At 63.1% G+C, this 114433-nt stretch carries 101 protein-coding genes and 5 tRNA genes (1 of these 106 cut by a window edge); 34 read left to right on the top strand and 72 right to left on the bottom strand.

All coding sequences use genetic code 11. The features are described from left to right. Positions 1-1150, bottom strand: partial view of an O-acetylhomoserine aminocarboxypropyltransferase/cysteine synthase family protein gene (locus tag NE591_RS00525; RefSeq protein WP_256156183.1) — the 5' portion only. It extends 134 nt beyond the left edge of the window; only the first 1150 of its 1284 coding nucleotides appear in the window; the start codon lies at positions 1148-1150; its stop codon lies beyond the left edge, outside the window. A 257-nt stretch (positions 1151-1407) separates the two neighbouring features. On the opposite strand from NE591_RS00525, the gene NE591_RS16135 reads away from it, so the two are divergent. Beyond that, positions 1408-1593 carry a type II toxin-antitoxin system HicA family toxin gene (locus tag NE591_RS16135; RefSeq protein ID WP_041714692.1) on the top strand — a complete coding sequence of 62 codons (186 nt, stop codon included), beginning with the start codon at positions 1408-1410 and terminating at the stop codon, positions 1591-1593. A 29-nt stretch (positions 1594-1622) separates the two neighbouring features. Beyond that, positions 1623-2072, top strand: coding sequence for a type II toxin-antitoxin system HicB family antitoxin (locus NE591_RS00520; protein ID WP_114549175.1), 450 nt, complete (start codon positions 1623-1625; stop codon positions 2070-2072). Between the two features lie 15 nt (positions 2073-2087). Here the strand turns inward: NE591_RS00520 and NE591_RS16130 are convergent, their stop codons facing one another. Both NE591_RS16130 and NE591_RS00510 read right to left on the bottom strand, forming a co-directional pair. After that, positions 2088-3434, bottom strand: coding sequence for a LuxR C-terminal-related transcriptional regulator (locus NE591_RS16130; RefSeq protein WP_256156182.1), 1347 nt, complete (start codon positions 3432-3434; stop codon positions 2088-2090). A gap of 36 nt (positions 3435-3470) precedes the next feature. Further along, a complete protein-coding gene (locus NE591_RS00510; RefSeq protein WP_256156181.1) occupies positions 3471-3761 on the bottom strand; it encodes a hypothetical protein in 291 nt (96 codons plus the stop codon). A gap of 220 nt (positions 3762-3981) precedes the next feature. Between NE591_RS00510 and NE591_RS00505 the strand changes: the two genes are divergently transcribed. Next, the gene (locus NE591_RS00505; protein ID WP_161127725.1) at positions 3982-5724 is read left to right on the top strand and encodes an FAD-binding protein; all 1743 of its coding nucleotides are present in this window, start codon (positions 3982-3984) and stop codon (positions 5722-5724) included. 101 nt (positions 5725-5825) lie between these two features. Here the strand turns inward: NE591_RS00505 and NE591_RS00500 are convergent, their stop codons facing one another. The 3 genes from NE591_RS00500 to NE591_RS00490 all read right to left on the bottom strand — a co-directional run bounded on the left by NE591_RS00500 (position 5826) and on the right by NE591_RS00490 (position 8097). Continuing rightward, positions 5826-7388 carry a putative ABC transporter permease gene (locus NE591_RS00500; RefSeq protein ID WP_161127724.1) on the bottom strand — a complete coding sequence of 521 codons (1563 nt, stop codon included), beginning with the start codon at positions 7386-7388 and terminating at the stop codon, positions 5826-5828. 143 nt (positions 7389-7531) lie between these two features. Then, entirely contained in the window at positions 7532-7690 is a 159-nt protein-coding gene (locus NE591_RS00495) for a hypothetical protein (protein ID WP_161127723.1), read from the bottom strand. Between the two features lie 110 nt (positions 7691-7800). Then, positions 7801-8097 carry a hypothetical protein gene (locus tag NE591_RS00490; RefSeq protein ID WP_114549177.1) on the bottom strand — a complete coding sequence of 99 codons (297 nt, stop codon included), beginning with the start codon at positions 8095-8097 and terminating at the stop codon, positions 7801-7803. Between the two features lie 106 nt (positions 8098-8203). Between NE591_RS00490 and NE591_RS00485 the strand changes: the two genes are divergently transcribed. Beyond that, positions 8204-8485: a response regulator transcription factor gene (locus tag NE591_RS00485; RefSeq protein ID WP_237974201.1), complete on the top strand. Its 282-nt coding sequence runs from the start codon at positions 8204-8206 to the stop codon at positions 8483-8485. A gap of 207 nt (positions 8486-8692) precedes the next feature. Here NE591_RS00485 and NE591_RS00480 read toward each other — a convergent pair whose 3' ends face one another. Next, complete coding sequence (locus tag NE591_RS00480; protein WP_161127722.1) at positions 8693-9499, bottom strand: spermidine synthase; 807 nt, start codon at positions 9497-9499, stop codon at positions 8693-8695. Between the two features lie 164 nt (positions 9500-9663). Here NE591_RS00480 and NE591_RS00475 point away from each other — a divergent pair, with 164 nt between their 5' ends. Continuing rightward, positions 9664-9975 carry a hypothetical protein gene (locus NE591_RS00475; RefSeq protein ID WP_161127721.1) on the top strand — a complete coding sequence of 104 codons (312 nt, stop codon included), beginning with the start codon at positions 9664-9666 and terminating at the stop codon, positions 9973-9975. A gap of 234 nt (positions 9976-10209) precedes the next feature. Here NE591_RS00475 and NE591_RS00470 read toward each other — a convergent pair whose 3' ends face one another. Further along, entirely contained in the window at positions 10210-10956 is a 747-nt protein-coding gene (locus NE591_RS00470) for a helix-turn-helix domain-containing protein (RefSeq protein WP_256156180.1), read from the bottom strand. Positions 10957-11170: 214 nt separating this feature from the next. Here NE591_RS00470 and NE591_RS00465 point away from each other — a divergent pair, with 214 nt between their 5' ends. Then, complete coding sequence (locus NE591_RS00465; RefSeq protein ID WP_256156179.1) at positions 11171-12208, top strand: Rpn family recombination-promoting nuclease/putative transposase; 1038 nt, start codon at positions 11171-11173, stop codon at positions 12206-12208. A gap of 341 nt (positions 12209-12549) precedes the next feature. Here NE591_RS00465 and NE591_RS00460 read toward each other — a convergent pair whose 3' ends face one another. From NE591_RS00460 to NE591_RS00450, 3 genes are all read right to left on the bottom strand, one after another. Continuing rightward, entirely contained in the window at positions 12550-13212 is a 663-nt protein-coding gene (locus tag NE591_RS00460) for an HAD family phosphatase (RefSeq protein WP_256156178.1), read from the bottom strand. Then, positions 13213-14496: a homoserine dehydrogenase gene (locus NE591_RS00455; RefSeq protein WP_022741052.1), complete on the bottom strand. Its 1284-nt coding sequence runs from the start codon at positions 14494-14496 to the stop codon at positions 13213-13215. It lies immediately after the preceding gene. Positions 14497-14779: 283 nt separating this feature from the next. Then, a complete protein-coding gene (locus NE591_RS00450; RefSeq protein WP_237974203.1) occupies positions 14780-15175 on the bottom strand; it encodes a molybdenum cofactor biosynthesis protein MoaE in 396 nt (131 codons plus the stop codon). Positions 15176-15416: 241 nt separating this feature from the next. Here NE591_RS00450 and lysA point away from each other — a divergent pair, with 241 nt between their 5' ends. Together lysA and NE591_RS00440 are read left to right on the top strand one after the other, a co-directional pair. Continuing rightward, positions 15417-16772 (top strand): diaminopimelate decarboxylase, encoded by a 1356-nt coding sequence (gene lysA / locus NE591_RS00445; protein WP_256156177.1) that lies wholly within the window; start codon positions 15417-15419, stop codon positions 16770-16772. A 215-nt stretch (positions 16773-16987) separates the two neighbouring features. After that, positions 16988-17488: a nitroreductase family protein gene (locus NE591_RS00440; protein ID WP_256156176.1), complete on the top strand. Its 501-nt coding sequence runs from the start codon at positions 16988-16990 to the stop codon at positions 17486-17488. 96 nt (positions 17489-17584) lie between these two features. Here NE591_RS00440 and NE591_RS00435 read toward each other — a convergent pair whose 3' ends face one another. Next, entirely contained in the window at positions 17585-19036 is a 1452-nt protein-coding gene (locus NE591_RS00435) for an Mbeg1-like protein (RefSeq protein WP_256156175.1), read from the bottom strand. A gap of 100 nt (positions 19037-19136) precedes the next feature. Between NE591_RS00435 and NE591_RS00430 the strand changes: the two genes are divergently transcribed. Together NE591_RS00430 and NE591_RS00425 are read left to right on the top strand one after the other, a co-directional pair. Then, positions 19137-20600, top strand: a complete 1464-nt coding sequence (locus tag NE591_RS00430) for a sodium-dependent transporter (RefSeq protein ID WP_256156174.1) — start codon at positions 19137-19139, stop codon at positions 20598-20600. Between the two features lie 105 nt (positions 20601-20705). Further along, positions 20706-20789, top strand: a tRNA-Leu gene (locus NE591_RS00425). A 681-nt stretch (positions 20790-21470) separates the two neighbouring features. Here the strand turns inward: NE591_RS00425 and NE591_RS00420 are convergent. The 12 genes from NE591_RS00420 to NE591_RS00365 all read right to left on the bottom strand — a co-directional run bounded on the left by NE591_RS00420 (position 21471) and on the right by NE591_RS00365 (position 33587). Continuing rightward, complete coding sequence (locus NE591_RS00420) at positions 21471-22526, bottom strand: hypothetical protein (protein ID WP_147270662.1); 1056 nt, start codon at positions 22524-22526, stop codon at positions 21471-21473. Between the two features lie 703 nt (positions 22527-23229). Then, a complete protein-coding gene (locus NE591_RS00415; protein ID WP_114549186.1) occupies positions 23230-23739 on the bottom strand; it encodes a GNAT family N-acetyltransferase in 510 nt (169 codons plus the stop codon). Positions 23740-23812: 73 nt separating this feature from the next. After that, positions 23813-24760 carry an aldolase gene (locus tag NE591_RS00410; RefSeq protein WP_114549187.1) on the bottom strand — a complete coding sequence of 316 codons (948 nt, stop codon included), beginning with the start codon at positions 24758-24760 and terminating at the stop codon, positions 23813-23815. Between the two features lie 149 nt (positions 24761-24909). Next, positions 24910-25689, bottom strand: coding sequence for a TVP38/TMEM64 family protein (locus tag NE591_RS00405; RefSeq protein ID WP_114540410.1), 780 nt, complete (start codon positions 25687-25689; stop codon positions 24910-24912). A 154-nt stretch (positions 25690-25843) separates the two neighbouring features. Next, positions 25844-26662: a PRC-barrel domain-containing protein gene (locus tag NE591_RS00400; RefSeq protein WP_114549188.1), complete on the bottom strand. Its 819-nt coding sequence runs from the start codon at positions 26660-26662 to the stop codon at positions 25844-25846. A gap of 3 nt (positions 26663-26665) precedes the next feature. Next, positions 26666-27238, bottom strand: coding sequence for a YtxH domain-containing protein (locus tag NE591_RS00395; protein WP_114549189.1), 573 nt, complete (start codon positions 27236-27238; stop codon positions 26666-26668). A gap of 157 nt (positions 27239-27395) precedes the next feature. Further along, entirely contained in the window at positions 27396-28397 is a 1002-nt protein-coding gene (locus NE591_RS00390) for a D-alanine--D-alanine ligase (protein ID WP_114549190.1), read from the bottom strand. 40 nt (positions 28398-28437) lie between these two features. Then, a complete protein-coding gene (locus NE591_RS00385; RefSeq protein ID WP_022741101.1) occupies positions 28438-29874 on the bottom strand; it encodes a PLP-dependent aminotransferase family protein in 1437 nt (478 codons plus the stop codon). Between the two features lies 1 nt (position 29875). Then, positions 29876-30277, bottom strand: coding sequence for a hypothetical protein (locus NE591_RS00380; RefSeq protein WP_114540407.1), 402 nt, complete (start codon positions 30275-30277; stop codon positions 29876-29878). Further along, the gene (locus tag NE591_RS00375; RefSeq protein ID WP_237974208.1) at positions 30270-31106 is read right to left on the bottom strand and encodes a hypothetical protein; all 837 of its coding nucleotides are present in this window, start codon (positions 31104-31106) and stop codon (positions 30270-30272) included. The genes NE591_RS00380 and NE591_RS00375 overlap by 8 nt, the downstream gene beginning before the upstream one ends. A 6-nt stretch (positions 31107-31112) precedes the next feature. Next, positions 31113-32408, bottom strand: a complete 1296-nt coding sequence (serS, locus tag NE591_RS00370; protein WP_256156173.1) for a serine--tRNA ligase — start codon at positions 32406-32408, stop codon at positions 31113-31115. Positions 32409-32633: 225 nt separating this feature from the next. Continuing rightward, positions 32634-33587 carry a LysR family transcriptional regulator gene (locus NE591_RS00365; RefSeq protein ID WP_256156172.1) on the bottom strand — a complete coding sequence of 318 codons (954 nt, stop codon included), beginning with the start codon at positions 33585-33587 and terminating at the stop codon, positions 32634-32636. A 186-nt stretch (positions 33588-33773) separates the two neighbouring features. On the opposite strand from NE591_RS00365, the gene NE591_RS00360 reads away from it, so the two are divergent. Together NE591_RS00360 and NE591_RS00355 are read left to right on the top strand one after the other, a co-directional pair. After that, positions 33774-35186, top strand: coding sequence for a 4Fe-4S binding protein (locus tag NE591_RS00360; RefSeq protein WP_161127709.1), 1413 nt, complete (start codon positions 33774-33776; stop codon positions 35184-35186). Positions 35187-35268: 82 nt separating this feature from the next. Further along, positions 35269-35649 carry a hydrogenase maturation nickel metallochaperone HypA gene (locus tag NE591_RS00355; RefSeq protein ID WP_256156171.1) on the top strand — a complete coding sequence of 127 codons (381 nt, stop codon included), beginning with the start codon at positions 35269-35271 and terminating at the stop codon, positions 35647-35649. Here NE591_RS00355 and NE591_RS00350 read toward each other — a convergent pair. Next, positions 35646-35840, bottom strand: coding sequence for a DUF6724 family protein (locus NE591_RS00350; protein ID WP_256156170.1), 195 nt, complete (start codon positions 35838-35840; stop codon positions 35646-35648). The two genes, NE591_RS00355 and NE591_RS00350, sit on opposite strands and share 4 nt — an antisense overlap. Before the next feature lie 98 nt (positions 35841-35938). After that, the gene (locus NE591_RS00345; RefSeq protein ID WP_256156169.1) at positions 35939-38338 is read right to left on the bottom strand and encodes a bifunctional serine/threonine protein kinase/MFS transporter; all 2400 of its coding nucleotides are present in this window, start codon (positions 38336-38338) and stop codon (positions 35939-35941) included. 382 nt (positions 38339-38720) lie between these two features. Here NE591_RS00345 and NE591_RS00340 point away from each other — a divergent pair, with 382 nt between their 5' ends. Next, positions 38721-39557, top strand: coding sequence for a deoxyribonuclease IV (locus NE591_RS00340; RefSeq protein ID WP_256156168.1), 837 nt, complete (start codon positions 38721-38723; stop codon positions 39555-39557). A gap of 98 nt (positions 39558-39655) precedes the next feature. Here the strand turns inward: NE591_RS00340 and NE591_RS00335 are convergent, their stop codons facing one another. The 8 genes from NE591_RS00335 to NE591_RS00300 all read right to left on the bottom strand — a co-directional run bounded on the left by NE591_RS00335 (position 39656) and on the right by NE591_RS00300 (position 48135). Further along, positions 39656-40471 carry a hypothetical protein gene (locus NE591_RS00335; protein ID WP_237974211.1) on the bottom strand — a complete coding sequence of 272 codons (816 nt, stop codon included), beginning with the start codon at positions 40469-40471 and terminating at the stop codon, positions 39656-39658. A gap of 107 nt (positions 40472-40578) precedes the next feature. Next, positions 40579-42036 carry a histidine kinase gene (locus NE591_RS00330; RefSeq protein ID WP_173114650.1) on the bottom strand — a complete coding sequence of 486 codons (1458 nt, stop codon included), beginning with the start codon at positions 42034-42036 and terminating at the stop codon, positions 40579-40581. 69 nt (positions 42037-42105) lie between these two features. Then, the gene (locus NE591_RS00325) at positions 42106-43017 is read right to left on the bottom strand and encodes a sulfite exporter TauE/SafE family protein (protein WP_117284594.1); all 912 of its coding nucleotides are present in this window, start codon (positions 43015-43017) and stop codon (positions 42106-42108) included. A gap of 13 nt (positions 43018-43030) precedes the next feature. After that, positions 43031-44446, bottom strand: a complete 1416-nt coding sequence (locus NE591_RS00320) for a glycosyltransferase (RefSeq protein ID WP_173114653.1) — start codon at positions 44444-44446, stop codon at positions 43031-43033. Positions 44447-44601: 155 nt separating this feature from the next. Beyond that, positions 44602-45618: a ribosome small subunit-dependent GTPase A gene (gene rsgA, locus NE591_RS00315; RefSeq protein ID WP_256156167.1), complete on the bottom strand. Its 1017-nt coding sequence runs from the start codon at positions 45616-45618 to the stop codon at positions 44602-44604. Next, complete coding sequence (locus tag NE591_RS00310) at positions 45618-46475, bottom strand: hypothetical protein (RefSeq protein WP_256156166.1); 858 nt, start codon at positions 46473-46475, stop codon at positions 45618-45620. Before NE591_RS00310 ends, rsgA begins: the two co-directional genes overlap by 1 nt. After that, positions 46472-47992: a TrkH family potassium uptake protein gene (locus NE591_RS00305; protein WP_256156165.1), complete on the bottom strand. Its 1521-nt coding sequence runs from the start codon at positions 47990-47992 to the stop codon at positions 46472-46474. The genes NE591_RS00310 and NE591_RS00305 overlap by 4 nt, the downstream gene beginning before the upstream one ends. 11 nt (positions 47993-48003) lie before the next feature. Further along, positions 48004-48135: a hypothetical protein gene (locus NE591_RS00300; RefSeq protein WP_256156164.1), complete on the bottom strand. Its 132-nt coding sequence runs from the start codon at positions 48133-48135 to the stop codon at positions 48004-48006. Positions 48136-48569: 434 nt separating this feature from the next. Between NE591_RS00300 and murB the strand changes: the two genes are divergently transcribed. Further along, positions 48570-49490: a UDP-N-acetylmuramate dehydrogenase gene (gene murB / locus NE591_RS00295; RefSeq protein WP_256156163.1), complete on the top strand. Its 921-nt coding sequence runs from the start codon at positions 48570-48572 to the stop codon at positions 49488-49490. 967 nt (positions 49491-50457) lie between these two features. Here murB and NE591_RS00290 read toward each other — a convergent pair. The 5 genes from NE591_RS00290 to NE591_RS00270 form a co-directional block, all read right to left on the bottom strand. Continuing rightward, positions 50458-54300 (bottom strand): phosphoribosylformylglycinamidine synthase, encoded by a 3843-nt coding sequence (locus NE591_RS00290; protein ID WP_256156257.1) that lies wholly within the window; start codon positions 54298-54300, stop codon positions 50458-50460. Positions 54301-54460: 160 nt separating this feature from the next. Then, positions 54461-55192 (bottom strand): hypothetical protein, encoded by a 732-nt coding sequence (locus tag NE591_RS00285; protein WP_114548582.1) that lies wholly within the window; start codon positions 55190-55192, stop codon positions 54461-54463. 123 nt (positions 55193-55315) lie between these two features. Next, entirely contained in the window at positions 55316-56197 is an 882-nt protein-coding gene (locus NE591_RS00280; RefSeq protein ID WP_114548581.1) for a phosphoribosylaminoimidazolesuccinocarboxamide synthase, read from the bottom strand. Positions 56198-56802: 605 nt separating this feature from the next. Next, the gene (locus NE591_RS00275) at positions 56803-58365 is read right to left on the bottom strand and encodes a cell wall metabolism sensor histidine kinase WalK (RefSeq protein WP_256156162.1); all 1563 of its coding nucleotides are present in this window, start codon (positions 58363-58365) and stop codon (positions 56803-56805) included. A gap of 75 nt (positions 58366-58440) precedes the next feature. Continuing rightward, on the bottom strand, positions 58441-59151 hold the full coding sequence (locus NE591_RS00270) for a response regulator transcription factor (RefSeq protein ID WP_022741169.1): 711 nt from the start codon (positions 59149-59151) through the stop codon (positions 58441-58443). Between the two features lie 179 nt (positions 59152-59330). Between NE591_RS00270 and NE591_RS00265 the strand changes: the two genes are divergently transcribed. After that, entirely contained in the window at positions 59331-60740 is a 1410-nt protein-coding gene (locus NE591_RS00265) for a twin-arginine translocation signal domain-containing protein (protein ID WP_114540113.1), read from the top strand. Between the two features lie 222 nt (positions 60741-60962). On the opposite strand, the gene NE591_RS00260 is transcribed toward NE591_RS00265, so the two are convergent. Then, a complete protein-coding gene (locus NE591_RS00260; protein WP_181815520.1) occupies positions 60963-62213 on the bottom strand; it encodes a glycoside hydrolase family 3 N-terminal domain-containing protein in 1251 nt (416 codons plus the stop codon). A 248-nt stretch (positions 62214-62461) separates the two neighbouring features. Here NE591_RS00260 and NE591_RS00255 point away from each other — a divergent pair, with 248 nt between their 5' ends. Both NE591_RS00255 and NE591_RS00250 read left to right on the top strand, forming a co-directional pair. After that, positions 62462-63124, top strand: coding sequence for a cytochrome c biogenesis CcdA family protein (locus NE591_RS00255; RefSeq protein ID WP_114540111.1), 663 nt, complete (start codon positions 62462-62464; stop codon positions 63122-63124). A 36-nt stretch (positions 63125-63160) separates the two neighbouring features. Next, positions 63161-64069 (top strand): TlpA disulfide reductase family protein, encoded by a 909-nt coding sequence (locus NE591_RS00250; RefSeq protein WP_256156161.1) that lies wholly within the window; start codon positions 63161-63163, stop codon positions 64067-64069. An 87-nt stretch (positions 64070-64156) separates the two neighbouring features. On the opposite strand, the gene purB is transcribed toward NE591_RS00250, so the two are convergent. Next, positions 64157-65506 carry an adenylosuccinate lyase gene (purB, locus tag NE591_RS00245; protein ID WP_256156160.1) on the bottom strand — a complete coding sequence of 450 codons (1350 nt, stop codon included), beginning with the start codon at positions 65504-65506 and terminating at the stop codon, positions 64157-64159. Positions 65507-65746: 240 nt separating this feature from the next. Here purB and NE591_RS00240 point away from each other — a divergent pair, with 240 nt between their 5' ends. Further along, a complete protein-coding gene (locus NE591_RS00240; RefSeq protein ID WP_114548579.1) occupies positions 65747-67324 on the top strand; it encodes an FAD-dependent oxidoreductase in 1578 nt (525 codons plus the stop codon). Between the two features lie 85 nt (positions 67325-67409). Here NE591_RS00240 and NE591_RS00235 read toward each other — a convergent pair whose 3' ends face one another. Beyond that, complete coding sequence (locus NE591_RS00235; protein ID WP_173114679.1) at positions 67410-68837, bottom strand: response regulator transcription factor; 1428 nt, start codon at positions 68835-68837, stop codon at positions 67410-67412. Positions 68838-69160: 323 nt separating this feature from the next. Here NE591_RS00235 and NE591_RS00230 point away from each other — a divergent pair. Beyond that, a tRNA-Ser gene (locus NE591_RS00230) sits at positions 69161-69251 on the top strand. Between the two features lie 35 nt (positions 69252-69286). On the opposite strand, the gene NE591_RS00225 is transcribed toward NE591_RS00230, so the two are convergent. From NE591_RS00225 to NE591_RS00210, 4 genes are all read right to left on the bottom strand, one after another. Next, positions 69287-69649, bottom strand: a complete 363-nt coding sequence (locus NE591_RS00225; protein ID WP_114540106.1) for a guanylate cyclase — start codon at positions 69647-69649, stop codon at positions 69287-69289. A 2-nt stretch (positions 69650-69651) separates the two neighbouring features. Further along, positions 69652-70716, bottom strand: coding sequence for a 4-(cytidine 5'-diphospho)-2-C-methyl-D-erythritol kinase (locus tag NE591_RS00220; protein WP_114540105.1), 1065 nt, complete (start codon positions 70714-70716; stop codon positions 69652-69654). A gap of 172 nt (positions 70717-70888) precedes the next feature. Beyond that, a complete protein-coding gene (locus NE591_RS00215; protein WP_114540104.1) occupies positions 70889-72169 on the bottom strand; it encodes an ATP-binding protein in 1281 nt (426 codons plus the stop codon). Positions 72170-72332: 163 nt separating this feature from the next. Beyond that, positions 72333-72872 carry a nucleoside deaminase gene (locus NE591_RS00210; RefSeq protein ID WP_114540103.1) on the bottom strand — a complete coding sequence of 180 codons (540 nt, stop codon included), beginning with the start codon at positions 72870-72872 and terminating at the stop codon, positions 72333-72335. A gap of 134 nt (positions 72873-73006) precedes the next feature. Between NE591_RS00210 and NE591_RS00205 the strand changes: the two genes are divergently transcribed. After that, positions 73007-73094: transfer RNA gene (locus NE591_RS00205), tRNA-Ser, on the top strand. Between the two features lie 370 nt (positions 73095-73464). On the opposite strand, the gene NE591_RS00200 is transcribed toward NE591_RS00205, so the two are convergent. Beyond that, the gene (locus NE591_RS00200; protein WP_241520719.1) at positions 73465-74892 is read right to left on the bottom strand and encodes a citrate synthase; all 1428 of its coding nucleotides are present in this window, start codon (positions 74890-74892) and stop codon (positions 73465-73467) included. 188 nt (positions 74893-75080) lie between these two features. On the opposite strand from NE591_RS00200, the gene NE591_RS00195 reads away from it, so the two are divergent. From NE591_RS00195 to NE591_RS00180, 4 genes are all read left to right on the top strand, one after another. Continuing rightward, positions 75081-75157 (top strand) — tRNA-Arg (locus NE591_RS00195). 268 nt (positions 75158-75425) lie between these two features. Continuing rightward, entirely contained in the window at positions 75426-76793 is a 1368-nt protein-coding gene (locus NE591_RS00190; RefSeq protein ID WP_114540102.1) for a magnesium transporter, read from the top strand. 9 nt (positions 76794-76802) lie between these two features. Then, positions 76803-78164 carry an NRAMP family divalent metal transporter gene (locus NE591_RS00185; protein WP_241520717.1) on the top strand — a complete coding sequence of 454 codons (1362 nt, stop codon included), beginning with the start codon at positions 76803-76805 and terminating at the stop codon, positions 78162-78164. Positions 78165-78474: 310 nt separating this feature from the next. Further along, positions 78475-78960 carry an Rrf2 family transcriptional regulator gene (locus NE591_RS00180; RefSeq protein WP_114540101.1) on the top strand — a complete coding sequence of 162 codons (486 nt, stop codon included), beginning with the start codon at positions 78475-78477 and terminating at the stop codon, positions 78958-78960. A gap of 420 nt (positions 78961-79380) precedes the next feature. Here NE591_RS00180 and NE591_RS00175 read toward each other — a convergent pair whose 3' ends face one another. The 6 genes from NE591_RS00175 to NE591_RS00150 form a co-directional block, all read right to left on the bottom strand. Next, complete coding sequence (locus tag NE591_RS00175) at positions 79381-81027, bottom strand: Na+/H+ antiporter NhaC family protein (protein WP_114548578.1); 1647 nt, start codon at positions 81025-81027, stop codon at positions 79381-79383. 267 nt (positions 81028-81294) lie between these two features. Further along, positions 81295-82875: a sodium:solute symporter gene (locus tag NE591_RS00170; protein WP_114548577.1), complete on the bottom strand. Its 1581-nt coding sequence runs from the start codon at positions 82873-82875 to the stop codon at positions 81295-81297. 99 nt (positions 82876-82974) lie between these two features. After that, on the bottom strand, positions 82975-83253 hold the full coding sequence (locus NE591_RS00165; RefSeq protein ID WP_114548576.1) for a hypothetical protein: 279 nt from the start codon (positions 83251-83253) through the stop codon (positions 82975-82977). A gap of 320 nt (positions 83254-83573) precedes the next feature. Next, a complete protein-coding gene (locus NE591_RS00160) occupies positions 83574-84566 on the bottom strand; it encodes an alpha/beta fold hydrolase (protein WP_181815519.1) in 993 nt (330 codons plus the stop codon). Positions 84567-84628: 62 nt separating this feature from the next. Further along, positions 84629-86851, bottom strand: a complete 2223-nt coding sequence (gene menD, locus NE591_RS00155) for a 2-succinyl-5-enolpyruvyl-6-hydroxy-3-cyclohexene-1-carboxylate synthase (protein WP_114548575.1) — start codon at positions 86849-86851, stop codon at positions 84629-84631. 75 nt (positions 86852-86926) lie between these two features. Next, positions 86927-88234 carry an isochorismate synthase MenF gene (locus NE591_RS00150; protein ID WP_114548574.1) on the bottom strand — a complete coding sequence of 436 codons (1308 nt, stop codon included), beginning with the start codon at positions 88232-88234 and terminating at the stop codon, positions 86927-86929. Between the two features lie 346 nt (positions 88235-88580). Between NE591_RS00150 and NE591_RS00145 the strand changes: the two genes are divergently transcribed. Continuing rightward, positions 88581-88880 (top strand): hypothetical protein, encoded by a 300-nt coding sequence (locus NE591_RS00145; protein WP_147270640.1) that lies wholly within the window; start codon positions 88581-88583, stop codon positions 88878-88880. A gap of 281 nt (positions 88881-89161) precedes the next feature. Here NE591_RS00145 and NE591_RS00140 read toward each other — a convergent pair whose 3' ends face one another. The 4 genes from NE591_RS00140 to folE form a co-directional block, all read right to left on the bottom strand. Then, positions 89162-90178, bottom strand: coding sequence for a RelA/SpoT domain-containing protein (locus NE591_RS00140; RefSeq protein WP_114540094.1), 1017 nt, complete (start codon positions 90176-90178; stop codon positions 89162-89164). Then, complete coding sequence (locus tag NE591_RS00135; protein WP_114548573.1) at positions 90175-90633, bottom strand: Panacea domain-containing protein; 459 nt, start codon at positions 90631-90633, stop codon at positions 90175-90177. Before NE591_RS00135 ends, NE591_RS00140 begins: the two co-directional genes overlap by 4 nt. A 114-nt stretch (positions 90634-90747) precedes the next feature. Beyond that, positions 90748-91023: an ACT domain-containing protein gene (locus NE591_RS00130; protein ID WP_022741206.1), complete on the bottom strand. Its 276-nt coding sequence runs from the start codon at positions 91021-91023 to the stop codon at positions 90748-90750. Positions 91024-91130: 107 nt separating this feature from the next. After that, the gene (folE, locus tag NE591_RS00125; RefSeq protein ID WP_114548572.1) at positions 91131-91694 is read right to left on the bottom strand and encodes a GTP cyclohydrolase I FolE; all 564 of its coding nucleotides are present in this window, start codon (positions 91692-91694) and stop codon (positions 91131-91133) included. Positions 91695-91809: 115 nt separating this feature from the next. Between folE and mscL the strand changes: the two genes are divergently transcribed. Further along, positions 91810-92289: a large conductance mechanosensitive channel protein MscL gene (gene mscL, locus NE591_RS00120; RefSeq protein ID WP_114548571.1), complete on the top strand. Its 480-nt coding sequence runs from the start codon at positions 91810-91812 to the stop codon at positions 92287-92289. Between the two features lie 69 nt (positions 92290-92358). On the opposite strand, the gene rlmH is transcribed toward mscL, so the two are convergent. The 4 genes from rlmH to NE591_RS00100 form a co-directional block, all read right to left on the bottom strand. Further along, on the bottom strand, positions 92359-92829 hold the full coding sequence (rlmH, locus tag NE591_RS00115) for a 23S rRNA (pseudouridine(1915)-N(3))-methyltransferase RlmH (RefSeq protein WP_114548590.1): 471 nt from the start codon (positions 92827-92829) through the stop codon (positions 92359-92361). Positions 92830-92832: 3 nt separating this feature from the next. Further along, positions 92833-93618: an exodeoxyribonuclease III gene (locus NE591_RS00110; RefSeq protein WP_114548570.1), complete on the bottom strand. Its 786-nt coding sequence runs from the start codon at positions 93616-93618 to the stop codon at positions 92833-92835. Positions 93619-93684: 66 nt separating this feature from the next. Continuing rightward, on the bottom strand, positions 93685-95385 hold the full coding sequence (locus NE591_RS00105) for an LCP family protein (protein WP_241521333.1): 1701 nt from the start codon (positions 95383-95385) through the stop codon (positions 93685-93687). 230 nt (positions 95386-95615) lie between these two features. Continuing rightward, complete coding sequence (locus tag NE591_RS00100; protein WP_157012477.1) at positions 95616-97886, bottom strand: MurT ligase domain-containing protein; 2271 nt, start codon at positions 97884-97886, stop codon at positions 95616-95618. Positions 97887-98242: 356 nt separating this feature from the next. On the opposite strand from NE591_RS00100, the gene NE591_RS00095 reads away from it, so the two are divergent. Then, positions 98243-98318: transfer RNA gene (locus NE591_RS00095), tRNA-Thr, on the top strand. Positions 98319-98417: 99 nt separating this feature from the next. On the opposite strand, the gene NE591_RS00090 is transcribed toward NE591_RS00095, so the two are convergent. Both NE591_RS00090 and NE591_RS00085 read right to left on the bottom strand, forming a co-directional pair. After that, on the bottom strand, positions 98418-99695 hold the full coding sequence (locus NE591_RS00090; RefSeq protein ID WP_114548568.1) for a site-specific integrase: 1278 nt from the start codon (positions 99693-99695) through the stop codon (positions 98418-98420). Positions 99696-99745: 50 nt separating this feature from the next. Further along, complete coding sequence (locus NE591_RS00085; RefSeq protein WP_114548567.1) at positions 99746-100315, bottom strand: hypothetical protein; 570 nt, start codon at positions 100313-100315, stop codon at positions 99746-99748. A 126-nt stretch (positions 100316-100441) separates the two neighbouring features. On the opposite strand from NE591_RS00085, the gene NE591_RS00080 reads away from it, so the two are divergent. The 6 genes from NE591_RS00080 (at position 100442) to NE591_RS00055 (ending at position 103500) form a co-directional block, all read left to right on the top strand. Then, positions 100442-100627 carry a helix-turn-helix domain-containing protein gene (locus NE591_RS00080; RefSeq protein ID WP_236758893.1) on the top strand — a complete coding sequence of 62 codons (186 nt, stop codon included), beginning with the start codon at positions 100442-100444 and terminating at the stop codon, positions 100625-100627. Continuing rightward, the gene (locus tag NE591_RS00075) at positions 100624-100887 is read left to right on the top strand and encodes a helix-turn-helix domain-containing protein (RefSeq protein WP_016309888.1); all 264 of its coding nucleotides are present in this window, start codon (positions 100624-100626) and stop codon (positions 100885-100887) included. The genes NE591_RS00080 and NE591_RS00075 overlap by 4 nt, the downstream gene beginning before the upstream one ends. A 217-nt stretch (positions 100888-101104) precedes the next feature. Further along, positions 101105-101431 (top strand): hypothetical protein, encoded by a 327-nt coding sequence (locus NE591_RS00070; RefSeq protein ID WP_147270639.1) that lies wholly within the window; start codon positions 101105-101107, stop codon positions 101429-101431. Positions 101432-101491: 60 nt separating this feature from the next. Beyond that, a complete protein-coding gene (locus NE591_RS00065) occupies positions 101492-101842 on the top strand; it encodes a hypothetical protein (protein WP_256156159.1) in 351 nt (116 codons plus the stop codon). Between the two features lie 256 nt (positions 101843-102098). Then, positions 102099-102719 carry a hypothetical protein gene (locus NE591_RS00060; RefSeq protein WP_016309891.1) on the top strand — a complete coding sequence of 207 codons (621 nt, stop codon included), beginning with the start codon at positions 102099-102101 and terminating at the stop codon, positions 102717-102719. 223 nt (positions 102720-102942) lie between these two features. After that, positions 102943-103500, top strand: coding sequence for a hypothetical protein (locus NE591_RS00055; protein WP_114548563.1), 558 nt, complete (start codon positions 102943-102945; stop codon positions 103498-103500). 134 nt (positions 103501-103634) lie between these two features. Here NE591_RS00055 and NE591_RS00050 read toward each other — a convergent pair whose 3' ends face one another. Next, complete coding sequence (locus tag NE591_RS00050; RefSeq protein WP_114548562.1) at positions 103635-103862, bottom strand: hypothetical protein; 228 nt, start codon at positions 103860-103862, stop codon at positions 103635-103637. A 2-nt stretch (positions 103863-103864) separates the two neighbouring features. Then, the gene (locus NE591_RS00045) at positions 103865-104086 is read right to left on the bottom strand and encodes a hypothetical protein (protein ID WP_114548561.1); all 222 of its coding nucleotides are present in this window, start codon (positions 104084-104086) and stop codon (positions 103865-103867) included. 276 nt (positions 104087-104362) lie between these two features. Between NE591_RS00045 and NE591_RS00040 the strand changes: the two genes are divergently transcribed. Beyond that, positions 104363-107125, top strand: coding sequence for an excinuclease ABC subunit UvrA (locus NE591_RS00040; RefSeq protein ID WP_256156158.1), 2763 nt, complete (start codon positions 104363-104365; stop codon positions 107123-107125). Positions 107126-107172: 47 nt separating this feature from the next. On the opposite strand, the gene NE591_RS00035 is transcribed toward NE591_RS00040, so the two are convergent. The 7 genes from NE591_RS00035 to NE591_RS00005 form a co-directional block, all read right to left on the bottom strand. Then, positions 107173-107592, bottom strand: a complete 420-nt coding sequence (locus NE591_RS00035; RefSeq protein WP_157012475.1) for a DUF4405 domain-containing protein — start codon at positions 107590-107592, stop codon at positions 107173-107175. After that, positions 107579-107914, bottom strand: a complete 336-nt coding sequence (locus NE591_RS00030) for a hypothetical protein (RefSeq protein WP_157012474.1) — start codon at positions 107912-107914, stop codon at positions 107579-107581. Before NE591_RS00030 ends, NE591_RS00035 begins: the two co-directional genes overlap by 14 nt. A 191-nt stretch (positions 107915-108105) precedes the next feature. Further along, complete coding sequence (gene nrfD / locus NE591_RS00025; protein WP_256156157.1) at positions 108106-109308, bottom strand: NrfD/PsrC family molybdoenzyme membrane anchor subunit; 1203 nt, start codon at positions 109306-109308, stop codon at positions 108106-108108. Positions 109309-109323: 15 nt separating this feature from the next. After that, entirely contained in the window at positions 109324-109944 is a 621-nt protein-coding gene (locus tag NE591_RS00020; protein WP_022741263.1) for a 4Fe-4S dicluster domain-containing protein, read from the bottom strand. Positions 109945-109959: 15 nt separating this feature from the next. Continuing rightward, a complete protein-coding gene (locus tag NE591_RS00015; protein ID WP_256156156.1) occupies positions 109960-112446 on the bottom strand; it encodes a molybdopterin-dependent oxidoreductase in 2487 nt (828 codons plus the stop codon). Positions 112447-112608: 162 nt separating this feature from the next. Then, positions 112609-113514, bottom strand: a complete 906-nt coding sequence (locus NE591_RS00010) for a LysR family transcriptional regulator (RefSeq protein ID WP_256156155.1) — start codon at positions 113512-113514, stop codon at positions 112609-112611. A gap of 158 nt (positions 113515-113672) precedes the next feature. Beyond that, on the bottom strand, positions 113673-114233 hold the full coding sequence (locus NE591_RS00005; protein WP_256156154.1) for a nuclear transport factor 2 family protein: 561 nt from the start codon (positions 114231-114233) through the stop codon (positions 113673-113675). Positions 114234-114433: the final 200 nt, after the last annotated feature.

Raw genomic sequence — 114433 nt, 5'->3', positions numbered from 1 at the left:
TGGCGTTGGCCGGGTGCAGCACGCAGGTGCGGGCGTCCGCCACATGGGTGGCAATTTGGGCCAGGCGCAGGTTCTTCATGAACGTCTCGGCCGCCGCGCGTCCCCCGGCCACACCGAAGCTCACCACGCCGCAAGATCCGTCCGGCAGGTACTTCGCCGCCAGCGCCGCCTCGGAGTCGCCCGCAAGCGAGGGATGGCGCACCCAGGCCACCTTCGGGTGGGCCGCCAAGTGCTCGGCCACCACGCGCCCGTTCTCAGCGTGCCGGGCCATGCGCAGATGCAGACTCTCCAGCCCCAGGTTGATGAGGAAGGCGTTCTGCGGTGACTGGATGGAGCCCAGATCGCGCATGAGCTGGGCCGTCGCCTTGGTGATGTAGGCGCCCTCCAAGCCGAAGCGCTCGGTATACACCACGCCGTGGTAGCTCTCATCGGGCGTCGTGAGCCCCGGGAACTTGTCGGCGTGGGCGTTCCAATTAAAGCGGCCCGCATCCACGATGACGCCTCCGACGGAAGCGCCGTGGCCGTCCATGTACTTGGTAGTGGAGTGGGTCACAATGTCGGCGCCCCACTCGATGGGCCGGCACAGCACCGGCGTGGGGAAGGTGTTGTCCACGATGAGCGGCACCCCGTGGCCGTGGGCCGCCGCCGCGAAGCGCTCGATGTCGAGCACGGCCAGCGCCGGGTTTGCGATGGTCTCGCCGAAGACGCACTTCGTGTTGGGCCGGAAAGCGGCTTTAAGCTCCTCGTCGGTGCAGTGCGGATCGACGAACGTGCATTCAAGCCCCATGCGGCCCATGGTGTGGGCGAGCAGGTTGTAGGTGCCCCCGTAGATGGCCGAGGAGGCCACCACGTGATCGCCCGCCCCGGCGATGTTGAACACCGCGAAGAAGTTCGCCGCCTGGCCCGATGAGGTGAGCATGGCCGCACATCCGCCTTCCAACTCCGCGATCTTCGCCGCCACCGCATCGTTGGTGGGGTTCGCCAGGCGCGTGTAGAAGTAGCCGGACTCCTCCAGATCGAACAGGCGCCCCATATGCTCGCTCGTGTCGTACTTCCAGGTGGTGTTCTGGTAGATGGGCACTTGGCGCGGCTCGCCGTCGCCGGGCCGCCACCCGCCTTGCACGCAGGTCGTTCCAATCCGCTCGCTCATTCAGGGCTCCTTTTGGTCTCGCATTTTTTCGCTCGCCTATTATAGAAGCACCCGGAGCACCCCCGTTATAGGAAGTCCCCAGCAAACGCCATCGGAAAATCCGAGAGCCTTCTGCCGAGACCCCCTCGATTATCCTGAAATGAACTATTGTTCTAAGAACATTTGTTTGCTATAATTCGCTTTGAGAAGACGGCAGTGCTTGCATTTATTGTTACTAATTGTTACAATAAATTGTGCCATGCAGGAGGTCGAGAGACATGCCCATGACAGCTAGAGAAGCGATACGACTTACCAAGAAAATGGGCGGACGCTTCGTCAGGCACGGAGCGAGACACGACATTTTCGCGAACGCGGCTGGCGAAGAGTTCCCTATCCCCCGGCATCCCGGAGATCTTTCGCCAGGGGTCGAGCGAGCCATCAAAGAAAAGCTAGGGCTTCTCTAATACTTCACCCAATAGAGAGGAAGCGACCTATGAAGTTTCTCTACGAAGCCATCCTCACCCCGTGGAGCGGCGGGTGGGAAGCTGAGTTTCCCGACCTGGGTATCTGCACCCAGGGGGACACTCTGTTCGATGCGGCTTTCATGGCGCAAGATCTGCTGACCCTCTGGATCTCCCAAGCGCTTCGCGAAGGACGGCCCTTGCCGGAGCCGCGGATGGACCATCCCGCCCCCGCAAACGGCAAGGCCATCGCCGTTGCCGTGGAATGCGATGCCGACACGCCTTCCCTCACCACCATGACCGTCCAAGAAGCGGCGGATATCCTCGATGTCAGCACCTCGCGCATACACGCCATGATTCGCGACGGCATTCTGAGAACCGAGAAAGTTGGCAGCGCCCGCCTTGTGTCAGCCGACGATGTCATAGACTATTTCAATAGCCCCCGAACCGCTGGCCGCCCAAAGAAGGTCGCGACCGCCTGATTTCGGGAGATGTGTCTAGCGGGCCTCCACCTTGTCGAGGAGCTCCTGTCGGTTGTTGACCAGGGACTTCTCGTAGATGTGGCGCACGTGGGTCTTCACGGTGCCCGTGGTCACGAACAGCTCGTTGGCGATGTAAGGAAGGGTGCGACCGCGCACCAGCAGTGAGAGGATCTCCGTCTCGCGGGCCGTTAGTCCTACTGCCCGCGCAAAAACAGCGGCGGAATCTTCTCCCTGCGCTCCGACGCCAGCGGCACAATCACCATTCGGCAGCGTTGCAGCCTCGGTGGTGCCGCCGTCCTCAAAGAGCCGTTCTCCTGCCGCAACACCAGAAGAGCCGCGTCCGGCAGCAGCAGCCTTAACCCGATCGGCGCCTCTCGTTTCGGCTTCCATTTCTTCCGTACCGCCGTCTTTCTCCTCGTTCCCCTCTTCCCCCACCTGCGCGGCTCGGGCCACCACCATGAAGAACAGCGCGAGCACACCGGCGCCGCATACGGCAGACAGTAGCAAGGGCGTCTCTCCCGCCATCTGAAACAGCAGCTTGCCGACGAGGTTCCCCGCGAGCACCACGGCGCTGATCAGCGCTTGGCCCACACCGAAAGCCACCAAGGGGGACAAGCCCTGAAGACGGGTGCTGCGCGTCACCACCACATAGACGAGCGGCTGGAAGAACAGCGTGCAGCCCTGAACGAGCGCCCCTCCGACCGGCACCGCCGCCGCACCGAGCACCAGAATGGCCACAAGACCCACGACGCTGAAGGTGACGGTGATGCGATACAGCTGCGCTACGGAGAAGGCCGTCCGCTCAGCCGTCAGGGGCACGAGCGCCATGGTGGCGATGCAGGCGCAAAGAGCGATGCCACCCGGGTAAAGGCTGTCGGCCCCCTCGTAGGAAGTGCCCATGATGACCGAGGCCATCACGTTGCCCACAAGGGCCGCCACGGCAATCACCCCCAGCGAGCGCCACGGAAGCGCATGTAGCTCGCGCGAGCCGGCCGTCACCTCACCGGGAGCCTTCCCCGAGGAACCCGGCGAACCCGCTATGTCGGTAGAGAGAGCAGAGGAGGGGAACACCTCGGGAGCAAGCCCCGAACGTGCCGAGGCATCCCAGAACCAGAGGCCCCAGGAAGCTAGGGGCAGAAAGACAACAACGACCTGGGCCGCCACGACAAAGGGCGTTGCGACGTAAAGCAAGAGAATTGCGAAATAGATCCCATAGGCCACGAGGAACGAGACCATGACGACTGCCGACACATCCCTTGACTCCAAGGAGTAGCGGGCGCCCCAGGCGCAGCCGAGCAGCGTTCCCGCAACCCCGCATATCGCCCCGCAGCCGACGAGGGGCCATGGCGCGTCGATCGCCACCGTCAGCGGAAGCAGCGCGCTCGCCAGCGCGAGCAGCTAGGCGCACACCAGCAGCACGCCGCGCCCCACCGCAACGGAGCGCTTCCGCAAAGCGAGGACGATGGCCACAGCGGCAACCACCACCGCGCCTTGGGAGACGAAGAAACCGACTTCGATGCCGACGCCGCCGACCGGTCGCTCGGCGGGAATGAGCACGGGGCTCAGATACGCCAGAAACCCCCAAGCCCACAGGCAGGCCGAGCCGAACACCGCCCGGCCCCAGCCCACGCGGCGGGCGCCCCGCACCGCCTCGGCACCTTCTCGTTCATTTAGCACAGCCCCAGCCACCACACGCTCCTCTCTTGAACTGGAGTAAGTATCGCACAGATCAGTGCGGCCATCACGAACAACCACAGGAGATGACATGGCTTTTACCTGCGTTTTCTCAAATATCTACCGTTTCGGTGGATGGGGTTAGCGCACCTGGCGAGCAAAGATAGGGCCACTGCGTTGAGGCTCCGGCAAAGGGCCGGCACCCGACGCCGAGAGACACGATGGAGGGAACATCATGACCGAATGCACCCAACCCAGCACCCCGTCCGCCCCTTGCCCCACGGGCAGCTCGAACCCCGCCGCGGCGCCTTCCGTGAGCCGGCGCGGCTTCCTCTCCGGCGCGGCCGTCGCCGCCGGGACCGCCGCCCTCGCAGGCCTTGCGGGTTGCGCGCCCAAGACCCAGGCCGAAGTCGCGGGCGAGACCATCGCCGCCGACGATGCGGCGACCGGCGGCACCATGCAGACCACCGATCCCGCCAAGGCCGTCTGGCCGGTGGTAGAGGAAGTGGAAGTGGGCTCGGCCGGCGAGGGAGTGGTCGCTTTTGTGGCAGAGCCCATCGCCGCCGATGAGATCGTCGCCACCCACGACGTGGACGTCGTCGTCTGCGGCCTGGGACCGGCCGGCGACGCCGCCGCCCTGGCCTGCGCCGAGCAGGGCCTGAAAACCGTGGCCGTGGAGAAGCAGAACCGCGGCAACTACAACTCGGCCACCATCGGCGGCACCAATTCCGAGCTGCACAAGTTCTGGGGCATGGAGTACGACACCACCGAGTGGATGTCAGACGCCATGATCGGCTGCTCGTTCCAGGCGGACATGACGCTGTACCAGCACTACCTCGAGAAGAACGGCGAAGCCGTGAACTGGTACATCAGCCACTTCGACAACCAAGACTTCAACGACTACCCCCTCACCTTCGCCGCCGGCGACTTCCCCGACTTCCGCGAGCAGTACGACCCCACGGCGCTCAGTCGCTCGTGGAACACGTCGCTGAACCTCCCCTATCCTTCCGGCGAGCTGGCCGACATTCTCGCTGGCATCCTCACCGAGGCCGGCGTCGAGATCCGCTACGAGACCCCGGCCTGCCAGCTGGTGGCCGACGAGGCGGGCTCCGTGACCGGCGTCATCGTGAAGAGCGCCGACGGGTACGAGCAGTACAACTGCGCCAAGGGCGTCGTGCTGGCCACCGGCGGCTACGAGTTCAACCAGCAGATGCTGAAAGAGCGCTGCCGCCCGCGCAGCGTGCCGGGCCGCTGGCTCACCGGCGCCTTCGGCAACACGGGCGACGGCCTTCAAATGGGCGTGGCCGTCGGCGCTGCCGAGGATGAGTTCCCGCAGTCCATCATGCTCGATCCCGAGCAGCTCATGCCCTTCGTGCGCGTGAACAAGCTCGGCAAGAGGTTCACCCCGGAGTACGACCCTTACGGCCAGCTGGCCATGGCCATCCAGTACCAGCCCGGCACCTACGATTTCTACATCGTGGACAGCGCCCTGGACACCAAGATCGACAAGATTTGGACGCCGAGTTCTTCCTGCTACGGGCCCAAGGAGCAGTGGGTAGCTGCCGCCCAGAGCGAGAACGCCTTCAAGGCCGACACCCTGGAAGAGCTGGCCGAGCTCATGGAAGTGCCCGCCGACACCTTCGTGGAGACCATCAACCACTGGAACGAGATGTGCGCCGCCGGCGCCGACACCGACTTCGACATGCCCGGCTCCATGATGATGACCATCGATCAGCCGCCGTTCTACGCCACCAAGGAGTTCGCCGACGGCCTGTGCACCACGGGCGGTCTCATCGTCGACACCGAGTGCCGCGTGCTCGACAAGGATCGCCAGCCCATCGAGGGCCTGTTCGCGGCAGGCATCGTGTCCGGCGGCATGTTCTACAACACCTATCCGCACCACCTGAACTGCCTCTCGCACACCCGCAACTGCCTGATGGGCTACACCATCGGCCAGGTGCTGGGCGCCAAGCAGTAGCTCCGCATCCCCACTTATTCCGATAGGGCGCCTTCCCTCCCCGCGTCCTGCATGCGAACGGGCGGCCGCCAAGCGCGCCGCCCGTTTCGTTGTCGCCCCTTCTATCCGCGCACCGCATCTGAGGGGACGATGGTCATCGATTGGAAGCGATCGGCCATGTAAGCATCGCCGAACTCGTGATCGTAGAACTGCTGGAGAGGCGTGTCCACCGGGTCGTGGGACAGGCGCATATACCAGCAGTCGAGGGCCTGCAGGGTCATGACGGCGTCCACCAACATGAAGCAGGCGGCCACAGTGGTAAGCATATAACGCCAGTTCCACGGAATGAAATTCACGAGCCGCAGCATGAACGGCAACAGCAGCTTTATCCACACCACGCCGAGCAGACCCCAGCAGGCCATGAACGGCAGGCACGTGCGGCCGCCGAACAGTGATCCGGGCATGTTAGAGTAGTCCCAGGCCACCGCGCCGAACGCGTACTGCATGAACAGGCTCACGAACGCCTCGAAGGCACCGCCGATGACCGCCGCCACCAGAAAGATGACGAGCCAATTGCTTTTGTGGAAGCGGTTGAGGAAGATGGTCATGAGCACCGCGCCGCAACCGTAGATGGGCGAGAACGGGCCGAACAGCAGCCCCGCGCGGTCTTGCCATTGGCCTGGCACCACGAACAGAAAGTGGACGATCTCTTCCATGAGCAGCCCCAGCACGCTGGCCACGACGAATATCCAGAACAGGTTGAAGAAGTTCAGCGTGATGTAGCCCTTGCCCGAGGGGTCGCGGCCGAGCGTGCCGGCCTCCCCCTCCGCATGCTCCTCGGCCTCGCGGGCCTTGCGGTGGGCGCGACGTTCTTCGAGCAGCGAGGGGTCAAGGTAGCTCTGCAGCGCCACCGTGACTGCGAAACCGACGCCGTAGGGAATAAGCTCGTAGCCAATGCCGGCCAGCATGATGGAGCACAGAGCCCCGGCCAGAAGAAGCACGTACAACCCGTAGGAGAGCAGCGCCGCCCAGCGCCGCTGGTTGCGGATGAGGCGCACGCCGAACACAATGAGCGTGACGGCGAGGGCCACCAGCACGGCCAGATTCACGAAGGTAACCACGATGGTGGAGATGCCCTCGCCGCGCATAGCCCCAGAGTCGAACATGGTCACAGCTTGATACATGGTCTTCGCGATGACCGGCAGCGCGACGCCCGAGCCGATAATGAGCAGCACGCCGAACACGCGCAGCACCACTGGCAGACGCTTCTTGTCGGCGGGGCTGGCGAATTCGGCAGCGATAGTGGCCGCGGTCTCATCAAGGGCGTGCTTTTTCTCGGCCAGAGCCTCCTTAGCGTCATCGACAATGACGCTCGGGTGCTCCACGGCGCGCACGACATCGCGGGCCTCGTCGGCGGCGTGGGCGAGCTTTTCCTCGGCCGCATGCACGATGCGCTCGGGGTGGCGCGCGTCGTCTAAGGCCTCGCGGATCTCTTCTTTGTCGCGAGCAACGTCGGCCACCAGCTCGGCATGATCGTTATGTAGCTGGTCGTGCCACTCGCGATGAGTTTCAGCCACGTCGGCCTTCTCGAATTCCACGGCCTTCTCAAGGTCGTCCCGCAGGTCGGCCTCGGCCTTGTGCGCGGCCTCTTCCAGGTGATCTACATGGCGTTTTTCATCTCCCATGGCCGGCCTCCTTTTCCCTGAACGCATGTCTCGGCATCCAGTGTAAAGGGGCGCTCTGTGAAACCATGACCAGCTGACGCAACGTCTGCCAACCCGATAAGCCCTCGTTATGCAGCGGTTACGGGAAACAAGCGGCCGGCGGCCTACCCCCAGCAGGCGATGAACATCGCAATGCCCACGAACACGACGGCCAGCCCCATAACGGCCATAATGTCGCTCAACTTGTGCGCGTCAGCCTCCTCGCGCTCGTTCTGCTCTGATTCTCTATCTACTAGACGTTTGGGAAGCCCGCTTTGTTGCACGCCCCACCCACCTTCCACAAAAGCAGCACGAACCAGAGAACGCCTCGACCGCGAAAGAGGGCTACGAAGAAACGCGCGGGACAAGAACGTCGACCAGGCGCCTCGCCAATCTAGCGCCCGAGGATCCCGTCGGTGTAGGCGTTGCGCGGGTGCACTTGGGCGGCATCGCGAGCGTTCGCCAGCTTCAGGGCGATAACGCGCCACGGGCTGCAATCGAGATACGCAACTTCCATGGCCGAAAGATCGGCATTATCGATGCCGTCCTGCTCGGCGAAGCTGTTACGGTAAATGACGAAGGCGTAGCGGATTACGCGCGTCTCACCCGGCATCAGCGTGTCATACCCGCCGGCAAGGCCCACTATGAAGTCATCGCCACCAAGAGGATACAGCGCTGCTTGAGCATCCAAAACGGCCGCGATCGCCTCAGCGGCGCTGCTGGCAGCAACCGCACTGGCCTCCTTTTTCCTAAGTCGTTACTGGCGCGAAGCCGCCATGAAGCGCGAAGCAGAGCGTTTGCAACTGGCGAAAAGCGGCTACGCTGACTCGCAGCTGGCCGACCCGGAGGTGCCGCAAGAGCCTGATATCGAAGCCCTCTGCGCCAAGGCCGCCCGCACCTACGACCTCACCCGCCGCGAAGAGGATGTGCTGCGCCTCCTCGTTGAAGGGCGCACGGCACCGCAAATCGCCGAGGAGCTCGTCGTCTCGCCCAACACCGTGAAAACCCACGTGCGCAACCTCTATCGAAAGCTCGGCATCAACCGCCGCGCCGACCTCGCCTGCCGCCTCGAAAGCTAAAAGCGATCCTTGCTAGAAATAGCACGCGCTGACATTATCCAAGCTCTAACTTTAAGAGAGACCGCTCGTAGATGTCCTTCCTTTCGACTGCGACGTCAAGACTGTCGGTAGCCCATAGTCAACACACTTAAGAAAAAGCTGGAAGACTCGCCGAAATCAACTATCGCAAAATTTGCGACAGTTCGCAGCGCCATCGCGCAATGCCCCCTAATCCCCGTAGGGGATGACGCCCGTGAAGGGGTAGGAACCGTCGGTGGCTATGAGGAGGTAGTTGTCGGCGCCGCCGAACTCGTCGTCAGAGGCGTCGATGACGTACACGTTGGCGAAGTGACCGCGCAGGCGCTCCACCTGGGAGAAGAGGCGGTACATGGCGTCGCCAGTGTATTCCACGACACAGTTAGCCATGAGTAGGCCGCCCGGCGTCAAGTGCGCGCGGGCGCAAGCAATGCCCTCGTCGCTGGCGAAGAACGGCACCGCCTCGCGCCCGACGAAAACGTCGTTGATGATGGCATCGTAGGGGGCGCCGTCCGACCGCCGCAGGAACGCCTCGCCGTCTTCCACGAAGATGCGCAGATCGTCGGCGCGGCCCTCGGCAGCCAGCTGCATCTCCAGACGATCAAGGAAGAAACGTTCCCGGGCGATTTGCACCATGGCCGGATCGATTTCCACCACGTCCAGCGCAACGCCCGGATGCTCCAGCAGCAGCTGCTTGGGATAGGCGAACCCAGCGCCGCCGAGCATGAGCACGCGGTTTACGACCAGCGGATCCGGCGCCTCGGAAAGCGCCGCCTCGAAGAGGTGGTCGAAGGATCGCAGGTACGCAAAGGGGCACGTCGCCCAACGCTCGTCCAGATAGGTCGCCGACTGCAGCACCCCGCCCACGTTCAACATGCGCACAAGCGATCCGTCCTCCGCCGGCATCGCATACACCGCCGCCTCCCCGAACCGAGAAGGAAACACCTCGCGCTTCCCCGCGCGCCCGGCGACCCTGTCCCACCAATCCGCCAGCACCATCGCCCCTTTCCGAGCCTGCAACTGCGACCACGGCCGAACCTTATCGCACTCTGTGCCACAGTATCGCACAGAAACCGCCGTGTTAGTTTCAGTTGCTTGCCTGATCGGGCGGCAATCGCTACGGTTGAAAGGAGAATGAGATCATCGGCGACAAGGAGGGCCTTGTGCTGGCCGTCGCCTTCTACGCCATACCAGGGCTCTCGGGTTCCATAGCGATCCAAGAAGCGGCGATCAACCGTACTATCATAGACTACGAGCTCAACGGCCAGGCAAGCCAGTTCGTCATCGACCTAGACGCCTACGACCCCACGACAGCCATCGGCTGCACCGGCTCCCCCGCCATAGCCGGCGCCGTGAACGCCCAGCAGTTCTACAACATCCCAGGCAGCGCCAGCGAATTCGAAGAAGCCGTCTGCACCTACATAGAAGACCACGGCGGCACCGTCACCTCCGTAGAGACGATCTCGGAGTCTTAGCTAGATTATTAACGGTATATCAGCGAATCTCGGGGACTCGTTCGGCCAGCCCCTGGAAACTCATCTAGCAGAGCACCTAGCCTCAGCCTTCCCATTGTCCTCGACAGCACCTGGTACCACCAGCCCGCAGCTACAATTCCTCATTCGACGGCGTCAGCGCCTGTCACGATTTCGCGGGGCGCCGTTGTCTGTAGCGCAATGAACCTTCAACTTCGGAAACTGCAAAAGCCCAGATCATAGCCATGGGATATCTTGGTCGTCGGAATCGGCGTAGAAGCAAACTGAGTAAGGCATATCGTCATTGAGGGGGTCATCGTCTTCGCGACTAGCGGCGGGGAGCCATAGCTCGTGGCGAAGCACGGTGCCTCCCATCGCCTCTATGGCTTGATTCGCGCGTTCGGACAGCGCATCCAGGCCGCCCGGCTTCTTGAGAAGCTCCGCTGCATCCATGGCCTCCGCCATACCCGGCTCCCCAGCGCAGCCAATAACACACTCATGATCCTCGGGATCCAGGAAAAGTCGCATCGACTTCTCCTCGCCATCGAGGCGATAAACGATCTTGCAGTAATCCGGGTCGTCGGCCACGCTGTCCCACCATATCACATATGAGAACTGCTGGTTTGGCAGCCAGACGAAAAGTCCGAAGGCCAGCGCCATAGCCGCCGTGCCGATGAGCGCCCATTTGAGGGAGCGCACGAGACGATCGAGCCGTTGCGACTCACTGGTAATGCGCTCATCAAGAAGAGAGGTCTCCCACGCAAGGTCGTCCGGCTTTTTCTCCACCATCGCACTCTCCCCCAGCAGTTCAGCGGCGCTCACTCCGAGGGCACGGGCCAGGGCCACGAGCGAATCGGCGTCGGGAACCGAGGTGCCACGCTCCCACTTCGAGACGGTCTGGCGCACTACGTGGACGCGCTCGGCCAACTCGTCCTGACTCAACCCCTGCTCAGTGCGCAGCTTCTTGATGGTGTCCTTCAGCATGGCGCCAGCCCTTCTCGGAAACGTTCTCACCGCTTCACCGTAACAAGAAAGCTCCGCATGCGCAAGCAACGATGCTTAACAAAGGGGCGCTGAGCTGGCCTTGCGACGCAAGTGCGGTCGGCGCGAGGAGCAAAACGAGACATTCCCGCGTCATTTATGCGGTCGTGATCGAATAAAGTGGCCCTCCCCCTTCCATCGATTTGAGGAGAAGCCCATGAAGGAAAACGAACTCGAGTTCAGCGATTGGCCCATGTTCGATCTTCTGATGACGAACGAGGAGCTTTGCCGCGAGCTGCTTGAAGTAGTCCTCAATGCACCAGTGTCGAACATTGAGTACATCATCGCCGAGAACGATATCCGTCCGACGCTCACCAACCACGGCGTGCGTCTCGACGCCTACGTAAAAACCGAGAACGAGGTTTGCAACATCGAGATGCAAACAGTCAAGCGGGCTAAACTCGGTCGCCGCTTGCGCTTCTATCAGGGCGCCATGGACACCTTGGCACTACGCCGTGGCGAGCACTACGGAAACCTCCCTCCCTGCTACATCGTTTTCATCTGCCTGCACGATCCCTTCAATGCGGGGCTGCCGGTATACACGCTAAACGTAAAGTGCCAGGAGAATACGAGCGTGAAAACGGACCATGGGTTCACCTGGATCGTCTTGGCTGCCCCTGCCTGGGACAGGCTCCCTCCGGGACGCCTGCGAAACCTGCTACACTATATCTCTACCGGAGAAGCGGGCGACGATCGGTTCGCCACGAAGCTAGCCGCCGCCGTAAGGGCAGCGAACGGCGACGAAGCGTGGAGAAAGGAGAAGATGGCCTTGCTGACATTCGAGGAAGATATGGAGATCCAGAGACGCATGCTCGAGGAAGACCGGGAAGATTTCGAAATCCAGAAGCGCATACTCGAGGAAGACCGGGGAGATTTCGAAATCCAGAAGCGCACGCTTGAAGAGCAACAGCGCGCGCTCGAGGAAGACCTCGAGAAGCAAAAACATGCACTCGAGGAGCAAAAGCGCGTGCTTGAGGAACAAAGACGCATGCTTCAGGAAGACCTCGATAAGCAAGAGCACATCGCCGTCGAGGCAGCGGAAAGCGAAGGGCGGACTGAGGGACTTGAAGCGGGAGAAGCGCGTCTTGGCGCGTTGATAGCGGCGCTGATCGAATCTGGCCGCTCAGAAGAGGTGGCACTCGTTGCAACCGATGCCGATGCTCGCCGTGCACGATTCGAGGAATTCGGCCTCTAGAAAGAGCTTTCTCGCGCTCACGTCTCCTCTCCACGTAAGACGGACTCGCGCGTCAGAGGGACCATCCTCCGACGCGCGAGGTTCGCCGGGGGCCGAAAGGTGAACCGTTTTATAGGGCCGCGGTGGCAATGCAGCCGGCGAGGACGAAGACGGCGACGGCGAGCAGGGCGACAGCGCAGAGCGTGGTGATCATGATAGGCTCCTTTCGCTCGGGCGGGACACGGGCTGGCGATGGGCTCCCAATTGAGCCTTTCGGCGGTTCCGCATCCCCCAATTTCGATGGTTCCATCATGGCAGCATCCACTTACACTGCCGTTGCGCGTATCTTACGGTTTTGTCGTTTAAGCGCCGGCCTTGGCGAGAAAGATGTCGGGGTCGAAATCCTCCCATGAGGCGATGAGGAAGTCGGCGCGCTCGAAGAGCTGGTCGCGGGTGCCGGAGATGTCGTTGTCGTAGATGGCGCCAGTGCGGTAGCCGGCCGCGCGCAGGGTGTCCAGGGCGTAAGCGGCATCTTCGAAAGCCCAGGTGTGGGCGCGATCAGTGCCGAGGAAGCTGCGGGCGTGGTCGTAAACAGCCGGCTCGCGTTTGCTCGTCTGCAGGTCGTCCACAGACACGACGGTCTTCATGTAGGGGGCGAACCCACAGCGTTCCACGCACGTGGCCAGCATGTCGGCCGGCGTGGACGAGGCTACCGCCATGGGCACGCCGCGCTCGTGCAGGGCCCGCACGAACTCCAAGGCACCCGGACGCGCCTCCACCTCGTTGGCGTAGAAGGCGCGCATGCGGTCGAAGATCATCTCGAGCACCGCCTCGTTGCTCTCGCCGAGACCGCATTGCTCATGTAAATAGGCGCTGGCCTCGGGCAGCGACATGGTGGTGATGGCTTCGGCGTCGGCCTCGGTCAGCGTGATGCCGGCCTCGGACGCCAGGGTGCGATCAACCTCATGCCACGCTCCCATGGAATCCACCAGCGTCCCATCGCAATCGAAAATGATGCCGATCACTTATTCCTCCACGCGGATGACGGAAGGCGTGTCCAGCACCACGTTGTCCAGGGCCAGGGCCTCTTCCAGAGCCTCGCGGATGTCGCGCTCGCGGCAGCGGTGGGTGACCACTACCTGGTCGACGCGCTCGGCACCGGAACGGCCGCGCTGCACGATGGACTTCACCGAGATGTTGTGACGCGCGAACACACCGGCCATGGTTTCCAGAACGCCCGGACGGTCGGTCACCGAGAAACGCAGGTAATAGCGCATGACCAGCTCGTCCATGGGCAGGATGGGCAGGTCATCGGTGCAGGTGCAGCCCACAATGGGAGCCACGCCCTGCTGAATGTGGCGCGCAACTTCCAGCACGTCGCCCATGACGGCACTAGCCGCGGCACCCGCGCCGGCGCCCTCGCCGAAGAACATGGTCTCGCCCACAAAGTCGCCCACCACGTAAATGGCGTTGAACACGCCGTTCACAGTGGCCAGCTGGTGGTTCGTCGGGATCATGGTGGGATGCACGCGTACATCGACCCCATCCTCGCGGCGATGGGCGATGGCCAGAAGCTTGATGACGTAGCCCATGTCGCGAGCAGCCTCGATATCCACCGGCGAGATATTCGTGATGCCGTCGGTAAAGACATCGTCCAAGGTCACGCGCGAGTTGAAGGCGATGGAAGCCAAGATGGCGATCTTCGCCGCCGCGTCGAAACCGCCCACGTCCGCCGTGGGATCGGCCTCGGCGAAGCCTTTCTGCTGCGCCTCGTGCAGGGCGTCCTCATAGGACAGCCCGTTGTCGGCCATGCGGGTGAGCATGTAGTTGGTGGTGCCGTTCACGATGCCCATGACCGAGGTGATCTCGTTGGCGATGAGCGAGTGCTTCAGCGGATCGATGATGGGAATGCCGCCGCCCACGGACGCCTCGAAGGCCAACTCCTTGCCAGCGGCCTCGGCGGCCTCCATGACCTCCTTGCCGTGGGTGGCCATGAGCGCCTTGTTGGCCGTGACCACGTTCTTGCCGGCGGCGAGCGCGTTCAGTACGACCGTGCGGGCGATGGTGGTGCCCCCGATGAGCTCCACCACGATATCGATCTCGGGATCGTTGATGATGTTGTTGAAGTTGTCGGTGAACAGGTGGCCGACCCCGTGGGCCTCGGCCTCGGACGGCGACAGCGAGCACACGCGCGCCAGCTCGATATCCACGCCGAAGTGGCGCAAAAAGTCGTCCTTGTGCTTCTGGATGATGTCGATGCACCCACCGCCGACGGTGCCGGTGCCCACCAAACCGATTTTCACTGCCATGTTACGTCCTCTCCCGAGCGCGAAAGTTCTCTGTGATCGGACGATTATACAAGCACCGCGAAGGAAGTCGTGCATCAGAGCGGGGAGAGGGCGGTTTCCCAGACCTCTGCGCGCCCCCTGAAGAACGCGGCCATTAAGAAACAGCTTCCACGTCAGCAGCAACGATGTCGGGATAATACCGACTTATGTGCGTTCCTTTCGCTGTTTCTTTTGCCGCATTCGGAAGGGGATAAAGCGCGCAGCGGGCTGGGAAACCGCCCTCTCCCCGCTCCACCATCAGCTTCTACGCGAAGATCTCTTTCTCAACCACCAGGTCATTCTTGATATGCCCCACGAGCTTCTGCAGCGCGTCGATGCAGTTGGGGCGGATATCGGCGCCGATGAGCACGTACATGAGCGAATCGCCCACCTCGCAGCGCCCCTCGTTCAGCCAGGTGCGCACATAGTAGACGCCGGGCCAGGTGAGCGCCTCGGCCTCGGCGGCGGCCAGACCCTCCGCATCATAGGAGAACTCGACGGCCACCACCTCGCCCAAGCCTTCCACGCCTTCGCGCACCTGGGCCTTCGGGGTGATACGCACCACGCCGTTGTGGGTGAGGAACATGCCGCACTGGGCCGCCGCCGGATCAGCCTTAGCCTCGCGCAGCCACTGATCAACGGAAGGTTCGGTCTTAGCCATCTCGCGTCCTTTCGTTCGGAGCTTTCCAAAGTAGAGCATTTCGCTCGACATTATCTGTCGCCGAGAATATACCACAGGAGCTGGAACCTCGGCCGCACGCCGCCATTCCCTCCCAATTATCACACGGAAGGCCGCCGATTTTAAGCGCTTGAAACAGAGCCTTGTTACCATAGGCGCCAGACCATGAGAGACCTGCGCCGCCGCAACGCGGCGCTGCAACACGCCGAGAAAGGACACGGCCATGAGCTTGCCCGCCTCAGACCTGACGAAGAAGCCCGATATGCGCACCACCATGGAGCTGGGCGCCGTGCTGCCCGAGACCGCCGAGGTGCGCGACGACCACCTGTTCATCGGCGGCGTCGACATGGTGGAGCTGGCTCGCAAGGAGGGCACCGCGCTCTACGTGTTCGACGAGGCCGACCTGCGCCACCGCATGGAAACTTACCGCGAGGCCTTCCGCAGCCGCTACGAGAACTCCGACATCATCTACGCGTCGAAGGCGTTTCTGAACAAGGAAGTGCTGCGCATCGCCGAGGCCGAGGGGCTGTGCCTGGATGTGTCCGGCGGCGGCGAGCTGGCCTGCGCCCGCTCGGTGGACTTCCCCATGGAGCGCGTGTTCGTCCACGGCAACAACAAGACGCCCCGCGAACTGGAAGAGGCCATCTCCGCCGGTGTGGGACGCATCGTGCTGGACAGCCGCATCGAGCTGGCCCGCGTGAACGAGATCGCCGGGCGCCTCGGCGTGGTGCAGGACGTGTACATGCGCATCACCCCCGGCGTAGAGGCCGACACCCACGAGTACATCCGCACCGGTTGCGAGGACTCGAAGTTCGGCTTCACCATGCGCGAGGACTTCGCCTTCAAGTGCGTCGGCGACGTGCTGGCCGCCGAGAACGTGCGCCTGGTGGGCCTGCACTGCCACATCGGCTCGCAGATCTTCGCGCTGCACTCCTTCCGCGAGGCGGCGGCGGTCATGGTGGAGTTCATGGCCCGCATCCGCGACACCTACGGCCACGAGATCACCGAGCTGGACTTGGGCGGCGGCTTGGGCATCGCGTATTTGGCCGAGCATCAGCCCTCTTCCATCGACGACTTCGCCGAGGTCACCTGCTCGGCGGTGCGCGATTTGTGCGCGCTGCACAACCTGCCGTTGCCGCGCCTTCTGGTGGAGCCGGGCCGCTCGCTGGTGGCCCCGGCCGGCGTCACGCTGTACACCGTGGGCATCTTGAAGACGCTGCCGGGCATCCGCAAGTACGTGGCCATCGACGGCGGCATGTCCGACAATATCCGCACGGCGCTCTACCACGCCGACTACGAGCCCACCATCGCCAACAAAGCCGGGCAACCCCGCGAGGAAATCGTCACCTTGTGCGGCAAGCACTGCGAGAGCGGCGACGCCGTGGTCATCGACATGCCCCTGCAGAAGGCCGACCTGGGAGATATCGTGTGCGTGTTCGGCACCGGCGCCTACAACATGACCATGGCCAGCAACTACAACGGCCAGCCCCGCCCGGCCGTGGTGTTCGTGCGCGACGGCGAGGCCCGCGTGGTCACTCGCCGCGAGACCTACGAGGACCTCTACCAGCGCGATCTGTAGGGCACCGGCTTCTTGTCGGTTTTATTGCGGCGGGTTGGCGGAACCGTAATAAGGAACTGTTCACACCCTGGCAACGAAACCAGCTTGCTAAGGTGAAGGCAATCGTGGAAAACGGCACCCACCCTCATGCCCATTTCCGCTCGTCCCTTGAGGCTCTGGGACTCGCCGTTGGCGCGAGGCCTTGCGCCGCACGTTCAGGATCGAGGCCAAGCCCTATGAATGCCATTTACCTGCGCAGCAGCGTCCGTCAGTACACCGACGAGCCGGTGGACATCCGAGATATCGAGAAGCTGATGCGCGCCGCCATGGCCGCCCCCTCCGCCGTGAACCAGCAGCCCTGGGAATTCTACATCGCGCGGGACGAGACCACCCGTCTGGCCCTGGCCGCCTCAAGCCCCTACGGCACGCCGGCCAAACTCGCCCCCTGCGTCATCGTGGCCTGCCAGCGCACCGAGGGCCTGCGCGCGCCGCAGGACGCCCCCTACGACATGAGCGCTTCCGTGGAGAACATCCTCATCGAGGCGGCCAACCTGGGCCTGGGCGCCGTGTGGCTCGGCATCGCGCCGGAGAAGGACCGTATGGCCGCCGTGGGCGTGGCCCTGGGCAGCCCGCGCGGCGTTACGCCCTTCGCGCTTATCGCCGTGGGCCATCCGGAGCACAAACCAGAGCCCAAAGGCCCCACGCGCTACGACGAGACGCGCGTGCACTGGATTTAGAATGCACCGTCATCTCAGCCGATGAGGGCGGACTAAAGTCCGCCCCTACGGAAGCGTTGACAGACTCGGCAGGACACGGCGCCGCAGGAGCATCGGTCAGGCGCCCTTGGCGCGACGCTGCTCGGCACGACGGGCGCTGTTGCGCTCGGCGGTGACGTCGCTGAAGGCGCGCGTGAGCCCGCGCAGGGCATTCAGCATGATCGTGCGGTCCTCCGCAGGCGCTCCCATCACGCCGTCGCGCAAAATCGCCCACTCGCGGCCGCCCTCGAAGAGTTGGGAGGCATCAGTGATGCCGGCCGCCTTCAAAGCGGCGAACAGCGCGTTCACCATGGCCTCGCGCTCGCTGCCATCCAGCGAGGCGAGCCAGCGATCCAGCGCCTCGGCGCGACGCTGCGTGCGCTCGGGAAGCTCGGGGAGCGTGGCGAAGGCCCTTGGTGCCTCGCGCATCCCGTCTGCATCCCGCACCTCGCCCGCATCGCGCGCACGTTCTGCATCGCGTGGCCCCGGCGCCCCATCCGCGCCTTCCACGACCCAGTGGAACACCGAGTGCTGCTCGAAGCCGCGGCCCGTGGCCTGCACCACGTTTGTCGGCATCGCCGATTCCATGAGGATGCCCACCATGGAATCGGCCGGCACCTGCTTGGTCATGCGGCCCGCAAGCGGCGCGTAGTCGGTCGCCGTGAACAAACCGGCCTTGAATCCGGGGCCGTCGTGGTTGTACAGGTGAGCAATGCGGCCTTGCACCTCCGGCGCCGCCGCGAGCGCCGCGTACTCGGCCAGGTTGCCGCCCTTGGAATGGCCGCCCAAAATGAGGGCCTCGGGCAGTCGCGGATCAGCGGCCACCGCCGCCAGATAGCGGGCCGCCAGCGCCTGGGCCTCGACCGGCGCCTGATAGGCCATGTTGAAGTCCTCGCGCCACCCGGTGAGCGTCGTGTCGGTGCCGCGAAAGCCCACGTAAGCGAAGCGCCCGGGGCACACGTAGGTTGTGGCGGCGAACTGCAAATCACGCACCTCGTCGAATGCGGCCGCATGATCGTAGATGAGCACGTCCCGAAAACGCGGACTCGCGGCCATCCAGAACAGCTGCTGCTTCATCTGCGCTGCGTGCATACCGGAAAACATCGCAGGAAACAACTCGGCTCGCATGAGATCGACGAACCGTACGGGAGCCACGGGGGCCTTCGCATCCTGCGCCACTTCCGCCCGATCGCGCTCGGCTGCCGCAGAAGGCTCCGCAGCACGCTCGCTCGCATGCCTGCGCAGCCGCCCGAGCAGACCGCGCAGCTCGCTTAAAGGCCCGCAGCCCTCACGTGCCTTCGAAGACGCAGTTTCCGAAGCCTCCCCGCTGTACACCTGCGGCATAATCCCCTCGCCGCGCACCATACAGAACTGCGCGAGCAGCGCCGAGTCCACGGCGTTGAAGGGCACCTCGTCGAAAGGGGCAAGTTGAGTTTGCAAGTATGTGAGCACATCGTTCATAGCTGCATTATGGGGCACCGCCCCCAGCCGCACGGTCGCCTCCCCCACCAGACACAGAGCCGTTGCCAAAGCTGCCTCGCATCACCATGACCCTCCCGCTTATCTTCCGCTACAATGACGCTGCAATTTCGTTCAAAACGCTTGGAAATCCCGCATCAGGAAGGTTCCCATGGCCACCGATACCACCTCCACTTCCCCGGCTTGCGCCTCGGACAGCAACGCCAACGCCCCCGCGTCGGCCACCGCGCCCCGCGAGCACTTCGCGAGCCGCCTCGGCTTCATCCTCATTTCGGCCGGCTGCGCCATCGGCCTGGGCAACGTGTGGCGCTTCCCCTACATCGCCGGCGAGTACGGCGGGGCGGCCTTCATTGTGCTTTACCTCATCTTCCTCGTCATCTTGGGACTGCCCGTCATGGTCATGGAGTTCGCCGTCGGCCGCGCCTCCCAGCGTTCGGCCGCCCAGGCCTTCGACATCCTGCAGCCCTCGCGGCGCTGGCACTGGTTCTCCTGGTGGGCTTACATCGGCTGCATGCTACTCATGATGTTCTACACCACCGTCTGCGGCTGGATGCTCGCTTACATGGCGAAAATGGCCACGGGCACCTTCGTCGGACTCGATCCCGATGGCGTCGCTGGCGTCTTCGGCACCATGCTCGCCAACCCCTCCGAGATGGTGGGCTGGATGCTCGCCGTGGTGGTCATCGGCTTTTTCGTCTGCAGCCTGGGCCTGCAGAAGGGCGTCGAGCGTATCACGAAAGTGATGATGATCGCCTTGCTCGGCGTCATGGCGCTGCTCGTGGTGCGCTCCGTCACGCTGCCCGGCGCCGACGCGGGCCTGGAGTTCTACCTGGTACCCGACTTCGGCAAGATGTTCGCCGGCGGCCTGGCCGGTTTCGGGGACGCGGTGTATGCGGCCATGGGCCAGGCGTTCTTCACGCTGTCGCTCGGCATCTCGGCCATGGAGGTCTTCGGCAGCCGTATCGGCAAGCAGAACTCGCTCACGGGCGAGGCCCTGCGCATCTGCGGCCTGGACACCGCCGTGGCCATCCTCGCGGGCCTCATCATCTTCCCCGCCTGCTTCGCTTTCGCCGTCGCCCCCGACCAGGGCCCCTCGCTCGTGTTCGTCACCCTGCCCAACGTGTTCAACCAGATGCCTTTGGGGCAGCTGTGGGGCACGCTGTTCTTCGTGTTCATGAGCTTCGCGGCGCTCTCCACCATCATCGCCGTCTTCGAGAACCTCATCACCTTCACCATGGAGAAATGGGATCTCGACCGCAAGCGCGCCTTGGCCCGCACCGCCGTGCTCGTCACCGTGCTGAGCCTGCCCTGCGCCCTGGGTTTCAACGTGCTTGCCGGCATCACTATTCCGGGCATCGGCGACATTCAATCCATCGAGGACTTCATCGTGTCGAACAACCTGCTGCCCTTGGGCAGTCTGCTGTACGTGGTGTTCTGCGTGTCGCGCAAAGGCTGGGGCTGGGACAACTTCCTTGCCGAGGCCGATGCGGGCACGGGCATGAAGTTCCCGCGCTGGGCCCGCGGCTGGCTCACCTTCGGGCTGCCCGCGCTCATTATCATCATCTTCATCATGGGCTACGTGCCCAAGATCATGATGTGGGCGGGTTTGGCGTAGCAGCTTGGCATAGCGGCGTGACGTAGTTCGGGGAATTCCCTAAGCGTCGCCGATTTCACCTCGACGTTGGCGAGCCCTTCCGCTATACTGCATTGGTGCCCCTGAGCCCGAGTGGTGGAACGGCAGACACGACGGTCTCAAAAACCGTTGCCGAAAGGTGTGCGGGTTCAAATCCCGCCTCGGGCACCATCGAAAATCAACGGCCCCGTCCCCTCGGGGCCGTTTTGCGCTCCCCTGTGGCCGATAGTCCTGCTCGCGCGAAATCGTCCGCGCTTCCTATGACCAGCTGCGCGATCCGTCCGAAACTGTTTCGCGCTCCTCTACAACCAACGCCACCGCACTAAACTCCATTTTGTAGATTTCGCAGAACACTCATCTAAACTAATCTGACGCCCTACACGCTAATGCAGTGCATTTTCGCAGGTCGCTGATCCAGTCAAAATCGCTCAGTCAGACGAGCAGCGGTTTTCCCGCGCTGCAGTGTCTGCAAAACGGAGTTTGGTGCATCAAATAGCCTCTTTCAGAAACCATACCCGAGCTTTCAAGCGCTCGTTCCATTTTCCGGCATTCCGCAGACAACGATTTTCTATAAACCAGCATTTTCCGTCATAGCTCTCGCACACGACATATCCGCACCGCTCTTTCACCTTATGAGCCCTCGCAGCGCCCTCTCGCGCGCTTGCCCTCGCGCGTCACGTTCACGCGTCACGCCCGCGCCGTCCCTCGCCCATAAACCACCTTTCTTCGCCCTCCCCGCTACGTCACCTTTCGACATGCTCTTCAGCGTGAAGCCGATCTGCCACTCTCGCCATGATGGGTATCGCCCCCCTGAATCGACAAGCAGCGAAGAAGCACACCGAAGTCGCTTCATCAACGTCGCGAAGGATAATCCCGATGAAAAGAGCGAACGTCCTGCCGCAGCTTCATATGCTTTTCAATCTGGCCTGGCCGCCATCCCCGAAACACCTTCCCTGCTTTTTGCGACACCTCACCCATAAGCGTTGAGAACTCACAGACATTCGCGAATTGCGAGGAGGTTATCGTCGTGACATCGATCCCCTCGGCCAAGAGGGCGTCGCGCCGACGCGAATCTCTGATTTGAGCCTCACGGCTCCCGTGGCTCTCACGTCCGTCGTACTCCACCACAGCACCTTTGTCCCACCAGCAAATGTCGCCCACCACGCTCTTCTGATGGGCGATGCGCTGGCCCTTCTCTCCCAAAGCGAAAGGCTCGTTAAGCCGCGCGGGAGGCAAGCCCAAGCCGCCGCGCCTCCGAGACGTCAGAGCAGCTATAGCCACTTCGGTCTCCATAATTGAAGCGGACTTCCTTCGTACTTGCAGCGCCGCAGAACGCGCCAGCTTCGCCGACCGCGCACCGCCCAGCTGCCCGGAGAACGCCACGAGACGCTCAGGGGTCGTCAGAGGACCGCGCACCTGAAACCCTGAACCCTCTCCAAGAGGATAGCAGCCGCACAGCTCATAGCCCAATGCAAGCAAAGCCCCGTATTCAAGTCGCGAGGCCATCTGCACGAAGACAAGTTCTGGCGCAGACACCCACACTTCGGGCACCATCTCAAGAAACGCATTACGGGGAAAGCGCAACTGACACTGGTGGCGTTGAATGCAGTTCGTGCTGCGCGCGCCGCGTTTTGTCCCAACAAGAATCTCAAGAGGCCTTCTCTCATTCTGCGCATCTTCGATAGTTTCCGCGAGCAGCGCTGACGGCAACGCGGACAAGGCCGCAACCACATCGGCCCACTTCGAGGCAGCGGCTTTTACAACTGATGAGGACGGCAGCGCATGGACGGGAAGGGGCAGGCCGTTCCGCTTGCTCGATGCATGAAAAGCCGACAGCGATACAGGATGCGCCAACGACCACGCACGCCAAAGACCCAAAGCGAGTGTATGACTAGGATAGATATTCATTCCGCTAGCATAACCGATCCGCAGATTGTACGTACGAGCAATATCGAAGAATCGATCTAGCCTCCATTCCTGAGGCCATCGCACATAATTCGACTCATACTGTCGCGCGTTATCGCTTGCCTTTTACGCGCAGACATCGCGATTTCAAGGGCATCCCCAGGAAAGCGATCCTCAGTGCCACCAAAACCCTTGGGCAAAAGGCGCTATGCCGCCAATAGCGACTCTCCGAGCTTCTCGCAAGCCAAAAATTCTGCATCAAACTCCGTTATGCAGATTCATGAGTCCTGCCGGAAAGACAGGAGCCGGTTTCGGAAGCCTTTTTCTGACAAACCTAGCCTTACGTTCGAGTTGTTTGGGCTGCTTTAGCGCGAGCTTTCGAAACCGGCAATCTACCTAACGGAGTTTGGTGCAAAAAAACAGTCTGCTTGGAAACCGGGACATATCGCCGGTCACCCTAGGCCGCCTCGAGATGAAACCGCCCGGAAACGCAGCAGGACTACAGGGCTAATACGATACCCATGGCTGGGCGCTCTTGCGAATGCGATCCCAACGCCTCAATAGCCGTACTCCAACCTGCAATGCCCCCATAGGGCCCTTTGTTTACGAAGAGAGGCTTATGCCGCCTTGCGTATCTTCTAGCTAACCGCCAAAAAAGGAGGCTGCGGCGGAGAGCTTGGATCAAGAACGAAGTTCAAGGAGGAAGCTAAACCGTCGGGTGATAGTAGATGTACATATCCTCGTAGACGTCGTCTTTGTTGCAGAAGCCTCCGGGAATCATGCCAATGCGCGCGAACCCTAGGCTCTCGTAAAGCGACCGGGCCCGCTCGTTGCTCGCCACTACGGCGTTGAACTGCAGACCACGAAACCCACAGGCGGCCGCCTGGCGCAGACAGTCTTCCACAAGCAAGCGCCCGATGCCCTCGCCGCGGCTGGCCCCCGCCACGGCAAAGCTCGCGTTGGCAACGTGGCCGCACCGCCCGATATTGTTGGGATGCAGGATGTACAACCCGCAGATGCGCCCACCCACAGTAGCCACCGCCGCATGGGACTGCTCGGCGAAGAAGGCTCGCGCCTCCTCCAGCGTCAGCGACTTGGTCTGTGGAAAGGCGTTGCCCGCCTCCACGACCTCGTTCCAGATCTCCGCCATCGCCGGCAAGTCTTCCTCCCGGTAGGGACGAGTGACCTTCAAGGCGAATGTATCCAGTGCGCTCATAGCGCCAATTCCTTTCTGCATAAAGAAAGGCTCCCTTGCGGAAGCCTTTCTCGGAGCAAACCTCAGAAGCGGACTAAATGTCGGCCAGGGTGAAGTCCTTCTCGCCGGCAAAGACGGCCAGGGCGTCGGCCACGGCCCAGTCGGCCAAGGTGATGGCGGAGATGGCCTTGGTCAGGCGCACCGCCTCGTCCAGGGAGCGCTGGTGAATGTTGCGACCCGTGGCGTTACCGTCGGCACCGCCCACGTGAATCTGGTCATACAGCTGGGTGAGGAAGGTCTCGGCATCCACGGTGGAGCCACCCGCGCACACGAGGCCCGTGCGGCCGGCGGCGGTGGAGGCCACCTTCAGGGCCTCGGCCGGAGTGCGGCCGTCCTCGGGCTTCGGCGGGTTCACCTTCACGAAGTCGGCGCCAAGGCAGAGAGCCACGCCGGCGGCACCGGCGATGAGGTCGGGATCCTTCTCGGCGGTCACGGCCTTGCCGCGAGGGTAGATCCACAGCACGACGATGAGGCCGTTGGCATGGGCCTGGGCGATGAGCTCGCCCGCCTCGGCCATCATGGTGGCCTCGTACTCGGAGCCGAGGTAGATCGTGTAGCCGAGGCCCACGATGTTCACGCCGGCCTCCTTCATGGCCAGCACGGCGTCCAAATCGTACAGCTGCGGGGAGTAGGGATCCTCCTGCTTGGTGCCGACGAGGTTGGTCTTGGAGTTCATCTTGATGAGGTAGTTGATCTCCGGGTAGTCGGCCGCGTACTGGGCCACCAGCCCGCGCTGGCCGGCGAGCACGCCGCACACGCCCTCGGAGCCGATCTTGAACAGATGCTCCGGATCGAGATCGGCGATGTCGATGCCCTCGCCGTAGAAGTCCTTGTTCAGGTGCTCGATCTTCTGATCGCAGGCGAACAGCATGAGACGGCCGGTCTCGCGCGTGGCCTTCAGGTAGTTGGTGATGTACTCGTCACGGGCCTCGGGCATGACGTCGGCGGGAACGCGCACCTCTTCCCGGGTGATCTTCGGCATGGGTTTCCTCCTAGAGAGTCGTTAGAGTCGTTGCAATAACGCGCTTATTGTACAGAAACAAAGCCTGACCGCGCCTTCTTTCACAAAGAAAGTAGGCGCAGAACCTCTCGTTGCGCCCAAGCGCTGGCACGGAGGCGGCGCGGCACGGATTACTTCTCGGAGCCGTTCGACTTTTTGGTCACGCGTCCGTATACGACAAGCGCCACGATGGCCACAGCGGCGGTCACGGCGAAGATGATGACCGATTCCACGATATTGCCCGACACAAGCCCCGCTGCCGCGTAGGTGGAAAGCACGATGCCGGGAATGCGGGCGAAGTTCGAGATGAGCACGAAGTTCTTCATGGACATGTGCGTGAGCGGCGTGATGTAGGTGAACACGTCCTTGGGCAGCCCCGGAATGAGGAACAGGATGAACACGATGACGTTGAACTTGTCGGAGGTCTCCCAATCGCGGAACTTGCCCATGTACTTCTCGGGCACCATGGCCTGGACGAACGGGGCGCCCAACTTGTGCACCAGCACGAAGATGAACGAGCTCGAGATAATGCAGCCGAGCCAGATGATGAGCGCGCCCACCCAAGGCCCGTAAATCATACCGGCGGCCACCTGGACTACCTCGCCAGGGATGAAGGCCACGACGATCTGAAGGAACTGGATTGCCAGCAGAATGAGGAAGCCCCAGGGGCCGGCGTTGCGGATGTCGGAGGTGACGCGGTCGACACCGCCGGGCTCGAACAGCTCGTGGATCATGGGCCAGACGAGCACGACCACCACGATCATGATGACGAAGAACGCGATGAGCCCCACGAACTTGAAGATGTCCGCCGCAGGCATCGGATGCCCGGCGACCGACTTCTCCTCGTGGGCCTTCGCCTCGAGCTTCTCGAGCCGTTCGGAATGGTGGTGGTTGTTCGGGTGCTTTTCCATGGCTTCCAGTCTAATGCAGCCGCCCCACGACGGGGGCGGCTTTCAGGAACTCTTTACCTTAGTGACGAAATCGTAAGCCGCAGGCCCGCGGCGCGCAGGTCGGCGCCTCGGCGCCCAAAACGTCGGCGCCCAGCGCCCGCCCACAGCGCGCGGCCTAGTCGTCTTCCTTGCGAGCCTTGTCGTACTCCTCCTTGAAGGCGGAGAACATGCCGCTGGCGCGCTTGATCTGGCGGCCCGTGGCGTAGGCCCCCTTGTTCACAGCTTTGCCCGCAGCCTTGGTGGCAGTGGACACGGCCGGCTTCACGGCCTCTACGGTCTCGCGGGCGCGGTCGGCCACCACGGCCGTGGCCTCGCCGGCCTTCGCGGCCAGGCCACCCTCGACGGCAAGCTCGGCCACCTCGTCGGACACGAGGATGGCGCCCAAAATCGGCTCTTCCCCCTCGTCCTGCCCGTTCACGGAAAGCGCCGTGCCGATGCCGCGCTTGAAGCCGCGGATGAGGTGCCCGGGGATCTCGCGAACGCCGAGCAGCGCGTTGGCCGTGGCCCCCTGGGTCACCGTGAGCGAGCGCACCTCGCCGGTCTTCGGATCGAAGGACACGTCGCCCACCGTGCCGTACACGGTGCCGTCCTCGCCTATGACGGGCAGCCCCGCCCACAGCACGCAGTCATCGTAGTTCACGCCCATGGCCTTGCAGGCGCCTTTGCCCGTGGCTTCGGGGGCCTGGGACACCACGATACGGCCGTCCACCACGTCGTAGCCGTTATAGGCCACGAACACGTCCTTGCGGCGGAACATCCACAGCAAGTCGGGGCGTTTCACGATGAAGCCGACAAAGCGGCGCTGGGTGGGGTGGAACACGCAGTGGCGCACCTTCCCGAGCCGCTTTACCGCCTCAGGTTTCTTCGGCGTGCTCTTGTCGAGAAGCACGCGCTTTCCAACGATCTCGCCCGTGGTGCCGTATCGCTTGGCCATGATTTACTTCTCGTCCTTCTTGCCCTCGGCGGCCTTCGCCACCTCGCCGGCGGCTTCCTTCACCTCGGCGGCCGTCTCCTTGGCGCCTTCCTCGGCCGTGGCGGCGGCATCCTTGGCGGCTTCCTTGGCCGTCTCGGCGACGTCCTTGACGATCTCGGCGGCGTCGGCGTCGGCATCGGCGTTCTTGGCCACCTGATCGGCAATGCGCTGACGGGCGGCTTCGATCTTGTCGCGCAGCTCGTCGCCCTTCTCGTTGATCGTCGGGGAGATGTTGCTGGCGGCCTCCTGGATGGTGGCGGCCACATCGGCCCCGCGAGCGGCGGCCTCGGAGGCGATCTCCTGGCCACGGGCCGTCACGTTGTTCACGACCTCGGCACCCTTGGTGGCCGCTTCCTGGTAGATGTGCTGGGCCCCGGCGGCGGCGGAATCGCCCCACTGCTGGGCGTTGCCCGCGAACTCGCCGGCTTTGTCAGCCACCATGGCGCGCGTCTCGGCGCCAGAACGGGGCGCGGCCAGCAGAGCTGCAACGGCGCCAACGACGCCACCGATGAGGAACATTCCGAATTTGTTGGCCATAACTGCCTCCTTTATCGACAGAGTATCAGGTTCGCCCATTATAGGCGGAGAGCCCCGCGCGGGGGCTCTCGCTGCTCATTGCTCACCTTACGGTAAACAAGTTGTAATTCGTCATAGATGAGGAAATCTCTCAGAGAAAACCTCAGTCCGTGCGAACCTAGAAACAGGCACCGCGGGCGTAGGCCTCGTTCACGAGCGTGTCGAGCACCGCGGGCAGCGACAGCCCCGCCGCCGCGCAGGCCATGGGGAACAGGGAGCGCTCGGTCATGCCCGGGGACACGTCCACCTCGAAGCAGCGGGCCGCGCCGCCGTCCCAGATGAGGTCGACGCGCCCGAGATCGCGCACGCTGTAGGCGCGGTAGACTTCCAGCGCCGCCCGCTCGATTTCCGCGCGGATTGCCTGGGCATCGGCCGCGTTGGGGGAAAGCGACTCGTCGCGCACGGGGCAGAAGAACTCCACAGCGTCGTCGGCCATGCGGGCCGCCGCGTCGTAAAAGCCCTCGCGAGCCACAATCTCTACCGGCGGCAGCGCGTGGGCGTCCCAGCCGGTGCCGAGGATGGACACGGAAAGCTCCACGCCATCGACCCACTGCTCGATGTTCACGGCCTCGTCGTAGGACAGCGCATCGAGCACCGCCTCGCCCAGCTCCTCCTGGCTTTTCACCTTGTGCACGCCCAGGGCGCTGCCGCCGTGGGCCGGCTTCACGCAGACTGGATACCCGCCGATGACGCGGTCGGCCACCATATCGAGCGCCGTGGCCGCACCCATGCCCTTGAAAGCATCGCGCGCCAGGTAGACACCCTGGGGCCAGGACGCGCAGCCCTCCTCGCCAGTCAGGTCGCGGTACTTCGCCAGCGACGAGTGCAGGGCGTCCTTGTTCCAAGCGCGATGGCAGACGCTCGCCGGCGAGCCCACGAACGGGATGCCGAGGAACTCCAGCAGGCTTTGGATGGTGCCGTCCTCGCCGTGCTTGCCGTGCAGGGCGTTGTACACCACATCGGGCCGCTCGCTGCGCAGCGTGGGAACCAGATCGGCGTTGGTGTCCAGGGGCACCACCTTGTGGCCGGCCTCTTCCAGCGCCTCGCACACCACCTTGCCGGAGGCCAGCGACACCTCGCGCTCGAAGGACTTGCCTCCCATGAGCACTGCAACTTTCATACACGTCTCCTTTGTTGTTGAAACTCCTCGGGGGCGGCCTTTATTCTGCCGCGGCTTCCTGCGCCTCGGTCACCTTCTCCTCGGCGATCTCGATCTGCTCGGCATCGCCTTCGCGGGCCTGCATGACCGCTTCCTCGTTCTGCTCGGAATCGACGATGACGTCCTTCCAAGAAGTGGCATTCTCGTCCATGGCTGCATCCTTTCTGTCGTAGCCGGGCAGCGCGCCGGCCTCAATGAACACGCGGTAGAGTTCGAGGCGCTCCTCGATCACCTTCGCCAGGCGTCGGATGGCCTCGGTGATGGATTCGGGCGTCTCGAAGCTGAAGTTCACGCGCATGGAGTTGCGCCCGGTTTTGCCATCGGGGAAGAACGAATTCCCCGGCACATAGGTTACGCCCGACTCCAGCGCTTCGGCAAGCATCGAATCGGTATCCATATAGTCCGGCAGCGTAATCCAGAGAAACATGCCGCCGGCCGGATGCGTCCAGGTGGCCTCGGGCGGGAAGAACTCGTCGAGGGCCGCCAGCATGGCGTCGCGGCGCTCCTTGTACAGCGCGATGAACTTCTGCAGCGTGCGCTGCCAGGCGACATCGGCAAAGTAGTGCTGCACGACCAGCTGGTCGAAGGCGCTGCCGCACAAATCGGCACCCTGCTTCACCAGGTTGATGCGGGCGAGCACGGCCTCAGGCGCGGCAATCCAGCCCGTGCGCAGCCCCGGCCCCAGCATCTTCGAAATCGTGCCCAGGTAAATGACCGAATCGTCCATGGCCTTCAGGGGCACCTGGTGGCCGCCGTCGTAGCGGAGACGGCCGTAAGGATCGTCTTCCACCACCATGAAGTTGTACTCATGGGCCAGCTCGAGCAGGCGGCGCCGGCGCTCGGCCGTCATGGTGACGCCGCCGGGGTTCTGGAAATTCGGGATGGTGTAGCAGAACTTCAGGCGCGGGTTGTCCTTGCCGATGCGCTTGAGTTCCTCTTCCAGGAGATCCATGCGCATGCCGTCCTCGTCGAAGGGGATCGCGCGCACATCGGGCTCGAAGGCGGAGAAGGCCTGCAGCGCCCCCAGATAGGTGGGGCCCTCGGTAATGATGATGTCGTCGGGGTCGATGAAAGCCTCGGCGATGAGCGTTAGGGCCTGCTGGGCGCCCGTGGTGACGAGCACCTGGTCGGCCTTCACGCGGATGCCCAGATCGCGCATCATGTCGGCGAGCACCGCGCGCAGCCCGGCGAGCCCGTCGGTGGGGCCGTACTGCAGCGATACTGCGCGGGCCTCGGGGCTCTCAATGGCGGCCAGCGTGGCGCGGCGAATGTCCTCCTCGGGCAGAAGCGACACAGCGGGCATGCCGCCCGACAGCGAGATTACATCGTCGCGCGTAGCGGCGGCGAACAGGTTGCGCACGGCCGACGGGCGCATCTTGCGCACGCGTCGGGCGATCTTGTCGCCGGTGGTGTCGAAGGTGATGTGAGCTGACGACATCTTATTCAACCGTCCCTTCCAGAAGCGCCAAGGCGTCCTTCAGGGCGCCCAATGCGATGAGGTCATCGGTAAAGTTTACTGTAACACGGGCCAAACCGTCCCGCTTCGAGAGCCATTCCGTCGTACCTACAAACGTGGCATCGGAGGCGCAAGCGGGGTTCGCAGCCTGCAAATCGATGACCAGATGCTCCAGCGCGTGAGGCAGCGACGTGCGGGCGAGCACCTCGGCAAAGGGGGCGTCCTCGTCATTCAAGCAGGTGTGGAAGGCGAGGGAGGGGCGCGCGGCAAGCAGCCGATCGGCGCCGCACGTGCCCAAAGAGGCATCCGCGCCCTCGGGCACGCGCACGAGCAGGGCCATGCGATCGCGCTCGAAGGCAATGCGCTCGACGGCGAGCCTAGGCACGGTCGTCAGCTTTGTCCGAGGTGTCGGGGGCCGGCGTGGCATCGGCCTTGTCGGGCTCTGCGCCGCCGTCGTCGTTGCCGGATTTCGAGCCATCACCGGTGTCGGCCTTGGCATCTTCGCCAGCCGTGGCCTCGGGCGTGTCAGTCGCCTCGGGAAGCGACGGCGTCCCCGTGGGCGTGCGGGAAAGCAGCGTGACGCCCCGGGCCGCCTCCCCCGGAGCCAGCACGCGCCCCTGAGCGGACTCGGTCAGCGCGCGCAGCGTCCAGGTGATATCGTCGCCCAAGGTGTCGGCCGCCGAGAAGTCGCCATCCACCAGAGCCAGCTGATTGCGATCGAGCGAGAACCGGTAGCGACCGCCGCCTTTCAAGTTGCCGAAGGACAGCTCGAAGGTCTTGTCCTGGTCGTTCAGCGCGTAGCGGTAGGACACGTCATCGGTCAGTTGGATGCGATCCTCGGTGATGGCAATGGGCGCGGTCGTGCCGGCCAAGTACCAGGTGCCGGTGAAATCGGCCGCATCGTCCTCGGAGAACCAGCGGAGCCACGCGAATCCGCCCGCCGCCGCACCGACAAGCAGCACGACAACGATAACTACGGACACCACCGCCACCCGCACCGGATGGCGGCGCTTGCGAGAAGGAGCGCTGGAGCGGCCTTCTCTCCCCTTCCGCACCTCGCGACCGGCGTCGCCTTCGCCGGACGGCGCCGCGCGACGAGACGACGGCTTCTGCGCCGTGGCGGCTGTCGTCGCAGCGGAGCGGAAACGACCCTCGGCAGGCGGCCGGCCGCCGGAACCGGTCGGCGCGCCCGCCGCCGGCGACTGCTCTTCCATGGCTCTTTAGACCTCTTCCGGCCCGATCACCGTCTTGCCGCCCATATAGGGAACGAGCACCTCGGGCACCGTGATGGTGCCGTCGGGATTCTGGTAGTTCTCGATGACGGCGGCCATGGTGCGGCCCACAGCCAGACCCGACCCGTTCAGGGTGTACACGAAGCGGCTGCCCTTGAAGTTGGCCGGGTCGCGGTACTTGATGTTGGCGCGACGGGCCTGGAAGTCGGTGCAGCAGCTGCAGGAGGAGATCTCCTTGTAGGCGCCGTAGCTGGGCAGCCACACTTCCACGTCGTAGGTCTTCGCGGAGGAGAACCCGATGTCACCGGTGCACAGGCTGATGACGCGATAGGGCAGCTTCAGCTGCTGCAGGATGTTCTCGGCGTCTTCCACCATGGATTCCAGCTCGTCGAAACCGGTCTCGGGGGTGGCGAACTTCACCATCTCCACCTTGGAGAACTGGTGCACGCGAATGATGCCGCGGGTGTCGCGGCCCGCACTTCCCGCCTCCTCGCGGAAGCAGGGCGTGAAGGCGCAGTAGTGCAGCGGCAACGAATCGGCGTCGAGCACTTCCCCGGCATGCAGGTTCGTCAGCTGCACCTCGGCCGTGGGAATGAGGTAGAGGCCCTCGGTGGTATGGAAGAGGTCCTCCTCGAACTTCGGCAGCTGGCCCGTGCCCGTGAGCGTGGCGGCGTTGGCAAGCGCCGGCACCCACCACTCCTTGTAGCCGCGGGAGGTGTGCTGATCCAGCATGAAGGCGATGAGCGCGCGCTCGAGGCGGGCGCCGGCACCGCCGAGCACGTAGAAGCGGCTCTCGGCCAGCTTCACACCGCGCTCGAAGTCGATGATGTTGAGGGCCGGCCCCAGATCCCAGTGGGCCTGGGCCGTAAAGCCCTCGGCGGCGAAGTCGCGCGGGGTGCCCCAGCGACGCACCTCCGGGTTGTCGTCCTCATCCTCGCCCACCGGCGTGGTGGCATCCGTGAGGTTCGGGATGGCCATCATGAGCGCCTCCATGGCCGCATCCGCCTCCTCGCGGACGGCACTGGCAGCTTCCAGCTGCTCGTTGATGGCGCGCACCGACTCTTTCGCGGCCTCAGCTTCCTCGCGCTTGCCCGCGGCCATGAGGGAGCCGATCTCCTTGGAGATGCGATTGCGGTCGGTCTGCAGCGCCTCCTCGGCGGCGATGGCCGCGCGACGCGCCTCGTCGAGGGCCGTGAACTCATCGGCGTCGAAGGAGGCATGGCGGTTGGCCATGTTCTCGGCCACTTCGTCAAGATGGTCACGTACGTATTTGGCATCAAGCATGGGAAGTCCTTCGTCTTCAGGGTTGCTTTAGCGAGTTGCCCCAGTATATCGCAAGGAATAATCCGTGCCGACCAACTCGCGAGAATACGGTAAATTTCTGGGCCGCTGGGAGACAGAAGGCGCGAATGTCACCCCAAGGCCGGCACCGCTTCCGCGCCTCACGGCATCCCTGTCGACCAGACCTTGCGCATCATCTGCACAAACCGTCGGAGAGGCGAGGATCGCTCACTCCTCACCGCGCGGCACCTCCCGGGCCGCATCGAGGCACAGCTGCACGAATTCATTGAAGGAGGGCTTGCGCGAGTCGGTTCGATAGATCAGGTACACCGGATAGCTGTTCTTCTCCGCCGCCAGAGGACGTCCGCCCAAAGGCGACGTCACAGGCAACGCAGCGCCTCCCTGGGCATTTCCGAACACGAACTCGTCCTCTGCCAGCAAAAAGGGCACACTGCCGAATTCGTCCACCTCCCGCACCCGATAACGCGGCTCGCAGCCATTGCGGCGGAAGACGTCAACGGCCCCATCGAACGTGGCCCGAAGCTGCGGGCTGGTCGGGCAGAGAAGACGCTGGCTCGACAGATCTTCCAAGGTGACCCTCTCGCAACCATTGAGGGGGCTGTCGCCGGAAAAGTACACCGCCAAGGGGAACTCGGCCAGCAGCTGGCACGCGCAGCCGTCGGGCAAGAGGCTCGGTTCGCGAAAGACGATTCCCGCATCGGACTCGCCGGAGAAAACAGAGGCGTCGATGGGAATCGCCCGATTTTGGAAGAAGCAGGGCATGGGCAATTCGGGATGACGGCCGTGAAACTGCGAAACAGCGTGATGAACCAGATTGCCCCACAGGCTCGACGAAGCGAAAACCATGTTGATCACGATGGCCTCCTGGGAGCGCTTGGCCATGTCTCGACATTGGGCGATGACCTTGTCGTAATCAGCGATGAGCTTCTCAGTGGCTGCGATGAAGTACTGACCTTCCGGGGTGAGCGCCATGGGAAAACGGGTGAAGAGCTTGAACCCCAGCTCCCGTTCGAGATTCGCTATATGCCGCGTGAGCGTCGGTTGGGAAATATGAAGCAATGCGGAGGCAACGTTGAAATTCAGCGATTTCGCCAGGACAACCGCCTCTCGAAATCGATCGAAGATCGTCTCGCTTCTTGAAAGGTCGTCTTTTGGAGCCATAATTCCTCCCCCTTCCCCAGGTACCGCACCTATCTTACCACATTTTTCCAGCCTCACTCACGGCAATGCAATACTTACATTGCCCTTCCCAATTCCTCATCACTCCATCATGGCATGGAGGAACGTTTTCAATGCTGTGCCCTTACTCTGGCCTCATCGGAACATCCGAAGACGAAGGAGGAAGAAATGGACAAGAACATGACGATGCTCGGACGACGCAGCTTTCTTGCGGGCATGGGCATAGCAGGGATCGGAACCCTTGCCGCTTGCGCCCCGAAGGCCAGCGACAACCCCTCTGTCGACGAGCTCGCAGATACCGGGGCTGAGACGGTCTCTGCCGCTTCTGGCCCCAAAGAGGTGACAGCAGAAACGGTGCGGATCATCCCCACGGGCGAGCAAATGTCTCTGGAGGAGCTGAATGAGAAACGCCAGGCGCTGATCGACTCGAAAACCGAAGACTACACCATGGCCGACGGCACAGTGGTTCCCAATGTGTATGTGAAGCTTCGCGCTCTTTTCGACGGCTACGGAAACGGCCTTGGATCCGTCTTGCACGATGCCGCCTTCGGGGAAGTTATGCACCTATTCACGCCCGAAGATGCCCAGGCCTATCTGGAAATGCCCATGGGCGTCATGTTCACCGCCGACCAGTACGCAGAGAAGTCAGGGCGCTCCGCAGAAGAATGCGCCGCTCTGTGCGAGGATCTCTCCGCCCGAGGATTGCTTTTCCGCTCCCGCTCCGATGGCGAGGCGAAATATCACCAGCTGGCAGAGGCCCACGGCATTTGGGAATACAACCTGAACAAGTATGAGGAGAATCAGGGCGAGTACGTGAACCTCCACAACAATGCCTACGGTGCCGACATTCGCTTCCAGCTCTTTAACGCCCAAAGTTGCTTCTACAACGCCATCCCCTGCTCGCGAGAAGTGGTGGGGGACAGCTCCATTGCCCTTCCCTATGACGACTGGGAGGCCATTGTCTCAAAGTTCGAGAAGATTGCCGTCTCCCCCTGCCAGTGCCGACTTTCCCATAAGGCCACCAATGAAGAGGATCCGGGCGATCATCCCCTGGAGACGTGTCTGACCTTGGGCGAAGAAGCCGAGTTCTACATTGAAAACGGCATCGGACGAGAGATAACCCAGCAGGAAGCGTTGGAAATCTTGCAGCGCAGTGTGGAGGCCGGGCTGGTGATTCAGGTGGCCAACTCCGAGAAAACAGAGGTCATCTGCAGTTGCCACGGCGATTGCTGCGACATTTTGGGCGCCTATGTCGCCATGGCGCAGAACCCCAAGAAAGACCCGTCCAACGTCAATGTGTTCGAGCACGTGAGCCACTACGAGCTGCGGCACAACGAGGACACCTGCATTAAATGCGGTTCGTGTGAGAAGCGCTGCCCCCTTTTCGCCATCACGATGAACGACGAAGGATTCCCTGAGGTAAACGGCACGTGCGTGCGGTGCGGCCAATGCGGCACGGTCTGCCCCGTCGGCGCCCGTACCTTGCATCTGCGCGACAAGATTCTCCAACTGCCGGAAAGCCTGCTTGACGATTACAACATGAAGGCAAAGTACCGCTTCGACCACTTCATGATCCGCTAGGGCCAACACCCTGATGCCGTTTTGGCGGCGCAGTCCCGTCCCTTCCCACGGCTCTGCGCCGCCCCATCGAAAGGAGGACACCATGCACGAGATGGCGCTTTGCCGCAATGTGGCCGACATTGTGCTCGAGGAAGCCTCACGAGCCAACGCGGTGCGAGTAAGCGGCATTTACCTCACTATCGGCTATGGTCGCGACATCGTTGAGGATCTGTTCGAGACCATGCTGGCCTGGATGCTCCGCGACACCATAGCGGCAGAGGCGAAGCTGCACCTCACCCGCGTCCCCTTCACGGTCCAATGCGATGATTGCGGGCATGTGTTCCACGTGGATGTGCACGACCGAAGCACTTGGCACTGCCCCCGATGCGCCTCGACTTGCTATGAGCTTAACAGCGGCATGGAGTTTTATGTGAACGACATCGAGATCATCGGGAAAACTGATCTCCCGGATATTGCGGCTTAGCTCTCGTCCTCGTCATCGTCATCGAAGAGCGACCAGTCGTCCTCGGTCTTCTCGTGGTTCTTGAACTGCTTGCGCGTCTTGCGCTCCAGAATGAAACACACGATGATGCTGATCACAAGACCGCCACCGACCAGAATGCCGATGCCGGGCATGGTCTCGAACAGAAAATGGTACAGCTCTTCGATGTTCATAGGTCGCTATCTCGCCTTCTTCGCCTACGCCGCTCGCGCCGCGGCAGGTGGGTTCGTCATTGGTGCTGTCAGTATACTATGACCTGCAGGGAAGTGGCCTACTTCTCTTCTTCCACATACCATTCTTCTTCGGCCCAGCGGGCGCGATCGGGGATGCTCATGACCGCGGCCAGGATGCCGAGAACGCCGGGCACCAGCGCTCCGAGCAGTGCCGCCGGAGCGGGTAGCCACGAGCCGCCGAAGGAAGCGAGATGGGCCGCCGCGCACGCACCGAACATGAGCACCACGGCAGCCACCACCGAACCGGCGATGTCGAAGGCACGGGTGCCGCGCACACACAGCAGGCTGTAAAGGCCCGCGGCGGCAATCCAGCTTGCGCCCACAACCCAGGTGGCCGGCTGCGACGCCACCGCCACACAGGCCGCCGCCGGGTTGCTGGAGAAGCCGAGGTGCATGACCGCGTCCCAGTTCATGATGTCGACCGAGCCGCAGCCGGCCATGATGAGGGCACTCGCGAAGGCGAAGACCGCCGTGATGACCGATTGCAACACCGGCAGCAACACGCCGCACGTCACCGGCGAGGCCGCCGCGAAACCCACGGAGCCGAGCAGCGGCTGCATGAGCGCCGAGACCGCCTGAGCGGTGCCGCGGCGGCCCACGAAATACCACCACGCGCCCGTAGCCGCGGTGAGCAGCACCGCCGGCACCCAGGCGCCCGCGCCGGCAAGCCCCACTACAAAGGCTCCGTAGCCGAACAGGACGCCGATGGAAGGCCTGATGGCAGCCACTAAAGCACATACGGCGATCACCACCCCGTAGGCAATGGGGGCATCGGTGGCGAGCCCCATGGCAGAACCCGGAGTGAGGTGCAGGTTCGCCATGCCCGCCGCCGCCAGCAACGCCACGGCCGCAGCAGCCACGATACGGCCCGCAATGGCGGCGCCGCGCAGCCCCAGGCGGTCGACGAGCGGGGGCAGGGGCTCCCAAGCACGCTCCGGCTCCTCGGCAGCCGGCTCTTCCATCTTCCCATTCACGATGTCGGCGAGCACCCGCTTGCCCTTCTTGGCATTGCCCAGATAGGGCAAAAGCGCGGCCGCAAAGGCGGCCACATCCTCGTAGCGCTCGTCCATGTCGGGATCGAGAGCGGCGAACATGACCTCGTCGGCCTCGGCGTCCAGCTCGTCCCAGCACAGCGACGGCAGCACGAGCTCCGCCTCTTCGATGGCCTCCTCCGCCGCGTCCAGATCATCAGCGAAAAACGGGTTCGAGCCCGTGAGCATCTCGTAGGTGAGACTCGCCAGGGCCCACTCGTCGGTGCGCACATCGAGCGGCTCCTGACGCATCTGCTCCAAGGGCATGTAGCCGATGGTGCCGCCGCCGGTGGTGCCCGATCCCGTGGCGTCCATGAGGGCGGCTAGGCCGAAATCGGCCACCTTGGCCTGGCCTTTGCCGTTCACGATGACGTTTTCCGGCTTGATATCCAGATGCAGGGTGTGCTCGCCGTGGGCCACCTCCAGGGCATGGGAGACGGCCGAGAATACGGCGGCCACCACATCCAGCGTGATATCGTCGTCCACCTCGTCGATGATTTGCGCGAGCGTCTTGCCCTCGACGTATTCCATGATCACATAGGCGCAGCCGTCCTTCACGGCGCAGTCGTACACCGTGACGATATTCGTATCGGACAGCTTCGCGACGGAGCGAGCCTCCTCCAAGCCGGGGATGTGCTCGAACAGATCCAGCTCGTCTTCGGCGTCGGGTTCGGGCTCTTCGGCGATGACCCGCGAGGCACGCACGCCGCGCAGATGGCGCACGTCCACCGATTCGGCATCGGGGGTGGCCCCGGTAGCATCGGGCGCCTCTTCCACCACAGTCTGCGGCTCATAGAGCACCTCGGGGGCGTGGCGCGTCTTGCGGCTCACCCGACCCGTGAGGCGCGCCGGACCCTTGCGGCGCCCGGCGAAGTCGGTCGTGGAGGCGTTCCACGGGATAAGGGACTCTTCCCACTCCCCTTCGCCTTCCACGTCTTCTTCGGCAGCGGCATCGTCCCACTCTTCCCAGGGCGGCACCTCCTCGGAGGCGACACGCCGTGAAGCAGCCGCCGTCGCGGGCCGACGTCGACGGCGCTCGTCGCGGGCCGCCAGGAAATCGGGGTCGGCGGGGAAGGCATCCGCCGACGAGCTGTCAGCAGGATCGTCCGCGGCGACGCCCGGGGCTGCACCAGCGGCCGAGGCTGCGCCCGGACCCGCATCCCGGCCAGCGACCCCCGTCTCGGTGCCCGATGCCCCTGCTTCTACCTCTTCCAGATCGGCCGCCATGCGCGCCTCGAGGGCCTCGAGGCGCGCAGCGGCCAGCTCGTCTTCGGAAAGCTCGATGCACTTGATAGCCACATCGCGCTTGAGATGCGTGTCGAAGGCGTGCACCACCGTGCCATAGCCGCCAGAGCCGGCCTGGTCGATGACGCGATAGCGATCGAGTATGAGGGGGGATCGTGCCATAGGGGCAAAACCTCTCTTGGGTACGTTTCAGGAGTGTTTTCGAGGTGTGGCCATTCTACCATTGAGACATCGCCCATGCGATGGCGGTTTCGCGGGAAGCGCACCGCAGGGGACGGGCGCGCCAGAGCTCCAACCTGGCAACTGGGAAGCCTTGTCACCGCCAGGAGCCCCAAGCACGACAAACTTTTTTCCATTTTTGGTCAAAAAGTCGAGTTTTGAGTTTTTGAAGCGCTCCAAATCGCTCTTAATTCAACGGAATCTTGAACAAATGCCCGCACTGCACCGACTCAAGGGCATCTGAACTATGATTTTTGGCCAGGACAAGACTCATAACTCGATTTTTTGACCAAGTTTTTAGAAATCTTTGTCGAAAGGACTCATCATGCTGACTATTGGTTGCCATCTCTCGAAGCGCCGCGGCTATCTGGAGATGGCCAAAGAGGCGGCGTCCATCAACGCAAACACGTTCCAGTACTTCACGCGCAGCCCGCGCGGCAGCGAGCAGGCGGCCCTCGACGAGAAGGACGTCGCCGCCTACCTCGCCTTCGCGAAGGAGCACGGCATCCACGACGCGCTGGCCTACGCCCCCTACGATGCCGACCCCGCCACGGACAAGATGAACGAGCGCGACTTCGCCCTCATGGTGTACTCGGAAGATCTCGCGCGCCTGGCCGAGGTGGACGGCTCGCTGTACCTCATCCGCCCAGGCAGCCGCCTTGACATCAGCGTGGAAGAGGGGCTGGCCGACGTGGCCGACGCCCTGAACAAGATCATCACGCCATCCATGAAGACTTGCGTGCTGCTGGACACCATGGCCGGCGAGGGCACCCAAGTGGGTACGAGCTTCGAGCAGCTGGCCGCGATCATTGCCAAGGTGGAGCACCCAGAGCACGTGGGCGTGTGCTTCGATTGCGCCGGCGTGTGGGCCGAAGGCTACGACATCGTAGGCGACCTCGATGGCGTGCTGGAAGAGTTCGACCGTACCATCGGCCTGAACAAGCTGAAGGCCGTGCACCTGAACGACGCCACCCATGAGCGCGGCAGCCACGTCGATCGCCACGCGCGCATCGGCGAAGGCAAGATCGGCTTCGACGCCCTAGCGGCCCTCGTGAACCATCCCAAGCTGGCCGGCGTGCCGTTCTATCTGGAAGAGCCCGATTCAACGCTCGTCATCTACGAGCGCGACGTCGCTCGATTCCAGGAGGCCTACAAGGGGTAGAAGCCCAGCACGTCAGTTGCATCACGAAAAGGCCAGCGCCGAAAGCATCCTCGGCGCTGGCCTTTTGAGTTTGGGAAAGTGGCGCAGCGGGAAGACCGCTAGCGCGCGTGGCGGGCGCGAGCGCCGGAAGGCGCACCGTAAGCCGGCTGCACCGGCGCGAAGCCCTGGGCCTGGGCGGGAACGCCCGCAGCAGGACGGCCGGCTGCGGCGGGGTGCGCAGAAGCTGCTGCCGCGCGGGCCGGGGTCGACCCGAAAGAGCGCTGGGCCGCGGCGGCCTCCTGGGCGCGACGGGCCTGGCGAGCCTCCAGTTCGGCAGCCGCGCGGGCCGCGAAGGCGCGCTCCGCCTCGCGGCGAGCCTTGCGTGACATCTTGCGATCGGGCACCACAATGGGTTGCTGCACGGCCGGGCCGCCCTGCACCCAGGCATCCACCTCCGACTGCGCCGGCATCGGGATGCTGCTGGGCGTCCAGCCGCTGCCGGCCGGGGCGGGCCGGGGCGCACGGCCTCGAGGCGCTGCGCCCGAAGGAACGGCCGCGGAGGCCGGAACGGCGTTTCGCGGAGGCACGGAAGCGCCAGCGGGGACGCCCATTGGCATCGGAGCCGCCGCCCCTCGCGGCGGCATGGGCGCACCAGCCGAAGCGGCAGCGACGGCCGACGCTGGAGCCGGGGCCGGAGCAGGAGCCGGCGCTGCCGCCCTCCCCCGGTTACCGTAGCTGCGGGCCGCGTTGGCGCGGCGCCCGATGACCATTTGCAGCTCGGCCACCTTGCGGCGCTCAGTTTCCAAGCCATCGGCCATGCCGCGCATGCGGCGGTCGAGGGTCGTGATCCACAGACACAGGGCGAGCACGGCCACCGCCAACACACCGAGGCCTACAGCCACCAGGCCAAACGGCGAAGATAGAAACTCAAACACGGGCGCGCCCTTCCCCATAAAAGATAACAACCAATGAATGGGATGATATACGACTGCGCCCCTATTGTCGATACGAAAATAGGCGATTTACCTGCTGGGAGCGGCCTTTATTCCGACACCTGGGCCACAAGCTCGGCCAGCTCGGCCACCGTGGCGTTGTTGCGCGCCGTCTTCTCCGCGCTTTGCGCCGCCCCCTCGGCCGCCGCGGGCGCCCCCGCCGACGCCGATGCAGCCGAGGACGTCGGCGCCTTGGCGCAGCCGGGGCAGCGCAGGGTTACCTGGGTGCCCTCCCCCAGCACGCTCGTGTACACCATCTGCGCATCGGGGCCGAAGAAGCCGATCATGCGGTCATGCACGTTCTTCACGGCAATGCCGAGGCCGGTGGACGACTCCACCTGGGTGATGTTCGCGCAGGTCTCCTCGGACATGCCCACGCCGTCGTCGCTCACCACGATGACCACGTCGTCGCCGTCGGCATCGGCCTTCACCGTGATGGTCAGTTTTCCTTCCGAGGGCATCGCGTGCTTGATGGCGTTCTCCACGAGCGGCTGCACCAGAAACGGCGGCACCATCATGTCCAGCAGCGCGGGGCTCGTGTCCACTTCGAAGGCGAGGCGCGCGTCGCCAAAACGGGCCAGCTCGAAGTTGAAGTAGCGCTGCACCTGGTCAAGCTCGCGGGCGAGCGAGATACGCTCGGTGGAGTCCTCCAAAGTGCGCCGGTAGAACACGGCGAACTCCCGCAGCAGAGTGCGAGCCTTCATGGGGTCGGTGCGGATAAACGAGGCAATGGTGTTGATGGTGTTGAACAAAAAATGGGGGTTGATCTGCGTCTGCAGCATCTTCAACTCCATGGAGGTGGCCAACTTGCGCTGGGTCTCCATTTCCACGGCGGCCATTTGGGTGGCGAGCAACTGGGCGAAGCCGTGGGCGATGGAGCGCTGGGTTTCGGTGATTTTGCGTGGATCGCGGTAGTAGAACTTGAGCGTTCCCTCCACTCGGCCGCCGACGAACAGCGGCTCCACGATGGCGGCCTTGATGCGGCTCTGCTCAACGGGAATAGGCAGGCCGATCTCCTCGGGCGCCAGCAGCACAAGTGTTTTCCCTTGGCGAATGCACTCGTGGGTGGCGCTCGTGCGGATGGCGATGCCCGCCGGGTTGTGGGCCTCCTGGTAGCCCGCGTAGCCGAGCACGTTCTCGCAGTTGGTGAGGGCGACCGCGATGGCCGAGGTGTTCGGCAGCAAAAGCTCGCACACCTCCTGGGACGCCTCCTCGGTGAGCCCGTCGCCCATGGCGTCGATCATGGAAGAGGCCAGCTGCAGCATGGCATCGGATTGCAGGGCGCGCACGGAATCCGGATCCATCATGAGCCGGATGACCATGACGATGGAAACCGTGAACACGGCGCCGGCCGCGATGAGCACGGGCACGGGGAACGCCGGCTGCGAGAACGTCCACACGAGCGTGATGCCCGCCAGGGCGGCAATGGTGGCCGCGAGCATTTCCTGGTTGAACTTGGGCACCCCGATGCCCCGCGTGGAAACCGTGCCCGATTCGCGCTTCGCCATAATCGTACCCCCTGATTGCATCAGCTATTGACGCCAGTATAACAAACTCGAGAATGCCGCGGAAACGACCTAGCCCCAAACCCCCAGCTGGTTGACGACGAGCAGAACGGCGGCCACCACGAGGAAGCCGGCGAACAGAAAGCGCAGCTGGCGCTCGGGCACCTTCGGGATGAGCTTGGCGCCCAAGGCCGCGCCGGGGATGGAACCGCAAGCCACAGCGATACCGGCAACCCAGTTGATGTTGCCGAGAACCGCCTGGGTGATGGTGCCGGGCACGGCGAGGATCATGACGGCGATAAGGGACGTGCCCGAGGTGAGCTTCATGGGAACATGCAGGACGGACATCATGAGCGGCACCATGATGAAGCCGCCGCCCACACCCACATACCCGGAAGCGAGCCCAGCGAACAGGCCGATGGCAGCACCGATGGCGGCCTCACGCCAGCCAATAGCGGGGGCCTCCAAGTGCGCCCGCTCGATGGCGGCGGCGCGATCCTCGACAGCGGCGAGATCCTTCGACTTCGCGCCTGCAGCGCTGCGCTCAGGATGACACGAGGAAAGGGCGCTCGCATCCGGCTGGGACGAAGAGGCGACGGGCTTGGTAGCCTTCGGGGCCTTCAACGCCTTGCGGAACATGGTGACGGAAGAGTAGGCGATGATGAGCGCGGCGGCTCCCATGACGGCCCAGTCCGGCGAGAGGGCGGCAAGCCACACCCCCAAAGGCGACATGCAGGCGCCCCCGAGGCCCGCGGCCACGCCGAGCTTTGGCAGGCAGGTCTTGTTCCGAATATGGGAAACCGCTCCTGAGATAGATGTCGGGATGATGGTGAACAGCGAGGTGGCGGTGCACATGAGGGAGTCCATGGCGTAGCCGAGCTTGAACGCCGGCACGAGCAGCATGCCGCCGCCGATGCCGAGCAGCCCCGCCAAAACGCCGACCACCAGGCCGACGACGAGCGACACGAGAAACAGCGGAATCATGGCTTCCACGACGCTAGTCCTCCATGTCCAAACGAATCTGGGTGGTCATGCCGGGATCGATGTCGGCATGGGGCAACGGAACGGGCGGGGCGGGGATATCCTTCGGCTCCGCGCCTGCGGCGCTGCGCTCAGGGTGACACATGGGGGTAGCGCCGCCTGCAGGGGCGCTCGAGGCGACGGTGGCGGGCGCAGCAGCGACTGGAGCCGGGACGCTCGCGGCAGCCACATCCTGGGCGCGCAGCATGGCCGAGCGCACCAGCGCCTCGGAAAGCAGCTGATCGCTTTCCAAACGATTCATGGCCTCGGGCCAGACGTACTGGAACTCGAAGTACTTCGCGCAGTTGGCCTCGGCGTAGGCGGAAGCGGCGCCCGTGGCGGCCTTGGCGGCCAGGCGGTAGGCCTTCTTGTCGGGGCGTCCGAAGCTGCGCATCCATGCCGTGAGTCGAATGCGGCGCAGAAGACCCGGCTCCAAAAACGGCCCCGGGTAGGGCTCGAGCGAGGCCGGCTTCACCTGCTGAAGGTCGATGAGCGCTCGGGAGTATTCCAGCTTGCGGTACTCGTAGAGCCACCGGAAGATGTCCTGGCGGAAACGCGTGCCCTCGCTTGCGGTGCGCGGGGGCAGGTGACGCAGCACCCACTGGTTGTCGAACCAGATATCCGAGCCGTACATGCGCAGGTCGAGCATGTAGTCCAAATCCTCGCCGCGGGTGATCCACGGGTCAAAGGCGAGGCGCCGGAACGCCTCCTTGTGGACGGCCAAGCAGCCGCCGCACACATGGTTCGAGCGCGACAAGCGCGGGCCGCGCATGGCCTTGGTGATCCACTCGTTGAAGGCGCGGCCCTGCTGCCAGAAGCGGTTGTACCACTTGTCCTCCCATTTCGAGAGGTAGGAGTCTTGGTCGTTCAAATAGTACCCCGTCTTCGCCACGATGGGCACGCCCTGGCGCGTGAGCTTCCCGAGGCCGTACATGGCCTTCTCTAGGAATTTCGGATCGTCGATCACCTCGTCGTCATCCAAAAACACCACGGCATCGAAGCCGAGCACGTTGGCCACGAGCAGGCCCAAATTGCGGATGGCGCCGTAGCCTTGCAAGCCGATTTCCTTGGAAAGGCGCTCGATGTTCTGCTGGGCCATGCGCTGCTCGATAAGCGCCAGCTCCGCCGCGCCGATGACGAGCGTGGTCACGTCCGGATGGCGGTTGGCGATGGCCTGCACCTTCTCGGCCGCCTGCACTTCCAAAGACACGTCGGCGGACACGAGGATGACCACGAGTCCCAGGCCCTCCACCTTCGCCAGCGATTCCAGGCAGCGGCCGAGCTCACCCTCCTGGTTGGGGGCGGTGGGGTGGTCGTAGGTGCTCACCACATCGGCCCCTCCGCGGTGACGGCGAGGGTAGATGAACGTGGGAATGACGACGACGGGATTCATGGAGGTCCTTTCGAGTTCAGTCGAAGAGTGTTACATCATTTTAGCGCGTTCGCATCCGGCGGCAATCTCGGTAGGCAAAATGTCATGAACGGAACGAGACGGCACGGCGAAGACCACCCCGCCCATACACGGGGTATTGTCGCAGTCGCGCCCTGTTATCGCCGGCGCCGTCCGCCCTTGGGCGCACCGGCGCGGCGGCGCTTGGTATCGCTCACTTTCTCCTTGTTCATACGGCGCGCCTCCTCACGACGATCGCGCATGGCGGCCATCTCCTGTTGAAGGGCCTGGTAGGACGCGTAGCGCTCCGGTGTCAGCTCACCGGATTCCACAGCCGCGCGCACGGCGCAGCCCGGCTCCTCGTGGTGGGTGCAGTCGCGGAAGCGGCACTGCGCGGCCAGCGCCTCCACATCGGGAAAAGCCGCGCCGATGCCCTCTTCGGCGTCCCACAGCCCCAAGCCCCGCACGCCCGGCATATCCACGATGCGACCGGCGCCGGGCACCTCCACAATCTCGCGGCTCACCGTGGTGTGGCGGCCCTTGCCATCCCCCTCGCGAACTGCGCCGACGCTTAAGACCTCGGCGCCCACCAGCATGTTCACCAGGCTGGACTTCCCCACCCCCGAGCGCCCGATGAGCACCGTGGTGGTGCCCGGCGCCAGAAGCGCGCGCACGGCCTCCACCGATGCCGGGTCGTCCTCGGACACGACGAGCACATCGGCCGCGGGAGCAGCCAAAGCCTGCACGGCCTCCACGGTGGCCCGGGTGGCCGCGTCGTCGGCCAGATCGGCCTTGGTGAGCACGACGGTCACCTCGGCCCCCGTCTCGAAGGCCAGTACCAGCTCGCGCTCGAGGCGCCGCAGGTTCACCTCGCCCACGGGCTGGGCCACGATGACCCGCTCGAAGTTGGCGGCGAGCACCTGGGGCACGGCGCGCTCGGTGGGATCCTTGCGCACGAACTCGCGGGTGCGCAGCGCTATGGCCTCGATGACGCCCTTATCGTGCGCCGGGGGCACCGCCACTTCCACGACATCCCCGATAACGGCCCGTCGGCGCTCCCCCTTCACCAGGGCCGTCGCGTGCTCGCAGCGCAGAAGCTCGCCGTCTTCCAAGCGCACGAGCGGGTACCCCCGATCGAGCTTCACCACTTCGCCGCGATAGCGCGCCTCGGCCATCAGCGCTGCCCCTCCCTCATCTGGTGGAACACGATGAGCATGATGAAACCGATGGCGACCAGCATAAGCCCCGGCAGAAACGCGCCGATGTCAAAAGGCTGCTCGGTGACCGACCCCTTTTCCACGAAGGTGACCGCGTCGGCGTGCAGGTCGGTCAGCCCCTCGTGCTCCGGGCAGATCAGATGGAAGGTGCCGCGCACCTGCAGCGTCGTGCCCTTGCGGCCGTAGGCTCCGTAGGTATCGATGACCTCGGTGGACTCCGTGTCCATGAACACGGGGATTTCGGAGTGAGCCCTATCGGAGCCCTGCAGGACGATCCAGCTGTACCCGGGATCGAACTCGGCGCGAATGCGGTCTCCAATGACCTCGCCCGTCACCTGCACCGTCTGGTTGTTCAGGTAGGAATCGGCCTCCTGCAAAGCGGAGATGGAGGTATCGTAGATGAAAGAGCTGTCGGGCTTTTGCTGGGGGTTCACGAGGTTATCCTCGCTCACGTCCTCGCCGAAGACTGGGTCGGGAAGCTTCGGGCGCGCGGGCTTGTCGACGGTCTGGCCGTCCTCGCCATCGGCCCCGTTTTCGCCCTCGGTCGCGCCGCCGCTCGCGCCTTCGCCCTCGGCGCCTCCGCCTTGCACCGCGCCGCCGTCCGCGCCTTCGCTTCCAGCGCCTTCGTTCCCAGCGCCTTCGCCGGCCTCTACGACGCCCGTGTCGTCCGTCGGCACATCCTTGTTGGTCACACCGGCATCAGAGGAAGCCGTCGTGGCGCCGTTGGCAGCCCCCGTCGCCCAAGCCACAGGGCCCGGCGCGGCCAGAACCGCCGCGAGCGCGATCGCCAGAAGCGCGATACCCCGCCGCCTCATGAGCGCTCCTTCGGTCGAGGCCGCGGCACCAGGGAGGCCACCACTTCCACAATAAGGGCGAACAGCGTCATGAACTCCAAGCGTCCGGCCCACATCTGGAAGATATAGAACAGCTCGAGAGTTCCCGCCATGCCGGGCCCCGCCACCGACGTGATGATGCCGCCGTTGGACGTCATGGCCACCGACTCGAAGATTGCGGGAATGGCCTCGAACCCGTGTGCAATGCCCACCAGCGCGCCGATAACGTAGGTGATCACGTACAGGATGAACACCGTCATGGCCTCTTTCACAATTTCCGGCGTCAAGGTGCGCCTGCCCACGTGATTGTAGGAAACGACGACGCGAGCCGAATCCGGTGCCAGCGTCTCCTTCACGTTCGACACGATGGACTTGAAGATGATGCCCATGCGCGAGAACTTGATGCCGCCGGCCGTGGAGCCGGAAGCACCGCCAACGGCCATGATGAACGCCAGGGTGAGGAAAGCGCCATTGCTGAAAGCGGTGGTGATCTGGTTGGTGGTGACCACCTGAAAGCCCGTCGTGGTGAACGCCGAGATGATCATGAACAGGCCGCGGCGCAAGAGGGCGAGCATGTCATCGAAGGGCGACAGGGCAAGGGTGGCCGTGAAGACGAAGGCCATGACCCCGATCCAAAGCACCATCGTCTTCGTCTCGATGTCTCGGAAAAACGGGAGCGGACGCCCCTTCCACACCTCGGCGTGAATGACGAAGCTGATGGAGCCCAAAATCATGAGCACCATGAGAATCGCCTCAAGGGGGAAGGAATGGTAGTACATGATGGAAAGCTGCATGGGCGTGAAACCGCCGGTCACGAACCCGGAGGTAGACACCCACAGCGCGTTCAGGAAGGCGCGGGTGGGCTCCATACCCATGAGCAGACACAACGCCGTGATGATCACCGTGGCGACAGAAACGATGACCAGGGTGATGCGAGCAATGAACTGGGTGGTCTGCACCACGTTGGGCACCACGTGCTCGCTGCGGCCCTCCGACGAAAACAGCGATGCGCCGCCGCCGCGGCCGAAAAGCCCGAAGGACAACGCCACCACGATAAGGCCGAGACCGCCCAGAGCGTGCATAGCGAAGCGGAACATATTATCGGCGTAGGAGAGGTGATCCAAATCGACGATGAGCGAGGCGCCCGTGGTGGTCAGGCCGGAGACGCCGTCGAAGATGGCATCGAGGTAGGTCATGTAATGCCCCGAGAAGTAGAGGGGCATCGAGGCGAACAACGCGAGGACAACCCAGGCGAAACCCGTAACTGCCAGTGCCTGACGGCGATCGAGACGCCCGGGCTCGATGCGCAGAAAGCGCAGGCTGCAGCCCGCGACCATGGTGATGCCGATGGCCGCGAGGTAACGCGCCGCCGGCTCCCATTCCTGAAAGACCAGCGCCGTCGCCAAGGGAAGCGCCATGAGCACGGCGAAGAACAACAGGAGCGTTCCCAGGTAGTGCCCGATAACGCGCAAGTCGTAGGGGGTGAATCGCTGCCACATAGTCCTTGCCCCTAACCGAGCACGATGCGCGTGAGCGCCATAAGCACCCACAGGCCGATAATGAAGCAGACAATGAACAGCAGCACGAGCACGATGGCCGCCGCCGGCGAGGTGGGCTTGACCTCGGGAACCCTGCGCGCCATGGCCTAGCGCCCCACTTTCGTGCGTGCGGAAGCATCCGCAAGGGCGGCCACTGGGGCGGGTGCGGATGCGAGCCCAAAAGCGGATGCGGATGCGAGCCCGCAAGCGGGTGCGAAGCGCGAGCAACGATGGGCGGAAGCGCTTTGGCGATCGCGCGGATATGTCAGCGATTTCGTCATGGGCGTATTCTAGTACAATGAGCCATGCGGGTCACCAACGGTAACCCGCACGGCATGATAAACGGAGGATACCGGCCCAGAACACACGGGCTTGAAACTCTTTGCCGACCGGAGGTGCGGGACGCCCTGATTCGCTCAGACAGTCCTCGCTCTGCAGAACAGGACATTCAGTCCTGTTCTGTTCGCTGCGGAACTTGCTCGGTCAGGGCATCCCGCACCTCCTCTGCATCCGTAACCCAGCTGAGGAGGAGCAAGCCGTGAACGCCCAGGACTTCGAGAAGAGCCTTCGGGATATCGTCGGTTCGCAGAATGTGCGTCCTGACGAACCCCTGGCCGAGCATACGACATTTCGCATTGGGGGGCCGGCGCAATGGCTCGTGACACCGCGCTCCGAAGACGAGGTGGCGGCCGTCGTGTCGACTTGCGAGGCGGGCGGGGTTCCCTGGCGTGTGCTGGGACTCGGCTCCAACGTGCTCGCGCCCGACGAGGGACTTGACGGCGTGACGCTTCTGCTGGCGGATAATTTCGCGGACGTCGAGGTGCTGCCCGGCAGCCTCGTGCGGGCAGCGGCCGGGGCCACGAACGCCGCCGTGGCCGCCGTGGCGCGGGATACCGGGCTTGCAAGCTACGAGTTCGCCAGCGGCATTCCCGGCACCGTCGGAGGCGCGGCCATCATGAACGCCGGCGCCTACGAGGGCCAGTTCTCGGACGTAGCCGTGGAAGTACGCTGCCTGGTGCCCGACGGGAATTCGTGGAGCATCGTGAACGTGCCGGCAGCGGAAGCCAACTGGGGCTATCGCACCAGCCGCATGATGCGCGAGGGCTGGGTGGTGCTCGGGGCCACGCTGCAGCTGCGCGCCGACTCCCCTGCCGCCATCGCCGCGCGCATGGAAGAGCTGCGCGAGCGCCGCGAGAGCAAGCAACCGCTGGAGATGCCGAGCGCCGGCAGCACCTTCAAGCGCCCCGAGGGCCACTTCGCGGGGGCGCTCATCCAAGAGGCCGGCTGCCAAGGCCTGCGCGTGGGCGGCGCGCAGGTGTCCGAGAAGCACGCCGGCTTCGTCGTGAACACCGGCGACGCCACCGCCGCCGACGTGCTAGCACTCATCGCCGAAGTGCAGCGCCGCGTTCGCCAGACCACCGGCGTGGAACTGGAGCCCGAAGTGAGGCTGTGGCAGTAGCCTGGCAGCAATTCGCAGGGGGCCCGAGAGTATCCACAGAACAACGCGCTCTTTTGCCGTTTTTCAAGCACAGCCCGTAGCCCGAGGTGCCTTTTCGCCACACACCCGAGTACAACTCGCAGCCCGAGGCGCTTTTTTGTCAGGGCAACTGCGCGCCTTCGTCATTTTTGCGGGTCGGGCTACGGTGTTAGCTCATGTTGACAAATAGATGCTAAGCAATGACCTGCTTTTTTGCTCTATACTACAAAGTTTGCTGCATACAACACCGTAGCCCGGGGCGACTTTTTGCCAGGGGCGTCGTCACTCGTTGACATTTTCGAAGGTCTGGCTGCGGTCTTCGGCGGCGGCTTTGCGGCAGCGGCGGTGCAGAAGGTAGGCCCAGGCGAGAACCCTCAGCCTTCGCAGCCGCGCCACGCCTCCCTGCGGGTCTCGTCGAGCACGTCGGTCACCCACTGCACCACATAGAGCGGATCCACAGCGCACTCGACCCCGGGGCAGTGCCGCGCGACGACCTCGACGATCCATCTGGCGCCGTCGACAAGGAGACCACAACCACAGCCCTACCGCCCGATGAACCGGTATCCATCTTTCTCGGACAAGATCCGCGATATGGCACCTGCCCTCTTCCAGGATCGGAAGTTTGGTACCCCGAATTCGGCCAAAAACCGCAGTTTGGTACCTCGACTCCGAAGAAACACCAGGTCAGAAATTCGTACGTGCAAGTTTTCAGGTACCAAACTTCGCAATTTGACCAAGGCAGGGTACCAAACTGCCAAACTTGGCACCATTCGATGCCAAACTCCGCAAGTTGGCCGCAAAAAGGGCGACACCAGGTACCAAACTTCCGTTCCTGACGTCGCCCTTGTTGTTTTCGGGCATCAAACCCCCGGTCCCACCGACGGGCGGTCGCACGCCACCCTCCCGAGCAGCCACCTCATGCAGCGGCAACTACCTCGCGTGGCAGTAACTACTTCGTGCGGAAGTAGTCGACACCGCCTTCGAAGAGGGGCTGGTAGGTGTTGCCGAAGGTGTTCTTGTACAGGCCCGCGCCGGCGCGTTCCGTGTGACCCATCTTGCCGAGCACGTGGCCGTCGGGGCTCGTGATGCCCTCGATGGCGAGCACCGACCCGTTGGGGTTCACCGCCAAATCCATGGAAGGCTGCCCCGCGGCGTCCACGTACTGAGTGGCAACTTGTCCGTTCGCAATCATGGAATCCAGCAGAGGCTGCGGCGCCACGAAGCGCCCCTCGCCGTGGCTGATGGCCACCGTGTGCATCTCGCCCACTTCCATGCGGCTCATCCAGGGGGACATCGTGCTGGCCACGCGCGTTCGCACGAGCGTGCTCTGGTGACGGCCGATGTTGTTGAAGGTGAGGGTGGCGCAATCGGCGTCCATGGGACGGATGTCGCCGAAGGGCACCAGGCCCAGCTTCACGAGCGCCTGGAAACCGTTGCAGATGCCGAGCATGAGGCCGTCGCGCGCCTGCAGCAAATCGCGCACCGCCTCGGTGACCTCCGGGGCGCGGAAGAAGGCCGTGATGAACTTCGCGGAGCCGTCGGGCTCGTCGCCGCCGGAGAAACCTCCGGGAATCATGACAATCTGGGACGCCCGAATAAGACGCGCCAGCTCGGCGGTGGATTCAGCCACGGCCTCGGGCGTCAGGTTGTTCACCACGTACACGGTAGGCACGGCGCCGGCCCGCTCGAAGGCGGCAGCGGAGTCGTACTCGCAGTTGTTGCCGGGGAACACCGGAATGACCACGCGCGGAGCACCGGAGGCGTCGCCCAGCAGCGCCGGGCCGTGGTAAGCCGGAGCTGCCTCCCCTTCGAAGCTGATGGCGGGCACCGTCTCGGCCGCTGCGCGCTCTTCCGGCGAGGTGCGGTACGGGAACACGCTTTCAATCCCGCTGCCGCGTTCCCACGCCTCCTGAACCACGGCGAGATCGGCCACTTGGCCGTCACACGCCAGCTCGTAAGCGCTGGTCACCTGACCGAGTGCCACCACATCCACGTTGGCGTCGAGTCCAGCGTCTTCCAAACGCGTGACGACGGACTGGGCATCCTCGCCGGCAGCCAGCTCGATCACGAACGTGCCGTAGGCCGGCTCGAACAGCTGGCCCATGTCGATGTCCTCGTCCACGGTGATACCCAGGCCATTGCCCACGGCCGCCTTCACCAGCGTCTCGGCCAAGCCGCCGTAGGCGCCGCTCGCGCAGGCCCGCACGACACCCGCACCGATGAGGTACTCCACCGCGTCGAAGACGGCGCAGATGCTCGACGCCAGCGCGTCCTCGAAGGAAACCCAGATGAGGTTGTCGCCCGCTTCCTTCAGCTCCGGCGAGGTGACGCGGTCGATGCCACCGATGGCCGTCGCGAAGGACACGAGCGTGGGCGGCACGTCCAAGTCCTCGAAAGAGCCGGACATGGAGTCCTTGCCGCCGATGGCGCCCACCCCGAAATCGATCTGGGCCATGAGCGCGCCGAGCACCGCCGCCATGGGCTTGCCCCAGCGCTCGGGATCCTGGCGCAGCTTCTCGAAGTACTCTTGGAAGGTGAGGTACATGTTCGCCCGCTCGAAGCCGGTGGCCACGAGCTTCGCCACCGAATCGAGCACGGCCATGTAGGCGCCGGCATAGGGGTCGTAGGACGAAAGATACGGGTTGAAGCCCCAGGACAGGCCCGAGACCGTCGTGGTCTTGCCGCCGAGCACCGGCAGCTTCGCCACCATGGCGAGCGCCGGGGTGAGCTGGCGGGTGCCGCCGAAGGGCATGAGCACCGTGGCCGCGCCGATGGTGGAGTCGAAGCGCTCCACGAGGCCCTTGTTCGAGGCGCGGTTGATGTCGCCCATGAGCGCCGCGAGGGACACTTCCAGCGAGTCGGCGTCGCACACGGCGTCCACCACGGGGTCGGTCAGCTCGCTTGTCGCCTCGAAAGCGCGGTCGCAGGCGCTTTCGGCGAAGCTCTCGTCGGCCGGCGCGGGCACGGCCACCGCCGCATGCTTCGGCGCGCCGTTGCTCGCGAGAAACTCGCGGCTCACGTCCACGATGGTGTCGCCGCGCCAATGCATGCGCACGCGCGGTTCTTCCGTGACCTGCGCCACCGGCGTGGCCTCCAGGTTCTCCTCGTGGGCGAGCGCGATGAAGGCGTCCACGTCCTCGGGGGCCAAGGCCACGGCCATGCGCTCCTGAGATTCGGAGATGGCCAGCTCCGTGCCATCCAGACCGTCGTACTTTTTAGGTACGGCATCCAGGTTGATGTCCAGGCCGTCGGCCAACTCGCCAATGGCCACCGACACGCCGCCGGCGCCGAAGTCGTTGCAGCGCTTGATCATGCGGCAAGCATCCCCGCGGCGGAACAGGCGCTGGATCTTGCGCTCCACTGGCGCGTTGCCCTTCTGCACCTCGGCCCCGCAGCTTTCCAGAGATTCCACGGAATGGGCCTTGGAAGAGCCCGTGGCACCGCCGATGCCGTCGCGGCCCGTGCGGCCACCGAGGAGCACCACCACATCCCCCGGTGCCGGCGTCTCGCGACGCACGTGGTCGGCCGGCGTGGCGCCCACCACGGCACCGATCTCCATGCGCTTGGCGGCGTAGCCGGGGTGGTACAGCTCGTGCACCTGGCCCGTGGCCAGGCCGATCTGGTTGCCGTAGGAGGAATAGCCGGCCGCCGCCGTGGTCACCAGCTTGCGCTGGGGCAGCTTGCCGGGAATGGTGTCGGCCACGGGCACCGTGGGGTCGGCCGCGCCCGTGACGCGCATGGCCTGGTACACGTAGGAGCGGCCCGACAAAGGATCGCGGATGGCGCCGCCCACGCAGGTGGCCGCACCGCCGAAGGGCTCAATCTCGGTGGGATGGTTGTGGGTCTCGTTCTTGAAGAGGTACAGCCAGTCCTGCTCCTCGCCATCGACATCCACCTTGCACTTGATGGTGCAGGCGTTGATCTCCTCGGACTCGTCGAGGCCGGTGAGAATGCCCTCTTTCTTCAGCCACTTCGCGCCGATGGTGCCCATGTCCATGAGGCAGACCGGCTTCTCATCGCGGCCGAGCTCGTGGCGCAGCTCCAGATAGCGGTCGAAGGCGGCCTGCACGTTGGCGTCGGCGATTTCCACGTCATCGAGCACGGTGCCGAAGGTGGTGTGGCGGCAGTGGTCGGACCAGTAGGTGTCGATCATCTTGATCTCGGTGATGGACGGATCGCGGCCCTCTTCAGCGAAGTAGGCGCGGCAGAACTGGATGTCGGCCAGATCCATGGCCAGGCCGCGCTCGTCGATGAAGCGGGCCAGCTCGTCATCGGAAAAGGCGGTGAAGCCCTCGATGACCTCCACGTCGGCCGGGCGCTCGAAGGCCATGGCCAGGGTGTCGCGAGGCTCAAGCGAGGCTTCGCGGGCCTCCACCGGGTTGATGACGTAGCGCTTCACGGCCTCCACGTCATCGTCGGCGAGATCGCCTTCCAAGTAGTACACCACCGCCGAACGCACAGCGGGGCGCTCGCCCTGGCTGATGAGCTGGATGCACTCGCTCGCCGAATCGGCGCGCTGGTCGAACTGGCCGGGCAGAAACTCCACGGCGAACACGGCCGCACCGTTGGCCTCGGGCAGCTCGAAGGTAGCGGTGTCGGATTGCGGCTCGGAGAACACCGTGGGCACGCAGGCGGCGAATAACTCGTCCGTCGCGCCTTCCACGTCGTAGCGGTTCACCAGACGCACGCCGGTCAGCCCCGAAATGCCGACGATGTCGCGCAGCTCGGCGGCCAAGGCGCGGGCCTCGCCGTCGAACCCGGGCTTCTTCTCAACATAGACGCGAGATACCATGGATGTGCCTCTCTCTTCAAGGAATGAGCGCTCGAACTTTTCCATAGGGGTGGACCTTAGTTCAACTGACCCCTCGTACGGGGCGACCTCGGTCGCTCCTCACCAAGTGGAGTCACCTCACTTGAGAAGGGGCGACCGAGGTCGCCCCCTACGGTAGGTGCTACTCGGTTTTTTGAGCTTTTTCGGCCTCTTTGGCGGCCTTCTTCTCGGCTTGCATCTTCTCACGGTTCGACAGACGGAAGCCGCTGCCGAACAGGCCGCGGCGGGCCGGCTTCACCGGAGGCTCGTCGGACTCGCCGGCATCGGCGGCATCGGCATCCCCATCGGCCTCGCCAGCCTTCTTCTGGGCCGCATGGCGGTTCTGGTTCTTCCCCGACCCCTTCGCCTTCACCTGCTTGGCCTGCTGCACGCGGCGCGCCTGCTTCTCGGCCTTGGCGTTCTTCTCCTCAAGCGCCAGCATGCGCTCCTGGTAGGCCACGCGCTCCTTCTTGATCTTCCAAAAATCGAGCACGAAAGCGGCGATGATGAACACGTAGGCCAAGATGAGCGTCACAACCGCCACCTGAGGCGGCAGCGACTGCTGGCCGACGAAGCTCAAGGTCGTGCAGCCGATGGCCGCGATGAGCAGGATCCACCAGATGAGGCGCAGACGCTTGTAGCGCGGCGTGTCGGGCTTGTAGTACTTGCGCTCCACCTCGCGCTGCTTGGCGGCGGCGGCCTTGCGGGCGGCCTTCTCCTCGGCCTTGCGCTGCTCGGGCGTCTTCTTCGCCGATTTCACGGTGACCGAGGCGGCGGCCTTGGCCTTGGGCTTGGCCGAGGCGGCCGACTTGCGCGTTGTGCCGGTGCGCTCCTCGGAGGTGTAGCGTTCGTTCATGGGGTTGCGTTGGGACATCTCTCTCCTTCAGTTCACGTCATCTTGAGCGCAGGCCGAAAGGCCGAAGTCGAAAGATCTCGCGAGATTTTTCGACTCGCTCCGCTCGCTCAGAATGACGGCGGGTTTTGCGGGCGGGCGGCGCTAGAACGTCGCGGGGTCGAACTTCTTGCCGGTGATGGTCTCGTAAGCCTGAATGTACTTCGCGGACGTGGCGTCGATGATCTCCTGGGGAAGGCGCGGCGGGTTCCCGGTCTTGTCCCAATGGGCCGTCAGCCAATCGCGGACGAACTGCTTGTCGAAGCTGGGCTGGTCCTTGCCCTCCTCGTAGGTATCGCCGGGCCAGAAGCGCGAGGAGTCGGGGGTGAGTACCTCGTCGGCCAAGATGATGGTGTCACCGAGACGGCCGAACTCGAACTTCGTGTCGGCGATGATAACCCCGCGCTCGGCCGCGTGGTCGGCGGCGGTGGTGTACACCTTCAACGCCAAGTCGCGCAGGGCCGTGGCATCCTCTTCCCCGAGGATTTCCGTAAGGCGCTCGAAGGAGATGTTCTCGTCGTGGTCGCCAATCTCGGCCTTGGTGGAGGGGGTGAAGATGGGCTCGGGCAGCTTCGAGGAGTTCACGAGGCCTTGGGGCAGCTCTATGCCGCAGACGGTGCCCTCGCGGTTGTACTCCTTCAGGCCGCTGCCAGCCAGATACCCGCGCACGATGCACTCGGCGGGGAACATGTCGGCCTTCTTCACTAGCATGAAGCGACCGCGCAGATAGTCGGCGTAGGGCTGGAACTCCTCGGGCAGGTCGGCCACGTCGGTGGAGATGAGGTGGTTCTCCACGACGCCGTCGAGCAGATCGAACCAGAACTTGGAGAGCTGGGTGAGCACCTGGCCCTTGTAGGGGATCTCGTCTTCCAGAATGTAGTCGAAGGCCGAGATGCGGTCGGTGGCCACGAGCAGCAGCCTGTCGCCCAAATCGTACAGATCGCGCACCTTGCCCTGCGCGTCGGGAGTAATGTCGATTCCCGCCATGAGTGCCCTTTCTCCTTGATGGCCCGGCTGCCGCTCCGCTCGAACACCGCCCAACGGACGCCGTTCGAGCGCAGGTACCCAAGCGCTTTTCGCGTATCGGACATTATGGCACAAATACGGCCCTCGCACCGTCGCTTCACAGAGAACGGCACGATACCCCTTCTGTTCGAAATGGCCAAAAAGTACCCATTAACTGTCAGTCGGCGCACCATTTCTGGCCATTGATTGTCCGGCCAGCAAAAAGCCCTCCATCCGTTTCGCGTTTCGCCTGGTCAGAAGACGCGGCAATCGACGAGAACATGGACGCGCGCGCACCAAATGCAGCTAGCGGTCCTTTTTTGGCCAAAACGGGGCCAGCACAGGGGGCAACTCGCAGCTAGCTACCCGTTTTTGTCCAATACGTGTCCACCGCAGGGCTAGCTCGCAGTTAACGACCCCTTTTCGGCCAAAACGTTACCATCCCAGGGGCTAGCTCGCAGCTAGCTACCCGTTTTTGTCCATCTCGATCGTCAGGCGCCCAGCAATGCCGTAAATCGCGCCATCCGGATCGCCGCGACGTTGCTTCGAGGCCGCAAAACTTGCAGAACGCCGAAGGGCACCTTCTCCTATCGGCTTGCTTTCGCGGGCTTTTTGTGGCCGGTGCGCTTCTTGGAGTTGCGGCGGTGCTTGGAGGCGTCTTCGTCGTACAACGGGATATGGATGGTGAAGCAGGCGCCCTTGCCCTTCTCGCCTTCCACCTGCACCCAGCCGCCGTGGCGGTCGACGATCTCCTTCACCACGGCCAGGCCCACGCCCAAACCACCGCTCTCGCGGTTGCGGCCGGCGTCGGCGCGCCAGAAGCGCGAGAACACCATGCGGGCCTCCTCTTTGGAAAGGCCGATACCGGTGTCGCGCACAGCAATGGAGGCCATGATGTCGCCCTTCTTCACCGACACCGTGATGTGGCCGCCCTCCGGGGTGTAGCGCACGGCGTTGGAAATCAGGTTCGCCGTGGCCTGGCGGATCATGTCGGCGTCGCCCACCACCATGACGTCGGGCTGAGCGTCGTACTCCAGGGTGAGGCCGGAATCGGACACGAACATCTCATGGGTGGCAATGATGCCGGCGATGAGATCGCCGACGTTGACAACCTCTTCCTTCATGGGCTCGGCGCGGTTTTCCAAGCGCGACAGCTTCAGAAGGGCGTTCACCAGCCGCGACAGGCGCTGGATCTCGGAATTCACGGTGACCAGGCGCTCCTCGTCGGCCTCGTAGACGCCGTCGATCATGGCCTCCACCGTGGCCTGGATGGCCATGAGCGGGGTGCGCAGCTCGTGGGCGACGTCGGTGGTGAGGCGCCGCTCCAAATCGCGGTCCTTCTCCACCGACTCGGCCATGGCGTCGAAGGTCTCGCCGAGGCGGGCCACCTCGTCCTCGCCGGTCAGCTTCGTGCGGGCCGACAGATCGCCGTCGCCGATGGCCCGGGCCGTCTTCATAATGCGGTTGATCGGCGACACCAAGTTGCGCGCGAAGAGGAAGCCGATGCAGGAGGCGAGCACGATGGCCACGCCGCCGGCGATGAACATAGCCTGGTAGGAGTTATCGCGGAACTCCTGGTCGGGCTGGCGCATAAGGGCCTCGGAGCCGTAGACCCACAGGCGCACGGTGCCCACTTTCTCGCCATCGGGAAGCACGATGGAAGCCGTGACCGCCTGCGAGCGGTCCTGAGGTGCGAAGGACGTGAACACGTCGCCCTGCTGCTCGTCGATGATGACGGAGGAGTCGAAAACGGTGCTCCCCTTCAAGTCGATCACCCGCACGCCCACACCGCTCGTGAGCTCGGTGGCCTGGGCGGCCGGGCGGGTGGTCTCGGGATTCCACAAATCGCCGGTCTCCTCGTAAATGGCCGCGATGCGGTTCGCCGTGGTCTCGCAGAGCGTCTGCATGTTGTCGGCCGTGTAGGTGCGGAAATGCTGTTCCCACACAAAGGAGACCACGCCGATGGCCACAAGGGCGGTCATGGCGGCGATGAGGGCGAAGGCCAAGGTCACGCGGGTCGTATAGGACAGGTTCGACCAACGCAGGTGCTTCTTTTCCTTCTTGCGTTCCGGAGAAGGCGAAGAGGCCGCCGGCGGGGCGACCTCTTCAGCGGTTTCCAGAATGCGCGGTTTTGCTTCCGTCTCGGTCATGGAACTCCTTCGAAGCAGACGGCGGACACCAAAGCCGAGCGGCTCCGGCGGCAAGTACGCGAAATGAACGGGCGATTACTGGCCGTTCTTGGTGGGATCCTCGAAGCGGTAGCCCACGCCGTGCACGGTGTGGAGCCACTTCGGGTTGCGCGGGTTGTCGCCGATCTTGGCGCGCAGGTTCTTCACATGGGAGTCGATGGTGCGCTCGTAGCCCTCGAAGTCGTAGCCGAGCACCTTCTCCACGAGCTCCATGCGGCTGTACACGCGACCGGGGTAGCGGGACAGCGTGGTGAGCAGCTTGAACTCGCTGGCGGTAAGATCGATCTCCTCGCCGGAGACGAGCACCTTGTGGCCCGACACGTCGATGGTGAGCTCGCCGAACTCGAGCACCTCGCGCTGGGGCTCGGAATCGGCGTGCACGCGGCGCAGCAGCGCGCGGGAGCGGGCCACCAGCTCGCGGGGGCTGAAGGGCTTCACCAAGTAGTCGTCGGCGCCCAGCTCCAGGCCGATGATGCGATCTTCCACCTCGCCCTTCGCCGTCAGCATGATGATCGGCACATCGGAGGTGTCGCGGATGACGCGGCAGACGCGCTCGCCCGGCACCCGGGGCAGCATGAGGTCGAGGATGACCAGATCGAAGTGATGCTTCTGGAACTCTTCCAGGGCGTCCTGGCCGTCGCCGACGGCGGTCACCCAGTAGTTCTCGCGCTCGAGGTAGGCGGTCACCGCATCGCGGATGGCCTTCTCATCTTCAACCAGAAGAATGCGTCGCGTTTCGTTGCTCATGGAATGTGCTCCTTGCATACTCGCTTGCAGTTTCTAGGATGCCCAAGCTTAAATCTGTGTTGACCTGCTATTTTATCTGCAGCTGGCACATATATCAGCCCGGTAGTCGTGTTTGCGTTTATTGTAGCGTTTGGCTCCATACGGTCGCCGAGGTGTATGCGAAATGACACAATAGCCCCATGCCACAGAGAAGATCCGCGCCCACGCGGCGCGTTGCTACAAAACAACCCACATCCCTCTCCCTGCCCGGGGGCCATGAGCTTCTGCTGACGCGCCGTCACTTTCTTTACGGCGTGGCCGGCGTGGCTGCATTGGCCGCCGTGGGCGGCGGGGCCGCTTGGGCTGCCGGTCGCTCCAACGATGACGATGCCCTGAAAACCTTGAAGGTGCCCGAAGGCGCCGTTACGGCCCAGAGCTCCCTGGAAAAGATGGAAAGCTACGAGGACGCCGTCACGCTTGCCGGCTCGGCGAAGCTGCCCTTCGGCACGCTCGTCTGGTGCAGCGACGACGCCGTCGCCGCCTGCTTGCTTCCCACGGAAACCGCCAAGCCCCTGGCCGAGGTGGGGCTGCTCGATCTGGTCTCCGCCGAGTGCACCACTATCCTCGAGCACGCCGTGGGCGAGGCCGAAGGCTTCGAGATTTACGACGTGCGCGCCAATGCCGCCGGCGTCATCTGGACCGAGGCCGACATTTTGGACAGCCTTTGGCGCGTGTACGCGGCGCCGCTTTCCGGCACGACGTTGGGCGAGCCGCAGCTGCTCGACGAGGGCGACGTGAACTGGGAGATGCCCACCTTGGCCGTGGCCGGCGCTTTCGCCTTCTGGCAGCGTCTTCCGCAACTGGACGGCAACGCGCGCGTAGAGGACTCCCTCCTTAAGCGTGCTGCCTTCGGCACGGCCAACGTCCAGATGGTATATGCCTCCCAAGGGCGCATGGCCTGCGCGCCCACCTCCTGCGGCGACAGCCTCACCTTGGCCCCCCGTGCCCGCACGAGCGGCACCTACTACCAGCTCACGCACTTGGACGCCGCCACCGGCGAGGTCACCGACGCCTGCGTTTTGCCCTCATCCATGCGACCCATGGAGTGCAGCTGGGGTAAGACCGGCTTCAGCTTCGCCTTCGACGGCATCTACAACTACGGAGAGGGCATCGCGAATTTGGGCACCTACCTGCCTATGGAAGCTCCCGAGGCGGTCTCGCTCACGGCGGCCAACGCGGAAGAGACGGCTGCGGAGACGGATGAGGCGGACGATGCCGCACCGTACCTTCCCGTCGCCTGCGCCAATCCCGGCACCGAGGCCTACAGCGCGGTACCTTGGTTCCATTTCGCGGCGAACCCGCTTTCCGCACCGTGCTGGTGCGGCGACTGGCTCATGGTGCGCGGCGGCAGCTTCGTGGTGGCCGTCGATTTGGCGGGACGGCGCTATGCGCAACTGCCCCTCGAGGAGGGGTCGGGCGACTACAACGATTTCCTCGCCTCGACGCACGTAGGCACGCGGGCCGTCACTTATTGCAACGTGGACTACACCCCCATCGGCGGCGAGCAGCAGAAGCACTGCCTCGTCCGCATTTGGGAACCGGCGGCGTAAGGGCGCTCTAGCTTGTCCGCGATCGGGACGGGAGGGCTCCCGTGAAGACCTCTGCGCGCCCTCCGAAGAACGCGGCCGTTAAGAAACAGCTTCCACTTCAGCAGCAACGATGCCGGGATAGTACCGGCCTATGTGCGTTCCTTCCGCTGTTTCTTTTGCCGCGTTCGCAGGAGGACAAAGCGCGCAGCGGGCTTCACGGGGGCCCTCCCGTCCCGATCGCTGTTACAACCCGAAGTACTCCTGTTTGGCGGTAAGGATGCGGGTGAGGGACTCGTCGAGGCGCTCTTCAGTCAGCTCGCCCACTTGCACCGCGCTCAACACCCCCTGGTAGGCCTCGTCGAGGCGCTCAGGCATGAGCGGGATGTCGCAGCCGGCCTTAAGTGCCGCGACCGCCGCTTCCGCCGGGGTGTAGTAGTCGGTGATGGCGCCCATGGAAAGCGAGTCGGTGACGATGATGCCCGTGTACCCGAGAGAATCGCGCAGCATGCCCTGAACGACGGCCGAGCTGAGCGGGGCCGGCGTGCTGTCGCCGACGATGTTCGGCAGACTCACGTGTCCCACCATGATCATGGGCACCCCCGCTTCGATGGCCGCGCGGAAGGGCACGAGGTCCACCGTTTCCAACTCCTCGTTGGTCGCCTCGATGGTGATAGCGCCCTCGTGGGAATCACCGGCCGCCGCGCCAATGCCCGGGAAGTGCTTGGCACAGCAGAGCATCTTCTTGTCGCGGAAGCCCTCCACCTCGGCCCGCACCATGTCGGCGGCCACGGCGGCGTCGCTCGAGAACGAACGCAGGCCCATGGTGTCACTGCGCAGGGGATCCACCACATCGGCCACGGGAGCGAAATCCAGGTTGAATCCAAGGGGCATCAGGTAGTCGGCGATCTGCTCGGCGGCGCGCTTGGCCGCCTCGGTGTCGCCGGCGCTGCCGAGGGCCGAGGCGTCGCCCACATCTTGAGCCCCGAAGGCCTCATTGTCGGCGACGCGCACGACGGTGCCGCCCTCTTCATCGACAGCAATGAAGGGTGCCACGTTTCCGGCGTCGGCGTAGAACTGCTTGACGTTCGCGAGCATGGTCGTCGTCTGCTCGGGGTCGAGCAAGTTCTGAGCGAAGTAGACGATGCCGCCCACGGGATGGGCCGTTACTCCCTCGCGAGTCATGTCGCCGGCCTGAGTGACTTGCGACACGCCTTCCACCAGCGCTTCCGGCGTCACGATAAACAGCTGGGCCACCTTCTGCTCGAGCGTCATGGCGCCGATGCGCTCGTCCACAGCAGCACGCGCGGCGACTGCGGCGGCTTCGGGGTTCTGACCGTCACCAGCGCCTTCGCCGCCCGAACCGTCCACCCCGGTCGGTCCGCCCGTCCCGTTCGATCCGTCGCCCGCGCAGCCGCTCAACGCTAGGCTTCCGCCGGCCAAAGCCGCCAGCCAGACAAAACGGCGGCGGGTGATGGAATCAACCAGAACAGTCACACTACTTCCCTTCGAACAACGCGATCCCCTCGAACGACGCAGTCCCTTCGAGCCAACCGCGCACGCACTCGCAATTTCACTTACGCCCACCAGCATAGCGCCAGGAACGCCTTGCGGCAACGGGCCACCGCACGATGCCGAAGCACGTAACGGTCACTTCACTTTCTGTGAAGACGGAGGCACGCCGCTCGCAAATAGGGAATAATGCGAGATATCGCAAAACGGCGATCGAAGCAGGAGGAGGATTTGTGACCTATCTCATCACCTTTCTGGAGGGCATCATCACCTTCGTGTCGCCGTGCCTGCTTCCCATGATTCCCATCTACGTCACCTACTTCGCCGCCGGCGAGGAGGTGCGCACTTCAGTGGTGCTGCGCAACGCCCTCGGCTTTGTGCTCGGCTTCACGTGCGTGTTCATCGCTATGGGAGCTTTGGCTTCGTCGGTGGGCGCGTTCTTCATCGAGTATCAAAGTGCCGTCAACGTGGTGTGCGGCCTGGTGGTCATCGCCTTCGGACTGTACTTTCTCGGCATCATCAAGATCAACCTCTTCCACGGCGCGAAGAACCCGCTGGCGGGACGACAGCTGGGATTCTTCTCCTCGGTGCTGTTCGGCGTCATCTTCTCCATCGGATGGACGCCGTGCGTGGGGGCGTTCCTCGGCTCGGCGCTCATGCTGGCCTCGCAGCAGGCATCGGTGGCGCAGGGCGTTATCCTGCTTCTGTGCTACTCGGCCGGCCTCGGTATTCCGTTCGTGGCGGCTGCCGTGCTCATCGACAAGCTGAAGGGCGCTTTTGCCGTCATCAAGCAACATTACGATATCATTAACAAGGTATGCGGCTGGTTTCTGGTCGCCGTGGGCGTGCTCATGGCGACGGGGCTGCTCGGCGGCTTCTTGCGCCTGCTGAGCTAGCCGGTGGAACCGGGCCCGAAGGAGAAAGGTTCGAACATGAGCGAGAACGAGAAGACGCCGACCGACGCCGGAACTCCGGTTGAGACGGAGATCGCGGCCGACGAGCAGACTCCCGATGCTGGCGGACAAGCAACGACGAAGGGCGCTCCGGCAACGGCAAGCGCGACCCCCGCGGCAACTGAATCTTCGGCAGCCGAGCAGCGAGGCGAGGTCATCGGCGAGCGCTTGGCGGCTTTGGAAGCAGAGGAGAAAGCCAACGCTGCCACCCCCGAAGGAGAGAAGGCCGACCGCAAGAAACACGTCGGCGTCATTGTGGCCGCCGTCGTCTTTGCCGTGCTGCTCATCGGCGCGGGCGTGGCCTACAGCGTCCTGGCGCCGACGGTCGATGACAAGCAGATAGAAGTTACCGGCACCGATGCCGTCCAAGAAACCGAGGTAGATGCCACCGCCGACGCCGACGTTTCCGACGATACCGGTGACGGCAACGGCGCCAACGCAGCCACCACCCCGGCCCCGGACTTCACCATGACCGACGCGGATGGAGCGACCCTCACCCTGGCCGACTTCAAGGGCAAGCCGGTGCTGCTGAACTTCTGGGTTAGCTGGTGCGGCCCCTGCGCCAGCGAGATGCCCGACATCCAGTCTGCCTGGGAAGAACACGGCAACGACGTCGAGTTCGTCATCGTGAACATGACCGACATGAACGGCGAGACCGAGCAGTCCGCCAAGGCCTTCCTCGCCGAGAACAACTACACGTTCCCGTGCTACTTCGACGCCAACAACTCGGCGGCCACGGCCTTCGGAGTGAGCTCTATCCCGCAGACCTACCTGATCAACGCCGAGGGCAACATCATCGGCGCCTACATGGGCGCCATGGATGCCTCAGTAATCGCCCAGGGCATCGACATGCTCACCGGCAACACCGCTGCCCCCGCTGCGCAGTAGACGCCTCTTTCAGCATTTGTTCGTACAAAGAAGGCCCCTAGCACAATCAGCGCCAGGGGCCTTCCATATAGGTATGCCGATACCCGACTAGAACTCCAGCTCCTGCAGGCGGTCGAACACCACGTCTTTGCGGGTGAGGAAGTCCCAGGGGTCGAAGATCTCGTCCAGCTTCTCCTGGCTAAGCAGGGCCATGGCCTCGTCGTCAGCTTCCAAGCGCTCGCGGTAGGTGGGGCCGTCCACGGCGTTCTGGATGTCCTCCCACACCTTCATGGCGTTGCGCTGCACGATAACGTAGGCGTCCTCGCGGGAGATGCCCGCGTCCACGAGCGCCAGCAGCACCTTGCTGGAGAAGATGAGGCCCTTCGTGCGCCACAGGTTGTGCTCCATCTTGGCCGGGTAGGTCTGCAGGCCGTCGAGCATCCACTGCATCTTCCCGAACATGTAATCGAGCGCCGTGAAACTGTCGGCCAGCACCACGCGCTCGGCGCCGGAGTGCGAGATGTCGCGCTCGAACCACAAGGCCACATTGTCGAAGGCCACCTGGGCGTTCGCCTTCACCACGCGGGCGAGGCCGCAAACGCGCTCGGCCGTGATGGGGTTGCGCTTGTGGGGCATGGCCGAGGAGCCCTTCTGCCCCTTGGTGAACGGCTCTTCCGCCTCGATGACGTCGGACTGTTGCAGCAGGCGCACCTGCATGGCGATGGACTCAAGCGTGGAGGCGGTCACGGCCAGCGCGGCCATCACCTGGGCGTGGCGGTCGCGAGCAAGCACCTGGGTGGACAGCGGATCGGGAGTAAGGCCCAGCTTCTCGCAGACGTAGGTTTCCACAAAGGGATCGATGGAAGAGTAGGTGCCCACCGCGCCGGAAATAGCGCCGGTGGCGGCCACAGCGCGGGCCTCCTCCATGCGGGTGAGGGCGCGCTTCAAGGCCCAGGCCCAGCTGCCGAACTTCATGCCGAAGGTCATGGGCTCGGCGTGAATGCCGTGGGTGCGACCGACGCACAGGGTGTTCTGAAACTCGAAGGCGCGGCGCTTGCAGGTCTCGCCGAGACGCTTGATGTCGTCGATGATGATGTCGCAAGCCTGCGTGACCTGATAGGACAGGGCCGTGTCGCCCAGGTCGGAGGAGGTCATGCCGTAGTGCACCCAGCGGCTGGGCTTGTCGGCGCCCTCGGGGATGTCGGCGTCGATGTAGTTGGCCATGCAGGTGGTGAATGCGATGACGTCGTGATTCGTCACTTTCTCAATCTCGTCGATCTCCTCAACGGTGAAGTCGGCGTGATCGCGGATCCACTGGGCCTCCTCGCGCGTGATGCCCGCCAGGCCGAGCTCGGCCTGGGCCTCGCAGGCCAGAACCTCGATCTCCTTCCAAATGGCGAATTTGTTCTCAAGTTCCCAGATGCGACCCATTTCCGGACGAGTGTAGCGACCGATCATGCGCGTTTCCTTTCCCTGGCAATGTGCGGTTCCTTATTGCGTAGATTACCAAAAACCGCCCGCGCGAACCCCCGACATCCCCAGTTAATCCGTGGGTGAGTTGTGGGTGAGTCGCCAAATTTCGGGGAATTCAATCTCGGTGGGCGATTCGCGAGGCCGTGGCGCCTCCTACCATCTTGCATCGTTCGAGGCAGCGCACGACAACGGCTGCCTACCACGCTAACTTTAGGAGGGTTCAGCATGCGTTCCATCAATCTTTCTCGCCGATCGTTTCTCTCGGGAGCTGCCGCAGCAAGCGCGCTGGGGGTCATGGCCCTGAGCGGATGCGCGCCCCAGGCAGAACCCGCAAAGGAGGTCGCCGAAACAGGAACTGCGCCGAAGGAAGTCGTCGAGACCATCGACACCGACCTCCTCATCGTCGGCCTCGGCGGCTCGGGGCTTGCTTGCGCTGTTCAAGCGGCACTCGACGACACCAACTGCCTGGTCATCGAGAAGAACGCCGAATCAGGCGGAAACGCCCTGGGCGTCGAGGGCATGTTCGCCATCAATTCTTCCATGCAGAAAGCCGCAGGGATCGAAGAGATCACTCCCGCTGAAGTCATTGCCGCTCAGATGGAGATGCTGCAGTACCGGCCCAACGGCGCCGAGTGGGTCGAATTCTGCGAAAGCTCGGCGGCCAACATCGACTGGTGCCTGGAGCAGGGGGTGGAGTACAACGGAACGGTGGATAACTATTACACGGGCCTTCTGCATACCTTCCATTGGTTCAAGGAAGGCAGCTGCTCCAAGGGCTACGTGCCCCAGATGACTAAGCGGGCCGAGGAACTGGGGGTAGAGGTTCGCTACAATACGACAGCGAATGAACTCATACTAGATGATAGCGGCGCGGTTTGCGGCTTGTACGCCATTGGTCAAGATGGTGAAATTCTCATCAATGCGAAAGCCGTCATCTTGGCTACGGGTGGTTTTTGCGGCAACCCCGACATCATCAAGCGCCAAGGGTGGAACACCGACGACATGGTTTGCCTGGGCCTGAATGGAACGGGCGATGGATTCAATATGGCTACTGCGGTTGGGGCAATCGACGACCTTGCCAACGCTTCGCAGAGTATTTGCCCCACTATCCCCGCCTTCCCCGTCACTGATTACAAGGCCGATCCGTACAACCCTATCAACGGGTTGGGCGGTATCGCAACGGGCGGCCCCATTATGTGGGTCAACGAGACCGGTGATCGATTCGTGCGTGAGGACACCACTTCGGTAATGGCTCCCTCCTCGGCCAGTATCGCCACAAAGCGCAATGCGGCGACCTACTGCGTCTTCGACCAGAACATTTACGACACGTTCTTCGGCACGACGCCCGAGGCGCAGGCCATGTTCGAAGAGTCCATAACATCCGACAACGGATACAGCCTCTACTCTTCCAACGATCTGGCCGACCTCGCCCAGCATTTCGACATGGATCCGGAGAACTTCAAAAACGCCGTGGCCCGCTATAACGAAAGCTGCAAGGCGGGAGCCGATAAGGACTTCCTCAAAGATCCCTCCCTCCTGATTCCCGTAGAGCAGCCCCCGTTCTACATCGGCCGCATGAGTTATGTGTTCTACTTCGCCACGGGCGGTTTGAAAGTGGATAAGTTCCAGCGCGTTTGGGACATCGACAAGCAGCCCATCCCCGGCCTGTACGCTATTGGCAACGAGGGCAACAACCACTACGCGAGCGTGTACACCATCAACATTCCGGGTACCGCCTTCGGCCATCAAGTGAACTCCGGACGCGTTGCGGCGCAGCAAGCGGCCAAGTACATCAACAGCTAGCCGCCCGATAAGCACCCGACGGCAAATCGCCCTCCCCTCTCGCCCGCGACCGAGCCCTTCCCTCCCACGGCCTGGTCGCGGGCCTTTACTCTTCGAAAGAAGAGGCCCTTTCGCGAACGAGTTCGATCAGCTCTTCCTTTGAGTGAATACCGAGCTTCGTATAGATGTGACTCACATGAGTTTTCACCGTTTGGTCGGATACGCAAAGCTCGTCAGCGATTTGCTTCCGCTTTTTGCCTTCAGCAAGGCAAAGCGCTATCTCCATCTCCCGCGATGTGAGGCCCGCGTCCAATGCCAGATATTGCACGGCAAATTCCTGGGGCGTGGCCGTACTCGTATCGGTGCTGGGACGAACGACGCCCCAGCCAAACCGTACGTTTCTGATCCCCGAAAGACCGAGAGATCCAATGAGAAGCACAAAGATGGCACAGGCGGCAACATCGCCGATCGGCGCCTCCAGCCAAAGGGATAGCGTCGTTGCCCCAGCACCTATCACCTGGCCCCCTACGAAAAACAACGTCGTCAGCGAAATGACCCACGGCGCCGGCAAATCGAACTGCTTCGAGAGATACGAGCAGACTCCGCACATAATAAGATGGAGGAACGCATAGCCAGCCGCAACAATACCTACGCCCAAAACGGACGCTTCGGCGCAAACGCAAATGAGAAGCATCCCGAAAGCCATGGCAGGAAATGCCCGGTGGTAAATGAGGTGGTTGAAGTCCGTTTGCGCAGCCACCATCATGACGCCTAGGACGACCGCCGCTATTCCGTAGCACACCCCGTTAAAGGCAATGTGCGAGCCTTCGACGCCAAGCGCCGAATAAGCAACGATATAAAACCCGAAAACAGCCCCATGCAGCGCTGATGTTGCTAAAAGCTTGTGCGGCCATGCGGTATTTTTATTAAGCCCGCGCATAAAGACCTGCCTCAGAGGCATCCCTTTGAAAACCAGCAAGTTAACGGGGATCATCGCCAGCGGAACAAAAAGGCGAGCAATGTCTTTGCCCCATACTCCCATAAAGCCCAAGGCAACCATAAGCGTTGCCGCGACAAGCATTCCGGCAACAGAAACAAGCAAAGTGTTTCGCGCACCGATTTGAGCGACAATCGAAGCCGTCATGACCACAATCAGGGTTGTGCCGAGACACATCAGAATCGACCCGACGTAGGCGACCCTGGAAACAGATCCAAAGAAATCGGTGTTCCACGAAGATGCGATATCTATCGTTACACCTGCTGCCATAACAAGGCACACAAGAACGAGGAATCTTCTCCGCAGAAAAAGAGACGCGATTTTGCGGTACCACAGAACGGCAACGAGGTACCCCAGGGCGTAGCAGAAAGCGACAACGATCCAAGGGGCCACGAGGCCGGGTTCAAAAGTCCCGTCGACAGCGAAGTCAGGCACCTGAAAGGTAATCCCCAGCCAGAGAAAGAACAGTGCGACCGAGGCGACAATGGCAGTGTTATCTCGAAGAACCCCCACGTACGTTTTGATGCGATCCCTCATTTGCTCCCTCTTTGCCGTGCACGATACTCTTTCCACGGTTCGACACTGCAGATACTGGCGCATAGTCGGCATTTTGGCTGACCAGACCGCCTTCAGCGGAAACGTCTCGCCCCATTATACTGGCAACAACACAGAGTAAGCTCGATGAGCCTTGAGCGCTTTCACAGCATCGACTCTTTTGAGGCCCTTTCGAAAAGCCGCAAAAGGACGCGCCAATGTGCGCAAACCTGCGCGAACCTGCGCAAATCAGCAGGATTCTTTGAGCAACGAGGAATATTTTCATTGCAGAAACCGGAGCGCTCGGGTAAGATGCATTGTTACGCGGAGGAGTGACCGAGAGGCCGAAGGTGCTCGCCTGCTAAGTGAGTATGCCCCACAAGGGCATCTAGGGTTCGAATCCCTACTCCTCCGCCACTTTGCCTTTTCTCGAACTCCCTACAGGGAGTTTTTTATTTCCCCCATGGCCAGCGACGGCGGGTGGTGGCGGCGAGGCGCTTTTTGCGGTAGTTGGGGTTGTGCTTGAGAAAGCGCCAGTTGGCGATGCGGGTGATGAGGAGGCCGACAAGACCCACGATCATGAAGCTGAGCGAGAGGTCGAGCACCGCCGGAGCATCGTCGAAAAAGGCGTACACCGACACCAGGGCGAAAAAGCCGACGACGACGCCGTTGAACCAGGTGAAGATTTTGATGAGCACCTCTTTGGCGCGAGCCGGAGAATGGCGGTACGTGACCACCACGTAGATGAGCCCCGCCGCCACCGCCATGACGATGAGCAAAGGGACGACGCGGGACAGGCGAGCGAGAAAACCCATGATTACCGCCCTGGAACGACGGCGGCGCGCAAGCCGGAGAGGCTCGTCGGGCGCGCCCACCAGCCGTGAGCCGTGGCAGCCGTGGCGATGCGGCTGGCCCCGGCAAACGTGTCCACCAGCGCGAAAGTGGCCGAACCGCTGCCCGAGAGGAGCACGCTTTCGCTGCCCGCCTGTTCCGCGAGCCATTCGCGAATGGAGGGCAGCTCGGGCAACAGGGCCTCGGCCGCCGGCGCGAGGTTGTTGGCGAGAACCACGTCGTCGGCGCGAGTAGCGGCGAGGTCGCAAACGAGCACGTCTTGGGGCACGGGGCGCGGCGCAGCGTCAAAGCGCTTATAGGCCTCGGCGGTGCAGACGCCCTCTGCTGGTTTCACCAGCACCACGGAGCGCCGCGACGTTTCCAGACGGCGTTGCAAAACCTCGCCCACACCGCCGAGCAAGGCACAACCCCCGTGGAGGAAAAACGCCACGTCAGCCCCAAGCGACCGGGCAACGTCGGCCACGCGCTCGTCATCGGCCGCAAGGCCCCACGCCTTCGCGAGGCCCACGAGCACCGCCGCCGCGTTCGACGAGCCGCCGCCCAAGCCGCCCTGGGCCGGGATGTGCTTTTCGATGCGCAGCTGGATGGCCTCGGGAAGATCGCGGCCCACCGCCCGGGACAGGCGATCAGCAGCTTTGAAGGCGAGGTTGTCGGCCGCCGGCACAGCGAGGTCTTGGCCCGTGCGGTCGGCCAAGTCGATGGTCATGACAAGGTTGTCCGCCGGGCCGCCCACGGCAACGTCCTCGCGGGACGCCCCTTCGGCGGTGCGCTTCGCCAGCTCATCGGCCGAGATATCTTCTGCGCACAGGTACAACGTATCATGCAGCGCGAGCGCGTGCATGATGGTGTCGGCATCGTGGTAGCCGTCCTCGCGGCGCGCCCCAATGGCCAAAAGCAGATTCACCTTCGCCGGCGACACCAGCTTCATCGTGTTCGGCCCCATGAAAGCAGCCGCCGACCACTGGGCCTCCCGGGCCGCCGCCAGCAGGTTCACTTCCGCCTCGCGATTGCGCTGGGCGTTCTCGGTCATTCGCGTTCCTTTCCGTAGTCGGCCGCTTGCCGCTCCCTAGGCGTTCGTCATTCGTTCGTGGGAAAAATTATAGCGAATGGGAAAGCGACGCCTGAGAGAGTCACCAGCGCTCTTTCAAATCTCCGCCAGGAATAGAGACAGGTCAGAAATCCAGTTGACCAAAACTGGAAACCTATGGTCTCAAGCATCCAATGGGCACCACGCAGACACCATCTTCACGACGATAGCCGTACTCGGTGGCGGTGATAACGAGCTTCACGTCGGGAAGACGTAATGGAACTTGCTCCTCCTTTTTGTTGCGCTCGGAAACAAGCCGCTCAATTTCAAGAAGATGCTTTGCGCCTTCATCAATTTCACTTTCGCCCAGCTTGAATTCAACAAGCGCATACCGCCCATCGTCAAGATGGAGCACCGCATCGGCCTCCAATCCGTACCGGTCGCGATAGTACGACAACTCGCCCCCGAGCGCCGAGGAATATGCCTTCAGATCCCTCATGCAGAGCGACTCAAAGAGGAAGCCTAACGTTTTGAAATCCTCGTTGAAATACGCTGGACTCAGTCCAAGCGCGGCGACGGCAACTGACGGGTCTACCATGTTTCGCTTTCTCGAAGCCCGTATTGCCGTTTTGGATCTAATGGCCGGGCACCAGGCAAGAACGTCCTCAACAATGTAGAGTTTTTCGAGCGCTTCAAGATAATCGTAGAACGTCGACTCAGACAGCTCCGTCGTTGCTCGCACGTCGCGGTAGATCGTCTTCGTCTCTGCTAAAGTGCATAGATTGCGTGCGTAGGAGCGCAGAATCGCTTCAGCCCAGCGCGGATTTCTCTTTTGTCCATCTATGTCAGACATATCAACAAAGCATGTTTGGCGAAAGAGATCCTTGGCCACTGCTAGCTGCGAACGCAAGGAGGTGTTGTTGATGGCGTGCGGCCATCCTCCTCGGCATATCGCCACGATCAACTCATCGATGGAAAGCTTCGAGGTGCAGCCGTCATAACTCGTCGAATCATCAAAGAGCGCTTTAAGAGATACGGAGCCCTCTGACTCGCCGCTCTCGAAAAGGCTCATCGGCTGCATCTTCAACGTTGAGATGCGTAAAGTACCCGTATGCGGGGTGTCCACCTCTTGCGACGTCGATCCAGTAAGAATATAGAGCCCGTTCTTTTGCTCATCATCCACCGACTTGCGAACAGCGCCCCATAGTTTCGGCGCATCTTGCCACTCGTCGAAGAGCCTCGGCTTCGGGCCCTCCAGCAGCCGCGAAGGCTGCGTTGCCGCTACAGCAAGGTAATTGTCGCGCTTATCCTCATCTTGCAGCTCCACGACACTGGCGGCTTTCTGCTTCGCTGTGGTAGTTTTACCGCAGCCCTTAGGGCCCACAATAAGCGTTGCACCGAAAGATTCCAGACGAAACTCAAGCTCTCGATCGGCAATGCGATTGCGATACTGCACTGTCGCTTACTCCCTTCTCAGAGCTTATCCGATTTCATTATCTACATCGTATTTTACACTGATTTGCGATATTCTGTTGGAGAGATTTGCGCTCAAATTTTAGATACATTTGCGACGGAGAGATAAATGGGTTGACTCGTAGGCGAGAAAGACCGGCCACACCTCATCCAAGATTTGACATCGGCTTCTTGCGCCGGGCGCGGAAGAAGCCGCGCAGCAGGGCCACGCACTCTTCCTCCCGCACGCCACCGGTCACTTCGAACTGGTGGTTCAGGCGCCCATCGGCGTGAATGTCGTACAGCGTGCCCACCGCACCCGCCTTCTGGTCGGGCGCACCGTACACGCAGCGGGCAATGCGCGCCTGGTGCATGAGACCGGCGCACATGATGCAGGGTTCCAGCGTGACGTAGACGGTGCAATCGGTTAGACGCCAGGCGTCCAGCACGCGGGCCGCCTCCTTCATGGCGAGGAACTCCGCATGCCCCGCCGGGTCGCGGTCGGCCTCGCGGCGATTGCGGCCCCGAGCGATGACGCGCGGTTCGGCCAACGGTCGTCGCGTGCCGCGGTCGATGGGCTCGTACACCACGACAGCCCCGATGGGCACCTCCCCCGCCGCGCCCGCAGCCCGCGCCTCTTCCAAGGCCAGCGCCATATACTGCGCGTCCAGCGCCTGTTGCTCTTCGGGTGTGCGATGTTCGTTCATGGAGGGAATTATAAGCGGTGCCGCGCAAACAACCGCCGCGCAACGCGGCAAAGCAGGCGATTCCCCATAATCGCAGCGGAATGTGGTATCCTGTGCGTCGCGTTCGCCGCACAGCGGCGACAGCCCGATGATGCGGAGGCGTGTCCGAGTGGCTTAAGGAAGCAGTCTTGAAAACTGTCGTGCCGAAAGGTACCGTGGGTTCAAATCCTACCGCCTCCGCCAGAACCTCCAAGGCCCGACTCGCTCGGGCCTTTTTCAAATCTCGACCCTTGTCGGTGACAAAACAAGACCCTCCTGTGCACATTTATGGACTTATATAGACATTCAGAAAGCCTGCTAAGATCCTAGTCAGGAGATGCGGGAATGCCACATTTGCATTTTGCCTGGTCAGACCCATCATGCTTTGCGTGACGAGTTGGCGCGCGCTACGAAACGGAAGACCGATGCCTATATAAATCCAAAAACGCGCACGAAACAGGGATGTTTTGTCACCAGGCTAGCAGTGCTGCCGTGTCCGACCCCCATCACCGCTCGACCGGCGCAAAACCGGGCGTTCTGTCACCGGGTATACCAGCCTTGCCGGCTCCGATCCCTACCGCCGCTCGATCGGGACGTAGGGCTTGGTGCCGCGGATGGTGTTTTTGTAGGCGGGGCGGATGATGCGCTTGCCGGCGGCGATTTCCTCGAAGCGGTGCGCTGCCCAGCCGGCCATGCGAGCGCAGGCGAACAGCGGCGTGAACAGATCCTCGGGGATGCCCATCATGGAGTAGATGAAGCCCGAGTACATGTCCACGTTCGCGCACAGCTCCTTGGTGGAGCCCTTCTCGCGGGCGAAGACCTCGGGCGTCAAACGCTCGATGGATTTCAGCAGGTTCAGCTCAGCCTCGTATTCCGTGCCGGCGGCCAGCTGCTCGGCGAAGCGCTTGCCGATGACGGCGCGCGGGTCACTCAAAGTGTACACCGCGTGTCCCATGCCGTAGACGAGCCCCGTGCCGTCATAGGCCTGCTTGTTCACGATCTTCGCCAGGTAGGCGGCCACCTCGTCGTCATCTTCCCAATTCTTCACGTTCTCCTTGATTTCCGCCTGCATGGCGCGCACCTGATGGTTCGCGCCGCCGTGGCGATGTCCCTTCAGCGAACCGAAAGCCGCCGCGTAGGTGGAATAGGGGTCAGTGTCCGCCGAGGACAGCACATGGGTCGTGAACGACGAGTTGTTGCCGCCGCCGTGCTCGGCGTGCAGGCACAGCATGATGTCGAGCATGCGGGCCTCTTCCGGTGTGAACGAGCGGTCGGGGCGCAGCATGGAAAGGATGGTCTCGGCCGTGGACTGTCCGGGCACGAAGCGGTGCATGATCATGGATTCGTGGTTGAAGGCGGCCTGCTTGGCGTAGTAGGCCAGCACCATGATGCGCGGCAGGCGGCTGATGAGCGAGAGCGCCGTGTGAATCTCGTGCTCGGGAGAGCGGTCCTCGGCGGACTCGTCGGCCGCGTACAGGCGCAGGATGGAACGAGCCATCATGTTCATGAGATCGGGCGAGGTATCCACCATAAGAGTGCTGGCCGTGAATCCGTCGGGCAGCTCGCGCTGGGAATCGATCACTTCCACGAACCGGTTGAGACGCTCCTGCGTCGGCAGCTCTCCCATGAGCAGCAGATAGGCCACCTCTTCGAAAGCGAAGCGGCGCGTCGGATCCAAATCGCCCAGAAGGTCGTACAGGTCGTAGCCGCGCAGGCGCAGGGAGCCCTCGGCCGGCATCTTCTCGCCGTCGGACATCACATAGCCGTGAACGTTGGAGATGTTGGTCATGCCCGCGAGCACGCCCGTGCCGTCGGCGTTGCGCAGGCCGCGCTTCACATCGTGGGCGGCATACAACGCCGGATCGATGGCGTTCACCTGGTAGAAGTTCTCGTACAGGCGCACGCGGCGAGCCTCGTCGTCGCTGATCTCGATGGGCTCGACCTCGTCGATTTCGGCATGGTTGTCCACGCGGATGATGGCTTCATCTATTTCCATGGCCATGGGGCACCCTCCCGGAAAATGGTCGCTACACGGGTATCGGACTATTCTAACGCCTGCCGCGCCCCCTACAGGCGGGGGTACGCTCCGCCGCCGCCCCGCGCGGCGAACGGCGCATTTTCAAAAAAGTTGAAAATTCTCGTTGACAAGGCTTTGGGGCCATGGTTAAATAGTCGTTGCTGTTCGGAAGTGCGCCGTTACCTCAGCTGGATAGAGGGACTGACTACGAATCAGTACGTCGGGGGTTCGAATCCCTCACGGCGCACCATTTTAGATCGTTCAGAACAGAATAGAAGCCGCCTCGAGCGGTTCTTTTTTTGTCAGGCCAAGGAAAGGAACGTACTTGAAGGTTCGAAAATCGAAACCTCACAGTATGTAGACTTCCGGCTTCTCGCCTCCGCGCGGTCGTCGGAAGGGACGACTGCCGAGCATCAACCATCGCCTTGGGCGCCACTGCGCTTACGTTCGCACCGTCAGCGACCCGCGCACGCTGCCCCGCCCCGATGCACTGATGCCCACCGCACGGAGGAACGCACATGCTCTATCTTTCTCAAATGATCGGCGAGCCCGTGGTCGACGCCCAAGGCGAGCGACTCGGCACCATATCCGACCTGGCCATTTCCACGGGCGAGGTCTTTCCGCGCATCACGAGCCTGGCCTTCCAGGGGCCCGGGCGCGTGCCGTTCATGATCTCGTGGCGCAAGTACGTCGACACCTTCGACGACGACGGCATCACGCTGTCGGTGGACGCCCACGACATCCGCTTCAGCTACCTGCAGCCAGACGAGGTGCTGCTGGCCCGCGACCTTATGGACCGCCAGATCGTCGACACCCAGGGCCTTAAGGTCGTGCGCGTGAACGACCTTAAGCTCTCGCAATCCGGCACGCAGTTGCGCCTGCTCGGTGCCGAGGTGGGCGTGCGTGGCATCCTGCGCGGGCTGCATCCGCTGCTGGAAAAGGCCGTCGTGAACGTGGCGAAGCTCTTCCACAAGAAGGTGGACGAGCAGCTCATCGCCTGGAACTACATGGATCTGCTCGACCGCGACCTGTCCGAAGTGCAGCTGTCGGTGACCCACCGCCGCTTGGACGAGCTGCACCCCGCCGACGTAGCCGACATCCTGGAGCAGCTGGACCCCCAGCAGCGCGCCAGTGTGTTCGCCCATTTGGACGACAGCCGCGCCACCGAGGCCATCTCCGAGATGGAAGACGAGTACCAGGCCGAGTTCATCGACGACTTGCCCGACGCGCGGGCCGCCGAGCTCATCGGCAACATGGATCCGGACGACGCCGCCGACATCGTGCGCGACCTTCCCTACGAGAAGGCCGAGACCCTTTTGCGCCTCATGGGCGTGGAAGACGCCGCGGAAATCCGCCGCCTGCTCGGTTACAAGGACGGCACCGCCGGCGGCATGATGACCACCCAGTTCGTCTCCGTGCCGAAGACGGCCACCGTGGCTGACACCATCGAAGTGCTGCGCGCGCTGCCCGAGGATCATCCGACGGTGCACTACGTGTACATCACCGACGAGTACGGCAAGCTGCTCGGCGTGAACTCCCTGCGCACGCTCGTTCTGTACAACGCCGACCGCCTCATGGGCGACATCATGTACGACGACATCATCAGCTGCCTTCCCTCCGAGGAAGAGGAGGACGTGGCCGCCGACATCTTCAAGTACGACATCCCGGCCATGCCCGTGGTGGACGAGCACGGCACCCTGCTCGGCATCGTCACCACCGACGACGCCTGGGACGCCATCGAGGACGATGTGGCGGGCGACAAGACGAAGATGAATGTGCTGTCGATTGCCGGCATTACCGTCGCGTCTCTCATGGGCCTGTTCCTTTACTCGCTGATTTTGCTGCAACTGGCGGGCTCGCTGCATCTCGGCGGCCTGCACTACTAGGAGGCTGCCATGAACGCGAAGGACATGCGCACAACGGCCGCCGGGCGCCTGGGCGCCGAAGAGAGCGCGCGGCACCAGGCAGCCGAGGAGATCGCCGATACGGGCATTCCCGCCGGCGAGCAGATCGGCCCCGCCGCGACGAAAAAGCCGTCGAAGCTACTGCTGGTGCTGGCGGCCATGGGCCCCGGCGTCGTGACCGCCATGGCCGGCAACGACGCCGGCGGCATCTCCACCTATTCCACGGCCGGCGCGAACTTCGGCTTCGGCACCCTGTGGGTCATCCCCATCATGTGCGTGCTGCTCGCCGTCGTGGAGACCACGGCCGGCCGCATGGGCGCCGTCACGGGCAAGGGCTTCGCCGCGCTCATCCGCGAGCGCTTCGGCATCCGCATCGCCGCCTTCGCCATGCTGGCGCTTCTGGTGGGCAACGTGGCCACGACGTTCTCCGAATTCGCCGGCATCGCCTCGGGCATGGAGATGTTCGGCGTGTCGAAGTACATCTCGGTACCCGTGGCGGCCTTGGGCGTGTGGCTGCTCGTGGTGGGCGGCTCCTACAAGCGCGTGCAGCGGGTGTTCCTCGGGCTGTCGCTGGTGTTTCTCACCTATGTGGTGGCGGCGTTCCTCGCGCAACCGAACTGGGGCGAGGCGCTGCATGACACCGTGGTGCCCACCTTTGTCGGCGACGTGAGCTTCATCTCGCTCGTCATCGCCATGATCGGCACCACCATCGCGCCTTGGATGATGTTCTTCTCACAGAGCAACGTGGTAGAGAAGGGCCTCACCCCTAAAGACCTCTTCTCGCAGAAAGCCGACGCCGTCTCCGGCACCATCGCCGCCTGCGTGGTGGCCTGGTTCATCATCGTGACCACAGGTGCGGTGCTCTTCCCCGCCGGCATCACCATTGACTCGGCGGCCGATGCCGCCGCGGCTCTCGCCCCCTTCGCCGGCCCCTATGCCGAGGCGCTCTTCGCCGTGGGGCTCATCGCGGCGTCGTTTTTAGCTGCCTGCGTGCTGCCGCTGACGACCGCGTTTGTCATCTGCGAGGCCTTCGGCTGGGAGGCGGGCGTCTCCTTCAAGTGGCGCGAGGCCCCCACGTTCAAATCCATCTTCACCTTCGTGATCGCGTTCTCGGCCATCGTGGTGCTCATTCCCGATGTGAACCTGTTGGGCATGATGCTGACGGCCCAGTTCGTCAACGGCGTCATTTTGCCCATTCTGCTGGCGCTCATGGCCATCATCTCGGCGGACAAGTACATCATGGGCGACTACCGAAGCGGACGCGTGTCGAAGGTGCTTCTGTGGGCCACCGTCGGTGTGGTGGCGGCGCTCACCGTGGCGCTGCTCGTGATGCAGGTGCTGGGGCTCGCATAGCCGTCCGCTCCGTCCGCTCCATCCGCCCGCCGCGCCTCTCTTGCCGGCTTCCTTGCGCTCCCCTTCCCCACTTAAACGCTCATCGATTACTGAATTCAACAGGGTGTTTACGTAAGCGAATCGGTGCGCTCATCGTTTGGTACATCCCTTGTATTTGCGTTTTGCGGCTCGCATACTGCTAAGTGCCGGGAACAAAAAAGGACCGCTCCCGACACACCTGCGGGTGACGCAACGTCGGCACGGGCCGTTCGTTCGCGTCGATGGAGCGCAAGCTGCAGACCCGTAGGCGTTTACACGTTAGGAGGCTGCAGTGCAATTCAAAGCATCAACAGATTATGGACTGCGCGCCGTCTTGTACCTGGCCGCGCAGGGGCACACCTGCTCGTCGAAGGATATCGCCCAGGACATGTCGATCCCCCGCGACTACCTCATTCAGCTCGCGCAGCTTTTGCGCAATGCCGGCATCATCGAGGCGAGGCCCGGCAAGCACGGCGGCTATCGTTTGGCCAACGACCCCTCGAAGATCACCCTACTGCAAGTGGTGAACGCGCTGGACGACGACGCCAAGGACACGACGCGCACCCGTCGCAAGGATCGCGCCGATGCGTCCATGGTGCAAGGCATCAAGCAAGCGTACGATCTGATTCTCACCGGCTACGACGCCTACTTCGACAGCATCACGCTTCAGATGCTGCTGGACGCGTCCCAGGATGAGTCCATGGGCAAGGAACTTCTGGCCGGGCGCCTCATCGCCGAGAGCCAGCGCCTGCTCGCCGAAGCTGCTGCCGCGGCGTAAGCGACCGAACGGCGGACGGTCTGCCGCATTCCATAATTGCATCAGAACAAGGAGGGCTCCATGGTGGAGCCCTCCCCATGCCATTCGCCAGACGATTTCTCTACCGATAATTTGGCAAAAATTGCGTTTGTTAGCATCGGAAGTGTCTCTGTTCCTGCACGCTAAGGCCACATTCAGATCATTGGAAATTTGATATATACTATTTCATTTATTCTCTTATGAAATATTGCATATCCCCTTTCTTAGCTCTTGGACCAACGTGCTCATAGCGCTAACAAACGCAAAAAACGACGAAAAACAAGGCCCTTTCTGCTCTAGTAAGTATGCGCCCAGGCGATGCGACCGCACCTGTGATCGCATCGCCTGGGCGCCATCCCGCAGCCACCTTCATAGGCGCAGCTGCACGGTCGGCCGTCTTCGCTATGCCTTCGCCTTCTTCGACGCCTCCATGCGCACGAGCACCAGCACGGCGATTACGATGAGCACTACGCCCAGCGCCAGCGAGATCCAGGGGCTCTTCGTGAAGCCAGCGATGACATAGCCCACGAAGCACACGATCATAACCAGGGTCGCGTAGGGAATCTGCGTGGCCACGTGGCGCAGGTGGTTGCACTTCGCACCGGCCGAGGACAGAATCGTCGTGTCGGAGATAGGCGAGATATGATCGCCGTAAACCGCACCGGCCAGCGCCGAGCCCACGGCCACGAGGAACAGCGGGTCAGCGGCATCGAACACGCCGATGATGATCGGCAGAATGAGCGCGATGGTGCCCCAGCTCGTGCCCATGGCGAACCCTATGAACGCCGCCACCAGGAAGATGATCGCCGGCAGAAGGTCGAGCCCCACGCCCAGCCCGTTCAAAAAGCCGGACACGAACTCGCCGGTACCCAGAAGATAGCGGCAGCAGCCGCCGAGCGACCAGGCCAGCACGAGGATCATGATGGCGCCGATCATGGAGCGCACGCCTTCCGACATCGCCTCCACGAAACCGCCCAGGTTCATGAGCTTGCGCGGCAGGAACATGGCCGCCGCCACGCACAGCGCCACCACCGCGCCGATGCACAGGCCCATGACCGGGTTCTCGCCGACCGCCGTGGCGAAATCGACGCCGCTGAAGAAGCCGCCCATGTACATCATGCCCAGGATAGAGAACACGATGAGCACCAGGATGGGCACGATGAGATCCCAAATGGTGCCGCGATCGGAAATGTTCAGGCCCTTGTACTCCTCGATGGCCCCGGCGGCGGCATCGTCGATGTCGCCCTCCTCGGTCACCACGGTGGGAATGTTCGGCGCGCCTTCCAAATCGACCTGGGCCTTGTCGGCGATGCGAGCGAGGGACACCGCCTCAAGCGCCGAGCCCTCCGCCGGAATGCGGCCCTCGGCATCGGCCTGAGCCGCGGCCATAGGGCCGAAGTCCTTCTGAAGGAACAGCATGAAGAACACGAAGAAGATGGTGAGCAGCGCGTAGAAGTTGTAGGGGATGGAGGCCACGAAGGTGTTGAAGCCGTCCTCGCCCATGTAGCCGCCCACGGCCACCGCCCACGAGGATACCGGCGCGATAATGCAGACCGGGGCCGCCGTGGAGTCGATGATCCAGGCGAGCTTCTCGTGGCTGACGCGGAACTTGTCCGTCACCGGGCGCATGACGGCGCCCACAGTGAGGCAGTTGAAGTAGTCGTCCACGAAGATGATGATGCCGAGCAGCGCCGTGAGGATCGAGGCGGCACGGGCGTTCTTCACATGGGTGGTGACCCACTCCGCATAGGCGCGGGAGCCGCCGGCCGTGGCGATGACCACGGTAAGCGCTCCCAGAAGCGCAAGGAACAACAGCAGCGCCCCGTTGCCGGCTATTTGCTCGGCCATCATTTGGGGCACCATGGTGAACGAGGCAACGAGCTGCTCGCCACCGACGCCGTTCAGTGTGAACTGGTAGATGATCATGCCCGTGAACACACCGATGGTCAGCGACGAATACACCTCCTTGGTGATGAGCGCCAGGACCAGTGCCAAAATCGGCGGCACAATGGACCACAGGCCCGTGGCAATGAGTTCGAACCCTTCCATGACCTTCCTTCCTCAAGAGGCCGAGGGCATGACACCCGCGAACGCGCGACGCCGGCGCGCTCGGTGCGCGAATGCGCGATGCGAGCACCGCGAGCGCTCTCGATGCGCGCGCCTCTGCGCTGTGCGACGAAATACGGTTGACGCCGGTGCCCTGCCCCCGGCCTTCTGGTGACAGAACAGCATAAGTATATCCGAGTTAGTCACAGAAAGTCCCGCGATCACACGGGACTTTCCGGGTTTCTCTTCTTCAGTTGTGGCTCTTCGCTCTTACGCGTCGGCGGCAGCGCTTGCCGTGGCGCTTTCCAGCTCCTCCTGAGCGAGCTCGCGGTCGTACTCGCGGTCGATGGCGCTTTCGGGCGTCGGCGGCTTAATTTGGAAGGGCACCGCCGGCGTGAACAAGCTCACCGCCGGCACAATGACCAGCGAGATGATCATGCACAGCGCGCCGCAGTTGATGGGGCTCGCGATGAGCGGCGTGCCGCCGGAAAGGGCCAGGCCCATGTTCACGGCGGTCAGTCCCACACCCACGACGAACGAGCACCACACGCTCGCCTTCGAAATGCGCCCGGAATACAGGCCCCACAGGAAGGGACCGAGGAACGAACCGGCCAGCGCACCCCAAGAGTAGCCCATGAGCTGGGCGATGAACACCACCGAGGAATGATACTGGAACAACGCGATGAGTGCGGAGATGGCGATGAACCCCACGAGCAACCCGCGCATCCAGATGAGCTGCTTCTTCTCGGACATGTTCTTGATGATATTGCCGTTGATAAAGTCGATGGTCAGCGTAGAAGATGACGTGAGCACCAGCGACGAGAGCGTCGACATGGAGGCCGACAGCACGAGCACAATCACCAGGCCGATGAGCACGTCGGGCAAGGTGGACAGCATCGTCGGGATGATGGAGTCGTAGATGGGCGTGCCGTTGGCGGCGTACTCGATCTGGCCCTCGTAGAGGCGACCGAAGCCGCCGAGGAAATAGGAGCCGCCGGCCACCACGAAGGCGAAGATGGTGGAGATGATGGCACCCTGCTTGATGGCCGGGCCGGTCTTGATGGCGTAGAACTTCTGCACCATCTGCGGCAGGCCCCAGGTGCCCAGCGACGTGAGGACGACAACGCCGAGCAGGTTGAACAAATCGGGCCCGAAGAAGCTGACGAAGGGGCCCTGCATGGCCGAACCCTCGGCGGGGATCTGCGACAGCGAGATGATGGCCTCGGAGAAGCCGCCGTTGTTCAGGATGACCGCCACGATGACAGCGATAATGCCGAGCAGCATAACGATGCCCTGAATGAAGTCGTTCATAACCGTAGCCATGTACCCGCCAAGCACCACGTAAACGCAAGTGACCACCGCCATGCCGATGACGCACACATCGTAGGGCAGCGCGAAGGCCATGCCGAACAGGCGCGACAGGCCATTGTAGACGCTGGCGGTATACGGGATGAGGAACACGAAGATGATGGCCGCCGCCGCGATGCGCAGGGCGCGGGAATCGTAGCGCTTGCCGAAGAACTCCGGCATGGTGGATGCCTGCAGACGATGGGTCATCTCGCGGGTACGGGGGCCTAAGACCCACCAGGCGAGCAGCGAGCCGATAATGGCGTTGCCGATGCCGGCCCACGTGGCCGAGATGCCGTACTTGAAGCCGAACTGGCCCGCATAGCCGACGAACACCACGGCCGAGAAATAGCTCGTACCATAGGCGAAGGCGCTCATCCACGGACCGACGTTGCGGCCACCCAGGATGAAGCCATCCACGGTGCCCGTGTGCCGACGGCAGTAGATGCCCACCGCCACGGCCACGGCCACGAAGGCGATTACCAAAAGAACTTTCGCGATCATTTCCCTCTTCTTTCCTTCCAGTGTGCGGATACGTCCGATGGCGCACACGACTTTTCGCCCGGGGCTACAAAAAAATAGCCACGGGCGAAAACCCGTGTGCTATTGGTATCGGAACTCAAATTGTGGGGAGACCTCGCGCAGGGACTGCTGGGCTTCATGCTGGCTGGCAACAGCGCGGGCCGCCTCGGCGATACACTGAGCCGCCTTGTGCGCACTGGCCAGCGCACACTCGACCGCGTCGGTGCAACACTGGGCAGCCTTATGCGCGCTCATGAGGGCGCAGGCCACCGCATCGCGCGACTGCTGGGCGATGTGCTGGCTTGCCACAGCGAGCGCCGCCGCATCCATGCCACCTTTATGTCCCTGAACGAAAATCATGGCCGACACTTTAGCATAATAAAGTGTGTTTGTGAGTCATAATTTGGAAAAGCCGGCGAGAAGGTGCTGCAGCCACGACTGTCGCGGCCATGGCTTAGAAGATATCAGGAAGCCGTGATGACATTAAGTCCCTTTCGCGACTTCGAGTTCCTTTTTGGCTTGAAAATCACGAAAAATCGGCGCGATCGGAGTAGTAGAGACTTTTTTGTAATACGCCACCTGGGAAAACGAGCGCTTTTGTATTACTGAGAGGCCTTTTTGGCGCTCTTCGCCCGATCTTTCGTGATTTCTAAGCCAAAAAGGCCGCGGGAAGGTCTCTTTTAGGCCCCGTATCCGATCTTTCGTGATTTTGAAGCCACATTTCGCGCCAAGGCATCTCCATCAAGAACATCTTCAGCGAGAACGCCTTCAACGATTCCCGCAAAATTGGAAGAGGCTTCGAGGTGCGCGTTGTGGCCAGCATCGGGGACGAGCTCTGTGGGAAGGCCGGCAGCGCGGACGCGGGCGGCTACCGCGGAGTACTTCTCATCAAGAACGCCGGCAACGTAGAGCACCGGAACGCCGCGGTTGGCCAGGTCGGCAAGGACGCCAAGCGTAACCGCTTCGGCAGCTTGATGGTGAGCGCCCCAGGCTTCCAGAGAGCGGGTCAAAGGCTCTGCATCGCGGGAGGTGCGCTCGGCTCGAATGGCGGCGCGCGCTTCCGCGGGAAGCGCCTGCTGGCTGGCGAACAACGGCAGCGTTTCCCACCAGTCCATGAAGGCCGCAACGCCCTCATCGCGAAGCCGCTGAGCCCAGGCGCCATTGCGCTCGGCTAAGGCGGCCCGAGCGGCTTCGTCGGCAGGCCCGAGCCCCGCGCTTTCTAAAACAAGCCCGGCCAGCGGCAGATTGGGATAGCGCACCACGGTTTCAGCGGCGATGCGGCCGCCCATGGAATAGCCAACGAGCACGGGCGCGGCATCGACCTGCGCGACCAAACGCACGATGGCCGCCACCCGATCACACGCCGCATCGAGGGAGGTCAGCGGGTCGCGCACCGCCCCAGAGACGTTTTTGGCATTCGCGTCGCCTTCCGCGCCCTCCCCGTCTTCCCCGTCTTCCCCGTCTTCCCCGTCTTCCCCCGCCTCCGTACCTTCCAAAACTTCCTCAACGCTTGGCAGCTTGAGGTCGCCCTTGCACTCGTACAAATCGGGTGCATAGGCGCGGTGACCGGCCGCCTGCAGCCGCTGCGCTACCGCATCCCACGACACAGGCGTTTGAGCGAACCCGTGCAGAAGGATGCAGGGGGCCATCCCTTCACCGGCAGATCTCACCACGGTTCCACCGCGTCCCTCCGTAATCGTCCCGCCATCGCACAACTCACCCGAACCCATAAGCGTTAGCGCTGATAGGGGGCGTAGCGGTCGCGGACGCCGCGTAGGGGCAGGGCGACCTCGATGAGGCTTATGCCCGGCGTGCCGAGGAACTGCTCGTAGGCGCTGCGGAAGGCGCCGACCGTGTGCACGCTGGCCGAGGGGATGCCGAAGGCGGCGGCGGCTTCGGTGAAGCGCACGTCCTGGGGCGCGAGGAACAGCCGCTCGAAGTACGGGTCGGCGGAGGCCTGGGGCAGCATGTCGAAGATGGCGCCGCCGTTGTTGTTCAGAAGAACGATGACCAGCGACGGCGTCTCTGCGGATCCGCGGCGCTGGAGCAGCATCTCGCGCTGGAGCGCCAAACCGGAAAGGTCGTGCAGCAGCGTGAAGTCGCCGGTAAGAAACGTCGTCTGGGCGAAGTGCTGCGCCGCGCCTACCGCCGTGGAAACCACGCCATCGATGCCGTTCTGTCCACGATTGGCCATCACAGCCAGGGGCTTTCCGTCCTTTACGTAGAAGGTGTCCACGGCACGGATGCTCATGGAATTCGCCGAAAAGAGGCACGAGCCTTCCGGCGCCAGCTCGAGAAGCGAGCGCACGTAGGCGCCTTCCGTGGCCTCGGAATCGTGGGTGGCCACGCCGTCCCATTCCACGGCGAGAATGCGCAGGCGCGCCTCGTCGTTGAGGGCGACCCAGGCATCAGCAAAGCGGCGCTGAGCCTTGCGACCCTCGGCACGCCAGGGGCTTCGCACGAACCCGAGGGGCGTCGTGCCCACGAACACGTCTGTGGCCGCGTTGAAGTCGCGGGTCTCAGCGATGTCGACGGCCAGGGAGACGGGGCGCGTCCTCTCAAGCAGGGCGGTTGCGCTCTTCGAGGCAGGATAGCGACCGAAGCGGATGACCACCTCGGGCACGGGACAATCGGCGCGCGCGCAGAGGTTGTCGTAGTTGTCGATGATGAGCGGGTCGTCGATGGAGCGCAGGCCCGACAGCGGATCGGCGAGCACGGGCAAGGACAGCTTGCGGGCCCAGGCGAGAATCTCCTCCGCTTCGGCCACGGTTTCGCAGGAGCCTTCGCCGGCGAGCACGAGACACGGCCGCTTCCACAGAAGGCGCTCGATGGACTCGATGCTGGCCTGGGGCAATGTGCCTGCGGGGCCAACGAGCGGGCCCAAATCGAGAAGGGTGCCGTCCTTCGCGGCGATACTGGCGTTGCGAGCGCCCAGAGCGAAGCAGTCGTGGGCGGCACGCTGCATGGCCTGCAAATCGGCGCCGGCGAAATCGGGCTTGAGCGGGGCATCGAAGGGGAAGTTCACGTGCACGGGGCCGGCCAGGTGCATGCAGGCACGGGAAGCCACCTGCAGGTTTGGGTTGTAGTTCACAATGTCGCCGGCCTCGTTGTAGAAGATCGGCTGGGAAGAATCGGCCTCTTCAGCGACTGCGGCCGCAAAGTCGCCAGCAGCATCCCGCGCGGGAGCATCGGCGGGAGCGCCAGCGATCGCGGAATTCGCCGGCATCGCGACGGTGGCAGCAGGATCCATCGGCAGCGCAACGGTGGCAGCAGGATCCATCGGCAGCGCGGCGGCTCCGGAGCCAGCTGAAACAGCAGCATGCTTGCCGAGGGAAGCCGCCGCGATCGCAGAATCCGTCCCTTCCAGCGCACCGGTCGTCGCGGACTCGCGCAACCCCTCCTTTGCCGGCGCCGACTCGCGGTAGGGAGCCAGCGTAGCCGTCGGGCCAAGCGCGGCGAGCACCGCCTCGCGGGCCGCCTGGCGGGCAAAGGCAATGTCGCGGTCGCGGCCGCGCGGGGTGGGCATCGCGCGGAAGGAACGCACGTGATTGCCGTAGGCCTTCAGCTGGTCGGTGGTTTGCGGCGCGCCGAGGCCCTGCAGCTGCGGGGGCCGGTCGCCAGACAGAACGATGAGCGGCACCCGGGACGTTTCCGCCTCGATAACCGCCGGGTAGTAGTTCGCCAAGGCCGTGCCCGAGGTGCACACGAGCGCCACGGGGCGACCGCTCGCCTTCGCAAGGCCCAAACCGAGAAAAGCCGCCCCGCGCTCGTCGATATCCACGTAAACTCGCAGATCCTGGGGTCGGCGCTGCTCCAGTTCGTAGGCCGCCATGGCCAAGGCCGTCGACCGCGAACCGGGGCTCACCACCACCTCGCACACGCCCCAGCGCACCATCTCGTCGAAAAACGCCGCCACGAACAGCGCGGTATCCTGCTGATGAGTCGTCGTTATGGGCATCGCCACTTCCTTTCGCGAATTTCGTCCGTCCATGATAGCGCACGAAACGCCCCCGGAGAGCCGCGCGACAAGAGGCTACGCGCCGAAAGCGGAAAGGATGGTGCGCAGCTTCAAGTCAATTTCCTCGTACTCGGCGTCCGCATCGCTCTCGCCGACGATGCCGCAGCCGCCGTAGACATAGCCCATCTCGCCGTCGAAAACGCCGGTGCGCAGGGCCACGGAAAACTCGCCGTCGCCGGCGCCGTCCACGAAACCGCAGGCTCCCGCATAGAGTCCGCGGTTGTAGGGCTCGATGGCCCGCAGCAGCATCTTCGCCTCCCCCACCGGCGTGCCAGCCACGGCGGGGGTGGGATGCAGGTCCTCCATGAGGTCGGCCAGCGTGATGCCAGCGAGCACACGGGCGCGGGCCGGCGTGAACAGGTGCTGCACGTGGGCAAGCCGCATGATCTCGGGCACTGCGGGCACATCCACGTCGTAGCAAACACGGTCGAGCACGCTGCGGATGAGCTGCACCACATAATCGTGCTCGGCGCGGTTCTTCCCGTCAGCCATGAGCGCCTCCGCCAGCGCATCCGATTCCGCCGAGGTGGCCCCCGTCGGGCACGTTCCCGCAAGGCACATCGACGCCACAGCATCGCCGCGTTTGCGCACGAGCAGCTCCGGCGTGCAGCCGCAGAAGAAGACGTCGGCGTAGCGGTACAGAAGCACCGTGCCCCGGGCGTCGCCGTCGATGAGGTTCACGAGCAGATCCTTCGACGAGAAAGGATGCTCAGCCACAAGGCGCAACCGACGCGAGAGCACCACCTTCGACACCCGGCCCTCCCCAATGGCCGCAAGCGCCGCACCCATGGCCTCGTCCCAGGCCTCGCGAGAATCGGGCTCGAGGGAAAATGGAATGACCGCGCGTTGGCGGGGCGGTGCAGCGGCCACCATGCGCGTGAAGCGAGCCACGCGACCGGGATACACCGGACCGAGCGAGTTTACCTGGAGAAACCGCCCGCGTTCGTTCTCGATGAGCACGATTTCCGGCAGCATGAACCGCAGCCGCGGGAAGGAGGCCATCAACTCGTCGGCCGGCGCGGGATTGGTGGCGTCGAAGCGGTTGAACGAGAAGAACACCGGCGGCTGGCCGGCGCCAGCCCCACCGGCGACCTCACTAGCAGCCGCACCAGTCGCAACCTCACGCAGCGAGCTGCCCTCGCCGTACTCGTATTCCACATCGCGCAAACTGGGCAGCGCGATGCAGCGGCCGAGTCCCATATAGCGGGTCGGGTTCTGCTTGTCGTAGTAGACGAACTGGTCGGTGAATCCTTTCTGCAGCCAGCAGAACGCATCCACCACATCCGCCTCAATGGGCACATTGCACGTGTAGATTCGGGTCATCTTCCGTCCCTGTCGCCTTCGGAGCCACCACTGATTGCCGACTATTCTAACGCTTAACCGACAGCAATCCGCCAAGCAAGCCCATGATGCTCGAAAAACGGGGCGCCCCGAAGAACCAACCAAAACCTACCCGTTCCCAAATCAATGCCAACCAGTTAATTACACATTTACATACCCATTTAAGCGCGCGCTACCGACAAGCCCGCAACGAACAGCAAGCTTAAAAAGGAGGCACTCGCCTCCTTCAATCGACGCAAAGATGCGTTGAGGGAGATCATCGATGGCCGTTGATGACGCACGCCTGAGAGCGGCGGTTGACGCAATCACTGATGTTGAAGGGCTCTCTATGGATCCCGATTCCCTCGTTGAAGACGTCTATCTTCTCGCCTACGCCTTCCCCGAGGACGATGATTTCGAAGCGGCCGTCGCGAACACCTGCCGCGCCCTTACGGCGCTTATCGCCGAGCGCGTTAGTGCCAGCATGCTCAAGTACGAGTTCGACACTTGGTCGTCATACCATTACCAGCCCCGCGTCGCCCAAGGCGCCCGCGCCACCTGCCGCATCATATTCCGAGGCACCGAAGGCAGCATCGAGTCAGGGACTTCGGCCACCGCCGCATCCCCAAGGATTTCTACCAGCGCATGAGCAGCACCCATAATTAACAGCGCGCAGAGAGCGAGGCAATCTTAAGACCCTATGCGGCCATGAATACAAAGGCGCCCCATCGTTGAACGGAGCGCCCGTTTCGCTGTTTCTCATTCGCGCAGCAATATAGTTTCCCATAAACTGCCGTCCTACATCAGCGCTTTGCAGGCTTCCCAGGCGCCGCCGACCTCTTCGCCTACCACGCGGTAGATGCGGCGGGTGGAATCGTAGACGAGCGGCCGCATGCGGGCGAAGTCGACGCGGCCATCTTCCTGCCTTTCTTACGCAAACGCGTCCAAATGCTTTTCGATGAGTTTGAGGAACTCGGAAATATCGCCAAAGTAATTGGGATACAGCTTCGCGAGGTTTTCCTTGGAAGCTCCTTTTGTAAGGACCAGATCACGGCTACCGTCGCGGTCGGCGCCCTCCTCTTCGAAATATCGAGAAAGGGCCGCTATGGAATCAAGCGGTGTAAGCTCGAGCGTTTGCTCGTCCGCGACGAGGTCAACGAGATAGTAGTCGGCGACATCCCTATTCGCATCGTCGGAGAGAAAGTAGACGGCGTTACTGGCGGCTTTAAGCGTTTCCTTTGCCTCAATGGCATAAGACAACTCCGGCCTCCCGTCGGCGAGACCTCGAATAGCGCTCGCGTCAATTTCTCCCTGTTCTTCTAGTTGGGCAATAAGCACAGCCGCCTTCTTGAAAAACCGTCCAGCAGGGTTATCGATCTCATTGAATTTCAACCGACTTTTCACAGCCACATCGTGCATCTCCACTGCCGTTGCCCAAGCATGTTGAAGCACCGTCCGCAGCTGAACCTCAACAAACAGCTTATGGCCGCATTTCAGATCGCAATAATGCAAGATCGCATGTTTTCCGCGATAGCCACTCGGACGAGGGTATGCAATGTAATCATGGCGCTTCGTTTTCGGAGCATCGAATGCAGGCAGGCAAGCGATCTCGCTATAGACACGCTCAAGTGTCGCTAGATCGGGCACCACCAGTCGGCATCCCGCAATGTCGTACATCGTCTGAAGATCGGAGGGAGCGTCCGGCCTTCCGAGCTTATCGACAATCGTCGGCAGCTTCTTGATTCGCCCCGCAATAAGCACGTCGGAGCCGACCGCGTTCAGGCCCTCTATATCCCCGAAGGCTCGCTGGAGCGCCTCGGCGTGAATCCCTCTCCAGTAATTCACAACCTCGAGCGCAGTCGCACGATCCTCGGAAGAAGAAAGCGGGGAAGTCAATGCCTCCCCCGCTTTTCCTACCTTGGTTTTCGAAATCCAATTTGCGCTCATGCGAACACCGGGTTGCCAGCCGGCCTCGTTTCGTAATAGGCCTTCATGCAACCGATAGCAATGGGCCTTTTCGATCGCGCATTGGGCGCTAGCCCACTGCGAGCATTAAGCCACGGAGCTTCGCTATGAGTCAATTCGCTGAGACTGGCTCCCGTCCAGTTCTTCAGGCAACCAACGACATGGTCGATCGCCGCGTATTCGTATTCTGTAAGAGCGTGCTCCAACAAAGGACCGAAAAAGCCGCGCGAAACTACGAATTCGCCTTTATGCCTCTTGAACAAATCTGGAGCCACGGGCCCATTTGCCCATGCCTCAAACTCTTCGGGGAAAAGCGGTGTTCCATGCTCAACCAGATAATACGCCTGGCTATAAAAAGTCAGCTTCTGGAGCTTCATGGTTGAAACACTTCCGAGACACTCGAGAATATACGCTGCCACGTCGACGACATGCGCCATAAAGCTCCTCCTTTCATTGGACTTTCATTCTACTCGATCAGTCAAGCGGGAATGCCACCAACCACGCCCTTTCCCTGACGCGCAAAAGGCATCGGGGGCTAAGCGCGGTGTTGCCTAAATCTCATACATCGCTTGGAAGACGTCCTCGCGTTGGATGAGAACCTGCATGGACAGGCGTTCGCCGTCGGCGGCCAGGCGCTCCTGCACGGTGTTGAAGTCGGCGACGGCAGGATCCAGCGTCACCATCATGGTCATGGAGAACATGCGGCCCTCGCCGAGAATCGTCTGGGAGATGTCATCGATGTTGGCGCCGCAGTCGGCCAGCGTCGTGGCGATGGCAGCCACCACGCCGGAGCGGTCCTTGCCGAGGACGGAGATGACGCACTTCATGGGAAACCTTCTTTCTAGTGGGGACGGAATCCTTCAACTCGCTTGCGCCCGCTTAGGCTGGCGCGGGCAGATGCTTCATGCTCGCCCGCAGCGAAACGGGCATCGCTTTAGTGGCGGAAAATCAGCGACAGCGCCTCGGAACGCGCGTCGGCGTCGGTTTCGAAGCAGCCGCGCACGGCCCGCGTGGTCGTTTTTGCGCCCGGCTTCTTCACGCCGCGCATGGACATGCACATATGCTCGGCCTCCAGCACCACGATGACGCCGGCGGGATGCAGCGCTTCCACCAGCGTGTCGGCGATCTGCCCGGTCAGGCGCTCCTGCACCTGGGGGCGCTTGGCGAAGCCGTCCACAAGCCGTGCCAGCTTCGAGATGCCGCAGATGCGGCCGTCCTCGCCGGGAATGTAGGCCACGTGCGCCTTCCCGAAAAACGGCGCCAGATGATGCTCGCACATGCTGAAGAAGGGGATGTCGCCCACCAGCACGATTTCCTCGTGGCCCTCGTCGAAGGTCACGTCGAAATGCCGCGACGGATCCTCTTCCAGGCCGCCCAGCACTTCCTCGTACATACGGGCCACGCGCGCCGGCGTCTCCCGCAGCCCCTCGCGCTCGGGATCTTCCCCGACGCCTTCCAAAATCAGACGGACGCCTGCTTCGATTTTCGCTGTATCCACGGTTGTCGTAACTCCTTGTAAACGGTTGGCGCCATGTTATCACGACGCTATGGACACACGGCAAAAGAGCGGCATAATACCTTGGCAGAAGGTTTCACGCAAGAAGGGATCGACCATGAAAAGCCTCCTGGCCGAGTTCAAAGAGTTCATCAACCGCGGCAACGTGATCGACATGGCCGTCGGCATCATCATCGGCGCGGCGTTCACCGCCATCGTCACGTCGCTGACCGACGACATCATCAACCCGCTCATCAAACTCATCACCGGGGGCAACGGCACCGATGTCGCGGGCCTCACCATCCCCGTCGCCGGCACCGAGAACGGTATCGATTTCGGCGCGTTCATCAGCGCCATCATCAACTTCCTCATTGTGGCGTGGGTCGTGTTCATGATCGTGAAGGCCTTCAACAAGATGAAGGACGGCACGGCGAAGCTGCCCTTCTTGAAAAACGCCAAGGGCGAGGAAGTCATCGAGCATGCCCCCACCTGCCCCTTCTGCTTGGAGGAGATCAACGTGGGCGCCACCCGCTGCCCCCACTGCACCGCCGAGCTGCCCGCCCCGGCCGAAGTGACCATCGAGATCGTGAAGAAATAGATCGTAGGCGAAAGTCGCTTCACGCGCGCCGAAAGCCGTCTTGAACGATGGCTTTCGGCGCGCTTTCTATTACTTGTGATAGGGCTCGCCGCGGGAGATTTTGAAGGCGCGGTAGAGCTGCTCGAGCAGCACGACGCGGGCCAAGTTGTGGGGCAGGGTGATGGGGCCGAAAGAGAACGTCTCGTCGGCGCGTGCCCGCACCGCATCGCTCACGCCGTCGGAACCGCCGATGACGAAGGCAAGCTCGCTTGCGCCGCGCAGGGCCAAATCGTCCAGGTGGCGGGAGAAGTCGACACTCGAGCGCTGCTTTCCCTCGATGGCCATGAGGATGACGTGCGCCCCCTCCGGCACCGCCGCCAGAATGCCTGCGCCCTCGCGCTCGAGGGCCGTCTCCACGCCGCCGGCGCGGGCCGGGTCGACATCGGGAATCTCCGCCACGGTCACCTTCGCGTAGGGGCGCAGCCGCTTCAAGTATTCGTCGCAGGCCGCCACCCAGAACTTCTCCTTCAGCTTGCCCACGGCAACGACGGTTATCTTCAGCATTTATATATCCAGCTCCAGGCCGACCGGGCAGTGGTCGGAGCCTTCCACGTCGTCGTAGATGCTGGCGGCCACCACATGATCGCGCAGCGCATCGCTCACGAGGAAGTAGTCGATGCGCCATCCCGCATTCGTCGACCGGGCGCGGAACCGGTAGCTCCACCAACTATAGCGGCCCGTCTCGTCCGGATGCAGCAGGCGGAAGGTGTCGGTGAAACCGGCGTCCACCAGCTCGGTGAACTTCCCGCGCTCCTCGTCGGAGAAGCCCGATGCCCCGCGGTTGGGGCCCGGGTTCTTCAGGTCGATCTCCTCGTGGGCCACGTTGAAGTCGCCGCACATCACCACCGGCTTCGGGTCGCTGGAGGCGCCGTCGGGCAGCACGCCGGCCTCAAGCCCCTTGCAGAAATCGCGGAAGGCATCGTCCCATTCCATACGGTGATCGATGCGCGCGAGCTCCATCTGGGAGTTCGGCGTGTACACGTTCACGAACCAGAACTGGGGGAACTCGCAGGCCACGATGCGTCCCTCGGCATCCAGGTACTCGTTGCCCAAACCGTGCAACACCCGCAGCGGCTCCTCGCGGGTGAACACCGCCGTGCCCGAGTAGCCCTTCTTCTCGGCGGCGCTCCAGTATTGGTGGTAGCCTGGCAGATCCAACTCCACCTGGCCCACTTGGCACTTCGTCTCCTGAATGGCGAAGATGTCCGCGTTAAAGGCGTCGAACACTTCCAGGAAGTTCTTCTTCAGCACAGCACGAATGCCGTTCACATTCCACGAAACAAATCGCATGGGACTCCTTTGTTCGCAAAAGGGCCCCAATGCGGGGCCCTTTCGGTTGATGAGATGCACGGCTTCCTAGTGCCAATCACTACCGATCAGGATGAGGAAGTCGCCGTCGTAGACGTACTCGCCGTCGGTGTTCTGCACGGCGCGGCCGCAGCCGAGGGCGTCGATGAGCTCCTCGGCGTAAACGCGCTGATCGGGCGTATCGAAGACGACCACGGTCTCCTCGTAGCTGAAGCTGTTTGCGTTGGAGGCGTCGGCGGTATACCCGAGCGGTTTGATGCGCTCGAGCGCCTCGGCGCCCACGCCGTTGATGCCGTTGCCGTTCTTGATGGTGACGATACCGGTGCGCGTCTCGCCGAAGGTCTGGCGCTGCGTGCCGTTTACGCCCTGAACGCCCTCGCTGTCGCTGGCGGCCGCCTTGCCGTCGCCAACGCTAGCGAGCACGGTGCCGTTCAACTCGTCCACCTCATCGACCTCGGTGGGGGGCAGGCCCTCGCGCACGCGGCCCATCATGGTGTTCCACGCGGCCACGTCCAGCTGCTCGTACCAGGTGTCGTTCTTGTACTCGCTGATGGTGGGCTCCATGGCCGAATAAATGTCCTTAGACGGGTCGATGCCCTGCATGGAGGTGGCCAGCGCCACGATGTCGCCCACCTTGAAGTCGGTGGTGATGTACTGGGAAAGCGCGCTAATGGTGTTGGCCATGGTGGCGGGGTCGGCCGAGAGGATCTTCTTGGCGATGGCGCCGAGCACCAAGCGCTGGTTGGCCGCGCGGTAGCGGTCGCCGTCGCCGTACTCGTCATAGGAGTGGCGCGAACGGCACAGGATGAGCGCCTCTTCGCCGGAAAGCGTCTGCTCGCCCGCATCCACATGTCCGCCGGCCTCGTCGTCGTTGATCTCCATGGGCACGTCCACTTCCACGCCGCCCAGGGCATCGACGACATCCTCGAAGCCGTCGAAGTTGATCTCGGCGTAGTGGGAGATGGGCACGCCGGCCATCTGGGAGACCGTCTTGATGGCGAGCGCCGGGCCGCCGATGGCGTAGGAGGCGTTCAGCTTCTGCAGGCCGTAGCCCTCGATCTCGATCTCAGTGTCGCGGTGCATCGACACCATGGTGACCTTCTTGTTCTGTGGATCGACCCGGGTGAGGATCATGGAGTCGGAGCGGAAGGTATCGCCAGCATACTGGGTCGATTGCTCGCGAGCAGCCGACTTGTCGGTGCCCATGAGCAGCATGTAGAAGGTGCCGCCGTCGTACTCGGCCGGCGCCTCCAAGGCTTCCACGACCTCGGGGGTGATGTCCTCGTTCATCTCCTGCTCGATACCGGAGATGTAGGCCCAAGCGGCCCCGGTGGCGCCGAGCACGCCCACGAGCACGAAGGCCAGCACGCCCAGCAGAATGCGGCGGCGTTTCTTGCGGCGACGGTCCTTGGCGTAGTCGTCGCCGGTGGCTCCGCGGGAATAGGGGTTGGGCTCGGCCATGGGCGGTAGCGCCGGCACGGCATTGGCCGCCATGCCTTCAAGGGCGGGCTGCTTGGGCAGCGGCTGGGAGTGCCGCGGGTTGTTCGAGCCGACGGGCTGCGAATGGCGGGGGTTGTTCGACCCTACCGGCTGGGAATGGCGCGGATTGTTGGTCGCCTTCCCAAGGGGCTGGGAGTTCCGGGGGTTGTTGGCGCCGACGGGCTGCGAATGCCTCGGATTGTTCGACTTTCCCACGGGCTGGGATGCGTGTTGGGCACGAGGGTTGTTCTTGCCTGGAGTTTCGGCCATCCTGGAAGGTCTCGCTTTCGTGGTTCGTGTTCCTTGGCGAGCAGAACCGCAAGCCGTGCAGCACCGCAAAACCAAGAATTGCTCAATTCGAAGTAACATTTTGGCAAAGAATTGCCGAACGGCGCAACAAAATGGGCCCCATTACCAGTGAAAAGCCATAGGAGAACGGCAGATTGCCCACAACTTCGCCACGGATGCGCCGAGCAGGAGCGTCAGCATTGAAGCGTCTCCTACGACAGGCGCTTGACCATGGAGGCGTTGGCGGCGAGCTCGGCGCCATCATCAAGAGGAGCGAGATCGGCGGCCGGGGTTCCGGTGCGCCCCGCACGGCGTTCGAGAGCGCGGGCGAGCAGCCAGTCGGCCACTTCCGGATTCTTAGAAAGCAGCGGCCCGTGGGAATAGGTGCCCACAACGTTCTTGTAGCGCGCGCCCTCCACGCGATCGTCATCGTTGTTGCCGTGGCCGCAGGAGGACACGACGCGGCCGAAGCCTTCCACGCCTTCGCCCAGGTAAGTGCGGCCGGCGTGGTTCTCGTAGCCCACCACAGGATGGGCGGCCAGGGGGGATTCCAGCACCATGTTGTCGATGAGGCGGTCGGCGGACGTGCCGGGGCGGCGCGTCTCCATGTCGATGAGGCCGAGGCCGGGCACGAGCTCGTCGCCCCACAGCCACTGGCGGCCGAGAATCTGGTAGCCGCCGCAGATGGCGAGCAGCGGGCCGTCTCCTTCCACATAGACGGCCAGCTCGTCGCGCATCGCCAGCAGCTGCTCGCTGGCAAGCTTCTGCTCGCGGTCGGGGCCGCCGCCCATGAAAACGAGGTCGACCTGGGAGAAGTCCACCGCCTCTCCGTGCTGGATGCGGCGCACTTCCACGGGGATGCCACGCCAGCGCAGGCGCTGTTCCAAGATGCGCACGTTGCCACCGTCGCCATAGAGGTTCAGCAGGTCGGGCAGCATATGGGCGATGATGACGGGGGGCTCAGGGGATTCCTCAGATGCGAGAGAGGCGGGAGTTGCGGAAGGCTCGGAGGTTGCGGGATCCTTCGGCTCCGCGCCTTCGGCGCTGCGCTCAGGATGACACGAGGTGGGAGCGGCACTCGCGCCGGCGGCCTCGGCGATCGGGGCCGGCGTCGGGGCGGGGGCGACAGCGGGTTCGGCGGCTTCCATGGCGTTCAGGGCGGCGTGCACCTGGGGGAGGGCCGTGTAGTTCGCGATGGCGTAGACGGCGGCGTCGGCCGGCAGGGTGCCCGCGGCCACAAGCGCCCCCAGGCGGGAGAAGGCGTCTTCGATGTTCTCGATCACCGCCGCCTCGATGCCGGCGTACTTCAAACGCACCGCCAGGTCGTGGGCACGGGAGCCGCCAGCGAACACCACCGTGCCCGGCTGTCCGGCAAGCTCTTCGAAATCGATATCCCAAATCCACGAGATATCATGGCCGTCGGCCACCTGGTCGTTGATGAAGAAGGCCACCATCTTGGGACCCTGGTCAGCTTCTACGATCTTCAAATTCTGATTGAAGCCCGTGGGGTTCTTCGCCAGATTCAGCAGCACGTCGCGACCGCCGAGGCGGTAACGCTGCAGGCGCCCGTTGCGCGGGTTGAAAGCATCCTGGGCCCGCTGGAAATCGGCCGTGGGAATGCCCGCCTCGCGGCAAAGGGCATAAGAGGCCACGAGATTGTAGGCGGCGTAGGGCGTCGGCTGCGGCGTGTGCACCGATTCGCAGCCGGCAGGCCCGCAGACCTCCATGGTCACGCCAGCGGGGCCGATGGCGATGTCGCGGCCGGCGAAGTCCAATGTCGGGCGCGCGAAGTCGCATTGGTCGCAGAAGTAGTCGCCGAGCTGGCCGTACTGGCGGTAATGGTAGCGCACCATGCCGTCGCATTTCTGGCACATCTGGGCGTCGGTCACGGTGTTCTGGGCCAGGCCCATGGACTCGTCCAGGCCATAGGCGACCGTGCGGTTGGGCACCTCGTCGGCAATGCGGGCGCACAGCGGGTCGTCGGCATTGTACACGAGCACGGTGTCCGGCGAGGCGGCCAACGCCCCCGCAATGGACGTTTGGATGCGGTCGATTTCGCCGCAGCGGTCGAGCTGGTCGCGGAACAGATTCAGCAGCAGCACATAGTTCGAGCGCAGGCGGGGCAGCACGTGGGCGAGCCACAGCTCGTCGCATTCGAAAACGCCCCACTGGGCAGCCGGCTGCTGCAGAAGCGCCGAGGTGATGCCCGCAGCCAGATTCGCCCCTGTGCGATTGCAGATGATAGTGCACCCGGCAGCTTCGAAGGCGTCGGCAAGCAGGTTGTTCGTCGAGGTCTTCCCGTTGGTGCCCACGGTGATGACCGAGCCTTGCGCGCACTTGCCGCGCAGCTCGTCGAGCAGCGACGGATCAATGGCGAGCGCGATCTTCCCCGGCAGATTAGCCGCAGGCCGCCTCGCCACATGACGCAGCCCCCAGGTTGAAACGGCGCCGGCCGCCTTCGCAAGCGAAAACCTCAAGCTCATGAATGCACCTCGTTGCTCTTAAGAGGAGGCGGCCGCGCTCAAGGTCACCCTAAGCGGCTTGACTGTGCTACCACACCGCGAGTTTCAAGCCACACTCCCCGTTTTTTCGATGGCGACCAGTATAGCGTTGGAGCGCCCTCCCCCGCCTCAACCCACGGCCTTTCCAGATTCAGCCGAAATGTTGAAGTGCCGAAGGGCCATTGAAGGCCGCCACTCCCGAAGGCGGCACAATTCGGCACAATTCGGCACAATTCACCTTCACCGTTGTGCGCGAAAGAGGAATTCGCAGCTCCAAATGCTTGCGCAGCATCGCCCAGTTCGCTATACTAAACAGCCGCTTCGCAAGAAGCACTCTCGCCAACGTGGCTCAGCTGGTAGAGCAACGCACTCGTAATGCGTAGGTCAGCGGTTCGAATCCGCTCGTTGGCTCCAGAACTTCCGCAGGTCAGCAGGTGAAAAGCTTGCTGACCTGTTCTCTTTTCAACGTCCAAAAACTTGCCGTGTGTGCCAATCGTGTGCCAATAGGCCCGATTAGGCGCTTTTAAGCTCCACGATGCGGCACGGCTTGGGTTCCTCGCGGAACAGCTCGCCTAGCCTGTCGGCGGCGGCGCGGTCGTTCTCCGGCACCGCGTGGGCGTACCAGTTCAGCGTCAGCGAAGCGTCGGAGTGGCCGAGCCTCGCCTGAACCGTCTTCACGTCCACGCCCTGGGCGAGAAGCTGGGTAGCCTGGGTGTGCCTCAATTCGTGGTATCGCAGATCGGGAAAGCCCGCGCCGGTGCGGAACGACCTCCACCACCGCTCGAAGTTCGCGGTGCCGAGGAAGCCGCCCGTCGCCGAGCACAGCACCGGGGAAGCCTCCCCCACGTCTATGCACAGCGTGTCCAGCGCCTCGGCCTGGAGGGCCTTCCACGCCTTGAGGTGCGCCATAGTGACCGCATCGACGGCCACGACGCGCCTCCCGGCCTCGGTCTTCGGCTCCTTCAGCGTGCCGTCGGCCTTGAGCGTCCGCACCACCGATACCAGGCCGTGGCCGAAATCGACCGCGCCCCACGTGAGCCCCAGCACCTCGCCGAGCCGCATGCCCGTGGCGATGCCCAGCCTCACGGCCAGCACGTGGCACACCTCGCGCATTCCCAGCAGATAGCCGCGATCCTCCGCGACGCCCCACGCCGCCTGGCGCCGTTCCTTGGCCGCGAGGGCATCCAGCGCCTTCCTCTCCTCGGCATCGACCGCCGCCAGCAGCCGCCGCACCTCATCGAGGGACAGCGCCCGCCGCTGCGGCTTGTCGGCCTTCGGGGCCTCCACCCGGTTGCACGGGTTGCGGCCTATGAGGTCGTAGTCCACGGCCTTCTGGAAGAACGACTTCAGCAGCACGTGGTAACCGTGAAGGGTGGTGCTCCCGCACCGGAACCCCTGGGCCTCGCGCCGCTCGCGTATGGCAGGGTAGAGGGCCTCTATCGCCCTGGCGTCCACCTTGCACAGCGGCGGGTCGCCCAGAAGCTCGCCGCACAGCTTCAGGCTCTTCTCGTCCTTCGCTATGCGGTCTTCCGATGCCCTCCCGGCGTTGCGCCGCGCCTGGCTGAACGTGGCCACGAACTCCAGGAAGCGCACCTTCCCGCCGTCCGGCCTCAAACCGTTGTCGAGTCCCCGTCGTATATCGTCGCGAACTTTGCGAGCCTCCGCCTTCGTGCCGTGCACGACGCGCGTAACTCGCTGGCGCTTGCCCGTCGCGGGGTTGTTCCCGGCCGACACCGACACGCGCCAAACGCCGCGGCGGAGTTCCTGAAGGCCGCCATCGCCTTTCGCCATATCGATTCACCTCCTTTATCTGCTCTGCGCCCGCATCTATCCCAAACGCCCTAATGGGCGGGTTTGGCCTCTTCGTATTCGTCGCTTTCAAGAATGCGGCCCACAAAAAGCCCGTCATCAGCGCAGCCGTACAGCTCGCAGGTATAAGCTCCGAACTCATTGGAAGCCCTCACGATCTCCGGACGTTCCAGCGGGACGAATCGGTCAAGGTCGTAAATCAAGGGGAAAACTCGGCTATCTATATCAATAACGAATTTTCTTCCATCGTCGGATACTCTTTCGGGGGAACCGCGCCACCAGGAAGACCGAGAGGGGTCAAGCAGCACCTTTCGCTTTTCCTCGTTATAGAATCGCCAGGAAGAGCCAACGCAAGCGGAAAATTCCGGATAATCATCCGCCCAGATTTTCCCGAAAAGAAATAGGTTTATTGCCATGAACTGCGTTGCTGTTGGAACTTGGCGCCCCTGCTCAATGCGCGCGAGAACATCCTTGTTGACCTCGCAATGAGTAAAGCGGTAAATCGTCCGAGAAAAATCCGCGATGTTTTTAATGCCCTTGCGCTTGCGCAAGTGGTGAACCATTGCCCCGTACAAAGACCAGTTAAACAGGGTGGAACTCATCCTAGCACTCCTTTCAAGTAAATTTTACTTATTTAGGTTGATTTTGAGTGTACACGTACATTACCATTATCAATCATAGGAGGTCAACCCCTAATGATTGGAGGAAGCAAAATGCAACGATTGACCATGCTACGAAAGGAAAAGGGGCTTTCCCAGCGGGCGCTCAGCCGAGAAAGCGGCGTTGACGCCAGCACGATATCGCGTGCAGAAAAGCAGGCGCTTATGTACCGCTCCCAGGCCCAGAACATCGCCGACGCCCTGGGCTGGGAAGGCGACCCTATGGAGCTGTTCGAAGAGGTGGAAGCCGCATGAGCGCCCCGGTAGTGCAGCTGCCGCCGGGCTGCAAGATCGTGGAGGCGCCCAGCGCCCCGCAAACGGCGGCGATGTTCGAGGGCTACCCCGACCTTCTGACACCTGACGATATGGCCGAGATCATCCGCCAGAGCGCGAAGACGGTGCGCAAGCTGATGAGGTCGGGCGAGATTCCCAACGCCTTCAAGATCGGGGCGTTCTGGTACGTGGCGAAGGCCGACTTCGCCGAGTTCGTGGAGAGGGGCAAGCGTGAAAGGTAGAGAAGGGGCCGACCGCGACACTTTGGCGAGCACAGCGGCCAGCCCCGCCCAGATCGGGCATTGCCATAGTAGCACAGCCGGAGGCCAGCCGAACGCCAACCGAAGCGCAACCGAAGCCCAACCAGGGACACCGACAGCATTTGCAGCAGCATATGCGCCAGCAGATGCACGGGCACATGCACGGCGCACCCGCGCCGAGATCGAGCGCGACTTGGCCATGGCAACGGCGATGCAGGGCGAGTACCGCGCGGCACGCGGGGCCGATCTTGCGGCCAAGTGCGCCGACTGGATGGACGCCAACCCCGACGCCCTATGCTACATCGAGCGCCGCGCCCTTGAGGAGGCGGGGGCCGAGCGCCGCTTCTCGGTGCGCCTCCTTCTGGAGGAGGCCCGGAGCAAGGACTTCACCGACCGCCGGGGGCGGGGCACCCGAATCAACAACGTGATAGCCCCGGCGCTCGCCCGCCGCATCGCTGACGACCACCCCGAGGTGCGCCCATACATGAGGCTGCGCCGCTCGATGGTGGACGAGATCGAGGGCTAGCCGATGCCGCCGAGACCGCCGTACGGGATGATACGCCCCGACACCGAGCGCATAGCGATAATGGCCGCTATGAACGGGCGGAGGAACGCCACGTGGCCCCACCTGTGGCCCGAGGTCGTGGGCATCGTCAAGGGTGGCGACAGCCTCCACGGTAAGGAGCTGACGGCGCTTCATGACTACCTCGTGGCCTCTGGACGGTTCGACCTCACCGCCTCAGATGTTCAGGTTGTGCAGTTCTCGCGCGACTGGGCCGCTTCCGTCCTCGGAGGCCACGACCAACGCGCATCGAGAGCCATCCGACAACTTCAGGAAATCGGTCTTCTGGAGCTTGCAGCCAAGGGCGAGAAGGGCCACGCGAGCGTCTACGCCGTCATGCCGCTACCGCCCGAGGAGCCCGACCCGCCGCCGTAGGCGTGCCCTCACAGTTCCTATAGGAAGCGTGGGGGCAAATACCCCCACAGTTTTGCGAAATGCCCCCACACTTTGCCACTTTTGCCCCCACACTTTGTTCAATTTTCCTGGGAACTCTTTCCCTAACCAGAATAAACCAGAGGGCATTAACCAGAGTTCCGAAGCCCTGCAGTGAAGGGGAGGGAACCGATACCACCGAGTCAACCTTGCTAGTGAGTAGGCGGCGAGGAAGCCACCACGAGAGAAAGGAGCCCGAATGGGCACTTACCAGAACAGCCTGGAAGCCGTTGAGAACGAGATGAAGGGCACTGTCGATGCCCTCTACAGCGCGTACCTGGGGAAGCTGGAGGACAACCGCCAGTTCCTCCCCGACCTCAAGGCAAAGCGCGACCACGAGGCCACATCTGAGTACATCGCCGCATCGACGGCGGCGAAGGAGCGGTGCCTGGCGAAGGAGGCGCCGCTGTTCGCCGACCTCCGGCGCGACGTGGAGAAGGCGCTGGCAGCCGCCCCCTCCCAGGGCCAGCTCGCCTACCTCCAGACGCTCTCCCTGCGCTCGACCCTCACCGAGTCGGACATAGTGACCGCCGCCGTCGCCGTCGCCGGGAACGCGGCAGCGGAGGCGAACGTGGCGGAGCTGGCCAAGCGCGAGGGCATCATCTCCGCGAAGGTCACGGCTCCCCCGGCCCTCCCCGACCTGCTGGCCAGCATCGACAAGTGGGAGGAGACGCGCCAGCAGCGCGTCATAAACTACCGCACCGTTCAGCAGGACGGCCAAGTGAGCGGCGAACCCGAGTTCGGCTTCATCCCCGGCGGCGGCTGGTCTAAGACCATGGAGGAGGCCGAGGGCGCCATAGAGCGGTACGGCGCAAAGTAAGCCGAGGGAACCACCCAAGGTTTGCCCAAGGCTCGCCCTCTTTGCCTTGCCCAGGTTTTGCCCAGGCCCGCCCCTCCGGGCAGACAAGGTTTTGGCAAGGTTCGCCCCCGCACTTCGCTAAGGTTTCGCCAAGGTGGCCCCTCCCCGGACACCAAAGGAGCCGCCCCCTTCGGGCGGCTCCCGCTGCGCAGCCGGAATGCTATCACAGATGGAGGTACGCGCCATGTTCAGAGATTGGACGCTCGATGAAACGCTGTTCGTGAGGGACTACGCCGGGACGGTGCCGCTCTCCGACCTCGCCCGCCACCTTCGCCGCGACGCGCGGGACGTGGCCGGGGAGTGCGCCCGCCTGGGGGTGCCGTTCGTGTACGTGGGGACGCCGCTCTTCTGGTGCGACGAGTGCGCGAGCTGGGCGCGGAGGGTGGACAAGTCGGGCCGCTGCGACAAGTGCCGCTCGCGCCACTACCTCCAGCGCATCGAGGCGAAGACCGCCGCGCTCATGGAGCGCCTTCCCCTGGAGCAGCGCGAGACTTACGCGAGGTTCGAGTCCAAGCGGGGCGGCAGGGTGCGGGACGCCCCGCCGCTCGCCCCGGACACGTCGGGAATGCCCCCGAGGGAGGCCGTCGCAGCCGCTACGGCCTATTTGGCCGACCTGAGCGACTGGGAGGCGGGAAAGGAATACCGGGCCCGCAAATCGGCCCAGAAGCGCAAGGAGCGCGCGGCACGCAAGGTGCGGGAGATGGAGCAACTATGTCAAGCCCATGAAAAAGGCGCCGCGTAATGCAGGAAGGCCCGCCGATCTGGCGGGCCTTCGCTATGGTGAGGTTCTGGGTAGGTGGCGCCCTACAGCTCAGCTAGGAGATCGTCGGCGAAATCCTCGCAGGTGTAGAGTCCTTCCTTAGTCGCAACCATAGGCTATTCGCCCCCTTTCTCGGATTCAGCAAGAAGCCTCGCATTCAGCCCCCTAAGGTTCTCGATGCAGCCCCACAGCACCTCGTCGGCCATCATGCCGCCAACGTGGCTCTGCACGTCCTGGAGCGCCCGAACCTCCGCGAGGTCGGCCAGCGCCACGGCGGTAGAGGCCACGACGCACCGGGCGGCAATGGCCATGTTCTCCAAATCGTTCTCGCGCATCGTCGCCATGGCTACTCTCCTTTCCCGAGCATCGCGGCCCGCAGGTTGTCCCGTACTCCTTCGAGCACATACGCGCACCCGAACAGCTCATCACTAGTACCCCTGCCGCCCTGGGCGCCATTGCCGGAAGTTTCGCAGCAGTCGGCAATACCCCTGAGCACTGCCTCCACCACAGCCATAGAGCTTGCGGCCTTTTCCATCTGTAAAGTAAGCTCGTCTTCCCTGTCCATCATCTGGTATCATCCCTTCAGCTTTCAAGTTCTGGAGCCTCCGGGCGTGTGCCAATCGTGTGCCAACGCGCACGAACACGAAAGAACGCGAATGACCCTAAACGACCACGATAGGGCGCTGTGCGAGCGCAGATGGATACGAGAAACCCTATCTGATCTGGTCTTTTGCCTCTCGTAATGCGTAGGTCAGCGGTTCGAATCCGCTCGTTGGCTCCAGAATTCGAAAGCGCCCCGCCCCGCCGCGGGGCGCTTTGCATATCGCGCGAGAATCGAGCCTCCATGGAACACATCGAAACCCCCACACCTCTCGCCTTCACCGAGCCCACTGCCATCGAGGTGCGGGGGGCGCGGGTGCACAACTTGAAGAACCTCTCGCTGGACGTGCCGCTGCGGCAGCTCGTGGGCATTGCGGGCGTCTCCGGCTCGGGCAAAAGCTCGCTTGCGCTGGGCGTTCTATACGCCGAGGGCAGCCGCCGCTACCTGGAGGCGCTTTCCACCTACACGCGCCGGCGCATTTCCCAGGCCGGACGCGCTACCGTGGACGAGGTGCTGCACGTGCCTGCCGCCCTCGCCCTGCGCCAGCGGCCCGGCATTCCCGGCGTCCATTCCACCTTCGGCACCTCCACGGAGCTTTTGAACTACCTGCGTCTCATGTTCTCGCGCCTCGGCTGCCACGTGTGTCCCAACGGGCATGTGAACGCGCCGACCCTGAACGTGGCGGCCGATCTGCCCATCACCTGCTCCACCTGCGGCGTGGAATTCTACGGCCCCTCCGCCGAGGATCTCGCCTTCAACAGCGGCGGCGCCTGCCCCACCTGCGGCGGCACCGGCGTTGTGCGCGACATCGACGAGTCCACGCTCATCGCCGATCCCAACCTTACCCTGGAAGAGGGCGCCGTGGCCCCCTGGCGCAACCTCATGTGGTCGCTCATGCCCCAGGTGGCCCGCGAGATGGGCGTGCGCACCGACGTGCCCTACAAGGATCTGACCGATGCCGAGAAGGACATCGTACTGCACGGCCCCATGGAAAAGCGCCACATTCTGTATGTTCCCAAGAACAAAGACCATGCCACCGAGCTGGACTTCACCTACTACAGCGCCGTGAATACCGTGAGAAACGCGCTGGCAAAGGCGAAGGACGAGAAGGGCATGGCGCGCGTGGCGAAGTTCCTGTGCGAGTCGGTGTGCCCCGACTGCCACGGCACGCGGCTGTCCGAGAAGGCGCGCACGTCCACCATCGACGGGCGCAACCTCGCCCAGGTGACGGCCTTGTCGCTGGACGAGCTGCGCGACTGGATTCCCACCGTGGCCCCGTGGCTGCCGGCGGAAATGCGCCCGATGTGCGACTCCATCACGAGCGAGACGACCGAGCCCATACAAAGGCTGGAGCAGCTGGGGCTGGGATACCTCACCCTCGATCGCGCCAGCGAGACGCTTTCGAACGGCGAACGCCAGCGCGTGGCTCTCACGCGCGCCGTGCGCAGCCGCACCACCGGCGTCCTTTACGTGCTGGACGAGCCCTCTATCGGGCTGCACCCGGCGAACATCGAGGGGCTGCTCGGGGTCATGGACGACCTTCTGGCCGACGGCAACTCCGTGGTGATGGTGGATCACGACGTGGCCGTGTTGCGCCACGCGAATCACCTCATCGAGATCGGCCCCGGTTCGGGCGCCGACGGCGGCCGCGTCATCGCCCAGGGGTCGGTGGCCAACGTGGAAGCGAACCCAGCCAGCCGCATCGGGCCGTTTTTGGCGGGAACGGCGAAGGTGCGGGTGCGCACGCCCGTCGCGCCCGAGCATCTTTTCGACGAAGGGGCCATCGCATTGGAGACCGACGCCATCCACACCGTGCATCCGTTGGAAGCGCGCATTCCGAAAGGGCGTCTGACCTGCGTGACCGGCGTATCCGGCTCGGGCAAGACGACTCTCGTGCTGGAAAGCCTCGTCGCCGGGCTGAAGGCGTCACTGGCCGGCACGACACTGCCAGGGCATGTGCTGTCCGTGGACGCGCCGGGCATCGCGCGGGTCGACCTGGTGGATGCCACGCCCATCGGCGTGAACGTGCGCTCCACCGTGGGCACCTACTCCGGCGTGCTGGACGATTTGCGCCGCGCCTTCGCCGCCCTGCCGGACGCCAAGGAGCAGGGGCTGAAAGCCGGGGCGTTCTCCTACAACACCGGATCTTTGCGCTGCCCCACCTGCGACGGCACGGGGCAGATCTCCCTGGACGTGCAGTTCCTCCCCGACGTGGACATCCCCTGCCCCGACTGCCGCGGCAGCCGCTACGGGCGGGAGGCCTACGCCATCCAAATGGCCATCGAAGGCGACGTCGAACTGTCCGCCAACGCCGAAATGGAGCGCAACGCGGCCCATGAAACAGAGACAGCTTCGGACATGACTCTTCGTAGGGACGGATCTTGGTCCGCCCTCCCAACTGCGAGTCACCGTGCTTCCGGGCAAGGGGCGACCGAGGTCGCCCCCTACGGAGGCTCATCATGTCATCCTGAGCAGGCGAAGCGAGTCGAAGGATCTCACGCCGGCGATTTCGAAAGCGTGCACACTTTATCGCTTCCCGAGGTGCTCACTCTCACCGTTGACCAGGCGCTTTCCGCGCTCGCCCACCTGAAGAAGGTGTGGGACAAGTTGCAGATCCTGCACGATTTGGGCTTGGGCTACCTCACTTTGGGCGAGGCCACGCCAGCGCTTTCCGGCGGCGAAGCCCAACGCCTGAAGCTCGCCAGCGAGATGCGCCGCAGCCAGGACGACACCCTCTTCATCTTCGACGAGCCCACCATCGGGCTGCATCCGCTGGACGTGGAAACGCTCATCGGCGTGCTGCAGAAGCTCATCGAGCACGGCGCCACCGTCGTGGTCATCGAGCACGACCTGGACATGATCGCCAACGCCGACTACGTCATCGACATGGGGCCCGGCGGTGGCGAGACCGGCGGCCGCATCGTCGCCGAGGGCACTCCGGCCCAAGTGGCCGCCAACCAGATGAGCCTCACCGGTCGCTACCTTGCGAGGGAGTTGGAAGGCTAAGGAGCTGAAGAGCGAGAGAGCGAAGGAGCGAGCGCTCGCCAGCATACCTACCTCTCGTTTTCTCTCGCCAGCTCTCTACGGAGTACCGATGCGGCAGCCGGCGTGCGCAAGACAATATGGACGAGCAGGGCAGCGAGCAGCACCTTGGCGGATAGGGCATGCAATGGGCCCCAGAAATAGTAGCCCGTCGCATAGAAGCCCAAAGAAGGCAGCAGCGTCCCCGACACCATAGCTCCCGATACGACGCAGAACGCGAGCGCGACCAGCAACGCCCCGTTGAGCACGCGCTGCGCCCAACGACCGCGGCCGCCCAGGCCTTCACCGCTCGCCACAACATGGGCAACCATGAGCACGAAGATGCCCGCCCCAAGATATTCGTGAAAGGGCACTCCCGTCAACGCCGGGTTCGCCGCCACCAAATAGAGAGCCAGCAACACAATATCGAAAATGACCTTAGGCGCCCGCATGCCGCTCCCCTTTCGACAAACGACGCGATACCACCCAAAGGCCCAGCACCAGCACTATGGGCATGAGTATCCACAGATTCAAAGACATGTCGGAGGCCTGGTGGTAGCGCCTCGCGAGCGTCTCCCACCCATGACACTCGACCGATGTGCAGCCAGCCTCGGGGCAGCGCATCTCGCTGTGCCCGTCGGGCTCGGGAACGGCGTCGTATCCGTGGCACGCACCGTTCGTGCAACCCGCTACCGGACAAGCAACGTCAGCCGTCAGGGGATGCAGCCCCGAATCCGGCGCAACCGCAAACCCCACCCCCACCGCACCGACCACGACGGCACCTACGACCGCAGCGGCCAGCAGCCTCTTTCTCGCCGACCTTTGCCCCCGCGACCGCTTAGCTTCTTTCGAACTCAAATTCACCGCGTACCCTTTCCTCTTCCTTTCCTTCCCAACAAAAGAGCCGCAAGCTGCGGGGCCTGCGGCTCTTCGAAGAGAGAGCTATCTTGTACCGGAGCAGCCGATTAGGCGGTCTTCTCCTTAAGGTGCAGGGGGAGGTACTTCAGACCCAGTAGCAGCAGGAAGCCGCCGAGGGCCACGACACCGGCCGCCACGCCGAACTCCAGGGGCGTCGGCCAGTACACGAGGCCCTGATAGCCGAACAGCGACATGCCGGACTCCCAGTTCGTGATAGTCATCTGGTTGGCCACGTCGGCGAACTCGATATTGGGAATCTGGAAACCGCCCACCAAGATCTCGCAACGCTTGCAGAACACACCGGCGATCACGAGCGCCGAGGCGAGAACCACGCCGCCCTTGGTGCGCAGCCGCGGCACGAACAGGATGACGCAGGCCAGCACCATGCAGGCGATCTGCGTCCAGAAGAACGGCGCCAAGGGGCCGGTGACCAGCACCGCCACCACATTGGCACCCTCGCCGCCGGGGAAACCGCTCGTCAGCAGATCGCAGGCGAAGAAATACAGATCGACGCAAGTGAACACCGCGAGCATCTTCGCCAGGTTCACCATGGAGGAGCGTTCGATGGTAAGACGCCCGGCCTTCTGCAGGGCGATGACCACGATGAGCACGAGCGCCGTGCCGCAATCCAGCGCTGAGGCCACGAACCACGGGCCCATCAGGGCGGTGTGCCAGAACTCGTAGGCCGCCGACAACGAGAAGATCCAAGCCGTCACCGTGTGCACGCCCACCGCCACCACCAGAGCAATGATGGAGATGACGCGGATGGCGGTGTGCGACATCTTCCCCGTATCTTCGCGCCGATAGGCCCACAGGTACACGATGGAGAGAATGAGGTAGGTGGAAAGCACGATGATGTCCCACATGAGCGGCGATGAGAGGTTGGAATAGACGAACAGCTCCCACAGGCGTAAGGGGCCGCCCAGATCCACCACCACAAAGCCGATGGCCACGCAGGTGCAGCAGATGCTCGTCCAGATGGCCACGCGCGAGATGTCCCCGAAGCCCTTCATGCCGAAGGCGTTGGGGATGGAGCTGATGATGAGGCCGCCGGCGGACAGGCCCACGAAGAACATGAACAGGGTGATGTAGAAGCCCCAGGAATCGAGGTTGCGCATGCCGGTCTGAATCATGCCGCCCGAAAGCTGCACCATCCACAGGGCAACGCCGATGACAGCCACCACCGCGCAAGCGATGATCCCCACGGTCAACCCGCGATGGGCCGCCATGCTTCCTTTCGCATCGTTCATAGCGTATCTCCCTTCCTAAACGAGATAGTAGACAGAGGGCTTGGTGCCGAATTCGGTGTGCAGCTGCGTGTACTCGCGGCTGGCCAAAAGCTTGGACACCTCGGAGTTCGGGTCATCCAGATCGCCGAAGTGGCGAGCGCGGCCGATGCAATCGGCCACACAGGCCGGCTGCTCGCCGCGGGCCACGCGCTGGGTGCAGAAGATGCACTTCTCCACGGTGTGCTTCTCGTGCTTGGCGGCATCGGCGTCGCCCAGGGCGAAGTCGGCGTAGTAGGCCGGCTCCTCCCAGTTGAACGAGCGGACGCCGGTGTAGGGGCAGGCGGCCAGGCACATGCGGCAGCCGATGCACTTGTCGTAGTCCTGGCGCACGATGCCCGTCTGCTCGTCCTTCCACGTGGCGCCCACCGGGCACACCTTGGTGCAGGCAGGGTTCTCGCAGTGCTGGCAGGCCACGGGCCAGTGCTGCATCTCGGGATTGTCCCAGGTGCCCCCGGCCGTGTCAGGCGCGTTGCCGCCCTCGGTGAGCACGCGGTTCCAGATAATGTCGTTGGGGATGTTGTTGGCCACTTTGCACACGACCGAGCAGGTCTTGCAGCCAGAGCAGCGCTTAAGGTCGATGACCATTCCGTATCTCATGGGTTCCTCCTCCTCTTATTCCTGAGATTCCGCCACCACGCCGTCCCACGGCTCAATTTCCACGAGGCAATCGTGGTAGGCGTAGGTGGGGCAGGTCCAGTCCACAATCTGCTTGCTCGTCAGGTCGTTATTGCAGCCGCTTAGGTACTGGGAGCGCTGCCAGCCGCGGTCGATATCCAGACAGCCCGGGCGAATACCGGCGCTGAAGGTGGCCTTGGCCACCGCATGGCCGCGGTCGTTGAACAGGCGCACGTAGCTGCCGTCCTCGATGCCGCGGGCCTCGGCATCCACGGGATTGATGCGCACACAGGGCTCGTTGATCTCCATCTCGCGCAGCAGCGGGTTCTGGCCGTAGTAGGAGTGCACGCGGAAGCGACGGGTGCCGGCGGTCACGATGAGCGGGTACTTCTCGGCCAGGGGGTTGGCATCGAAGCCACCGGCTGTGACGGGCCACGCCTCCATGGGCGGCTCCCAATGGGGCAGCGCGATGCTCGCGGGGTCCATGGGCTGGCCGTAGTTCTCGATGGGGCCAGGGTTCTCCTGATAGAACTGCAGCTTGCCCGTCATGGTCATGTAGGCCGGCATGGGAACAGCGCCCACGTACATCACGCCGGCTTCCTTCAGCTTGTCGGCATCGATGCCCATGGCGGCGCTCATGGCCGTGTTCACCACGTGCTTCATGCCCTCGTCGAACTCCTCTTGGAACCACTCGTCCAAGCCGAGCCCACGGCCGATGAGGTTCGCCATGTCGTAGTCGGACTTGGCCTCGAACTTCGGCTCGACGGCCTTATCGGCCCAAACCAGACAGCCGTTCATGCCAATGGGGCCGCCCACTTCCTGAATGGTGGCCGCCGGCAGCACGATATCGGAAATGTCGGCCGTATCGCACCACTCGATGTTGGCAGTCACAAGGAAATCGAACTTCTTGTACGCCTCGATGGTCTTGTTACGGTCGGGAGCTGAGTTCACGATGTTCGCACCGAAAGAGATGAGCATCTTGAGCGGTTGCTCTACCGTGACATCGGGAAGCTCCATCACCTGCTCGCCCATGTGCGCGGTCACGCCCGGGAATGTGTATTTTCCCGTGTCGAGCAGGTCGTTGAACATAAAGGTACCCAGCGACTGGACGATAGCGGGATGCTCGGTTTCCGTCTCATCGAAGCCGCTGGAATTAAGCGGGTAACTCATACGGGGCTCAGGCACCATACCGCGCATAATACGCAAAACACTCACTGCCGCAATGGTATTGAAACCGTGCCCGTAATGGTCGATGCCATAGCCTTGGAAGATGTCGGCCATGCCAGGGCGGCAAAGCAGGTCGGCGAAGGTGCGAATGGCTTCCTCGGGAACGGTGGTCACCTCGGATACCATCTCGATGGGATACTCGCTGATGCGGTCGATGAGCAGACTGTAGGCCGTATTGCAACGCTGGCCGGCGACCTCGATGCCCTTCTTGCGCAGCACGGGGTTCTGCGCCGTGGAGGCGTAGCCCATGGCATTCGTGGCCTCGTCCCATACGGCGAAGTCGTCGGCGTCGGCCGCAACGCCCTCTTCCAAGTCGCTCTTGCGCAGGAAGCGGCCGTCGGACTCCTTCACGAGGAACGGAGCGCAGGACTTCTGCTGCATGAAGGCATCATCCGTCTTGCCCTCTTCCTCGATGATCTTCGCCAAACCGAGAGCGAGCGCGGCGTCGGTGCCGGGCTGCAGCGACACGAACAAGTCGGCCTTCTGTCCGATGGTGTTCTTGTTGGGGTCGACGACGATGAGCTTGCAATCGTTGTTCTCAATCGCGTCGGCGATGTAGTGCCAGGCGTTAGGCCAGGACACGATGGGGTTATGGCCCCACACGACAAAGGTGCTCATTTGGGAGACGAGATCCATGTCGGCGCCGCCCTGATAGTAGAAGCCGCCCGCCGTGTACATGGTACCCTGCGTGAGCGCGAAGTCGGTGGTTCGGTTCTGGTGCGAGAACTGGGCCACGTTCTCCAAACGGTTGAGATTGTACATGTTGCGAGGCTCGGTGGTGCCGTAGGTGAAGGAGCACACACTGCCCAAGCCGAATTCCGCCTGGTACTCCTTGATCTTCGCGCAGATGGTGTCGATGGCCTCATCCCAGCTGATACGCTCCCACTGACCGGCGCCACGCTCGGTGCCCTCGGCGCGCTTCATGGGGTACTGGATGCGCTTCTCCTGCACGATGAGCGTGGGGATGGAGGCGCCGCGAGCGCACATGCGCTTCTGGTCGATAGGCGCGCCCTCGATCTCCTTGGCGCGCGTCAGCACCACGTTGCCGTCGCGCACTACTGCCTCCAACGGGCACCCCATGCAGGCGTTGCAGTAGGTCGTACAGATCTTCTCGTCGCTTTGGGCCGATGCCGTCTTGGGCGTCAGCGCCGCGAATCCCGCAGCCGAGGCGCTGCCCGCAACGAGCGCGGCCGTGGCCGTGGTCTTGAGGAACCCTCTTCGCGTCAGAGTTCCCGTCGTGTTCTGAACAGACTCCAAGATGTCCCCTTTCCTCGTCTCGTGTGCCCGCCGACGTTATTGACGGGCATCTTATGGCCTCATTCTGAAATCGCGCGAGGCCCAAGGGGAGAATCTTTGAGTTGTTCGCCGGGAGCTTTTGGTTTACGAAGAAGTTCGCTTAGATATGGAGACGAACCGCTGTCAGTCCTTCCAGAGGACGAAATCTTCTTTGCCGCTGAAAAACCGCAGCAAATAGGGATCGCCGAGCCCCTTCTTCGCAATGGTGCAGTAGAACCATTTCATGGGAGACTCTTCAAGGGGAATGCACACCACGTCTGGTGCAACGCGGGGAAACCTCAGATCGCGGTAGGCATAGGTGAGCGTCACCCCGGTTTGCACCATTTCGAGCCGATTGTGCAAACCCGAACGCGTGCACACAATGTTAAGCTTGACACCGCGCTCTTCGGTCGCCTCCACCAGGCGATCGTGCACATCGAATCCAGCTCCTTGAGAGGTGAAGGGACGTCCTTCCAAATCCTCGAGGCGTATGAAGCTTTTCTCAGCAAGGGGATCATCAGTACGGACGGCGATGTGGATGCGTCCCCCAATGGCCGTGTCGTAATCAAAGAGGGACTCGTTCACCACGGTGGCGATAAGACTCGCATAATCAAGATCGCCCTCAAGGATTTGTTGGCGCAGCTCCACGCAGTTTGCTTCGGTGAAGCGCATTCCCTTGGTCACGAGCTCGCCTGTCGAGGAAAAGTCGATGACCTGTCTCATCTCGCCCGAGGTCATAACGTCGCTTGCCTCCACCGATTGCCCAAAACGCACGATCCCTTGGCTCTTTAGCTTGCCGAGGTTCAACTCGGCCTCCATTTGCGCGAACGCACTCAACACCGGACGCGAGGCGCTGAACAGCAGATCGGCCGCCGACGTGGGGAAGAGCACGTTACCCCGGTTCTCGAACAGCGGCTCCCCCATTTCCTGGGCGAGCCGCGCCACCGACTTGCGCAATGCCTGCCGCGAAATGAACAGCGAGTCGGCCGCCTGCGTGAAACTGCGCATCTCATAAACTCGAGAAAAGTACTTGATCTGCTGAATGTCCACAGCCCCTCCTCGCGTCGTGACACCTCGAGCGCTCATTCAGAAACGAGTGGCTTTTAGCCACCAGCCAATACGATGGAAGGCCCGCACAAGGACGGACCTTCCATTGATGCCGGCTCGTTAAAGCTTAACATCCCAGACCATATGAGTGTTAAAACTATTTAAGCACCGTAAGCAAACGCTTCGTAGGACGGATCCTTTTTGTACTCATCTCCGCGATAGGAATTCTCCGCGTTCACGCCCGCCTTGGCTTCAATGGTCTCGTTATAGGGGATATCGTAGGACACCGTACGCTTAACGATGACCCACTTCCCATCGCGCCTCTCCCAAAGATCGTTGTAACGTACTCGTTGGTGAGCCAAGACATCACCAGGATTTGGGTTTGCGTCTTTTACGGCAGTTGCCTGTGCTTTGCCATCGGGCGAAAAAATTTGATTGATGTGCCCATAGGTGCTGGAACCAGCCGTCCCATTGTCGACGTTCACATCGATTCGCATGGCAGAGTACATGTGATGAGTCCACTTGCAACCGTTAAGATGATCGCCCAAGCAGCTATCGATGAACTGACGACCCGTCATGTTGGGGAAAATATCATAGTAATACGAACCGTAGTCAAGCAAGCTGTCTTCAGCGAAGACGCTGTAACCCAGCTCGTAGTCGATGCGATCGACAGCTTGAATATAGTTGAAAAGCTGAGCTCGAATTTCTTCGATGGACGCCAAGCGGTCAATCTCCTTTGCCAATGCCTTCAAATCCACGTCACCGGTAGACGGAAGATCATTGTTCGTGGCACAGTGTTAGCGTCGGGCGAGAATAGCCACCTAAAGTCAAACTAGTTCAGCCAAATTCCAGTCAAGCAAAAACAGCCATTGCGACGCTGCTGGCCCTACACTGGTGTACGCCAATACGCCAGAAGACAAGG

This window comes from Adlercreutzia sp. DFI.6.23 (genome assembly GCF_024462535.1).
Classification (GTDB): domain Bacteria; phylum Actinomycetota; class Coriobacteriia; order Coriobacteriales; family Eggerthellaceae; genus Adlercreutzia; species Adlercreutzia rubneri.
The sequence above is the reverse complement of the archived record's forward strand: the minus strand, read 5'-3'. Positions and strand labels throughout refer to the sequence as shown.

What these genes read in the sequence shown, in the direction of transcription:
- NE591_RS00110 (WP_114548570.1), bottom strand. Translation starts at nt 93,618, where the DNA reads ATGCGATTTGTTTCGTGGAATGTGAACGGCATTCGTGCTGTGCTGAAG.
- NE591_RS00080 (WP_236758893.1), top strand. Translation starts at nt 100,442, where the DNA reads ATGCTACGAAAGGAAAAGGGGCTTTCCCAGCGGGCGCTCAGCCGAGAA.
- NE591_RS00360 (WP_161127709.1), top strand. Translation starts at nt 33,774, where the DNA reads ATGGACAAGAACATGACGATGCTCGGACGACGCAGCTTTCTTGCGGGC.
- NE591_RS00405 (WP_114540410.1), bottom strand. Translation starts at nt 25,689, where the DNA reads ATGGAAAAGCACCCGAACAACCACCACCATTCCGAACGGCTCGAGAAG.
- NE591_RS00420 (WP_147270662.1), bottom strand. Translation starts at nt 22,526, where the DNA reads ATGAATATCTATCCTAGTCATACACTCGCTTTGGGTCTTTGGCGTGCG.
- NE591_RS00430 (WP_256156174.1), top strand. Translation starts at nt 19,137, where the DNA reads ATGGCCACCGATACCACCTCCACTTCCCCGGCTTGCGCCTCGGACAGC.
- NE591_RS00060 (WP_016309891.1), top strand. Translation starts at nt 102,099, where the DNA reads ATGGGCACTTACCAGAACAGCCTGGAAGCCGTTGAGAACGAGATGAAG.
- NE591_RS00250 (WP_256156161.1), top strand. Translation starts at nt 63,161, where the DNA reads ATGAGCGAGAACGAGAAGACGCCGACCGACGCCGGAACTCCGGTTGAG.
- NE591_RS00040 (WP_256156158.1), top strand. Translation starts at nt 104,363, where the DNA reads ATGGAACACATCGAAACCCCCACACCTCTCGCCTTCACCGAGCCCACT.
- NE591_RS00310 (WP_256156166.1), bottom strand. Translation starts at nt 46,475, where the DNA reads ATGAGGCGGCGGGGTATCGCGCTTCTGGCGATCGCGCTCGCGGCGGTT.
- NE591_RS00220 (WP_114540105.1), bottom strand. Translation starts at nt 70,716, where the DNA reads ATGACCGAGAACGCCCAGCGCAATCGCGAGGCGGAAGTGAACCTGCTG.
- NE591_RS00035 (WP_157012475.1), bottom strand. Translation starts at nt 107,592, where the DNA reads ATGCGGGCGCCTAAGGTCATTTTCGATATTGTGTTGCTGGCTCTCTAT.
- NE591_RS00265 (WP_114540113.1), top strand. Translation starts at nt 59,331, where the DNA reads ATGCCACAGAGAAGATCCGCGCCCACGCGGCGCGTTGCTACAAAACAA.
- NE591_RS00365 (WP_256156172.1), bottom strand. Translation starts at nt 33,587, where the DNA reads ATGGCTCCAAAAGACGACCTTTCAAGAAGCGAGACGATCTTCGATCGA.
- NE591_RS00085 (WP_114548567.1), bottom strand. Translation starts at nt 100,315, where the DNA reads ATGAGTTCCACCCTGTTTAACTGGTCTTTGTACGGGGCAATGGTTCAC.
- NE591_RS00210 (WP_114540103.1), bottom strand. Translation starts at nt 72,872, where the DNA reads ATGAACGAACATCGCACACCCGAAGAGCAACAGGCGCTGGACGCGCAG.
- NE591_RS00395 (WP_114549189.1), bottom strand. Translation starts at nt 27,238, where the DNA reads ATGGCCAACAAATTCGGAATGTTCCTCATCGGTGGCGTCGTTGGCGCC.
- purB (WP_256156160.1), bottom strand. Translation starts at nt 65,506, where the DNA reads ATGATCGGTCGCTACACTCGTCCGGAAATGGGTCGCATCTGGGAACTT.
- NE591_RS00375 (WP_237974208.1), bottom strand. Translation starts at nt 31,106, where the DNA reads ATGGAAGAGCAGTCGCCGGCGGCGGGCGCGCCGACCGGTTCCGGCGGC.
- NE591_RS00280 (WP_114548581.1), bottom strand. Translation starts at nt 56,197, where the DNA reads ATGGCGGGAATCGACATTACTCCCGACGCGCAGGGCAAGGTGCGCGAT.
- NE591_RS00090 (WP_114548568.1), bottom strand. Translation starts at nt 99,695, where the DNA reads ATGGCGAAAGGCGATGGCGGCCTTCAGGAACTCCGCCGCGGCGTTTGG.
- NE591_RS00345 (WP_256156169.1), bottom strand. Translation starts at nt 38,338, where the DNA reads ATGGCACGATCCCCCCTCATACTCGATCGCTATCGCGTCATCGACCAG.
- NE591_RS00235 (WP_173114679.1), bottom strand. Translation starts at nt 68,837, where the DNA reads ATGAGGGATCGCATCAAAACGTACGTGGGGGTTCTTCGAGATAACACT.
- NE591_RS00200 (WP_241520719.1), bottom strand. Translation starts at nt 74,892, where the DNA reads ATGGCCATGGAAATAGATGAAGCCATCATCCGCGTGGACAACCATGCC.
- NE591_RS00350 (WP_256156170.1), bottom strand. Translation starts at nt 35,840, where the DNA reads ATGAACATCGAAGAGCTGTACCATTTTCTGTTCGAGACCATGCCCGGC.
- NE591_RS00020 (WP_022741263.1), bottom strand. Translation starts at nt 109,944, where the DNA reads ATGAGATACGGAATGGTCATCGACCTTAAGCGCTGCTCTGGCTGCAAG.
- NE591_RS00170 (WP_114548577.1), bottom strand. Translation starts at nt 82,875, where the DNA reads ATGATCGCGAAAGTTCTTTTGGTAATCGCCTTCGTGGCCGTGGCCGTG.
- NE591_RS00225 (WP_114540106.1), bottom strand. Translation starts at nt 69,649, where the DNA reads ATGGGTTTTCTCGCTCGCCTGTCCCGCGTCGTCCCTTTGCTCATCGTC.
- NE591_RS16135 (WP_041714692.1), top strand. Translation starts at nt 1,408, where the DNA reads ATGCCCATGACAGCTAGAGAAGCGATACGACTTACCAAGAAAATGGGC.
- NE591_RS00500 (WP_161127724.1), bottom strand. Translation starts at nt 7,388, where the DNA reads ATGGGAGATGAAAAACGCCATGTAGATCACCTGGAAGAGGCCGCGCAC.
- NE591_RS00325 (WP_117284594.1), bottom strand. Translation starts at nt 43,017, where the DNA reads ATGATTCCGCTGTTTCTCGTGTCGCTCGTCGTCGGCCTGGTGGTCGGC.
- NE591_RS00340 (WP_256156168.1), top strand. Translation starts at nt 38,721, where the DNA reads ATGCTGACTATTGGTTGCCATCTCTCGAAGCGCCGCGGCTATCTGGAG.
- NE591_RS00300 (WP_256156164.1), bottom strand. Translation starts at nt 48,135, where the DNA reads ATGGCGCGCAGGGTTCCCGAGGTCAAGCCCACCTCGCCGGCGGCGGCC.
- NE591_RS00045 (WP_114548561.1), bottom strand. Translation starts at nt 104,086, where the DNA reads ATGATGGACAGGGAAGACGAGCTTACTTTACAGATGGAAAAGGCCGCA.
- NE591_RS00480 (WP_161127722.1), bottom strand. Translation starts at nt 9,499, where the DNA reads ATGGTGCTGGCGGATTGGTGGGACAGGGTCGCCGGGCGCGCGGGGAAG.
- NE591_RS00165 (WP_114548576.1), bottom strand. Translation starts at nt 83,253, where the DNA reads ATGATTTTCGTTCAGGGACATAAAGGTGGCATGGATGCGGCGGCGCTC.
- NE591_RS00305 (WP_256156165.1), bottom strand. Translation starts at nt 47,992, where the DNA reads ATGTGGCAGCGATTCACCCCCTACGACTTGCGCGTTATCGGGCACTAC.
- NE591_RS00190 (WP_114540102.1), top strand. Translation starts at nt 75,426, where the DNA reads ATGCTCTATCTTTCTCAAATGATCGGCGAGCCCGTGGTCGACGCCCAA.
- NE591_RS00240 (WP_114548579.1), top strand. Translation starts at nt 65,747, where the DNA reads ATGCGTTCCATCAATCTTTCTCGCCGATCGTTTCTCTCGGGAGCTGCC.
- NE591_RS00465 (WP_256156179.1), top strand. Translation starts at nt 11,171, where the DNA reads ATGAAGGAAAACGAACTCGAGTTCAGCGATTGGCCCATGTTCGATCTT.
- NE591_RS00470 (WP_256156180.1), bottom strand. Translation starts at nt 10,956, where the DNA reads ATGCTGAAGGACACCATCAAGAAGCTGCGCACTGAGCAGGGGTTGAGT.
- NE591_RS00320 (WP_173114653.1), bottom strand. Translation starts at nt 44,446, where the DNA reads ATGAATCCCGTCGTCGTCATTCCCACGTTCATCTACCCTCGCCGTCAC.
- NE591_RS00290 (WP_256156257.1), bottom strand. Translation starts at nt 54,300, where the DNA reads ATGGTATCTCGCGTCTATGTTGAGAAGAAGCCCGGGTTCGACGGCGAG.
- menD (WP_114548575.1), bottom strand. Translation starts at nt 86,851, where the DNA reads ATGCCCATAACGACGACTCATCAGCAGGATACCGCGCTGTTCGTGGCG.
- NE591_RS00520 (WP_114549175.1), top strand. Translation starts at nt 1,623, where the DNA reads ATGAAGTTTCTCTACGAAGCCATCCTCACCCCGTGGAGCGGCGGGTGG.
- NE591_RS00440 (WP_256156176.1), top strand. Translation starts at nt 16,988, where the DNA reads ATGAATGCCATTTACCTGCGCAGCAGCGTCCGTCAGTACACCGACGAG.
- NE591_RS00185 (WP_241520717.1), top strand. Translation starts at nt 76,803, where the DNA reads ATGAACGCGAAGGACATGCGCACAACGGCCGCCGGGCGCCTGGGCGCC.
- NE591_RS00275 (WP_256156162.1), bottom strand. Translation starts at nt 58,365, where the DNA reads ATGACCGAGACGGAAGCAAAACCGCGCATTCTGGAAACCGCTGAAGAG.
- NE591_RS00415 (WP_114549186.1), bottom strand. Translation starts at nt 23,739, where the DNA reads ATGAGCGCACTGGATACATTCGCCTTGAAGGTCACTCGTCCCTACCGG.
- NE591_RS00390 (WP_114549190.1), bottom strand. Translation starts at nt 28,397, where the DNA reads ATGAAAGTTGCAGTGCTCATGGGAGGCAAGTCCTTCGAGCGCGAGGTG.
- NE591_RS00410 (WP_114549187.1), bottom strand. Translation starts at nt 24,760, where the DNA reads ATGCCGAAGATCACCCGGGAAGAGGTGCGCGTTCCCGCCGACGTCATG.
- NE591_RS00130 (WP_022741206.1), bottom strand. Translation starts at nt 91,023, where the DNA reads ATGAAGTGCGTCATCTCCGTCCTCGGCAAGGACCGCTCCGGCGTGGTG.
- nrfD (WP_256156157.1), bottom strand. Translation starts at nt 109,308, where the DNA reads ATGAACGATGCGAAAGGAAGCATGGCGGCCCATCGCGGGTTGACCGTG.
- NE591_RS00355 (WP_256156171.1), top strand. Translation starts at nt 35,269, where the DNA reads ATGCACGAGATGGCGCTTTGCCGCAATGTGGCCGACATTGTGCTCGAG.
- NE591_RS00175 (WP_114548578.1), bottom strand. Translation starts at nt 81,027, where the DNA reads ATGGAAGGGTTCGAACTCATTGCCACGGGCCTGTGGTCCATTGTGCCG.
- mscL (WP_114548571.1), top strand. Translation starts at nt 91,810, where the DNA reads ATGAAAAGCCTCCTGGCCGAGTTCAAAGAGTTCATCAACCGCGGCAAC.
- NE591_RS00400 (WP_114549188.1), bottom strand. Translation starts at nt 26,662, where the DNA reads ATGGCCAAGCGATACGGCACCACGGGCGAGATCGTTGGAAAGCGCGTG.
- serS (WP_256156173.1), bottom strand. Translation starts at nt 32,408, where the DNA reads ATGCTTGATGCCAAATACGTACGTGACCATCTTGACGAAGTGGCCGAG.
- NE591_RS00450 (WP_237974203.1), bottom strand. Translation starts at nt 15,175, where the DNA reads ATGGCTAAGACCGAACCTTCCGTTGATCAGTGGCTGCGCGAGGCTAAG.
- NE591_RS00055 (WP_114548563.1), top strand. Translation starts at nt 102,943, where the DNA reads ATGTTCAGAGATTGGACGCTCGATGAAACGCTGTTCGTGAGGGACTAC.
- NE591_RS00075 (WP_016309888.1), top strand. Translation starts at nt 100,624, where the DNA reads ATGAGCGCCCCGGTAGTGCAGCTGCCGCCGGGCTGCAAGATCGTGGAG.
- NE591_RS00140 (WP_114540094.1), bottom strand. Translation starts at nt 90,178, where the DNA reads ATGAGCGCAAATTGGATTTCGAAAACCAAGGTAGGAAAAGCGGGGGAG.
- NE591_RS00065 (WP_256156159.1), top strand. Translation starts at nt 101,492, where the DNA reads ATGGCCGCTATGAACGGGCGGAGGAACGCCACGTGGCCCCACCTGTGG.
- NE591_RS00505 (WP_161127725.1), top strand. Translation starts at nt 3,982, where the DNA reads ATGACCGAATGCACCCAACCCAGCACCCCGTCCGCCCCTTGCCCCACG.
- rsgA (WP_256156167.1), bottom strand. Translation starts at nt 45,618, where the DNA reads ATGGCCGAGGCGCGCTATCGCGGCGAAGTGGTGAAGCTCGATCGGGGG.
- NE591_RS00455 (WP_022741052.1), bottom strand. Translation starts at nt 14,496, where the DNA reads ATGGCAGTGAAAATCGGTTTGGTGGGCACCGGCACCGTCGGCGGTGGG.
- NE591_RS00150 (WP_114548574.1), bottom strand. Translation starts at nt 88,234, where the DNA reads ATGACCCGAATCTACACGTGCAATGTGCCCATTGAGGCGGATGTGGTG.
- NE591_RS00070 (WP_147270639.1), top strand. Translation starts at nt 101,105, where the DNA reads ATGGCAACGGCGATGCAGGGCGAGTACCGCGCGGCACGCGGGGCCGAT.
- NE591_RS00285 (WP_114548582.1), bottom strand. Translation starts at nt 55,192, where the DNA reads ATGTCCCAACGCAACCCCATGAACGAACGCTACACCTCCGAGGAGCGC.
- NE591_RS00330 (WP_173114650.1), bottom strand. Translation starts at nt 42,036, where the DNA reads ATGGCGAAGCGCGAATCGGGCACGGTTTCCACGCGGGGCATCGGGGTG.
- NE591_RS00100 (WP_157012477.1), bottom strand. Translation starts at nt 97,886, where the DNA reads ATGAGCTTGAGGTTTTCGCTTGCGAAGGCGGCCGGCGCCGTTTCAACC.
- NE591_RS00135 (WP_114548573.1), bottom strand. Translation starts at nt 90,633, where the DNA reads ATGGCGCATGTCGTCGACGTGGCAGCGTATATTCTCGAGTGTCTCGGA.
- NE591_RS00270 (WP_022741169.1), bottom strand. Translation starts at nt 59,151, where the DNA reads ATGAGCAACGAAACGCGACGCATTCTTCTGGTTGAAGATGAGAAGGCC.
- lysA (WP_256156177.1), top strand. Translation starts at nt 15,417, where the DNA reads ATGAGCTTGCCCGCCTCAGACCTGACGAAGAAGCCCGATATGCGCACC.
- NE591_RS00105 (WP_241521333.1), bottom strand. Translation starts at nt 95,385, where the DNA reads ATGGCCGAAACTCCAGGCAAGAACAACCCTCGTGCCCAACACGCATCC.
- NE591_RS00385 (WP_022741101.1), bottom strand. Translation starts at nt 29,874, where the DNA reads ATGTCGTCAGCTCACATCACCTTCGACACCACCGGCGACAAGATCGCC.
- NE591_RS00145 (WP_147270640.1), top strand. Translation starts at nt 88,581, where the DNA reads ATGGATCCCGATTCCCTCGTTGAAGACGTCTATCTTCTCGCCTACGCC.
- NE591_RS00050 (WP_114548562.1), bottom strand. Translation starts at nt 103,862, where the DNA reads ATGGCGACGATGCGCGAGAACGATTTGGAGAACATGGCCATTGCCGCC.